At 61.7% G+C, this 110,152-nt stretch carries 127 protein-coding genes and 1 tRNA gene (1 of these 128 cut by a window edge); 52 read left to right on the forward strand and 76 right to left on the reverse strand.

All coding sequences use genetic code 11. From position 1 onward, the window contains the following. Positions 1–36: 36 nt before the first annotated feature. The 49 genes from BMY91_RS01730 to BMY91_RS01970 all read right to left on the reverse strand — a co-directional run bounded on the left by BMY91_RS01730 (position 37) and on the right by BMY91_RS01970 (position 29,019). On the reverse strand, positions 37–1,056 hold the full coding sequence (locus BMY91_RS01730) for a major capsid protein (protein WP_090817455.1): 1,020 nt from the start codon (positions 1,054–1,056) through the stop codon (positions 37–39). A gap of 16 nt (positions 1,057–1,072) precedes the next feature. After that, positions 1,073–1,459, reverse strand: a complete 387-nt coding sequence (locus tag BMY91_RS01735; protein ID WP_218143820.1) for a head decoration protein — start codon at positions 1,457–1,459, stop codon at positions 1,073–1,075. 12 nt (positions 1,460–1,471) lie between these two features. Next, on the reverse strand, positions 1,472–2,131 hold the full coding sequence (locus BMY91_RS01740) for a hypothetical protein (protein WP_090817458.1): 660 nt from the start codon (positions 2,129–2,131) through the stop codon (positions 1,472–1,474). 75 nt (positions 2,132–2,206) lie between these two features. Next, entirely contained in the window at positions 2,207–2,971 is a 765-nt protein-coding gene (locus BMY91_RS01745) for a VG15 protein (RefSeq protein WP_090817461.1), read from the reverse strand. After that, on the reverse strand, positions 2,971–4,401 hold the full coding sequence (locus BMY91_RS01750) for a hypothetical protein (protein ID WP_143054030.1): 1,431 nt from the start codon (positions 4,399–4,401) through the stop codon (positions 2,971–2,973). The genes BMY91_RS01745 and BMY91_RS01750 overlap by 1 nt, the downstream gene beginning before the upstream one ends. An 11-nt stretch (positions 4,402–4,412) precedes the next feature. Then, positions 4,413–5,918 (reverse strand): hypothetical protein, encoded by a 1,506-nt coding sequence (locus BMY91_RS01755; RefSeq protein WP_090817467.1) that lies wholly within the window; start codon positions 5,916–5,918, stop codon positions 4,413–4,415. Between the two features lie 16 nt (positions 5,919–5,934). After that, entirely contained in the window at positions 5,935–6,333 is a 399-nt protein-coding gene (locus BMY91_RS01760; RefSeq protein ID WP_090817469.1) for a hypothetical protein, read from the reverse strand. Between the two features lie 9 nt (positions 6,334–6,342). Then, positions 6,343–6,699, reverse strand: coding sequence for a hypothetical protein (locus tag BMY91_RS01765; RefSeq protein WP_090817472.1), 357 nt, complete (start codon positions 6,697–6,699; stop codon positions 6,343–6,345). A gap of 8 nt (positions 6,700–6,707) precedes the next feature. Beyond that, a complete protein-coding gene (locus tag BMY91_RS01770) occupies positions 6,708–7,232 on the reverse strand; it encodes a bifunctional DNA primase/polymerase (RefSeq protein WP_143054031.1) in 525 nt (174 codons plus the stop codon). A 304-nt stretch (positions 7,233–7,536) separates the two neighbouring features. Continuing rightward, positions 7,537–7,842: an HNH endonuclease gene (locus BMY91_RS23595; protein ID WP_143054032.1), complete on the reverse strand. Its 306-nt coding sequence runs from the start codon at positions 7,840–7,842 to the stop codon at positions 7,537–7,539. Next, positions 7,842–8,012 carry a hypothetical protein gene (locus BMY91_RS23055; RefSeq protein WP_177179822.1) on the reverse strand — a complete coding sequence of 57 codons (171 nt, stop codon included), beginning with the start codon at positions 8,010–8,012 and terminating at the stop codon, positions 7,842–7,844. Before BMY91_RS23055 ends, BMY91_RS23595 begins: the two co-directional genes overlap by 1 nt. Before the next feature lie 536 nt (positions 8,013–8,548). Then, positions 8,549–9,169 (reverse strand): hypothetical protein, encoded by a 621-nt coding sequence (locus BMY91_RS01790; protein WP_090817483.1) that lies wholly within the window; start codon positions 9,167–9,169, stop codon positions 8,549–8,551. Between the two features lie 3 nt (positions 9,170–9,172). After that, positions 9,173–9,595 carry a hypothetical protein gene (locus tag BMY91_RS22905; RefSeq protein ID WP_143054033.1) on the reverse strand — a complete coding sequence of 141 codons (423 nt, stop codon included), beginning with the start codon at positions 9,593–9,595 and terminating at the stop codon, positions 9,173–9,175. Continuing rightward, on the reverse strand, positions 9,592–10,122 hold the full coding sequence (locus tag BMY91_RS01800) for a hypothetical protein (RefSeq protein WP_090817489.1): 531 nt from the start codon (positions 10,120–10,122) through the stop codon (positions 9,592–9,594). The genes BMY91_RS22905 and BMY91_RS01800 overlap by 4 nt, the downstream gene beginning before the upstream one ends. Beyond that, positions 10,119–10,667 (reverse strand): 3'-5' exoribonuclease domain-containing protein, encoded by a 549-nt coding sequence (locus BMY91_RS01805; protein ID WP_090817492.1) that lies wholly within the window; start codon positions 10,665–10,667, stop codon positions 10,119–10,121. Before BMY91_RS01805 ends, BMY91_RS01800 begins: the two co-directional genes overlap by 4 nt. Then, complete coding sequence (locus BMY91_RS01810; protein WP_090817496.1) at positions 10,664–10,984, reverse strand: hypothetical protein; 321 nt, start codon at positions 10,982–10,984, stop codon at positions 10,664–10,666. The genes BMY91_RS01805 and BMY91_RS01810 overlap by 4 nt, the downstream gene beginning before the upstream one ends. After that, positions 10,981–11,148, reverse strand: a complete 168-nt coding sequence (locus BMY91_RS23060) for a hypothetical protein (protein WP_177179823.1) — start codon at positions 11,146–11,148, stop codon at positions 10,981–10,983. Before BMY91_RS23060 ends, BMY91_RS01810 begins: the two co-directional genes overlap by 4 nt. A gap of 2 nt (positions 11,149–11,150) precedes the next feature. Continuing rightward, on the reverse strand, positions 11,151–11,645 hold the full coding sequence (locus BMY91_RS01815; RefSeq protein ID WP_090817500.1) for a nucleoside triphosphate pyrophosphohydrolase family protein: 495 nt from the start codon (positions 11,643–11,645) through the stop codon (positions 11,151–11,153). Continuing rightward, positions 11,642–12,028 (reverse strand): hypothetical protein, encoded by a 387-nt coding sequence (locus BMY91_RS01820; protein WP_090817503.1) that lies wholly within the window; start codon positions 12,026–12,028, stop codon positions 11,642–11,644. The genes BMY91_RS01815 and BMY91_RS01820 overlap by 4 nt, the downstream gene beginning before the upstream one ends. A gap of 261 nt (positions 12,029–12,289) precedes the next feature. After that, positions 12,290–12,586, reverse strand: a complete 297-nt coding sequence (locus BMY91_RS01825) for a hypothetical protein (RefSeq protein WP_090817506.1) — start codon at positions 12,584–12,586, stop codon at positions 12,290–12,292. Next, a complete protein-coding gene (locus BMY91_RS01830; RefSeq protein WP_090817509.1) occupies positions 12,583–12,993 on the reverse strand; it encodes a DUF3310 domain-containing protein in 411 nt (136 codons plus the stop codon). Before BMY91_RS01830 ends, BMY91_RS01825 begins: the two co-directional genes overlap by 4 nt. Further along, complete coding sequence (locus BMY91_RS01835; RefSeq protein ID WP_090817512.1) at positions 12,990–13,181, reverse strand: hypothetical protein; 192 nt, start codon at positions 13,179–13,181, stop codon at positions 12,990–12,992. The genes BMY91_RS01830 and BMY91_RS01835 overlap by 4 nt, the downstream gene beginning before the upstream one ends. After that, a complete protein-coding gene (locus tag BMY91_RS01840) occupies positions 13,178–13,576 on the reverse strand; it encodes a hypothetical protein (protein ID WP_090817515.1) in 399 nt (132 codons plus the stop codon). Before BMY91_RS01840 ends, BMY91_RS01835 begins: the two co-directional genes overlap by 4 nt. Continuing rightward, positions 13,563–14,408, reverse strand: coding sequence for a hypothetical protein (locus BMY91_RS23280; RefSeq protein ID WP_218143821.1), 846 nt, complete (start codon positions 14,406–14,408; stop codon positions 13,563–13,565). The genes BMY91_RS01840 and BMY91_RS23280 overlap by 14 nt, the downstream gene beginning before the upstream one ends. Before the next feature lie 43 nt (positions 14,409–14,451). Then, on the reverse strand, positions 14,452–15,990 hold the full coding sequence (locus BMY91_RS01850) for a DNA cytosine methyltransferase (protein WP_218143822.1): 1,539 nt from the start codon (positions 15,988–15,990) through the stop codon (positions 14,452–14,454). Continuing rightward, complete coding sequence (locus BMY91_RS01855; RefSeq protein ID WP_090817522.1) at positions 15,987–16,415, reverse strand: hypothetical protein; 429 nt, start codon at positions 16,413–16,415, stop codon at positions 15,987–15,989. Before BMY91_RS01855 ends, BMY91_RS01850 begins: the two co-directional genes overlap by 4 nt. Next, complete coding sequence (locus BMY91_RS01860) at positions 16,412–16,621, reverse strand: hypothetical protein (protein ID WP_090817525.1); 210 nt, start codon at positions 16,619–16,621, stop codon at positions 16,412–16,414. Before BMY91_RS01860 ends, BMY91_RS01855 begins: the two co-directional genes overlap by 4 nt. Next, on the reverse strand, positions 16,618–17,697 hold the full coding sequence (dnaN, locus tag BMY91_RS01865; protein WP_177179824.1) for a DNA polymerase III subunit beta: 1,080 nt from the start codon (positions 17,695–17,697) through the stop codon (positions 16,618–16,620). Before dnaN ends, BMY91_RS01860 begins: the two co-directional genes overlap by 4 nt. 11 nt (positions 17,698–17,708) lie before the next feature. Further along, a complete protein-coding gene (locus tag BMY91_RS01870) occupies positions 17,709–17,972 on the reverse strand; it encodes a hypothetical protein (RefSeq protein ID WP_090817531.1) in 264 nt (87 codons plus the stop codon). Then, on the reverse strand, positions 17,969–20,494 hold the full coding sequence (locus BMY91_RS01875) for a DNA methyltransferase (protein WP_090817533.1): 2,526 nt from the start codon (positions 20,492–20,494) through the stop codon (positions 17,969–17,971). The genes BMY91_RS01870 and BMY91_RS01875 overlap by 4 nt, the downstream gene beginning before the upstream one ends. A gap of 222 nt (positions 20,495–20,716) precedes the next feature. Next, positions 20,717–21,355 (reverse strand): hypothetical protein, encoded by a 639-nt coding sequence (locus tag BMY91_RS01880; protein ID WP_090817536.1) that lies wholly within the window; start codon positions 21,353–21,355, stop codon positions 20,717–20,719. Then, positions 21,352–21,672: a glutaredoxin family protein gene (locus BMY91_RS01885; RefSeq protein ID WP_177179825.1), complete on the reverse strand. Its 321-nt coding sequence runs from the start codon at positions 21,670–21,672 to the stop codon at positions 21,352–21,354. The genes BMY91_RS01880 and BMY91_RS01885 overlap by 4 nt, the downstream gene beginning before the upstream one ends. A gap of 99 nt (positions 21,673–21,771) precedes the next feature. Next, positions 21,772–22,239: a hypothetical protein gene (locus BMY91_RS01890; protein WP_090817542.1), complete on the reverse strand. Its 468-nt coding sequence runs from the start codon at positions 22,237–22,239 to the stop codon at positions 21,772–21,774. Positions 22,240–22,252: 13 nt separating this feature from the next. Beyond that, positions 22,253–22,663: a hypothetical protein gene (locus tag BMY91_RS01895; RefSeq protein WP_090817545.1), complete on the reverse strand. Its 411-nt coding sequence runs from the start codon at positions 22,661–22,663 to the stop codon at positions 22,253–22,255. A gap of 34 nt (positions 22,664–22,697) precedes the next feature. Next, positions 22,698–23,147 (reverse strand): single-stranded DNA-binding protein, encoded by a 450-nt coding sequence (gene ssb / locus BMY91_RS01900; RefSeq protein ID WP_090817548.1) that lies wholly within the window; start codon positions 23,145–23,147, stop codon positions 22,698–22,700. Beyond that, complete coding sequence (locus BMY91_RS01905) at positions 23,147–24,361, reverse strand: AAA family ATPase (protein WP_177179826.1); 1,215 nt, start codon at positions 24,359–24,361, stop codon at positions 23,147–23,149. The genes ssb and BMY91_RS01905 overlap by 1 nt, the downstream gene beginning before the upstream one ends. Beyond that, positions 24,358–24,954 (reverse strand): hypothetical protein, encoded by a 597-nt coding sequence (locus BMY91_RS01910; protein WP_090817553.1) that lies wholly within the window; start codon positions 24,952–24,954, stop codon positions 24,358–24,360. Before BMY91_RS01910 ends, BMY91_RS01905 begins: the two co-directional genes overlap by 4 nt. Further along, entirely contained in the window at positions 24,955–25,785 is an 831-nt protein-coding gene (locus BMY91_RS01915; RefSeq protein ID WP_177179827.1) for a PD-(D/E)XK nuclease-like domain-containing protein, read from the reverse strand. Positions 25,786–25,956: 171 nt separating this feature from the next. Further along, complete coding sequence (locus BMY91_RS01920; RefSeq protein WP_090817558.1) at positions 25,957–26,244, reverse strand: hypothetical protein; 288 nt, start codon at positions 26,242–26,244, stop codon at positions 25,957–25,959. Continuing rightward, entirely contained in the window at positions 26,241–26,633 is a 393-nt protein-coding gene (locus BMY91_RS01925) for a hypothetical protein (protein WP_090817561.1), read from the reverse strand. The genes BMY91_RS01920 and BMY91_RS01925 overlap by 4 nt, the downstream gene beginning before the upstream one ends. A 113-nt stretch (positions 26,634–26,746) precedes the next feature. Next, a complete protein-coding gene (locus tag BMY91_RS01930) occupies positions 26,747–27,019 on the reverse strand; it encodes a hypothetical protein (protein ID WP_090817564.1) in 273 nt (90 codons plus the stop codon). After that, the gene (locus BMY91_RS01935; RefSeq protein ID WP_090817566.1) at positions 27,016–27,204 is read right to left on the reverse strand and encodes a hypothetical protein; all 189 of its coding nucleotides are present in this window, start codon (positions 27,202–27,204) and stop codon (positions 27,016–27,018) included. The genes BMY91_RS01930 and BMY91_RS01935 overlap by 4 nt, the downstream gene beginning before the upstream one ends. Next, on the reverse strand, positions 27,201–27,545 hold the full coding sequence (locus tag BMY91_RS01940) for a hypothetical protein (protein ID WP_090817568.1): 345 nt from the start codon (positions 27,543–27,545) through the stop codon (positions 27,201–27,203). The genes BMY91_RS01935 and BMY91_RS01940 overlap by 4 nt, the downstream gene beginning before the upstream one ends. Continuing rightward, positions 27,545–27,736, reverse strand: a complete 192-nt coding sequence (locus BMY91_RS01945) for a hypothetical protein (RefSeq protein ID WP_090817571.1) — start codon at positions 27,734–27,736, stop codon at positions 27,545–27,547. The genes BMY91_RS01940 and BMY91_RS01945 overlap by 1 nt, the downstream gene beginning before the upstream one ends. Further along, positions 27,733–28,005, reverse strand: a complete 273-nt coding sequence (locus BMY91_RS01950) for a hypothetical protein (RefSeq protein WP_090817573.1) — start codon at positions 28,003–28,005, stop codon at positions 27,733–27,735. The genes BMY91_RS01945 and BMY91_RS01950 overlap by 4 nt, the downstream gene beginning before the upstream one ends. After that, complete coding sequence (locus BMY91_RS01955) at positions 28,002–28,193, reverse strand: hypothetical protein (RefSeq protein ID WP_090817575.1); 192 nt, start codon at positions 28,191–28,193, stop codon at positions 28,002–28,004. The genes BMY91_RS01950 and BMY91_RS01955 overlap by 4 nt, the downstream gene beginning before the upstream one ends. Then, positions 28,190–28,453 (reverse strand): hypothetical protein, encoded by a 264-nt coding sequence (locus tag BMY91_RS01960; RefSeq protein ID WP_090817578.1) that lies wholly within the window; start codon positions 28,451–28,453, stop codon positions 28,190–28,192. Before BMY91_RS01960 ends, BMY91_RS01955 begins: the two co-directional genes overlap by 4 nt. A gap of 132 nt (positions 28,454–28,585) precedes the next feature. Further along, positions 28,586–28,771, reverse strand: coding sequence for a MerR family transcriptional regulator (locus BMY91_RS01965; RefSeq protein ID WP_090817581.1), 186 nt, complete (start codon positions 28,769–28,771; stop codon positions 28,586–28,588). After that, positions 28,768–29,019, reverse strand: coding sequence for a hypothetical protein (locus BMY91_RS01970; protein ID WP_090817584.1), 252 nt, complete (start codon positions 29,017–29,019; stop codon positions 28,768–28,770). The genes BMY91_RS01965 and BMY91_RS01970 overlap by 4 nt, the downstream gene beginning before the upstream one ends. Positions 29,020–29,169: 150 nt before the next feature. Here BMY91_RS01970 and BMY91_RS01975 point away from each other — a divergent pair, with 150 nt between their 5' ends. After that, a complete protein-coding gene (locus tag BMY91_RS01975; RefSeq protein ID WP_090817587.1) occupies positions 29,170–29,433 on the forward strand; it encodes a helix-turn-helix domain-containing protein in 264 nt (87 codons plus the stop codon). 462 nt (positions 29,434–29,895) lie between these two features. Beyond that, complete coding sequence (locus tag BMY91_RS01980) at positions 29,896–30,183, forward strand: helix-turn-helix domain-containing protein (RefSeq protein ID WP_143054034.1); 288 nt, start codon at positions 29,896–29,898, stop codon at positions 30,181–30,183. A gap of 53 nt (positions 30,184–30,236) precedes the next feature. Here BMY91_RS01980 and BMY91_RS01985 read toward each other — a convergent pair whose 3' ends face one another. Together BMY91_RS01985 and BMY91_RS01990 are read right to left on the reverse strand one after the other, a co-directional pair. Further along, the gene (locus tag BMY91_RS01985) at positions 30,237–31,547 is read right to left on the reverse strand and encodes a tyrosine-type recombinase/integrase (protein WP_143054035.1); all 1,311 of its coding nucleotides are present in this window, start codon (positions 31,545–31,547) and stop codon (positions 30,237–30,239) included. Continuing rightward, a complete protein-coding gene (locus BMY91_RS01990; protein ID WP_090817596.1) occupies positions 31,516–31,713 on the reverse strand; it encodes a hypothetical protein in 198 nt (65 codons plus the stop codon). Before BMY91_RS01990 ends, BMY91_RS01985 begins: the two co-directional genes overlap by 32 nt. 278 nt (positions 31,714–31,991) lie before the next feature. Between BMY91_RS01990 and BMY91_RS01995 the strand changes: the two genes are divergently transcribed. Both BMY91_RS01995 and BMY91_RS02000 read left to right on the forward strand, forming a co-directional pair. Further along, the gene (locus BMY91_RS01995; RefSeq protein WP_090817599.1) at positions 31,992–32,648 is read left to right on the forward strand and encodes an NAD(P)-dependent oxidoreductase; all 657 of its coding nucleotides are present in this window, start codon (positions 31,992–31,994) and stop codon (positions 32,646–32,648) included. Between the two features lie 143 nt (positions 32,649–32,791). Continuing rightward, positions 32,792–34,360, forward strand: coding sequence for a Na+/H+ antiporter (locus tag BMY91_RS02000; protein ID WP_090817601.1), 1,569 nt, complete (start codon positions 32,792–32,794; stop codon positions 34,358–34,360). A gap of 100 nt (positions 34,361–34,460) precedes the next feature. Here BMY91_RS02000 and BMY91_RS02005 read toward each other — a convergent pair whose 3' ends face one another. Beyond that, the gene (locus BMY91_RS02005) at positions 34,461–35,681 is read right to left on the reverse strand and encodes an ROK family protein (RefSeq protein WP_090817604.1); all 1,221 of its coding nucleotides are present in this window, start codon (positions 35,679–35,681) and stop codon (positions 34,461–34,463) included. Between the two features lie 251 nt (positions 35,682–35,932). Between BMY91_RS02005 and BMY91_RS02010 the strand changes: the two genes are divergently transcribed. The 5 genes from BMY91_RS02010 (at position 35,933) to BMY91_RS02030 (ending at position 41,875) form a co-directional block, all read left to right on the forward strand. Then, positions 35,933–37,192: an ABC transporter substrate-binding protein gene (locus tag BMY91_RS02010; RefSeq protein ID WP_256212523.1), complete on the forward strand. Its 1,260-nt coding sequence runs from the start codon at positions 35,933–35,935 to the stop codon at positions 37,190–37,192. 23 nt (positions 37,193–37,215) lie between these two features. Further along, the gene (locus tag BMY91_RS02015; RefSeq protein ID WP_090819067.1) at positions 37,216–38,130 is read left to right on the forward strand and encodes a carbohydrate ABC transporter permease; all 915 of its coding nucleotides are present in this window, start codon (positions 37,216–37,218) and stop codon (positions 38,128–38,130) included. Next, a complete protein-coding gene (locus BMY91_RS02020; RefSeq protein WP_090817613.1) occupies positions 38,130–39,038 on the forward strand; it encodes a carbohydrate ABC transporter permease in 909 nt (302 codons plus the stop codon). Before BMY91_RS02015 ends, BMY91_RS02020 begins: the two co-directional genes overlap by 1 nt. A gap of 77 nt (positions 39,039–39,115) precedes the next feature. After that, positions 39,116–40,870 carry a glycoside hydrolase family 13 protein gene (locus BMY91_RS02025; protein ID WP_090817616.1) on the forward strand — a complete coding sequence of 585 codons (1,755 nt, stop codon included), beginning with the start codon at positions 39,116–39,118 and terminating at the stop codon, positions 40,868–40,870. 45 nt (positions 40,871–40,915) lie between these two features. Next, entirely contained in the window at positions 40,916–41,875 is a 960-nt protein-coding gene (locus tag BMY91_RS02030; RefSeq protein ID WP_090817618.1) for an aldo/keto reductase, read from the forward strand. A gap of 102 nt (positions 41,876–41,977) precedes the next feature. Here the strand turns inward: BMY91_RS02030 and BMY91_RS02035 are convergent, their stop codons facing one another. From BMY91_RS02035 to BMY91_RS02050, 4 genes are read right to left on the reverse strand one after another with little or no spacing between them, the layout of a single operon-like run. Next, positions 41,978–42,910 (reverse strand): TauD/TfdA dioxygenase family protein, encoded by a 933-nt coding sequence (locus BMY91_RS02035; RefSeq protein WP_090817623.1) that lies wholly within the window; start codon positions 42,908–42,910, stop codon positions 41,978–41,980. Positions 42,911–42,965: 55 nt separating this feature from the next. Then, the gene (locus BMY91_RS02040) at positions 42,966–43,886 is read right to left on the reverse strand and encodes an ABC transporter permease (protein WP_090817626.1); all 921 of its coding nucleotides are present in this window, start codon (positions 43,884–43,886) and stop codon (positions 42,966–42,968) included. Beyond that, positions 43,886–44,776 (reverse strand): ABC transporter ATP-binding protein, encoded by an 891-nt coding sequence (locus tag BMY91_RS02045; protein ID WP_090817631.1) that lies wholly within the window; start codon positions 44,774–44,776, stop codon positions 43,886–43,888. The genes BMY91_RS02040 and BMY91_RS02045 overlap by 1 nt, the downstream gene beginning before the upstream one ends. A 2-nt stretch (positions 44,777–44,778) precedes the next feature. Continuing rightward, positions 44,779–45,807, reverse strand: coding sequence for an ABC transporter substrate-binding protein (locus BMY91_RS02050; RefSeq protein WP_090817634.1), 1,029 nt, complete (start codon positions 45,805–45,807; stop codon positions 44,779–44,781). A gap of 376 nt (positions 45,808–46,183) precedes the next feature. On the opposite strand from BMY91_RS02050, the gene BMY91_RS02055 reads away from it, so the two are divergent. The 7 genes from BMY91_RS02055 (at position 46,184) to BMY91_RS02085 (ending at position 51,695) form a co-directional block, all read left to right on the forward strand. After that, positions 46,184–47,047: an HpcH/HpaI aldolase/citrate lyase family protein gene (locus tag BMY91_RS02055; protein ID WP_090817637.1), complete on the forward strand. Its 864-nt coding sequence runs from the start codon at positions 46,184–46,186 to the stop codon at positions 47,045–47,047. Positions 47,048–47,049: 2 nt separating this feature from the next. Further along, a complete protein-coding gene (locus BMY91_RS02060) occupies positions 47,050–47,970 on the forward strand; it encodes a DUF2797 domain-containing protein (RefSeq protein ID WP_090817640.1) in 921 nt (306 codons plus the stop codon). Between the two features lie 147 nt (positions 47,971–48,117). Next, positions 48,118–48,342, forward strand: a complete 225-nt coding sequence (locus BMY91_RS02065) for a DUF3188 domain-containing protein (RefSeq protein ID WP_090817643.1) — start codon at positions 48,118–48,120, stop codon at positions 48,340–48,342. Positions 48,343–48,391: 49 nt separating this feature from the next. Beyond that, on the forward strand, positions 48,392–48,841 hold the full coding sequence (locus tag BMY91_RS02070; RefSeq protein WP_090817646.1) for an FAS1-like dehydratase domain-containing protein: 450 nt from the start codon (positions 48,392–48,394) through the stop codon (positions 48,839–48,841). 2 nt (positions 48,842–48,843) lie between these two features. Continuing rightward, a complete protein-coding gene (locus BMY91_RS02075) occupies positions 48,844–49,281 on the forward strand; it encodes a MaoC family dehydratase (protein WP_090817649.1) in 438 nt (145 codons plus the stop codon). 41 nt (positions 49,282–49,322) lie between these two features. Then, complete coding sequence (locus tag BMY91_RS02080) at positions 49,323–50,618, forward strand: MFS transporter (protein WP_090819070.1); 1,296 nt, start codon at positions 49,323–49,325, stop codon at positions 50,616–50,618. A 9-nt stretch (positions 50,619–50,627) separates the two neighbouring features. Beyond that, entirely contained in the window at positions 50,628–51,695 is a 1,068-nt protein-coding gene (locus BMY91_RS02085) for a UDP-N-acetylmuramate dehydrogenase (RefSeq protein ID WP_090817652.1), read from the forward strand. Positions 51,696–51,739: 44 nt separating this feature from the next. Here the strand turns inward: BMY91_RS02085 and BMY91_RS02090 are convergent, their stop codons facing one another. Continuing rightward, positions 51,740–52,219, reverse strand: coding sequence for a hypothetical protein (locus tag BMY91_RS02090; protein WP_090817655.1), 480 nt, complete (start codon positions 52,217–52,219; stop codon positions 51,740–51,742). Between the two features lie 85 nt (positions 52,220–52,304). Here BMY91_RS02090 and BMY91_RS02095 point away from each other — a divergent pair, with 85 nt between their 5' ends. Beyond that, complete coding sequence (locus tag BMY91_RS02095) at positions 52,305–53,438, forward strand: winged helix DNA-binding domain-containing protein (protein WP_090817658.1); 1,134 nt, start codon at positions 52,305–52,307, stop codon at positions 53,436–53,438. 83 nt (positions 53,439–53,521) lie between these two features. Here the strand turns inward: BMY91_RS02095 and asd are convergent, their stop codons facing one another. From asd to BMY91_RS02145, 10 genes are all read right to left on the reverse strand, one after another. Beyond that, on the reverse strand, positions 53,522–54,664 hold the full coding sequence (asd, locus tag BMY91_RS02100; protein ID WP_090817661.1) for an aspartate-semialdehyde dehydrogenase: 1,143 nt from the start codon (positions 54,662–54,664) through the stop codon (positions 53,522–53,524). 106 nt (positions 54,665–54,770) lie between these two features. Next, positions 54,771–54,992 carry an NF038396 family protein gene (locus tag BMY91_RS02105; protein ID WP_090817665.1) on the reverse strand — a complete coding sequence of 74 codons (222 nt, stop codon included), beginning with the start codon at positions 54,990–54,992 and terminating at the stop codon, positions 54,771–54,773. A 9-nt stretch (positions 54,993–55,001) separates the two neighbouring features. Then, complete coding sequence (locus tag BMY91_RS02110; RefSeq protein ID WP_090817668.1) at positions 55,002–55,601, reverse strand: dihydrofolate reductase; 600 nt, start codon at positions 55,599–55,601, stop codon at positions 55,002–55,004. Further along, complete coding sequence (locus tag BMY91_RS02115; protein WP_090817671.1) at positions 55,598–56,401, reverse strand: thymidylate synthase; 804 nt, start codon at positions 56,399–56,401, stop codon at positions 55,598–55,600. The genes BMY91_RS02110 and BMY91_RS02115 overlap by 4 nt, the downstream gene beginning before the upstream one ends. Then, positions 56,398–56,790 carry a GntR family transcriptional regulator gene (locus BMY91_RS02120; protein WP_090817674.1) on the reverse strand — a complete coding sequence of 131 codons (393 nt, stop codon included), beginning with the start codon at positions 56,788–56,790 and terminating at the stop codon, positions 56,398–56,400. The genes BMY91_RS02115 and BMY91_RS02120 overlap by 4 nt, the downstream gene beginning before the upstream one ends. Beyond that, positions 56,787–58,430 carry a hypothetical protein gene (locus BMY91_RS02125; RefSeq protein ID WP_143054036.1) on the reverse strand — a complete coding sequence of 548 codons (1,644 nt, stop codon included), beginning with the start codon at positions 58,428–58,430 and terminating at the stop codon, positions 56,787–56,789. Before BMY91_RS02125 ends, BMY91_RS02120 begins: the two co-directional genes overlap by 4 nt. 98 nt (positions 58,431–58,528) lie before the next feature. Next, a complete protein-coding gene (locus tag BMY91_RS02130; protein WP_090817680.1) occupies positions 58,529–59,497 on the reverse strand; it encodes an NUDIX hydrolase in 969 nt (322 codons plus the stop codon). A 9-nt stretch (positions 59,498–59,506) separates the two neighbouring features. After that, positions 59,507–61,756 carry an RNA degradosome polyphosphate kinase gene (locus tag BMY91_RS02135; RefSeq protein ID WP_090817683.1) on the reverse strand — a complete coding sequence of 750 codons (2,250 nt, stop codon included), beginning with the start codon at positions 61,754–61,756 and terminating at the stop codon, positions 59,507–59,509. Between the two features lie 103 nt (positions 61,757–61,859). Further along, entirely contained in the window at positions 61,860–62,831 is a 972-nt protein-coding gene (gene mshD, locus BMY91_RS02140; RefSeq protein WP_090817685.1) for a mycothiol synthase, read from the reverse strand. A 247-nt stretch (positions 62,832–63,078) separates the two neighbouring features. Continuing rightward, positions 63,079–63,777 carry a winged helix-turn-helix transcriptional regulator gene (locus tag BMY91_RS02145; protein WP_090817688.1) on the reverse strand — a complete coding sequence of 233 codons (699 nt, stop codon included), beginning with the start codon at positions 63,775–63,777 and terminating at the stop codon, positions 63,079–63,081. 260 nt (positions 63,778–64,037) lie between these two features. Here BMY91_RS02145 and BMY91_RS02150 point away from each other — a divergent pair, with 260 nt between their 5' ends. The 7 genes from BMY91_RS02150 to BMY91_RS02180 all read left to right on the forward strand — a co-directional run bounded on the left by BMY91_RS02150 (position 64,038) and on the right by BMY91_RS02180 (position 70,101). Next, positions 64,038–64,772: a permease gene (locus BMY91_RS02150; protein ID WP_090817691.1), complete on the forward strand. Its 735-nt coding sequence runs from the start codon at positions 64,038–64,040 to the stop codon at positions 64,770–64,772. A 166-nt stretch (positions 64,773–64,938) separates the two neighbouring features. Beyond that, positions 64,939–65,538, forward strand: coding sequence for a nitrobindin family protein (locus BMY91_RS02155; protein ID WP_090817694.1), 600 nt, complete (start codon positions 64,939–64,941; stop codon positions 65,536–65,538). Between the two features lie 70 nt (positions 65,539–65,608). Next, on the forward strand, positions 65,609–66,331 hold the full coding sequence (locus BMY91_RS02160; protein WP_090817697.1) for a flavodoxin family protein: 723 nt from the start codon (positions 65,609–65,611) through the stop codon (positions 66,329–66,331). Positions 66,332–66,353: 22 nt separating this feature from the next. Next, a complete protein-coding gene (locus tag BMY91_RS02165) occupies positions 66,354–67,439 on the forward strand; it encodes a CAF17-like 4Fe-4S cluster assembly/insertion protein YgfZ (protein WP_090817700.1) in 1,086 nt (361 codons plus the stop codon). After that, on the forward strand, positions 67,436–67,855 hold the full coding sequence (locus BMY91_RS02170; RefSeq protein ID WP_090817703.1) for an ankyrin repeat domain-containing protein: 420 nt from the start codon (positions 67,436–67,438) through the stop codon (positions 67,853–67,855). The genes BMY91_RS02165 and BMY91_RS02170 overlap by 4 nt, the downstream gene beginning before the upstream one ends. 112 nt (positions 67,856–67,967) lie before the next feature. After that, positions 67,968–68,597 carry a PadR family transcriptional regulator gene (locus BMY91_RS02175; protein WP_090819075.1) on the forward strand — a complete coding sequence of 210 codons (630 nt, stop codon included), beginning with the start codon at positions 67,968–67,970 and terminating at the stop codon, positions 68,595–68,597. Further along, on the forward strand, positions 68,581–70,101 hold the full coding sequence (locus BMY91_RS02180; protein ID WP_090817705.1) for a DHA2 family efflux MFS transporter permease subunit: 1,521 nt from the start codon (positions 68,581–68,583) through the stop codon (positions 70,099–70,101). Before BMY91_RS02175 ends, BMY91_RS02180 begins: the two co-directional genes overlap by 17 nt. An 87-nt stretch (positions 70,102–70,188) precedes the next feature. Here the strand turns inward: BMY91_RS02180 and BMY91_RS02185 are convergent, their stop codons facing one another. From BMY91_RS02185 to BMY91_RS02205, 5 genes are all read right to left on the reverse strand, one after another. Beyond that, positions 70,189–70,938 (reverse strand): GNAT family N-acetyltransferase, encoded by a 750-nt coding sequence (locus BMY91_RS02185; protein ID WP_090817708.1) that lies wholly within the window; start codon positions 70,936–70,938, stop codon positions 70,189–70,191. A 17-nt stretch (positions 70,939–70,955) separates the two neighbouring features. After that, positions 70,956–71,981, reverse strand: a complete 1,026-nt coding sequence (locus BMY91_RS02190; protein WP_090817712.1) for an ATP-dependent 6-phosphofructokinase — start codon at positions 71,979–71,981, stop codon at positions 70,956–70,958. Positions 71,982–72,185: 204 nt separating this feature from the next. Beyond that, positions 72,186–72,434 carry a PspC domain-containing protein gene (locus BMY91_RS02195; protein ID WP_090817714.1) on the reverse strand — a complete coding sequence of 83 codons (249 nt, stop codon included), beginning with the start codon at positions 72,432–72,434 and terminating at the stop codon, positions 72,186–72,188. Positions 72,435–72,465: 31 nt separating this feature from the next. Next, positions 72,466–72,837, reverse strand: a complete 372-nt coding sequence (locus BMY91_RS02200; RefSeq protein ID WP_090817717.1) for a hypothetical protein — start codon at positions 72,835–72,837, stop codon at positions 72,466–72,468. 1 nt (position 72,838) lies between these two features. After that, positions 72,839–74,428 carry a PspC domain-containing protein gene (locus BMY91_RS02205; protein ID WP_177179829.1) on the reverse strand — a complete coding sequence of 530 codons (1,590 nt, stop codon included), beginning with the start codon at positions 74,426–74,428 and terminating at the stop codon, positions 72,839–72,841. A 125-nt stretch (positions 74,429–74,553) separates the two neighbouring features. Here BMY91_RS02205 and BMY91_RS02210 point away from each other — a divergent pair, with 125 nt between their 5' ends. Together BMY91_RS02210 and BMY91_RS02215 are read left to right on the forward strand one after the other, a co-directional pair. Next, positions 74,554–76,035: an ATP-binding protein gene (locus tag BMY91_RS02210; RefSeq protein WP_090817719.1), complete on the forward strand. Its 1,482-nt coding sequence runs from the start codon at positions 74,554–74,556 to the stop codon at positions 76,033–76,035. Further along, a complete protein-coding gene (locus tag BMY91_RS02215) occupies positions 76,032–76,706 on the forward strand; it encodes a LuxR C-terminal-related transcriptional regulator (protein ID WP_090817721.1) in 675 nt (224 codons plus the stop codon). Before BMY91_RS02210 ends, BMY91_RS02215 begins: the two co-directional genes overlap by 4 nt. A 143-nt stretch (positions 76,707–76,849) precedes the next feature. Here the strand turns inward: BMY91_RS02215 and BMY91_RS02220 are convergent, their stop codons facing one another. Next, positions 76,850–78,079, reverse strand: coding sequence for a pyridoxal phosphate-dependent aminotransferase (locus tag BMY91_RS02220; protein ID WP_090817724.1), 1,230 nt, complete (start codon positions 78,077–78,079; stop codon positions 76,850–76,852). A gap of 253 nt (positions 78,080–78,332) precedes the next feature. On the opposite strand from BMY91_RS02220, the gene BMY91_RS02225 reads away from it, so the two are divergent. The 9 genes from BMY91_RS02225 to rplL all read left to right on the forward strand — a co-directional run bounded on the left by BMY91_RS02225 (position 78,333) and on the right by rplL (position 84,850). Then, positions 78,333–78,405 (forward strand) — tRNA-Trp (locus BMY91_RS02225). An 80-nt stretch (positions 78,406–78,485) separates the two neighbouring features. Next, complete coding sequence (gene secE / locus BMY91_RS02230) at positions 78,486–78,767, forward strand: preprotein translocase subunit SecE (protein ID WP_090817727.1); 282 nt, start codon at positions 78,486–78,488, stop codon at positions 78,765–78,767. A 114-nt stretch (positions 78,768–78,881) separates the two neighbouring features. Next, entirely contained in the window at positions 78,882–79,721 is an 840-nt protein-coding gene (gene nusG / locus BMY91_RS02235) for a transcription termination/antitermination protein NusG (RefSeq protein ID WP_090817730.1), read from the forward strand. A gap of 130 nt (positions 79,722–79,851) precedes the next feature. After that, the gene (gene rplK / locus BMY91_RS02240) at positions 79,852–80,283 is read left to right on the forward strand and encodes a 50S ribosomal protein L11 (protein ID WP_011775609.1); all 432 of its coding nucleotides are present in this window, start codon (positions 79,852–79,854) and stop codon (positions 80,281–80,283) included. A gap of 146 nt (positions 80,284–80,429) precedes the next feature. Beyond that, on the forward strand, positions 80,430–81,137 hold the full coding sequence (gene rplA / locus BMY91_RS02245; RefSeq protein WP_090817733.1) for a 50S ribosomal protein L1: 708 nt from the start codon (positions 80,430–80,432) through the stop codon (positions 81,135–81,137). A gap of 108 nt (positions 81,138–81,245) precedes the next feature. Further along, entirely contained in the window at positions 81,246–82,355 is a 1,110-nt protein-coding gene (locus BMY91_RS02250) for a GNAT family N-acetyltransferase (RefSeq protein ID WP_090817737.1), read from the forward strand. Then, positions 82,334–83,503: a GNAT family N-acetyltransferase gene (locus BMY91_RS02255; RefSeq protein ID WP_090817740.1), complete on the forward strand. Its 1,170-nt coding sequence runs from the start codon at positions 82,334–82,336 to the stop codon at positions 83,501–83,503. Before BMY91_RS02250 ends, BMY91_RS02255 begins: the two co-directional genes overlap by 22 nt. Before the next feature lie 299 nt (positions 83,504–83,802). Continuing rightward, complete coding sequence (rplJ, locus tag BMY91_RS02260) at positions 83,803–84,396, forward strand: 50S ribosomal protein L10 (RefSeq protein WP_011775605.1); 594 nt, start codon at positions 83,803–83,805, stop codon at positions 84,394–84,396. 76 nt (positions 84,397–84,472) lie between these two features. Then, entirely contained in the window at positions 84,473–84,850 is a 378-nt protein-coding gene (gene rplL / locus BMY91_RS02265) for a 50S ribosomal protein L7/L12 (RefSeq protein WP_090817745.1), read from the forward strand. A 64-nt stretch (positions 84,851–84,914) separates the two neighbouring features. On the opposite strand, the gene BMY91_RS02270 is transcribed toward rplL, so the two are convergent. Together BMY91_RS02270 and BMY91_RS02275 are read right to left on the reverse strand one after the other, a co-directional pair. After that, on the reverse strand, positions 84,915–85,397 hold the full coding sequence (locus BMY91_RS02270) for an aminoacyl-tRNA deacylase (protein ID WP_090817748.1): 483 nt from the start codon (positions 85,395–85,397) through the stop codon (positions 84,915–84,917). An 11-nt stretch (positions 85,398–85,408) separates the two neighbouring features. Continuing rightward, a complete protein-coding gene (locus BMY91_RS02275; protein ID WP_090817751.1) occupies positions 85,409–86,608 on the reverse strand; it encodes an acetyl-CoA C-acetyltransferase in 1,200 nt (399 codons plus the stop codon). A gap of 429 nt (positions 86,609–87,037) precedes the next feature. Between BMY91_RS02275 and rpoB the strand changes: the two genes are divergently transcribed. The 8 genes from rpoB (at position 87,038) to BMY91_RS23345 (ending at position 103,895) form a co-directional block, all read left to right on the forward strand. Further along, positions 87,038–90,544, forward strand: coding sequence for a DNA-directed RNA polymerase subunit beta (gene rpoB / locus BMY91_RS02280; RefSeq protein WP_043471397.1), 3,507 nt, complete (start codon positions 87,038–87,040; stop codon positions 90,542–90,544). Positions 90,545–90,647: 103 nt separating this feature from the next. Next, positions 90,648–94,547: a DNA-directed RNA polymerase subunit beta' gene (locus tag BMY91_RS02285; RefSeq protein WP_090817755.1), complete on the forward strand. Its 3,900-nt coding sequence runs from the start codon at positions 90,648–90,650 to the stop codon at positions 94,545–94,547. A gap of 411 nt (positions 94,548–94,958) precedes the next feature. Further along, on the forward strand, positions 94,959–95,333 hold the full coding sequence (gene rpsL / locus BMY91_RS02290; protein ID WP_009358312.1) for a 30S ribosomal protein S12: 375 nt from the start codon (positions 94,959–94,961) through the stop codon (positions 95,331–95,333). 1 nt (position 95,334) lies between these two features. Further along, positions 95,335–95,805, forward strand: coding sequence for a 30S ribosomal protein S7 (gene rpsG / locus BMY91_RS02295; RefSeq protein WP_003803829.1), 471 nt, complete (start codon positions 95,335–95,337; stop codon positions 95,803–95,805). 69 nt (positions 95,806–95,874) lie between these two features. Next, positions 95,875–97,989 (forward strand): elongation factor G, encoded by a 2,115-nt coding sequence (gene fusA, locus BMY91_RS02300; RefSeq protein ID WP_011775599.1) that lies wholly within the window; start codon positions 95,875–95,877, stop codon positions 97,987–97,989. Positions 97,990–98,220: 231 nt separating this feature from the next. Continuing rightward, the gene (gene tuf / locus BMY91_RS02305) at positions 98,221–99,411 is read left to right on the forward strand and encodes an elongation factor Tu (RefSeq protein ID WP_011775598.1); all 1,191 of its coding nucleotides are present in this window, start codon (positions 98,221–98,223) and stop codon (positions 99,409–99,411) included. Between the two features lie 154 nt (positions 99,412–99,565). After that, a complete protein-coding gene (locus tag BMY91_RS02310; RefSeq protein ID WP_090817757.1) occupies positions 99,566–103,741 on the forward strand; it encodes a hypothetical protein in 4,176 nt (1,391 codons plus the stop codon). A gap of 28 nt (positions 103,742–103,769) precedes the next feature. Next, the gene (locus BMY91_RS23345; RefSeq protein WP_256212527.1) at positions 103,770–103,895 is read left to right on the forward strand and encodes a hypothetical protein; all 126 of its coding nucleotides are present in this window, start codon (positions 103,770–103,772) and stop codon (positions 103,893–103,895) included. Positions 103,896–103,943: 48 nt separating this feature from the next. On the opposite strand, the gene BMY91_RS02315 is transcribed toward BMY91_RS23345, so the two are convergent. Further along, the gene (locus BMY91_RS02315) at positions 103,944–105,377 is read right to left on the reverse strand and encodes a GH1 family beta-glucosidase (RefSeq protein ID WP_090817763.1); all 1,434 of its coding nucleotides are present in this window, start codon (positions 105,375–105,377) and stop codon (positions 103,944–103,946) included. A 382-nt stretch (positions 105,378–105,759) separates the two neighbouring features. Between BMY91_RS02315 and rpsJ the strand changes: the two genes are divergently transcribed. The 9 genes in view from rpsJ to rplP are tightly spaced (at most 38 nt apart) and all read left to right on the forward strand, a layout consistent with a single transcriptional unit that may run on beyond the window. Continuing rightward, positions 105,760–106,068, forward strand: coding sequence for a 30S ribosomal protein S10 (rpsJ, locus tag BMY91_RS02320; RefSeq protein WP_003803825.1), 309 nt, complete (start codon positions 105,760–105,762; stop codon positions 106,066–106,068). 17 nt (positions 106,069–106,085) lie between these two features. Continuing rightward, complete coding sequence (rplC, locus tag BMY91_RS02325; RefSeq protein ID WP_018776685.1) at positions 106,086–106,736, forward strand: 50S ribosomal protein L3; 651 nt, start codon at positions 106,086–106,088, stop codon at positions 106,734–106,736. Between the two features lie 4 nt (positions 106,737–106,740). Beyond that, positions 106,741–107,358 (forward strand): 50S ribosomal protein L4, encoded by a 618-nt coding sequence (gene rplD / locus BMY91_RS02330; RefSeq protein ID WP_089595800.1) that lies wholly within the window; start codon positions 106,741–106,743, stop codon positions 107,356–107,358. Continuing rightward, complete coding sequence (rplW, locus tag BMY91_RS02335; RefSeq protein ID WP_011775593.1) at positions 107,355–107,660, forward strand: 50S ribosomal protein L23; 306 nt, start codon at positions 107,355–107,357, stop codon at positions 107,658–107,660. Before rplD ends, rplW begins: the two co-directional genes overlap by 4 nt. Before the next feature lie 29 nt (positions 107,661–107,689). Beyond that, a complete protein-coding gene (rplB, locus tag BMY91_RS02340; RefSeq protein ID WP_011775592.1) occupies positions 107,690–108,529 on the forward strand; it encodes a 50S ribosomal protein L2 in 840 nt (279 codons plus the stop codon). Between the two features lie 12 nt (positions 108,530–108,541). Beyond that, on the forward strand, positions 108,542–108,823 hold the full coding sequence (gene rpsS, locus BMY91_RS02345; protein ID WP_011775591.1) for a 30S ribosomal protein S19: 282 nt from the start codon (positions 108,542–108,544) through the stop codon (positions 108,821–108,823). Positions 108,824–108,861: 38 nt separating this feature from the next. Next, positions 108,862–109,227: a 50S ribosomal protein L22 gene (gene rplV, locus BMY91_RS02350; protein WP_090817766.1), complete on the forward strand. Its 366-nt coding sequence runs from the start codon at positions 108,862–108,864 to the stop codon at positions 109,225–109,227. Beyond that, positions 109,228–110,049, forward strand: a complete 822-nt coding sequence (gene rpsC / locus BMY91_RS02355) for a 30S ribosomal protein S3 (RefSeq protein WP_011775589.1) — start codon at positions 109,228–109,230, stop codon at positions 110,047–110,049. Then, positions 110,050–110,152, forward strand: partial view of a 50S ribosomal protein L16 gene (gene rplP, locus BMY91_RS02360; RefSeq protein ID WP_003803795.1) — the beginning only. Its footprint extends 314 nt past the window's final position; only the first 103 of its 417 coding nucleotides appear in the window; its start codon is at positions 110,050–110,052; its stop codon lies beyond the right edge, outside the window.

The following is a 110,152-nucleotide window of genomic DNA, read 5'->3' on the forward strand; positions in this document are numbered from 1 at the left end:
GGGACGGCCACCTGACCGTCCCGCACAGTTGCTCGACTAAAGAACCCGGGCCACGAAGCTCAGGTTGGCGTTGGCCAGAACGGGCAGCGCGATGGCATCCGACTCGACCGTCGCGATGTGCGGGATCGTTTCGGACTTGTGAGCGCCCACCACGACGCCCGGCTGCTCGGAATCGGCCAGGTCGTAGTTGGAATCCTTCGAGGTCAGCGTGCGACCCCAGAAGGTGTTTCCAAGCTGCGAAGTACCCGTGTTCGGGTCCACGGCTTCGGGCAGAAGCAGGACCTTCGTGTCAGTGATGACACGGCCAGCAGAAGTACGGCGGTCGTAGATGTAAATCTCTGGCCATCCAGCGGCCTGAAGGTACGCCTTCACTTCGGCTTCGATCGCCGGACGCTGAGCGCCGCCGATGAGCGTGGTCTTGAACTGGTCGCCCGAGCTCAGTGCAGTGAAAGCCTTGCGGCTCATGACCGCGGAACCCGGGGTCTGGCCGTCGTTCGACGCGGCGTAGACCTCGGACCAGCCAGCGAACTGACCAAGTCGGTCAGCCGTGGGGTCAGACCACAGCACTGGTGCGACAACGGTGTGGGAAGGATCCCGACCGAAGTCGTCATCGAAGCTGAAGTTGTCCTGCACGACCGTGGCCTTGCCCGTTTCCAGCACGGTGCCACGCAGGCGCTCGATACGGTCCGCGATGGCGCGGGCCACGTTCTTGGCCTCGTCCAGGATGGAAGCTCGGATTGTTTCATCCGAAGCGCTCTCATCCATGAGCTGGTCGTATTCCGATATGACGCGCTTCTGGCCCAGCGGCGGGAGTTCCAGAATGACGCGCTGCCCGGACGTGCTGCCAGCAATTGCAGGCTCAGCGTCGAAGGCTCGGAACTGCGCTTCGATGACAAGACCATTGCGGCCCTTCACGAAGCGGACGGTGATGCGCGGAACCTCACGGTTCGGGAGCCAGCGCGCGAGGGACTGGCGGTTGGCTTCAATGTCAGCCAGTGCGGCCCGGACGTATCCGGTCAGTTCCGCGGGAGTGATGAGATCAGTCCAAAGTGCCATGAATGATCCCTCCTTTCTAAGCGAAGACGAACGTGGTTGCAGAGACCTTTGCTGCGGCGGCGGGCTTCGTGAACCCGCCGGGCAGGTTGGCCGTCTTGATGCGGCCGTGGTCGAGCAGAGGCACAGCGAAGTCCGCGGTGCCAACGACCTTCTGGTCCGTCAGGACGAAGCCGGCGAGAATGCCAGCGTTCGTGACGACACCTTCGGTCGGATCGTAGGGGACGAGCAAGCCGCCGACCTTGGCGACAGCAGTTCCGGAAGGAATGTAGCCGTCAGGGAAGTGGGTGGCCTTGGTGAAAGCGGAGTAGTCCAGCATTTCGGTGCGCGCGTTGTTGATTCCGTGCGCGGAGCCGAGCCAGGACATATTGCCGCTGCCGAAGGTTTCGGTCTGGATGCGAGGCATGATCAGCCTTTCCTAAGCGTTGGTTTTCTTGTTGGTGGATTCATAGAGGTCGCGGCCCGCCGCAACCGATCCACCTGATGGGCTCTGACCGCCAGAGCGACGGCCAGCGTCCGGGATTGGATCGAGCTTGTTTGCCGGAGGAACCTTGCCCGCGGCAGCAAGAACGAGCTCGGAGATCTCTTTGGCAGACGCTTCGAACGTCGCTGCATCAGTTCCGGTAACAAGGTGCTGCTTGTCCACCGGCACCGGGTGCTTGGCCAAAGCTGCGAGCTTGGCATTTTCGAGCCGCAGCGTCTGGTTTTCGGTCTCCCTCTCGGCAGCTTCCTTCTTGGCCTTATCGATGTCCGAGAGCTTGTCGTCATCGATCTTCTGCAGCGCGGCCTTGGCCTCAGCGAGTTCCTTCTCAGCCTTGGACCGAGCATCGCGCTCGACCTTCAACGCTGCTTTTCCAGCGTCGCCAAGTTGGTCTTCGTCCGGTTGCACACCCGCCGCAGGCTGCGCGCCAGCGGCCGGTTCCTGACCGGTCCCGTTGCTGCCGTCGCCGCCATCAGCCGGCGTCCCAGGGTTAGCGTTCATCTGCGCGTCGCCGAAGGTCAGCCGGTGGAAGGCCATGAGTCGCTCAAAACCTCCAGGCGCGGTGATGTCGATTCCATGAGGGAAGCAATTTGCCATAAGGGTGTTCCTCCTTGTGATGCCGCATCGCACGGCGAAAAACCGTGAAGCATCGCGCTGCACGGAAAAATTGAATTAGCCCGATTGGGCTATGTAGTCGTCATCCACGACGCCGTCGGTAAAGCGGTCGGGAAAACGCCGTCTAAGGTCGTAAACGATCGCTTTCAGGTCGCTTCGGCTGCCCGCCTTATCGGCGCCAATCTCGTAGATGTCGTAGAGGTCTTCCGGGATGTATCCGGGCGGGTAGTCCTCGTCGCGGGCGATGCGGACTATTTCGCAGTCACACAGCCCATGGAACTCGTTGCCATGCTCACGGCTTCCAGCTGAGCGCTCTGACAGGTAGATGGCGTCACGAGAGGCCAAGACCAAGCAGAAAGCACAGGTCTTTTCGCCGCTAGGGACGCGCGCCCAGCGAGCATTCTCACGGTCCGCGTTCCATAGGATCGCGTCCCTGCCCGGCTGCTTCACGTATTTGTCCACTGCACTCGAGAGTGGCTTTAGCATGTCCTCCGGAGTGGGAGTCCAAAGATGCTTGGCTAAGTAACGAACCTTCGCGGTCACAGCTTCGTCAGGGATCGACTGCGGCGCCGACTTCGCACGGAACGAACCGCGGGAGCCAGCCGCAAGCCGCTGCTCGTCGTACCAGTCCAAGGCGAGCGCCTCAGCAACAGGCCCGAACTGGCTCACAAGGGCAGGGACGAATGAAAGCAGCGAATCGCGGACAACCTCTGGCCGTCGAAAATCCAGCGAACCGAAGTACCCGGCAAGCCGTTCCAGCACGAGCGCAGACAGAGCAGCTGTGTTCGCCCGGTTCTGCTCCAGCTCTTCACGAACGACCACTACTGAACCTCGGCAGAAGTAGCCTCCGCAGGCGCAGCAGGCTTTGGTGTTTGGGTTGCCGCGATCAGGTCCGCGAGGCTGCGGTTGGCGGCCTGCTTCTTTTGGTACCGAAGCATCCTGTCGATGGTGATCTGGTCAAGTCCGTACATCTCCATGGCAACCTCGGGGTCACCGTCGGGGAATGCCGTCGCGAACTTGGCTCCCGCATCAGCCCGTGCGGCCATTGTCGGCGTGCCCGGATCAAGGAACCGCGACCGGAGGCCGCGAAGATCTCGCTCCATGCTCGGTGTCCACTGCCCGTGCATGACGGCGACGACATTGCGGGCCAGGCCAACGCGAGACAAGTTGATGCTCGGGAGTTCATCCTCGACCATGGCGACCAGGTCGGACTCAGACGCCAGAATGGCATCTGCCGAAGACGGGTTGTCGTGGATGATGCCGAGGTAAGCGACCGGAATGGTCGTTTCGCTGGACACCATCAGGCCGATGGTGCGCAGTTGATCCGAGTGAGGCTGCATCGAAGCCTGAGCCAACTGTTGAATGGCCGGCCGAACGAGTTTGCCCTCGTCCTCGTCCCATACATCAGGCAACGCCCAAATGCTTCCCAGCAGGGCTTTCAGTGGTGAGATGCGCTGGCCCTTGGAATCCATGAAATGGGACTCGTCAGCGCCAAGCAGTGCCCGTTGGGGAGCCGAATAGAACTCCGCCGTGACTTCCTGCCGCAGCATCGTGCGGACACCCGTGTCGATGTAGCCCATGAGCGGGCGGCTGATGCGCGATTGCCCGAAGGGTCGGTTCAGCGATCGGCCCCAAACAAAGACCTCGCACAGCACACGATGGGAGACGCTCGTGAACTCGCCAGTCACACGCCAGTCGCCGCCCTTGCGCTCCACCCGGAACACCTGGCCGGGCAAGTAAAGCAGCGCCTTGTTGGCGTCCACGAGCTCCAGCGCTTTGATGACCCGGTTTGTGCGTTCGTCGATCTCCGCCGTCGCTTCGAGAGCCGAACGTGCGGAAACGATAACCTCCGGCTCGCCAGCTGAGACATCGCCGGGGCTCGTGAACACGAAAGCGACAGAGTGAAGCATCGAAGACTCGATGGCCATGCGTTCGACCATCATGACGTTCGGATCGTTCATGACGCTCTCGACGTCATCCAGAAGCGAAGATCCGTTCGGCAAGATGAAGCCGTCCGGCCGGACACGGCTGGCAGGTACCTTGACGGCCTTGAAAGCCCAACCGATCATCAGCTGAAAATCCTTCATGCTGTCCGGAATGGAGAACCCGACCTTGTCCAGCTTTTTCTTTGACTCGAAATATTCGAGCCGCAGGCGGTTCCGGCGCTCTTTCATCCGGATCTTTCGAAGCATCCCTTGGAAAGCGGTAGCCTCTTCATCAGTCAGAGCCCGGTTGAGATCGAGGACGGCCAAGCCATCACCACCTATGCGACGATTGCGCCGCGGGGCTTCCTTTCGGAACGCGCTGAGCGGCGACGAGCGAATTTCTGGGACCCGTAATGGGCGCAAGTTATGGCGACTGTCGGAGCGAGGTCAGCTTCCAAACTGTCCTTGTTCCACTTGAATGAGCCGGGCCGGTTCTTGATTGGGTCCTGCACCGTGTGCTTGACCGATTCGTTGAGATGCTGCTGATCGAAATGCGTCACAGAAGCTTCGACCTCGACGCCGCGGTGCAGCATCGCGCATGCCTGCGTGTATTCGGCCGGGCCCAGGATGTAGACCGAGATGTTCCGCTTTTTCAGGGGGACCTCAAGAATGTCTCTGGCCGGGGACATCGCATCGATGACCACCGGAATGCGGCGCTTCGTGCGATCCCAAATCCAAGCCACAAGCGCGGACACGCCAGCCTCATCAAACGGGGCATCGACGGCGAGCTCCAGATGCACGCCGACGCCGGAGAACGTGGCTACGCCGATCGAAACCTTTGTGCGCTCCAAGTTCATGTCCACGCCAAAGGCTGCAATCTGCCATTCAGGATCCGGGTCCGCTATTTTTCGCAGCAGCCATTTCGTGAATGCCTTCTTGCCAGCCTCGGTCGGTGTTGGCCACATGTTCAGCCGCTCGCGCGCGTAAGAGCGCGGGGAGAACTCGTTGAGCTCGTCCTCGATCGTCTCCATGGAAATGCGGATTCCGAGTGCAGGGTTGGCGTCAGCCGCGTTAGTCAGATCGCGGACAAATACGGCGAGCTCGGTTTCGTCCATTTTGTCGACGTCACCGCGGGCGGAATGCTCCACCCATGCCGCACGTTTGTTTTTGCCGGTCACAGCGTTGTTCCGGACTCGCACGAAAGGCTCGCCACGCTCGGACAAGTCCCGCGGGGGAGTGCCCATGAAGATCGTCACAGGATCGCCACCAGGCGCTGCCGAAATAGTCGGCTTCAGAGCTTCCTGCTCGTCCTCTTCGTACTCCTGAGCTTCATCGATGACAAGGACGTCGAAGGAGCTACCACGGCCAGCGCCGCCAGTGCGGGCGCCAAGTTCGATCAGGCCGCCGTTATCCAGCACGATCGCTTCCTGGCCGTTGGTTTTCCGGATCTCCACAACCATGGCGTTCAGTTCCGGGAATCGCGCGTTAGGATCGTTGACCTTTTGCCCAAAGAACTGAAGTAGACGCTTGAATGCCTTCCGTGCCGACGTCAGCAGATGCGAGGTGTGGAGGATTTTCAAGCCCAATTCCACAAGCATGTAAAGCTCGACAGCTTCCAGGCTGCCGTTCTTGCCATTCTGCCGCGGCACGGACACGCCCCATGTTCCAGAGCACCACTTACCGGTTGTGGTGGTCCGGAGCCATGCCCGGACTACCTTCTGTTGCCACTCGTCAAGGACCAGCCCGTAACCAGCAGCGAGGTCGATGGCAGCCTCGGCGTGATCACAGGAATATCCTCGGGGCTTTGGTGCGATGTAGAATCTGGCGTCCTGCGAACCCTTCAACGGACACCACCACCAGTCAGGCTTTTTGCAAATTCCGCTGTCTGATCCGATCGAGCGGGGTAACGCCGGCGGGCATGGGCTTACCTGCGGGCTTTGCAGCCGCAGACTCAGCAGGGGCAAGCTTGGAAAGGATCGCCGCGAGCGCCGTCGCCTGTTGGCGAGCCTCAGCCAGCGGTGCTGCGAATTTGACCTCGACGTTGATGTTGCGGTCGCCGTCCTCGTCAATTTCGTTGAGGTGTAACCGGAACTGCATGAGGTTCAGGACGCCCTTGCCCTGAATGATGTTGTCGAGCTCGTCCAGCCGGTCAGCGATTCGGGCAGCTTCAAGGACCAGAGCATTCCTGGCAACGTCCTTGCCGGACATCGCTTCCCAGAGCGACAAACCGCGCTCACCAAGTCCAGCAGGAAGTTCCACGTCGCCTCCTTAGTAGCCGGCCATCGTGCCGTCTTTGCTTGCGTGGAGATTCCAGCGAAGGTGATCCTCCACGAACCGCGGGGAAGTGCCGATGGGTACGTAGCATCGGTCTAGGCACCAGCCGCGCAAACGGTCCGGATTAGAAGTCAGCGACAGGAAAGTGAGCGTCCCGCCGCCCGGGAAAGTCATCGACTCCCGGTGCTTCGCATGGATCATCTCGGCCACAACATCAAGCTCCGGATACTCGCTGCGGAACCATCGGGCAGCGGCACGCATCGACGCCTCGGAGTCTCCGAAGACCGCCACATGTCCACCGTCAACAGCTGTGAGCAGTGCATCCACTGCCAACGACTTGGACATGTTCATGACGGCTCCTAGAGTTTCAAACGGTCACCTGTCACCGCGATATAGCGGCCGGTCGTATAGCGCTCAATATTCCGGCCGTCACGAATAACGCGGCCAGGTCCCTCGCTCGCCTCGATGAAAACGTGCACTCCATCGCCAGACTGCGAAACCTCAGCAAAAATAATCGGCTCCGAAATGACGTCGATCGCGTCACGGGCCCACGCCGCGAGCTTCCCGCCCTCAAAGCAGTGATCTAGATCGATGCATCCGATGCCATCGCCGAGGACAAAGCCGAGCCCGACGCCGGCCGCCGACGATTTAGCGGCCGCGAACGATGACCAAGTGGCCGGATCAGTCGAGCTCGCTGATTTTCCGGAAATTGTCACCGGACGCTTTTTCGCGGTCCGTCGCACCCACCGATCTCGGCTCGTCATCGCCTTCGGAAAATCGAAGCGGCGGGAGAGTCGTTTCCGGCAGAGAGCCGAGCACGTCCGAGCTTGCGCGCGATACAAACGCAACGACAACCCACATGACTCACAAACTCTTTCTGGCATGCTCCAATTCTACCGCAATGTCACACTTTCTCCTTGTAAATAAAGGGAAGTAGCGGCATTCACAAAATGGGCCACACCGCCCACGAGGGCAATTCAGCCGAGGGTCAAAAATGCCCTACAAGCAAGCGGTGCAGCAGTCAGAATGGCTCCACGGGCCCCTCGCCACCAGCCCCGCGCCCAGACAGTGGGAGCTCGGGGGGATATTTTCGCTATCGCTGGAGGAGCGACGCGCTGAGGTGGGGGGAGGGTATGCCCCCCCAGGATAAGGAGAAGCCTTATTGGGCAGTTATCCACAGCCTGTGGGCTACCATTTGCGGCTAGTTTTGAGTGGCTGTCGCGCGAGCACTGTTGCGATCTTCGGTGCGGCTCGGTTGCCTTTTGATTGGTTGCAACGCCGGCATATGACGATGACATTTGATAGCTCATCTCGTCCGCCTTTGTCCCATGGCACGATGTGATCGGCTTCAGCACTGCAATGTGTTCGCCCAACGTCATAGTTGAGCATGACCTTGCAATAGGGGCAGCGGTCTATGCCATCACGTCGTGCGTTCTTCTTAGCCTGGCGTGAGATGCGCTTCCATTGCGCTGTGCCAGTGCGTGATGTGGCCACTATGTGTACATGGCCATGATGCGTGCCCTGTTGATGAAGCTGTCATAGTCGACAACTGATGCGCCTTCGATATGCACGACACCTGACATATGCCGAATGGGCCTGCTGATGAAGTCGAGGTATGCGCGCTCTACCTTGATGCGCTTCTTCCTGATGACTGCATTGCGCATGGCAACCTCCTGAGTGTTATCCGGTGTCGTAGCAGGATCGCTTGGGATGGAAGAAAGAACATCCCTGGACGTCATTGCGTCCTGCGGTTCCTTGGGTCCGTGCACGCTGTGACAGCCTTTGGCGTGGTTGGCGGCTTTGACTGCGACACCGGAAGTTGTTGCCCCGCCAGTTCTTGCCGCTGGTGTGGGCGTGCCCGGTTGCGTCCGGCCATGAGGCTCTCTTCATGCTCGATGGCATGGCGCAGAGCTGGCCGGTACGGATAACCGACGCTTGGCTGGGCCAGCGGCGGCGGTGTTAGGGGGACTGGCTGGATTCGAACCAGCGACCTCTGTCATGTTGATGTGCGCACCAGTGCTCTGTCCTTCTGAGCTACAGTCCCATTGGCCGGCGCTTCTCAGCGAGCGGCGTTGCGCTTACCCTGCGCGGGAGATAGTGACCTCCGAATGTGGAAGGGGTTTCGGGCACTAAAAAAGCCGGTCGCTTATGCGATCCGGCTCCTGTCAGTGGATAGACCTCTAACCCGGGATTTACCCTATCAAACTTTGATCCGCCTTTCACGCATTCTTTGTGCGACACGGAATACGTCGCCGGGGAAGTAGATTCTGGACGGTTTGTCGTCGATCGTGACTCGATCGAAGACGTATGGCAGGTGCCCGAGTTTCACCCAGTTCTTGAAGTCGTCCATCTTGACCGTGATCTTTGTTTTTTTGCGGACGTAGTCGATGGCTTGCCGGGGCGGCATGGGCTCTCCGCGGGCTTCCTTCACACGCGCATTGAGTGCGAATTGATCGATCGTTGGTTCTTCCGGGCCGCTGACCGCTAGTTCCGCGCTGGTAACCCAGTCTTGAATCATCCAGGCGATGCCGGCCGCCATGGGATCGTGCTTGTAGTGCTCCGCCTTGCTGGCAACGGTTTTGAGGTTCTCTTGCAGTTGCAGCGCATCAAGGTTGATGGGCGCCGCGGATCCGGGTTTCCCTCCGCTATTCCATCCTGCGTTCGCTGGGCGGACCTGATCGAGTTTGCCGATGGTGACGCCAAGCGTTTCGATGAGCCTCGGTATTTGGTCTATCCAGGCTTGCAGGTCACTGAGGCACTGCTCGCATAGGTAGCCGTCCCCGTGGTTCAGGCAGCCCTCGGTGGTGCATTCATGGCTCAAGGTTTACCTCCTTTGTGAATGAGTAGGTTGCCGTTCCTTCGCAGGCGTTGGGCCAGGAACCGCGTGATGGTGGACCGTCCGGCTCGGCGGGGCCAGTTGACTGTGTGGCCTTCCAACATGCGTTCCAGCACTCCCGCTTGCCATGGCGTGAGGAGTATCGGCGGATCGGCTTGGCGTTTCCGGCTTCTCTGGTGGCTCATGTGGTCCTCCTTCGATGATTTCTACGGGCGATGGCATTCCGGTGAGTTCGGCGTAGACGGACATGAGGCCCAGCGCTGCAGCTTTGAGGTGCAGGTGGGCCTCTGGTGTGAGTTTGTCTTCGAGGTCGCGGACGAGTTCGACGTTGGCTTTCATGGTCCGGAATGCTTTAGCGACGTCGGGGTCTTGCTTGGCCGGGTGGCCGCCGGGCCTACGTTTGGCGGTCACGTTCGTTCTTTCCGGATCTCATCCCATGCGCGGGCGCTGTAATACTCCCGGAGGGACAGCGGCGCTCTGTCCCATTCCGTTGGGCGCGTCTTGGACAGCATCGCCTTCGCCCGTTCTAGGATCGCGGCCCGGACCTCTGGCGGGTGGATAATTTGCACGCACCATTCGCCATCGCCGTGGTAGTCCACGCTGACGTCGTGAGTTCCGATGCCCGCGCACTCGGCTGCCTCGTAGACCGAATCCCTGCAGTTGTCATCGTGGATGGCGGCGCATTGTTTGCCTTCTGTGCACCACATGCCTTCGAGGTCTTGATGGAAGACTCCGTGGCGGGTGTACTCGCCGTCGTCCTCTTGGTCCTCTGTTGGCTTGAATCCTTCGTCCTGGCACTTAGTGCATTCCCACCACAAAGCGCATGTGCCATCTTCCGGGCATTCGACGGTGTACTGGACCTCATCGATGTACTGGTCGTCGGGCAGGTCCTCGTCCGTGTTGGGCACGGCCGTGACCGTGATCTTGTGGGGCTTCATGGCTTTTCAACTCCTACGGCTGCACGGATCGAAACGACGCCGACATGCTCGCGGGCGAAGAGTGCCCGCCCGATGTAGTCGTGCATTACCTTGACGTGCCGAGCGTCTTCGAGTGCGTCGTGCGCGGTTCCGCCTTGCTTGGGCAGTTCCGTGATGCCGGTGAAGTCCACGAGTGATCGGACGTCGTTGGTGTACATCGGGATGCCGTGAGGGAGTTGAATCATGGGCCCGAACAGCTGGGCCAGGACTACATGGTCGTATGCGCCGAACCATGCCCAGAGTTGGGTGTCAGGAGTTTTCGTCAGGAAGCGATGCACTCCGGTCCTGATCTGCTCGCGGGTCTGCCATACCTGTTCGCGAGGACCATGCGCGTAGAGGTGTGGCAAGACGTTCTCTCGGAGCCAACCGTGTTGTTGGATGCGGTCCCAGTCGGCTTCCATGTTGACGGCGTAGTATTCGCGCCCGTCTTCCGCCACGATTCCGATGCTGATGAGGTCGATCGTGTGGCCATCTTCGAGGAACTCGGTGTCATAGAAATACTTCACTGAGCAACCTCCGGGTCGTACGTCGCGGCGAAGACGTCAGCGTCGCATGGGTAGAACTCGCCTTGGATGCCTCGGATGATCCATTGGCCGTCTTTGACGCCTACCCATGTGTCGTGGAGCTTGTCCCAGACAAGAGCGGAGACGTCCGCGGGAGGATCTACCCACTGCTCATCAACGGGGATGAAGCCGTCCCGTTTGAATGGGTCACCTTCGTAGCGGAGCCCTACCCAGTCGCGTATCTCAGGTTGGTTGGTTCCGTCGAACTGTATTGCCTCGATAACGACGGGCTTTTTGCGGAATCTGGCGGGAGTGGTCACTGACGTTCTCCTTCGTCGTAGATGTAGCTGGTTTGGAGTGACTGGGCGGCTTTTTTGGTGCTGTACTTCTCGATGGCTTTCCAAAGTGCCCGGAACAGTTGGTCGCTCTTGCCGTCTTTGGGCTTGCAGTCGATCGTGATGATGATCTTCCGGAGCCTGCCCACGCTCAGAACTTCTTCCCGTGTTTGTGGGGGCGGGACGTGTTGAAGATGATCTTTTCGACGATGATCGCCGCGCCGTCGATCTTGTTGCGGTGGAAGTAGTCGAAGCCGCGAATGATGCCATCGGCGATTTCGGACGGGACGCCTTCGGGTTTGCGAGGCTTGCCTGCATTGTCGGCCTCGATCAGTTCACGGGCCCGCTCGACGCCGACCTCTGCGACGAGCGAACCGGGAAGCTGCAGTTCGGGGTAGTAGGTTTCGTCGGCGGCGCGGCCGTGACGGATTTCGTCGTGCGCTTCGACGGCTTCGGACACGATGAGCATCTGCAGGTTGGCTTGGTAGCAGCGTTCGGCGTTGATGAAGGCGACGTCGCCGCGTTCGCCGGGTACGAAGTCGGCGCGGTCCGGGCGGTCGCCGTGAAAGCCTTTCGCTTCATTGTTTTCGCCGATGGTGTTCTGAAGTTCGCGCAGGGCTTCGATGGTGCTGGCTGAGATGGTCATGGTGTCTCCTGAGTGGTTTCGTAGTGATCGCGGTTGCCGTTGATGAGTGCGACGAGTTCGCCGACGGTGAGGGTTACCCATTGGTCTTGTGCTTGGCCTTTGCCGTGGCGTTTATGGACGACGGCTGCGGCGAGGGCGTCGTCGTTGCCTCGTTCGGTTTCGGCTTCGGTGGCCCATGGGCCGAGCGCGAGCTTCATGGTGTTTTTGCATTCGAGGACGATGCGTTGGCCGAGGTGTCGGACGCCGCCGATGTCGCCGCGGTCTTTGGCGCCGTTCTTGGTCCGCCGTTCGATCCGGTCATCAATGTGCCTGGCGAGGTAGTTGGCGATGAGGGTTTCGAACGAGGATCCGGCCTTCTTGGCTGATGCCCGATTACGTGTCACGTGGTTCCTCCCATGAAGCCGTGATGTTCAGCGACCGACGCCCGGGCCCGTCCTTCGTATCCGTGATCGTTACGTCAGCATCTGCTGGAATGGATTTGAACAATTCGGGAAGTACGTTCGCGATCGGCCCGCGCATGAAGTGCATGGACGGCTCGGGACGGCTCGGCTTTGGCCTGGCTGGCTTGCCAAGGGAATTTTGAAGCGGGTTCTCGCACCACGACTTATGCAAGCCGCCAAGCGCTCCGCAGGTCTGGCAAACGCTCATCGTCCGCCCCATTTCCGCCGGTCACGCAGCAGGGTCGGATCGTGGGGGAGGTTGGGCGGTGGGGCGAACACTGCGTGGACGGTTTCGGCCATACTGGCCGCTGCGGTGGCGATGTTGGACATTGCCTCAACGAACGGTTCCAACGCTGCACCGATGACCTTGAACCCGTGCTCTTGGGAACGTTGGTGTCGTTGCATGGCTTCGATGGCCCGGAACTGGTCCGGGCGAGTAAGCCGGACGTTGCAAAGGTCGCAGGTGTACACCCAACGGGCCTTGCCTTCTTTGCGAATCATTCGGCTGTCTCCAATCGCTGAATCTTCCGGTCAAGGTAGAACCGGGCTTTCTTGTGGTCCTGCACGGTGGCGCCCTTCTTACCTGCCCGGGCGATGTATTTGAGGACGTTGAACAGGTAGGCGTCCTTATCGAATCCCCATGCCTCAGCGACCTTGATGACCTCGTACGGGTCGTCTGCTCCGCCGTAGTGGGCCGGATGGTTCACTGGGTCTTCGGCCGTCGGCGGGAGTTCAGCCAGGATCAGCTCATCGGCGTTGAAATACAGGGGGTGGTCCGCGATGCTCTCCACCACGAACGGCGGAAGGTGACGGTGCTCCGTGTTCAATGCGGTGACGATGCCGACAGCATCGAATACTGAGCACCTGCGGTTGATGACGCGAACAGGGTCGCCGATCGCGAATTTCATCGGGCTACCGCCAACTGGAACAGCCAAACAGTGAGAGTGGCCGCGACAGGGGCGACGATGAGGTGCACGATCATGGCCAGGTTGTTCGCCCAAACGATGCGGCCCGCGGCTACGCGGATGATGTTCACGGTGTAGAGCAGCGCGATCGATGCGGTGACGAGGGACAATGCGAGCAGTAGGTAGTTCATTTCTCTCCTTGAATGACTGAAGCCGCCCCGTGTGGGACGGCTTCTGTGGTTTCGTTTTCGCTGCGTTGGGCGGGGTCCTTGCCGAAGTTGGCGAGTGCTTCTCGGAACCAAGCGGGCATCTTGGTTCTCGGCTGTGGTGTCGGCGGGTCGAGCGCCCGCCGGCGGTTTGCTTCGACGGCCCGGGCTTCCCGTGCTTTGCGAAGGTTGGCGGTGATGTGTGCTGGCATCAGGTATTCCGACGACGTCTGGCGGTGGATCGTGAGGGCGGCCATGGCGACGTCGTAATCAACATGGCCGATGACCTCGTGCCAGGCTTCGATGGTTTCGCGGTCGATCTTGCGGTTATCGATTAGAGCGGCTTTCGCGAGGATCTTCGCGACTTCAGATCTTTCCATTACGTTCCTCTTCTGCGAGCTGCGCGGCGAGTTCAAGTCCAGTCATTGCGCGTTCGGTCCCGGTGGCTTGGCGGGTGCGAATAGCGCTTCCCCCGCCGTTTGCTTCCTTCTGGGCTTCAAAGATGAAGCCTGGAAGCGCGCCCGGCCCCATGGCCTTGGCGTACCAAAGTTCAATGCCTCGGCGAATGTGCTTCTCGGCTATTCCGTCTTGGATTGCCACGGTCACGTGGGCTGTGAGGTCCTGCCGGGTTTTGGATGGCAGGGTTTCGGGGATGTGGTCGTTGAAGGCATTGACGATGTTCGCTCCGGAATGGATGGCGGCTCGTTGCGAAAGTTGAACTTCGCGCTCTGAAACGTAGTTACGTAACGGAACCACAGCACTCTGTTCCTCTGTTCCCCTGTTCCTCTGTTCCCCTGTTCCGGGCGCGACACTATCGGGAGGCCTCGCGACACTCTCGCGAATTTCAGACTGTTTGTAGTCCATAGTCCCGTCAGGACGCGGTTTTCGGCCCTTCCCCGGCTTATCGATGCGCTGGATGGACTCCCACCATGAGATGTACAGCAACTTGTCTCCGGCGGCCTCGTATCGGTGCACCAAACCAGCGTGGAATAGCTCGGTGATAGCTTCGGACACCCTCGCGATAGTCTCGCGAGGGTTCGCGAACATATCGCGAGGGAAGACATCTGTGACGATCAGTTCGATGTCATCGACTCCCACGCCGTTGTCATCGACGTAGGATTCCAAGCCCTTCAGTACCAGGCGTGCATCCCATGAGACGTTCGCGATCCTCCGTGATTTCCAGAACTCTGGCTTGGTGCTGCGGATCCGCAATTGAGTTCTCCTTACTGGCTTCTTGGTTGGTTCGCGTTATTTGTCATGCTGCGACGCCGAGGGATTCGGCGGCGATCATGCCGAGGTCGCGGGCGTTGGGCGGGCAGACGGCGTTTCCGGCCTGCTTGACCATTTCCCGCTTGGTTCCGGTCATCTGGTATTCCTTCGGGAATGCCATGCCCCATGTAACTTCGTGCGGTTCGAGCATCCGGAAGGTGCAGTCCTCGACGGCCGGCGGATTCACTCCCATAAGGGCGTGATGGTTACCGTTGGCCGCGAACGTGTCGAGCGGGTCGTAGACGTCCTTCGGTGCGTTCTGGCCACGGAGAGTGATCATGGCGTAACGATCCACGGTCGTCAGCGTGCCGATCGGTTTATCCATGGCCTGCGGCTTGCTGGAACCGTAGTAGGGCATCAGCAGGGCCGTCTCGTTGCGAGTCGTCTGCGTCCGCATCGGCTGCCCGATGTGCTGAGCTTCCTTCCCTAGCCGACCTTCGACCGGGATCAGCAGACCACGCGTATAGCTCGTGGTCTGCGTCCGGAACGGATCATCCGTGTGACTGATGATCGGGGCGCCACGAACGGCGTCGATCACAAGGCCCTTGGACGCAGATCCGTGCAGAGTCCGGAACGGTTCTTCGGTGGGCCAGATGCGGAAGTAGTCGCCGCCGCGCCCGGCGCTGGCCGAGTCGTAGGTGTTGCCCGCCGCTTCGAGGTGCAGTGGGCCGCGGCCGTACTTATCGAGTCCGGCACGGATCCTGGCCATTGTCTTGTCAGCCAACGGCTTTTCCCGGTCGCCGATACGGACGCCTTCGATGGACCAGTCGATAGCCTCGGAGGCAGGCAGCCACCCGGGTTCGACGATCCGGTTTCGGCAGGAGACCTTTGGGCAGCGGTAGTTGTACTGGGCCCGGTAGCGTCCCCAGCGCTCGTTGGGCTTCTTGAAGACCTGCATGGCCCGGACTGTCTCATCGCAGGACGGGCAGTAAGCGAGCGGACGCAGCTTGTCGAAGTCCGGCCGGGCGTTGCCCTGCTTCCAGAACATGACGTACATGCGGTCGCGGGACTGCGGCGCCGGGAGGCCGCCGAGCTGGGCGTGCATGCTGTTCATGTAGACGATGTGGTGGTCGTAGCCGAGCGACTTCATAGCCAGCAGCCAGGCATCGAACATGAGCCACTTGGCTGCATCGACTACGTTCTCAGTGATGATGATTTTGTAGTCGTGGATTTCCGCGAACCGGGGCACGTCCCACATGGTGGCGCGGGACTTGATGGCGGCTTCGTCGGGCAGCTTCTCGCCGAACAGAGCTGTCTGCCGGGTGACGCGCTTCTTGCCTTTCGCGACGCTGTGGTTGGTGCACTCCGGTGAAGCCCACAGCATGTCCGTGGTCGAAATGAATTCCGGGTCTACCTGTTGGATGTCCGCGCACACGTGATCGACGTCGGGGTGGTTGGTGTTGTGCGTCTCGATGGCACGGGCCCAGTGATTCATGGCCGTCTTGACCTGAATGCCCGGGACATTAGAAAGGCCGGTGGATGACCCGCCGGCCCCGCAAAACATGTCTGTAACTGTGATCGTCATGGTGTCTCTTCCTGAGCAAGCCCGTGCTTGACGGTGTTGATGATGTCCGCGGGATCGAGCCCGCGTTCGGCGGCCCATTCCCAAATGAGCTCGCCTTGTTCGCCGCTCTCGTGGAGATCGTTGAATTCGCGGGCTATCTGGTCTGCGAGGCCCGGCGCTAGGCCCTGAATCTTTCGCAACAGGTCCGAGATCGCAGCGGAGGCGATGTACGCCTGCAGGTACATGGACATCTTGTATTTGGCGGCCATAGCAGCGTCCGACTTGTCGCCGACTGGGAACTCCATGGATGCGCTGAGGGCACCACTGAACCGCTCTTGGTGACTGAGCGCATCAGTGAGTTCGCGAGCGATGATCAGGTCGCAGGTGAGTACCGGTTCTGGCCACCGGCCAGGCAGCATCTCCTGACCTTCCATTGATTCGGTCATGGCGTCCTCCTGAAGTCGTCGCTGAGCAATTTGCAGGGCTCGTGTGGGCAGTTGGCCCAGAGCGTCAGTCCGTGGGCTGTGTCGTGCCAGTCGGATAGCTTCTGGCGGCCGTCTTCGATGACGTCGACGTCGATGTAGTCTCCGTTTTCGCCGCCATGCAGGCACCACTGGCAGTAGCAGACGCCGTCTTCGTAGACCGCGCTCATGGGAGGCGCACCGGCATGATGAGGTGGGACAGTTCATCGCTTCCGGTGATCAGGACAGGCTTGCCGCGGTTCTCTTGGAAGCCGAGTGTGATGTTCTCCGACGGCGTCACAGACAGTGACCATCCGAGGTATCCGGGGTTCACGGCCACGACGACGTCCGTGCCGTTGACTTCGCACGGGATGGTCTCCTGACCTTGTGCGGCCTCGCCCGTTCCTGCGTCTACGGTCATCTCAGAACCGGATGCCGTGATGCGGAGCGGGGTGTTGCGCTCGGCGACGAGCCCCACCCGGGATACGACGTCGGCGAGCTCGGCGCGGTCGACAACGATCTCTGTCTCCGTCGATTTCGGGAAGAGCGTACGGATCTTCGGGAAGTCCTGGTCCAACACGGTCGTGGTGGTAGCCCGGTTCCCTGATCGGATACCGACGTTGTTCCCGTCGATGAGGATCTGCGTTTCGCCTGCAAGCCCTTTGGCCGCGTCGCGGAGCCAGGTCGCCCGGACGAGCGCTTCGAATCCGTCACCTGCGGGCGTCCACGGAACGATGACTTCGGCCAAACGGTAACGGTCGGTGGCCAGCAGGATGAGTTCGTTGCCGTCGCTGATGACCTTCACGCCCATGAGTGCGGGCACTGCGGCGTCGGTAGAAGCAGCGTCGATGATCTGCGCCACGGCCGCGGCGAACACGTCGCCGTCCACGGTTCCAGCGGGCTGGGGGAGCGGTGGCATGGGCGGGAAGTCCGCGACGCTCATGGAGCCGATCGTGAATACCGCGGATCCTGCGGTGAGCTTGGCGGCCGATCCTTCTATTTCAACGGTGACTGCCTTCTTGCCAAACTTCTTGACGATGTCGGTGAACATCTTTCCGGGCAGGAGCGCATTTCCGTCGACTTCGACGTCAGCTGCGGCCTGCGTGCGGGCGGACTTGTCGTAGTCGAATCCGCTGATGCGGAGCGCGCCGGCGGCGGCCTCGATCAAGAGCCCGGACAGTACAGGGTTTGCGGGGCGCGGGCTGATGCCCTTTGCCGCGAATGCTGCGGCATCTGCGAGGGCGTTGGCTGGGATGCTGAATTTCACTTTTTCTCCTGTTAGTGGTTGGTGCATGAGCTGACCCATGCTTCGAGGGCGACTTTGAGCTCCCCGGCGGCGTCCAAGACGCTTATCTCAGTGGCCGCGATGACTCGCAGCGTGGCCGTGTTGTCGCCGCCGTCGCGGGTGGTGATGGTGTGTTGTGCTTCGGCACGCCGTAACCGGATGTTCCACGCGTCATGAATGGCGCGAGCTTCGTCCAGGCGAGCCTTCAGCAACTCGGATCTCGTGGCTGGTACCCGGTGGGCGCGCGTGGTGGTCATGACGCTTGCGGGACCTCTTCGAGGTCGAACAGTGTGGGCATTTCGCGTTGGCGTTCTTCGGCTTCGAGGTACTTCACTGAGTCGAGGAAGTATCCGGGGTTGAGTTCGCTTGAGCGTCCTTGGCGGCCGAGCTTCAGGGCCCGGAGCGGGACGGTTCCGAGTCCGCCGAAGGGGTCGAATACGAGGTCGCCGGGGTTGCTGTACCGGTCGATGAGTCGGTCAACGATGTCGAACTGCAAAGGGCAAACATGCATTTGGACGTTCCGGCGCTTCTGCTCGCCGTTCAGGGTAAGCATGCGGTTGATGTCGTGCCACACGTCCGGCGCCCAAGACCCGGGCATGAGGGACATGAAGGTTGCCGGAAGTGCGCCCTTGCCTTGCAGTGCCTCGCCGATCTGCACATGCGATTCGTAGTCGTAGACCTCGCGAAGTGTTTGCTCGGTGAAGAGCCGGGAACGCTGCTCGACAGGCAGGGCAGCGAGCTCATCCGCGGTGAGATGCCGTTCGCCGCTTGACCGCCAGTTGGCATGCGCGTCGACCTGCCAGCGGGCCAACGAGTAATCCTCGACTTCCTTAGTTACCCGGTCGTCCGCGTACCCCTTCGACCGGTCGGTCTGCGGCTTGTGGAAGAGCAAGATGTACTCCGGCGAGCCGACGCCCATCTTCGTTCCGTCCTTGCGCATCTCCGTGTAGCCGAGACGGTAAGTCTGGTTGTTCTCCCGGACGACGTCGGTAACGACGGTGATCATGCCCATGTAGTCGAAGCCGTGCTTCGTGCCATGGAAAAGAGCTTCAGCATGGAACGGTGACACGGTGGGGATTCCGGCGCCGGTGACGTTGCCGAAGTTGATGCGGTCCTTCACATGGCAGGCGTAAATGCGGCCAGGCTTGAGGACCCGGAGCAGCTGCGGGGTGAGGAAGTCCATTTGCTCCCAGAAGTGAGCGTTGTCGTCGGTGTGGCCGAAGTCGTTGTAGGACGGCGTGTACTCGTAGTGGTTGCTGAACGGGATCGACGTGACGATGAGGTCAACGCTGTTCTCGTCCATGTGGTTGGTGGTTTCATCAACGCAGTCGTTATTGGCAAGGGTCCAGCCTTCGCCTCTCGCTTCCATGCGTTCGATGCCCATGGAGCGGGTGAGCGCTTCGGTGATCGAATTTCGGGACAGCCCGTATTTCTTGATGATCTCGGTCATGGTGTTGGTGAGCTCCTTGTGCTGCGCCCATTTGTCTTTGAGGGACTGGACGACTTCCGTTTCGGACTCGGCGTGGACCATGTGGATGGTGCAGGGGTGTTCCTGCCCGAATCGTTGGATGCGGTGCCACGCTTGGAAGGTGTCGTTGAATTTGAAGGTGACGCCGGCGAATACTGCTGTGTGTGCTTGCTGGAAGTTCAGGCCTTGCCCCAGCTGTACGGGCTTGCCAATGAGCGCCCAGGTTTCCTTGTCCCGCCACGCGTCGATGCGGTCTTCAGCGGTGTCCGGGTCCAAGGACCCGTGCACTGAGCTGTAGGTGATGCCTTCGGCGGCCAATGCCCGTTCGATCGCCGTTTGCTCGTCGTTCAGGTCACACCAGAGGATGATCTGCGAGCCGTCCGCCTCGCGGTGCTCACGGACGATGGTCATGAGCTTGTCGATGCGGGTGGGGAGGCTGTCACGCTTTTCCTTCGCTGCGCCCTGCAGGTCTTTCACGCCGCCGCGGAACAGACGTGCTTGCCCGTCTCGATCGACCGCGGCCGTGGAGTGGTCCACTCCCACTGAGTGCCATTCGACGGTTAGCGGCGGCAGGTTGTAGCCCTCGTCGCTGTAGCCGAGGTCAGAGGGCTTTTGCAGGAAGATCGACCACGAGTTCAGCCACATGAAGAACTCTTCGCGCTTGTGCTCGTAGATGGTCAGGTTGTTGGCCTGCGTGGAGTCCCGTTGGAAGAACCGGGTGAGTGCCTGGCCGGTATCCATGACGCCAAGGAATCCGGCGTAGTGGATCAGTTCCTTGTACCTGTTCGGACTCGGCGTGGCCGTGGCAACGAAGCGGTACTTGACCTTCTCGAAAAGCCTCAGGAACGTTTGGTAGGTCTTCGAGCCGAACGAGCGGAGCACGCCAGCCTCATCGAGTGAGACGGCCGTGAAGATGTTCGGGTCGAGCTTTCCGTCGCGGACCGTCTCGTAGTTGGTGATGTAGAGCCCGCCGCCGTGGAAGGTCATGTCCTTCACGGATCGGATGAACTTGATTTCGACGTCGAGCTTGCCGCCGTCGCGGACGAACTCGCCACGAACGCCAAGAGGCGCGATGATCAGGCCAGAGCCTCCCGCTTGGGCGAGCGTCAGCCGGAGCGTTTCGATCTGCATCATGGACTTGCCCAAGCCGAACGCGGCGAAGATCGCCCGCCGACCGCCCTCGACTGCCCAGCGAACGATGTCACGTTGGTGCTCTTTGAGAAGCGGGTTGACGGCCCCCGCCGTTACTGGCTGGCCGTAGTTCTTCTCGAAATCGGCCTTGGCGCGCAGGAAGTCGTTGTATTCGGTCATCGTCCCTCCTTCGGGTATGAAAAAGGCCCCTTTTGCGGGGCCTTGGGTTTGGGGCGCGTTTCGCGCATTACGTTGTTGACGGCTTGGTTGCCAGTGGGGTCACGGTGGGTGGACATCGCCCGATCGTTTGCGTCCTGCCGACGTCGGGCATCCGTGTGGTGCTCGCAGGATCCTCGAGTTAGGCAGATGCCGAGCGAGGACTTGCAAAGGAAGCAGCACGGATCATCCAGTAGCTTCGACATCGGCGGCCGCCTTAGCTGCGTTGTAGTGCTGGATGCCGGACAGGATCGCGTGGCAGCACCAGAGGTAGTGGAATGTCAGCTTGTCGAAGCTGTGCTCGTAGGCTTCGGAATAGCGGAAGCCGTTCGACTCGAAATCATCCATCAGTCGGAAGCAGTCAAGCCCTGTCGAGCGGTCAACCCATCGGCCGAGGATCTCTTCCCGAATTTCGCCCCAGATGGCCGAGACTTTCTTCGGTTCGTAATCGAGTCTTCGTTCCCAGAAGTCTTGGATGATGTGGTCTTTGAAGAGATTTTCGCTGTGCTCCCGTAGCCCGCCCTGCTTGTCGATCGCTTGGAGCTTCTGTGCCCAGTAGTCGGCGTTCACATATCCACTGTTGAACCACGGGAACATGTCGTGTTCGCGGGAGAAGACGTAGGTTCCCATGTCGCCGCGGATGGTCAGCAGCCACGGCGAGGTGATGATGTCGAAGTAGTACATGCCCGTGCCTGGCTTCTTGAAGCGCAAGTGCCGGTAGACGTCCTGATCGAGCAGGATCGTCATTTCGTGGTCTTCGATGTCGCTGTTGAAACGCTGCAGGACCTCGGGGTGGTAGTCGTTGCGGACTGCCAGCGGCTTCATGCTGCCTCCGCCCGGTGCGTGATGTGTTCCCGGATCTTGGTGGGTTGCAGGCCGTGCCAGGTGATGTCACCTTCGAGTGCGGAGACGACAACGACAGGCATCTGCCGGATGCCGAGGGTTTCCGTGACGTATTTGAATGCTGTTTCGTCTTCCTCGACGTTGACCTCGGTGTAGTGGATGCTGTTTTCTTCCAGCTTTTCCTTGGTCTTGGTACATCCGAAGCAGTCGTTCTTGCTGTACACGACGACGGCAACGCCGTCGCGGGCTTGAATTTCTTTGGTCAGGTCGTGAACGGGCTGGGTGTTTTCGGCGGTCAATGTGGTCCTTTCGCGGGTGCGGCGCCCGGCCGTTAATGGCCAGGCGCCGCGGGCATGAAAAAAGCCGCTCATTGGCGGCTTGGCGGTGCGGGGTGTGGGCTACTTGGAGAAGCGCGGAACGTCGATCGGCAGAGGCTGATCGGAGACGATGTAATCGAGGCTCGTCTCGACCATGACGCCGTCCGTGGTGAAGAAGAAGATGCCAGGATCGCCGGGACCGTAGGTGCCGTCATCCTTGGCGGAGTCGAGAATGAATCCCTCTCCGTAGTGTTTGATGACTTCGGTTTCGGGTCCGACCTGGGATGCGCTGGAACTGATCTTTCCCTTGGCCGTGTAGAAGCCGATGATGTTGGCGTAGCTCAGGACGTAGACGTACCGGATCGCGTTGGGGTCTTCTTCCTTATCCCGTTTCTTTTCGAGGTTCTGTTTCTCGAGTGAGTTCGTGATTTGCGAAGTGCCCTGAGCCTCCTTGCGCTTCTCGTACTCCGAATTGTTGCTGCAAGCAGCGGTTCCCAGAACAAGGGCGGCAGCGGTCAGGACGGCGGCGATTTTCTGCATGGTCTTCATCTGTTTGGTTCCTTTACTTGGTGGCGGTGCAGCCGGTGGTGGTCAGTTCGTAGGGCAGGTCCGGGCTCTTCCAGTCCTTGGAGAGGACCTTGCGGGACTCTGCGTTGTAGGCGTTCACGGAAGCGATGCACTCGCTTTGCACTCCGGCGAGCATCTGCGACGCGGTTTTGTCAGTGGGGTCGGCCGCGACTCGCGCTGCGTGCATGGCGACCAGTTCCTTGTTGGTTTCCACGGCGGCGTTCAGCTGCTCGAACTTCCGTTGCTTCTCGGTCCAGTTCTCGGCGCTGTTGTTGATCTTGACGGCGTCGCCTTGGCCCTTGGGTCCGGAGAGCGCCACACTGAGCGCCCATCCTCCCCACGAGATAAGTGCGATACCGATGAGGATGGCGAGTACGATCGCGATGACTTTGAACGCGTCTTTCATGTTGCTCCTTTGGTGATGGTGTGCGCGGCCCTGATTAGCTCCAGGTGCCGTGGTTGCCCTGCGGTTCGGTGCCCCATCCGCCGGGATCAGCGGCGGGCTGGTGAGTGGCGGGGACGTCGTTGGCGGGCGCTTGGTGCCAGCGGAGGTCCTTGCCGATGGCTTCGATTCGGATCTGGTCACCGCGGCGGTTCTTGCCGTCCTCGCCCTGCCAGACCTGCGTCTCGATCTCCCCATGAAGGACGACGTTGTCGCCTTTCTTGAGGGTGTTGGCGACATTGTCCGCGAGCAGCATCTGCCCTTGGTTCCATGCCCGGCATTCCCAAAATTTGCCGGGCTTGTTTTCCCACTCGTTCTTCTGCTTGTTGAACTTGCGAGGGTTCGTGACGACAGTCAACCGGGTGACTGCCGATCCGTCGTCGTTGAACTTCTGCTGCGGCTCGTCGTGAACCTTGCCGATGATGGTGATCAGGGTTTCGCCTGCCATTACTCCTTGACCTCACCGTCTTCGATGATGATCCCGCGGCCTTCTCCGTCGCCGACCATTTCGATCCAGACTTGGAAGTCGTGCTCGCGGGCAATGGATTCGACCAGTGCCAGGTTGTCCGAGTCGAGAAGCGAGCCGTCGGCGATGCGGATCACTCGGAGCTTAGGGTTGAGGGCGATCGCCATGGCAAGGGAGACGCGCAGCTGCTCGGCGCTGGATGCCTGCTTGAATGGGACACCGTTGTAGGTCACGCCGGACTCATCGAATCCGAGTCCTTCAATCGGGAACTTCGCAGCCGCCAGGCCTTCAGCCTTCTGCTTGTCGATGGCATCAAGCTGCTCAGTCAGCTGCGCGGCTTCAATCTGGAGATCATTGACGTTGTCACTTGCCTGCTGCCAGCGCTCGAACGTTCGGACATCGGTGTTGATCTGTTCCGCACTGTCGAGCTTGAGTCGGATTGCATCGACATCACGAGCTGGCCGGGCGTCTTCAACTTGGCGCTCGGCTTCTCGCAACATGCCCTTCGCCCGCTGCAGTTCTCGCTCGGCCCTCTCGACGGCGTCCGCCCATCCGTCGCGGGCTGTCACCGCAACCTTGAGGTTGTGGTTGGCAGTACGCGCTTCATCAAGTTCGCGCAGGAGGTCGGTCACGCTGACAGGTTCGAGGTCTGCCATCTCTTTCGTGACGGAGATAGCGTCAAGGGCAGCCTTGGCGTTCTTCAGGTCGCGGTTGACGGCTGTGCGGTCGTGGAAGATGTCGGCCCGTTCACCGTCCAGCTGAAGAGGGTCGAACGGCAGGTCTACAAGGGCGAGCAGTGTCTTGACCTGCGCCTTGTCGTCCAGCTGCGTAAACGCCAGCGGGTCGAGGGAAAGCTTGCCCAGCAGGTCATCAAGCTTCGCCTGCCCCTTTGGATAAACGGCGCCGTCGCGAGACTTGACGGTAAGCGTCGAGCCGCCGGGTGTGAACCTGCGGATCACGATCAGGTCCTCAGTTTCGAGGATGATCTCTGCGCGATCTTCACCGTCACGGATCGGCTTTGGAGTGGTCTTGGCATTTACCCCGCCAAGGGCCGCGGTTATGGAGTCCAGGATGGAGGACTTGCCCTGGCCATTGTTGCCGCCGATGACGACGAGGTTTCCGTTCTGATCGGGTTCGATCCGGACGGCTTTGAGACGCTTGTAGTTAGTGGACTGCAGGCTGACGATACGGCTCATTCTGTGGGCTCCTGGGTGTTGTCTTCTCGTACGGCGGCGAGGACCCTTTGCGCGTCCTCGGGGGTGATCTTGTTGGGGTGGTCCCATGCGGCGCCGATAACTTGGCCGGCGGTGGCAAGCAGCGCCTTGCCGTCGCCCTCGTATCCAGCAGCGATCAGCGCGTTAGTGATCGCTTGCCACTGGGCCCGCCACGGCTCCGTCTGGGGCTCGGCCAGGACGGTCACGCTGTGCTGCTTGACCTTCTTTTGGCTGATGCGAACCGGGATGGTGAAGTCCGCGGCGAGGTGCGACATGGCGACGACTTCGACGCCGCCCACTGGTTCGCCCGCGTAGATCACTTCCGGGTTGTTGACGAGCTTCACGGACCGTCCGATCCATGCATCTGATTCGGTGCCCCATCCGTGGGCGATGACGCGGAGCATGCCTTTGGATGGTTTCCATGGGCGGCCGTTCATCCCGACGAGGTCAACAACGACGGGTTTTGCTGTGTCTCCCTTGCGGACGTTTTCGATGGTGGCGACGATGGGGGAGCCGGTCAGGTCGGATGCGTTGAGGCAGTCCGATTTGGCTACTAGAGCCTTCGAGATGTCCATTTACTTGATCACGATCTCCTTTTCGATGTTGAGGCCGAGGATGTCTTCGGCTTGGTAGATCGCCCAGATTGGGAGCGTGATTGGCTCCACTGTCGGATACCCGGGGTATTCGCCGGTTTCGAGGCAGCGGCGGTAGATGTCCTTGGCTCGGGCGTTCATCATCCGGCCGAGCTCCATTGCGTAGTCGTCGTACTCCACGATGGACACGAGGTGCGGAGCCGTCTTCTCTACGTTGACGAACCAGAACGGGAGCCTCTCGCCTGTCATCGCCAGGACACCGTCTTGGTAATGGGCAGCTGACTGGTAGTAGCCAAGCTTGAAGCCGGACTTTGGGAACTCTCGCGGGTCTGCGTTCACGGTGGTTTTCAGGTCGACCAGCCGGTCTTTCAGCCAAGCGTCCGGCCGGCACTTCAGCATGAGCCCGTCATCTTCCCAGAAGACGGACTCTTCGGCGCGGTGACCCGTGAACGCTGTCTTGGCTACCGGGTGTTCCATGACGCTGTCTCGCATGGCGCGGACGAGGTCCCATTCGGCTTGCTTGAGTGGAATCTTGCCCGCGTTCACGGCTTCGGCGGCTGGGACAGTCCACTTGGCGCCGCGCTTGTCGGGTACGTCGATGACCTCTACTCCGGATTCGTCGCCTTCGAGGATGAGGCTGTGGGTCACGGTGCCGAGGTCGTAAATGTCCTTGTGGACTGGGTTGGCTTTCTCGTACTGCCAATGCGCGGGGGTCCGGCTGGCAAGCGTCTTCAGCGACGTCGAGCCGAGTGCGGGGTCAGCGTGGTATTCCTCGCTGGTGAGGTCGGCATAGATGCCGGGGGAGTACGTCATTCTTCTCCTTGGTTCGGGCATGAAAAAGGCCCCTGTGTGGGGCCGTGAATTTTGCAGTCTGGGTTGGTGGGTCGTGGTGTGCGCGGGTCGTAGCGGCTGGGCGGGCATGCACAGCTTGGGTAGCGGTTGGTTTGTCGCTGCCAGAAGTCCGCGCCCATACCCGGCAACAGGTCAGGCATCTTGGTAGGTGATGGTGATGTGGTCGCCGTTGTGCGCGTCGAACCGGATTGTCATGCCTTCACGTACGTAGCGTTGCTTGTTTTCCTTGAGCCGGGTGATGCGGTCGGTGATGGCTTCCTCAGCGGTGACGTAGTGGTCTGCGAACTCGCTTGTTGATTCCGTGGTGATGACTGCCCGGTGTCGTGGTTTGTCATGGCGTGGCGGCGGTGGTGGTCCTTGCCTGGCGACACCGATAGTCCATTCCGCGGGAAGGTCATTTTGATTCGGCTCCCCGCTCATTTGCCCTCGATCCGGTCAGCGACTTGGGTTAGGAACCCGCCGACGTAGCCGCGGTCGATTGGTTCGCGCAGTCCAGTGGCGAACATACGGGCAGCGACACGGATGCCGGTTGCCCGGTGGTGGTCGCGGCTCTTCAGCATCTCTTTCTGGATTTCTTCGCGGACGGCTTCGCGGATGCTGAGTGATTCGCCGTCGAACAGGTGGCCAGCGAGTGCCGTCCGGAGTCCTTCGATTTCGTCCAGGAGCTTGTGAACAACGGCTGGCGTGACGGCGCGTTCGTAGGAGTTCGCTTCGCCGTCTTCGCCGTAATAGGGGTCGCCGTCGCGGAGGACTGATTCGGTATCGGCCCGCTGTCGTAGCTCGGCGATTTCCTCGTTCGTGATGGTCATTTGTCTCTGTCCTTGTCAGTGGTCGCGAGGATTGTTGCAAGTTCAACTTGCAAGGGATTGCGGGCTTTCGCGGCGAGGATTGGCGGCAGCATGGTGGCCGCTTTCGTCCGCGGTCATGCTTCGTCGTAATGCGGGTGGGTGGCGAACCGTTCAATGACGGCGTTGCGGCATGCCTCTTCGACGGCGTCCACGCTCGGCTCTTTGGAGTAGAACTTCACGATGGAGTGCCATACCTCGGCAGCGAGCTCATGCTCGGTAAGCCGCTTGGCCCGAATATCGACTGCAAAGCGCGGGATCGGACGGCCGCCGACGACATACTCGGTGCAATCGCAGGATTCGCCGCACGAAGTCGGCCAATAGATGGTCAGTTCGAGTGGCTTGGTCATCGGCTCGTTTCCTTGCTGGGTTGTTGGTCGCCGCTGACGGGAAATTCGCAGGCGGTAGGCATCGTCGAGAGGGTCCGGTACCAGATGGCCGGAAGGGTGAGGTCGGCGGCCGCCCAACCACCCTCTGGCATGTCCGCCGAAGGACGCTGGTTCAGGTGCGGGGCACGGCGCGGATTCCGGATCATGACTCGCCCTTCCGGTGTCCGCATTCCACGCATTCGTTGACGTCAAGGCCTAGCTCAGCGTCATTCTCACGCGGGTATCGGTGAGCCCATTTCGTGTGCTCGCATGGCGCATATGTCAGCGAGTAGAAATCGTCGCGCCGATGCTCTTCGAAGAACTGCGGAAGGATGCCAGCGTCTGAGAGTGACTTGTTGGACCAGTCGCGCCAGTGGTGGCGGTCCCAGTCATCCAAGCCCTCAACAGTCTCGCCGTATGTAGCCGTGGCGCATGGAGATTCGTAGTAGTCCTTGACCTGCTCGCGGCTCTTTCCGCATTGCAGGCACTCATCTGTTGCAACTGCCATCACCGTTCTCCTTTGCGCCAGGCGTCGGCGTCGTCTTCGTACCGGGTCTGGGATTCTTCTTCGATCGCGTCATAATCGATCGGTTCGGCAGGCTGCAGGCGAGCGTCATGCTGACGGGCCCGGCCGAATTCAATCGAGCCAAGGACGCACACGAGCGCCACGGCCACCACAAAGAATCCGTTGATGATCATTTCCGCTTCCCTTCTGTGCAGCGGCGCCATGTCTTTAGGGAGCCGTTCTTACGCGAGCGGGCTGTGGAGGTAGCTGAGGTGACTGACTCGATGAGCCCTTGGTTGCGAGCCTGCGCAAACGCCATGCCGGGCCAGTTCTGATGTGCCGGCGGCCGCATCTCCTTGCGGAGGTCGTCGGCCGTGAACTCGTTCTTGTCGCGGGCCAACTGATCGATAGTCGCAACGGCGTCCTCAATCCAGTAGTTATCCTCGAGTGCTGCAGCTTTCATGTAGCGGGCTCCCATGCTTGAAGGTCGGCGGCGTCGCGCTGTTGCTGCGCGAGGCGCATGGCCTCTGCCAATTCCTTGTCGGTGAACGCGAATCGGTTCTTCCGTTGACGCGCTCCGCCGTGACCGTGCTCGACTGGGCGGGACTTAGTGCCCTGCCGGATTGCCCGCCAAACGACGTTGTCGTTCATGCAGCCAACCTCCGTGCTGCTGCCGCATGGTTCCGTTCGCGCATGACGTTCTTCACGGCTTCCTCGCCCGTCGGGTCCGAGTGTTGAAGGACGCGGGCGATGAGCTCGTCATCCGTCAGCGTCAAGGCGTTGCACGCTTCGAAGCTGCGGTTGATTTTCTTCGCCGCCCGCCTGACGACCGTGCGATCGAGCGGGAGCTTGTGAGTGGCAGCGTAGGAACGGATCTTGTTTTCCCAGCCAGCCAAGGTGTTTTCGGGCATGGCAATTAGCCCTTTCTCCGAGGGACGAACCCATGGGTGAGGTCAAAGATGGTGATGCAGGAGGGGTGCCCAGACAAAGGGGCTAAGGGTGCCGGATTCGGCGGGCCGGATGTGGCCGGGTGGTGCTACTTGCTATTTGCTGGGTGCTTCGGTGGGAAGGTTTTCAAGCCATTCGTCCAGCTCATCTATGAGGATGACGGGCTTGCTGTTTGCGTACCTGGCGGTCAGCTCGTTATTGCGGACTGCTCGGCGGATCGTATCGATGCTGTATCCGGTGGCCACGGCGGCCTCTTCGAAGTTGTAGGCTCGCTTGCTCACTGGGCATCATCCTCGACAAGTTGACGAGAGCTGATGTTGAGCGCAAAAGCGATAGCTCCGACCTCAGCGACGGTCAGGGGCCGGTGGCCTTTGATGCCACCTTTGATGCTGCGGTGAAGTGTTTTGTACGGTATGCCTGTTTCGTCAGACAGCGCCAAGATGCTTACTCGGCTGCCCATGGCATTCTCGATGCGCTGGGCGATTTTTGAGTCTGAGGCGACTGTTGCGCCGGGGGGTGGGGTAGTCATGCGTCAACCATAAGTAGTCGTTTGACTAATTGCAAGTACCGGATGCAAGTATCCAAGTAGTGGTTGAGGATTCAACTGAGTACAGCGATTGGCGAACAGAATTAGCCGATCGTGTTGCACGCATGCTCGCGATGCGTTTAAATTGGTCACATGACAACATATGGCGATCGGTTTGAAGCGGCGATGGTGACCCAGATCAAGGTAGAGCTCGTAGAGCGCGGCTGGGAACAGAAGGACCTCGCCGACAAGGTCGGCATCAATCGCGTCACCATGAGCCACTACATGACTGGCAAGCGAAGCATCCCGATGCCGACCTTCTTGAAGATCGCCGAAGCCCTGGAGGTCACACCAGGGTCATTGATGGACCAAGCTGATGCTCGCGTTCAAGCTCGGCCCACATCTGAGACGGCGTAAGGCTGCACGAGCTCGCCATTTCTCCGAAGTCCCGAAGCGTCATCCATGCGACGCCGGCACGCGCTCCTGCCTCTAAGGCGTAGGGGCGCGTTTCTTTTTTGGAGCCATCTGCGGCGTCCTTGGGGGGCTCCCCCCAAGCGGCGCATGTGGCGGTAGCAGACGTGTAACTCGTCACTGCTGCCAACCGATCAGATCCCATATATCCATCCCCGCATTCGAAAGTATGTTCGATTACTCATGAGCTTACGACGAGCGACCGACAAGATGGCAAACCCGCCTCTGCATGACGAGATTAAGCCCAGACGCGTTAAAGAGTAGCGTTATGCGCGCTGAGGTTTAAATTTGGAATCTCAACACGCATAATGCATGCTGTGAGTGCATAATGGAGTTTCCAGTCACGATTTGAGAGTGTCAGCATGCCTGTTTGGTGATTCTGGCTCTAGAACGGATAGCATCATGAGCGTGCCAGCTTCGAAACGTCCGGAATCTGGGCCGCTGGCTCGCGCCTTTGCGGCCGAGCTTCGCGCTGCCCTGGCCCGGCAGAGAATTACGGCGAAAGACCTTGCCAGGTTGGTGGACCTAACGCCCGCTTACGTGAACAAGAGACTGCGTGATGAAGCGCCCTTCACTCTGAATGACGTCGAGGTGATAATCCGGGCGCTGGGCGGAGCTTGGGACCACGTGGCATACACGGCGATAGATGAGCTGAGAGTTGTTCCCGCAGCCGAAGAGGATGAAGACGACGCATAGCAGGCGAAAAAAGGCGCCCCTACCAAATCGGTGGGGGCGCCTTCGTTTTGCCGTTATGCGGTCAGCTGCGGGGTCAGGAGCTTCGACAGTGACTCCATGCCTTCGCGTAGCCTTGCCGCGTCCGTGCGGGTCCGGTAGGAGCGCGTCATCTGCCTTGTGGAGTGGCCGACGATCGCCTGAATGATGTCTTCGGGCACTCCGGCCGCGTAGAGCAGGTCCACGGTCGTGTGCCTGGCGCCGTGAAGGACGACGTCCTCCGGTAGGTCAGCGTCGCGCATGAGTTGCTTCCACGCCTTCGTCACACGGTCAGGGTCCCACGGGCGGCCTTCCTCGCGGAAGATCAGACCTTCCTCCGGAGCGTCCTGCAAGTGAAGCTCAAGGATTGACTTGAGCGGCTCCACGAGTGGGATAACGCGCCAACCGGAGGATGACTTCGGGCGGGTCAGGTAGAGCGTTCCCTTGATCTGCCGGAACTCGAAGTCGTCAGGGACTTTCGTTATGTCAGTGATCCGCTGCAGCTGCCATGAAAGGTCAAGCACGTCCGTGACTCGATCACGTTCCAGTCCGATGATTTCGCCTCGCCTAGATCCTGTGAGTAGGTAGGTTGCCCAGAGTGCTCGGTCGTTGTTTCCGGTGAGGTGCGCTAGAAGTTGAATGGACTGCTCTAGTGAGAGTGCGGACTGTTCTAGGACGCGCTTCTTCGGCCGGGAAACCATGTCGCAGGGGTTGACGTGAATCTTGCCCTCCTGCAATGCGGTTCCAAGCATGACCGAGAGCGCATTGTGAGCAAGTAGCGTGTAGGTGCTCGATAGCATGGTGACCTCGTGGGCGCCGTCGTGAAGTTGGTGCTGCCCCGTTGAGTCAGTGAATACGCATGCCGACTCGGGCCAGTCATCCGGGTTCATGCCGCGCAGCTTCGGACTCTTCGGCGTCGCGGCCATGACCTCGTGCAGGCGCCGGACATCCTGGGCGTTTATCTTTGCAAGCATCTTCTTGCCGAGCAGCGGGACGATGTATCCCGTGATGACTGTCCGGTACCCTTCGAGGGTTTTCGGCTTGACCTCTTTCGGCGCGATGCGGTCCATCCAATAGTCGGCCCACTTTGCCAGCGTGACGCCGGACGTCGGCAGGTCGCCGTGCTTGGCGAGCTCGCGCTGCAACTTCCGCATCTCGATCAGGACGTCGTTCTTGTTCTTCCGTGCCACGACTTTCCGCCGGCGCTTCCCATCTAGCCCGGCGGGGAGTTCGACCGAGGTAACCCACATGCCGTCCGAGGCTCGCTTGTAAACGGATCCTTCGCCCTTGCCCCGGGTGCTCTTGCGCGTGGCCTCTCTAGCCACGACGCTTCCGTTCTTCGCGGTCAAGTTCCCTCATCACGGAGTTCCTCTCATCGAGCGTTCGGGAGAACTCCGCTCGCGAGATGTCCCGGCCTTCAAGCTGATATCGGATCGGCGCCTGAGTCGGCAGATCATCCTGCGCCGCTTCGTATGCTTCCTTTTTGGCGTCGAAGTCAGCGCCGCGTTCGCTCATTTGGTACTCCCTAAAGTCGATATGGAAGTGGCCCGTTCGGACCCCTGGAACTCACTATAGCCATTTCTGTAGCCATTGCCAGCGTTTGCTAGCTTATGCTGGCTCGAAAACTTCCGCTAGATTCTGCGGTTTTTGGCCGCTTTGCCATCAATTCTACCCTCAAGCGCACGACTCATAATCGTGAGGTCGGGAGATCGAGCCTCCCCACCGCTACAGAGCAAGACCCCGCAGATATTGCCTGCGGGGTCTTTTTTCGTTCGGTGGGACAGAATGGGTCCATGAGCCGAATTGCAATCATTGGCGGCCACGGGAAAGTGGCCCTGCATCTGTCCCGCATTCTTAGTGGCGAAGGTCACGACGTCACCTCTTTCATTCGAAATCCCGAACATGTGGCAGATGTCACGGACACCGGAGCCTCTGCTGAGGTGCTGGACGCAGAAAACTCGACGACGGCGGAACTCGCGCAGGCACTCAAAGGACATGACGCCGTGGTGTGGTCAGCCGGTGCCGGCGGTGGCAACCCGGACAGGACCTATGCCGTGGACCGTGATGCCGCCATCCGTTCCATGGATGCCGCCGCCGAAGCCGGAGTCCCGCGGTACGTGATGGTGTCCTACCTCGGGGCGGACAAGGACCACGGTGTCCCTGAAGACAATCCGTTCTTTGCTTACGCAGAAGCCAAAGCCGCTGCTGACCACTACCTCCGCAGCACCGGACTCGACTGGACCGTCCTGGGCCCGGGAGCACTCACGGATGAGCCGGCCACCGGCCTGATCCAGACGGACCCCGCCAACCCCGGTGATGGTACCCACACCTCCAGGGCAAACGTGGCGTTGGTGACCGCAGCGGTCCTCGAACTGCCGGGGACCATCCGGCGGACCATCGCTTTCAAGGACGGAACCGAGGACGTGGTGGACGCCCTGACGGGGGACTAACGCCGAAGCGGGCTGGCTCTGGCGCCCGGCTCCAGGTGGTCCGGCCGCCGGGAGCCTGGCCGCCTGTACTCCGGGATATGTTGGTAGGGAACTTTTTCGGCCGGCCCGGGGAAGGGCCTTACAACCTCTGGGGAAGCAGGAACATGGATCAGTTGGCGCTCATTGTCGGGTTGCTGCTTGCAACAGTGGTGGCAGTGGGCCTGGGGGACCGGCTCCGGCTCCCATATCCGGTTCTTATGCTGCTCCTGGCTGTTGCTCTCACCTTCATTCCGGGCTTCCCCGAGTTCGAGATTTCGCCCGAGCTGATCCTGCCGATCTTCCTCCCGCCACTCCTGTTCGCTACGGCCCAGAAGAGTTCTTGGGCGGTCTTCCGGGTGCGGTGGCGGACGCTGTTGCTCCTGGCCGTGGCGTTGGTGGTGGTCTCAACGGCGGTGGTGGCAGGCGCCGCCTGGCTCATGATCCCTGGAATTGGCATTCCGGCAGCAATCGCTTTGGGTGCCATGGTTGCCCCACCGGACCCTGTGGCCGTCGAGTCCGTGGCGGGCCGGGTCCACATGCCCCGGCGACTCATCACGGTCCTTCAGAGCGAAGGGCTCTTCAACGACGCCGCAGCCATCGTGATCTTCCAGGCTGCGGTGGCTGCCACGATGTCCGGTAAGGAAGTTGGGCCGGAGGTCATCCCGCAGTTCGTGATCGGCGCAGCCCTTGCCGTCATCATTGGTATCGCGATGGGTTGGCTGACCAAGTTCATCACCAAGCTGGTCACCTCCATGGTGGCTCGCAGCGCTGTCACGTTGGTGGTGCCTTTCGCGGCCTACATTCTCGCGGAAGAGCTGCACGCCTCAGGTGTGGTGGCCGTCGTCGTCACCGCTTTGGAACTGCAGCGCCACACGCGGCCGCAGGACGCCGCCGAGCGCGTCACGAGGACTGCCTTCTGGGATGTGGTGGAGCTGCTCGCAACCGGCCTGGCCTTTGGGCTGGTGGGCCTGGAGATCCGCCATGTCATCCGCGACGAGGGAACTGCGATCTTCGGGATGATCGGTATGGCTGTGGTGATCTGCGTCCTGGTGTTCGTGGTCCGATACCTGTGGTTCGGCCTTCTTTCCCTGACGGCCCGCAGGCGCAGGAACCTGCTTCCAACATCCCCCAAGGAAGTTCTGATTCTGACGTGGTGCGGAATGCGGGGCCTCGCCACGTTGGCCCTGGCTTTGGCCCTCCCCATGACCTTGCCGGATGGCAGCGACTTCCCCGCCCGGCACGAAATCCTGGTGATTGCCTGCGCAGTCCTCCTGGCGACGCTGGTCCTCCCGGGCCTGACGCTGCCGTGGCTCATGAGGGTACTCAAAGCCACGGAGGACGGTTCGCACGAGCAGGATGCCGCGAAGCTCCTGGCCAAGCGTGCCCAGTCAGCGGCTGTAGCAGCGCTGAAGGACCACGAACTCATGAAGGAACTTCCGGCCGAGAAAGTGGCCTTGGTCAAGGAGAAAATGCGCCGCCTGCATGCTGAGTTGTTGGACGGCACGCTGCAGAACGAGTCGGCTTCGGAGAAGCGAAAGCGCGGACGGGAGCTGTCCATCGCGGTCCAGACCATCGCCCTCGATGCTGCCCGCCAAGAGGTAGTGGCAGCGCGCAACGAACCTGGCACTGATCCTGAAGTGGCCGATCGCGTCCTCCGGCAACTGGACCTGCGCACCATGTCAATGCCGGAATAGGGCCACACCGCGGCTGGGTAATGCCAGGCAGTACACGGGGCGGGCGGACAGCGTGCCGGACAGCGGAGTTTCGGACAGCGCAGTGCCGGACAGCGCAGCGCTAGCCGGCGTCCGGGTGCTTGGGCAGTGATGCGGGGTAGAGGTCCAGGGCATGCTCCTCCACGTAGTCCAGTGCGTGGCGGATGGCGCCGAGGGACACGATGCCATCGCCCAGGACGGAGGTTGCAAGGCGTGGGGGAGTGAACGTGAAGTCCGGCAGTTCCTTCCCGATGTCCGCTAACAAGGCGTGGGCAGATGCCGCGACGCCTCCTGCGATCACCACCAGTTCAGGATTAACCAGCGTGCTGATGGAGCCGATGACGCGGGCCATGCGGTGCGCTACGCGGTCCAAAGCCTTGCGGGCGGCAGCGTCACCGTCCGCAGCTGCCGTGAAAACCATTTCCGCGGTCAATGCTTCGGGATCGCCATCGCAGAGCAGTCGCAGCGCAGACGCGGGGTCCTGGACGGCTTCCCGCCCCCACAGCGCAGCGTAATGCGCTATGCCGAAGGTGTCGCCCACTCCGTCCACATGGTCCAGATATCCCAGCTCCCCGAAGGCGCCCACCTGCCCGTGGAGCAAACGGCCGGACTCGAGGATACCGGAGCCAAGACGGTCACCGGCAAGCATGACCACAAGGTTGTCGACTCCCTGCGCAGTGCCCTGCCACCTTTCGGCGAGGGCTGCGAGGTTGGCGTCGTTTTCGAGGAGCACCTGCCATCCGTGCCGCTCGGACACAATCCGGCGGACATCAAAGGACTTCCAGAATTCCTGTGCCGTGAGGACTTCGCCGTCGCGGCTCACGGGGGCCGCAACTCCAACGGACACTGCGAGTACAGAGTCCGCGGATACGCCGGCTTTGTGCAGGGCGTCCGCGGCGATCCGATCCAGCACATCGGCGCGCTCGTCGGCGGGCACGTTGTAGGTCCGGAAAGGCATGGTCACCTTCGACAGGGATGCCCCGGCCATGTCAGCCACGATTGCGGTGATCTTGGTGGCACCGATGTCGATCCCGATCACACTTGCCGCGCTGTCGTCGAAGATGAATCGGCGCGCGGGGCGGCCCTTGACGTAGTCTCCGGCGCCCCGCTGGTTCTCCAATTCCTGGAGCCATCCCAGCCGGACCAGTTCATCGCAGATGGAGATGACGGTTGCGCGCGAGAGTCCGGTGGCTGCCATGAGTTCAGTGCCGGTGACCACGCCGGCGCCGCGCATCGCCTTGAGCATGGCACTGGCGTTGACCCTGCGCACCAATTGGGTTGACGGTGCAGTCCCGGTCTGCATTTGGGTGCTCCCACTTTCCAGCCGTCCATCGGATTGATAGGGCGGTCTCTCTAAATTTAGTGCATAAATTTAGATGACGACGCATTTCACCCATGGCTTGACCCTGTGGCGCCCATCACTGACCATGGTTAGCGATAGGTAATAAATTTATTTCCTATCTAAACTTCGGGTGGCGAGGAGCACGGTCCGCCGCGCGATGGCAATGCGGCCACTGCGGTCCGCAAGACGAAAGGGCAACGGTGTCTGTGAAAATGACACGCAGGAAACGCTTCGCAGCTATGGGATTGGGACTGGCGCTGCTTGCCGGTCTCCTCTCGGGCTGCACCGGGGAGTCGGGCAAAGAGACAATCCGTTTCACGTTCAGCAAGCGGGAGGCCATCGGCTTCATGACCAAGCTCGTGGCTGACTACAACGCTTCACAGGACCACACCGAAGTGGTACTGGACACGTCCGGCGTGGACGTAGTGTCCGCGAGCTTCGTTCGCGGCAATCCGCCGGACATTGCACTTGCCAACTACAACATGGAGACTTCCCGGTTCGTTCAGCGCGGAGTGTTGAGTGATCTGTCCGGAACGGAAGCGGCGTCCCGCATCCGCGATGACCTCAAGCCGCTCATGGATCAGTACGGTTCCTATCCTGGCCGGACCAGCGCCCTGCCGTACTCGGTCATGGCATCCTCGGTGATCTACAACAAGGAAATCTTCGCTGCGAACAACATTGCCGTGCCCAAGACCTGGAGCGAATTGATCGAGGCGTGCGAGAAGCTGAAGGCCGCCGGAGTGACGCCGTTTTATGCCACATGGAAGGATGACTGGACCATCGCGCAGGGGTGGTTTGACTATTCGGTGGGCGGCCAGGTGGACAGCCTCGGGTTCTTTAAGGAACTTGAGGCCGAGGGAGTGGACGTCGGGCCGGAGTCTTCAGTGTCCTTCCAGAAGGATTTTGACCAGCCCGTCCAGAAGATGTTGACGCTGGCCAGGAGTTACGTCAACAAGGACGCTGCAAGCCGGGCATATGGCGACGGCAACCTGGCGTTCTCGCAGGGCAAGGCTGCCATGTATCTGCAGGGCCCGTGGGCGTTCAGCGAGATCGCCAAGACAGCCCCGGGGCTGTCGCTCGGAACCTTCCCGTTGCCTATGACGGAAGACCCGCAGGACTTGCGCGTCCGCGTCAACGTAGACCTCGCGGCCTGGATTCCGGAGGCGTCCAAGCATAAGGATGCTGCTCGCGACTTCCTCGAGTACCTGTACCGGCCTGAGGTGATCGACGCCTACAACGAATCGCAGCTTGGGTTCACGCCCACCAAGGATTCTTCCAACAAGCCCGACCCCCGCATTGAAGGGATGGTGGAGTACTACAACAACGCCCGGGTTTATCAGGGCCCATCGGTGCTGGTTCCGCGCACCATCCCGATCATGAACTACACGCAGGCAATCGTCTTCGGCGCACCCCCTGCCTCCACCCTCCGTACCCTCGACGCAGATTGGGCGCGCCTGGCGTTCCGCCAGTAGTGCAGAACCAGGGAGCCAACACCATGTCCATCATCACCAGGCCCACCACGTCCGTTGGGCGACCCCAAAAAATACGCAGCAGGCGACGCGTCGAACCCATTTTCTACGTCTTCCTCGTGCCCAGCCTCATCCTGTTCACCCTGGCCATCACCATTCCGGGGATCATCGGCATCTTCTTCAGTTTCACCAACTCCATTGGAATAGGTGACTGGGATTTCGTTGGCCTGACCAACTACGTCGCGATCTTTAGTGACCCGGCCATTCTGCAGAGCTATCTGTTTACCTTCGGGTTCTCCATCGTCACAGTGATCGCAGTCAACGCAGTGGCCTTCCTCCTGGCCGTCGGACTCACGTCCCGCATCCGGATGAAGTCCGCACTGCGGACCATCTTTGTCATTCCCATGGTGGTCTCCGGCATCATCATCGCCTACGTTTTCAACTTCCTGTTCTCCAATTCCCTGCCCTCGCTCGGTGCTGCGGCCGGCATTCCTTGGTTGGAAAGCAGCCTTTTGGCCAATCCTGACCTCGCGTGGGTTGCCATCGTGCTGGTAACGGCCTGGCAGGCTGTGCCCGGGGCATTGCTGATCTACATTGCCGGCCTTGTTGCTGTGCCCGGGGATGTCTATGAGGCCGCGGAAATCGATGGCGCCAGCAAGTTCCAGCAACTGCTGAAGATCACGCTCCCGCTGGTCTCCGGCTACGTGGTCATCAACATCATTCTGGGCTTCAAAGGCTTCCTCAACGCTTACGACATCATTGTCGGCCTGACCAACGGTGGCCCGGGAACCTCAACCAGAAGCATCGCGATGACCGTCATCGCAGGCTTCAACGGCGGTGACTACGCCTACCAGATGGCCAACGCAACGATCTTCTTCGTGGTGGCCATCGTTATCTCTCTCGTACAGCTATCGCTGACTCGCGGACGGAACGCACTCTGATGACCAACCAAGCAACCCTTGAAATCGACCAACCCCAGGTTCGGAAAACCCCCGCCGGGAACAACAGGCGCAGGTCAACTCCTGCCGTTGAACGGGTGAACTGGTCAGCAACCACCATTCTCATTCTGTGCGCGGTGACCGTGCTCCTTCCCCTATATGTCACGGTTTCGATGGCGTTCAAGACCCAGGGGCAGGCTGTCGATGGGAATGCCTTCTCCCTCCCGGCCCCGTTCAGCATGGACGGATTTGTTCAGGCCTGGACTTTGACCAACTTTCCCGTGGGCGCCGCGATGTCATTGTTGGTCACTGCGGGGACTGTTCTGGCCACCATCATCCTGGCCGCCTTCGCTTCCTACGCAATCGTGCGCAACTGGGAACGCCGGCTGTTCAGGTACTCGTTCTTCTACCTTCTGGGGGCAATGTTCATTCCGTTCCCAGTGGTGGCGCTGCCGCAAATCCAGCTCACGGGCCGCCTGGGCCTGGACAACCCCTTGGGTGTGATCCTGCTGGCCACCATGTTCCAGCTGAGCTTCAGCGTGCTGCTCTTCACCGCCTTTCTCCGGTCCATCCCCATGGAGCTCGAGGAGAGTGCCAGAATCGACGGTGCCACAACATGGCAGACCTTCTGGAAGCTGATCTTTCCGTTGCTCGCGCCGATGAGTGCAACCGTAGGGATCTTCGCGTTCCTCTATGCATGGAATGACTTCATGATGCCATCGCTGATCATTTCCGATCCCGCACTTCAGACGCTTCCTGTGCGGCAGAACCTGTTCCAGACCCAGTTCAGCAACAACTACCACGTGTCCTTCGCCTCGTACCTGATGGCCATGGCGCCGGCGATCGTCGCGTACCTCTTCACACAGAGGTGGGTAATGGCCGGGGTGACCCAGGGAGCTGTTAAGGGCTAGGCCTTATTGACCTTCAATGCCCGGGCGTTTCATACTGGTCCGGGACATAAATTTAGAATCTAAATCAAAGGAGTTTCGTGAGCACCTCCGCCGCACAGGCACACCGTACCGACGCCCACCGCATGTCCGACCCGAACTGGTGGCGGCAAGCCGCTGTCTACCAGATCTACCCGCGCAGCTTCTCCGATGCGAACGGCGATGGAATCGGCGACATCAAGGGCATCACGGCCAAAGTCCCGTACCTGAAGGAACTGGGGATCGACGCCGTCTGGCTGAGTCCGTTCTATCCCTCCGCGCTCGCTGACGGCGGTTACGACGTTGACGATTACCGCAACGTGGACCCCAAGCTGGGGACCCTTGAGGACTTCGACCAGATGGCGGCAGCCCTGCATGCGGCCGGCATCAAGATCGTGGTGGACATTGTCCCCAACCATTCCTCCGACCGCCACGAGTGGTTCAAGGAAGCGCTGGCATCGCCTAAAGGCTCCGCCGCCCGCGAGCGCTACATTTTCCGTGATGGCCGGGGCGAGAACGGTGAATTGCCGCCGTCGGATTGGGACTCCGTGTTCGGCGGACCCATCTGGGAGCGCATTACCGAGCCTGATGGCACGCCGGGCCAGTGGTACCTGCACATCTTTGCCAAGGAGCAGCCGGACTTCAACTGGGAGAATCCGGAGATCCGCGAGGACTTCCTGAAGACCCTGCGTTTCTGGTCGGATCGCGGCGTTGATGGGTTCCGCATCGACGTGGCCCACGGCATGGCCAAGGATCTATCGGAGCCGCTGCCCATGAAGGCGGACCTTGAGGCCAAGGCCCATGGAACCGATGGCTTCACCGATGGTTCCCACCCGTTCTGGGACCGCGACGAGGTCCACGAGGTCTATGCCGAGTGGCGGAAGCTCTTCAACGAATACAACCCTCCCCGCACCGCCGTGGCGGAAGCCTGGGTCCACGAGTCCCGCCGTGCTCGCTACGCCAGCCCGGAAGGACTCGGCCAGGCATTCAACTTTGACCTGCTGCAGTCCGATTTCGATGCCGCGTCCTTCAAGAAGATCATCACGGACAACCTGGTGGCTGCCAAGGAGTCCGGAGCGTCGTCAACGTGGGTCTTCTCCAACCATGACGTCGTCCGCCATGCCACCCGCTACGGCCTACCCAAGGGTGGCTCGGTAGCGCAGGGCACCAACGCAGCCCAGGACATCACTGGCAGCGAGCCCAAGGGCCAGGACGGCAAGGGCTGGCTTCTGGCCGGCGCACCGTCTGAAGAACTCGACGTCGAACTCGGCTTGCGTCGTGCACGTGCGGCAACGCTCTTGCTGCTTGCGCTTCCTGGCTCTGCTTATCTCTACCAGGGTGAAGAGCTTGGTTTGCGTGAAGTATCGGAAATCCCTGATTCAGAGCGCCAGGACCCGTCATTCTTCCGCAATCCTGGAGTGGAGATTGGTCGCGACGGTTGCCGCGTCCCGTTGCCGTGGACGGCCGAAGGCCCGTCCTTCGGTTTCGGTACAGGTGCTGCGCACTTGCCCCAGCCGGCATGGTTCGCCGACTATGCCGTGGCCAAGCAGGAGGGCGTGGAGGGTTCCACCCTGGAGCTCTACCGCGATGCCCTGCGTCTTCGCAGCGAACTCCAGGCCGATGAGGAACTCGACTGGGTGGAGACCGGCAACCAGGACGTGCTGCATTTCAGCCGCCCCGGCGGCTGGCACACGGTCACCAACTTCGGCAGCAAGGCTGTGGAACTCCCCGAAGGGAAGGTGGCCGTGGCCAGCGGACCGCTGACAGACGGCAAGCTGCCGGCAGATACCACCGTGTGGATTGTCAGCAACGCGTAAGCGTGGCGGCACTGTCATTGGACGCTGCGGCAGAAGACTGAAGCTATGACGAACGCGAACGGGCGGGGACGCCTCATTTACGGCTGCATGGGACTCGGCGGGCCGTGGGACGGTACGTCCTATGGTGCTGCAGAGATCGATCAAGCCGCTGCCGTGATCGAGGCCGCGCAGGGGATTGGCATTGAGCTGTTCGACCATGCGGACATTTACCGCAGTGGCAAGTCCGAGGCCGTGTTTGGTGAAGTCCTCGCCCGTTCGCAAGGCCTGCGCGAAAAGATCCAGCTGCAAAGCAAGTGCGGTATCAGGCTGGGCGAGCGCGGGCTGGACACTCATTATGACCTCAGCCGTGAAGCCATCCTTGAACGGGTCAACCAAAGCCTGAAACGACTCCAAACGGACTACCTGGACGTGTTGCTCCTGCACCGGCCCGATCCGTTGATGGACCCGCGCGAGGTAGCGGACGCCGTCGGGCAGTTGATGGCAGAAGGCAAAGTACGGCAGGTGGGTGTATCCAACATGTCCGGCGCGCAGATCGCTTTTCTGCAGGACGAGTTGCAGGCGCCCATCGTGGCGAACCAGCTGGAAATGAGTCTGCTGCGACGGGATTGGCTGGAGAGCACAGTGCTGGTCAACCATGCGGAGAATCTGGAGTACAGCTTCCCTCACGGGACTGTGGAACTCTGCACGACCAAGGGTATTGAGCTGCAGGCCTACGGTTCGCTGGCCCAGGGGCGCTACACCGGAGCGACGCCTGAAGGGTTGTCAGCGGCCGAGTCGGCAACTGCGGCGATGCTTGAACGGTTGGCGGGGGAGAAGGACACCACGCCTGAAGCGGTACTGCTGGGCTGGCTCATGAAGCATCCCGCAAAAATTTCTCCGGTGGTGGGAACCACCAACCCGGCCCGGATAGGAGCTTGTGCTGACGCCGCCTCCGTGTCTGCCACCATGTCCCGCGCCGAGTGGTACGGATTGTGGGTGGCGGCCCGGGGAAGCAATATTCCCTAACCCGGTTTTAACCCAACTGAGCCGCAGTTGAGGCCGTGATGAATGCTCTAAACGGCCTGACTGCGACTCAGTTGGGTGAGGACAGCAACACACGGGGTGCGCCTATGACGCGTTGCTGAGCGGGGCTACCACGGAGTACGTGGTGGAGTCACCCTGGATCGACTGACTGGCCTTGCCGTCAACGCCCACGGGGATGTCGCCGGCAATGGTCACGCGGTTGAGTTTGCGCGGCTGGCCGTCGTAGTTGTCCGGTGCATAGTGCTGGGTGATGCGGTTATCGAACAAGACCACCTGGTTGGGCTCCCAGTTCACCCGGACCACGTTCTCCGGACGCGTTACATATGCCTGCAGCAGGCGGATGATGTCCTTGGACTCAGTGTTGGACAAACCCACAATCCGAAGCCGCTGTGCGAAGCCCCCAATGAACAATCCGCGCTCGCCGGTCAGCGGGTGGACCCTGACCACTGGGTGTGCGGTTTCGAACTTCAGGCGGGTGAACTCCTTGCGGCGCTCCTCGGCGTTGGAATGCTCCAGGTTCTTGGGCACTGAGTAGTCGTAGTCGTTCGTGTGGATGGCCCACAGGGTGTCCGCGAAATTCCGGAGTTCCTCCGGAAGGTCCTGGTACGCGCCGGCCGACGACGCAATGAGGGTCTCGCCTCCATAGGCGGGAAGGTCAATGCTGCGCAGGGTGGAAGCCTGAGGCGGGTTGACCACGAACGTGACGTCCGTGTGCCAGTTGTTGGCCGAACCGTTTTCGCTGTCCACGGGCAGTACGTTCTCTTCACCCTCCACCGAGGCAACGGTCGGGTGTGCCTTGGTCAATGGGCCGAAATGCGACGCGAACTTCACCTGCGCTTCGTCGCTGAGGATGTTGGCTTCGCGGAACACCAGTGCTTTGTGTTCGTTGAGTGCAGCCCTGATCTGTGCAACGGTGTCCTCGCTGAGGTCTCCGCTGATGTCCAGCCCGCGGATTTCGGCGCCGATGCGGGAGCCGAGCTTGGCGAACTCGAGTTTGGTTTCGGTAATGACGGTCATGATGTGTTTCCTTACTTGTTGTGATGGTTGCGGCAGGTGCCGCGGGTGGGTGGGTTTAGGAGGCTGCGGCACCGACGGCGGTGCGCCAGCGGGAGAAGTGCCGTTCAAGGGCCACCAGCAGGAAGTTGACGCCGAGGCCCAGCAAGGAGACCGTGAGGATGCCCGCGTACATGTCCGGGATCAGGAAGCTGCTCTGCGCGTTCACGATCAGGTAGCCCAGACCTGCCTTGGCGCCCACCATTTCGGCAGCAATCAGCACCAGGATGGAGGCGGTTCCGGCCATGCGGATGCCTGTGAAGATCGTGGGAACAGCGGACGGAAGAATGACTTTCTGGAACAGCCGGAAGCTGTTGAGCCCCAAGGAACGCGCAGCCCTGATCAGCAGCGGGTCCACGGTCTTCACTCCGGCAATGGTGTTCAGCAGCACCGGGAAGAACGCCGCATAGGCCACGATGCTGATCTTGGATTCTTCGCCGATGCCCAACAGCAGCGTGAACACCGGCAGCAAGGCAAGGGCAGCCGTATTGCGGAACAGTTCCAGCAACGGATTCAGGACCGAGTTCAGCCGTCCGTACCAGGCGATGAGCAAACCCAAGGAGACACCTGCCACCAGCGCCGCACCGAAACCGGCCACCGAGCGGGTGAGGCTGGCTGCGATGTGGCCCTGGATGGTGCCTGCCTCGAAGAGCTTTCCCCATGCCAGGAGCACTTCGTGCAGCGGCGGCAGGAAGACGCGGGTGGAGGGGCTGGCCAAGTACGTCGGCCCAAGCTCCCACAGCGCCAGGAACGCCAGGATGGCTGCAGACTTCCACACAACGGACCCCGCCACCGAGGCCACCCGCCGCGCAGTGGCGAGGATCGGCGTCGTACTTGCCTCAGGTGCGGTCAGTGCGAGGGAAGGTTCGACGGCGGCACCCGGCTCAACGTGCCCGGCAGGCTTGGGTGCAGCTTCTGTTGCTGTGAGCGTGGTGGTCATCAGGCCGCGCTCCTTTCAGTGATGGTGGTGGCAGGCTCATCCGGTGCGCTGCCATCCGGAAGGATCTTGCGGTGTCCGGCATCCTGGGCGCGGCGTACTTCGTCGTGCAGGAGCGTCCACACCTGGTGGCGGTGCTCCACGAAGGCAGCGGTGGAACGGATGTCCTCTTCGCCGTCGCGGTCCGGGATGTCGATGTCGACGATTTCCTTGAGCCGGCCCGGGCGTGCGCTCAGCACCGCAACGCGCTCGCCGAGGTACACGGCCTCGTCAATGCCGTGGGTGATGAAGACGATCGTCTTGCCCGTGGTCTTCCAGATCCGCAGCAGTTCGTCTTGCAACTGCTCACGGGTTTGGGCGTCCAACGCAGCGAACGGTTCATCCATAAGCAGCACATCAGGCTCATAGGCCAGGCTTCTGGCGATGGCCACGCGCTGCTTCATTCCACCGGACAGTTCATGTGGATAGCGGTCTTCAAAACCGGCAAGCCCTACCAAGGCCAGGTATTCCTTTGCTTTGGCTGCCCGTTCGCGGCGGTTCAGCTTTTTACCGTCCGGACCGACGCCCTCAAGCCCTATCGAGACGTTCGCCGAGGCCGTCCGCCAGGGGAATAGTGCATACTGCTGGAACACCACCGCGCGGTCCTTTCCCGGCCCGGTGACGGGCTTGCCGTCCACCAGCACTTCGCCGGAAGTGGGCGTGGACAGTCCAGCGAGCAGGTCCAGCAGTGTGGTCTTTCCTGAACCACTGGGCCCCACCAGGGTGAGGAATTCGCCGTCGCGGACGTCAAGGCTCAGCGAGTCGATGGCGGTGAGCCGGGTGGCTGCAGCGTTTTTGGTGGCCCGGACTGTGAATTCCTTGGTGACGTTCCGGAGACTGATTTTGGCTGTCATGACTATCCCTTCTTCGCTGCAGCGAGCTCGTTGAAGTCGTTCGTGTAGTACTTGGACGGCGTGAGCTTGTCTTTGACGATGCCGGCCGAGCTGAGCCACGCCTCCCAGCGGGTGAAGTCCTTGTCCTGGATCACGCCGGAGTCCGGGACGCCAGGGCTTTTCCAGAACTTCAGGTTGGCCGTGCTCTCGTTGCGTCCGCGGCTGTCGATGATCTTGGTGAACCGGGCAATGACTTCATCCCGAGGGGTTTCCGCTGCCCACTTGATGGCTTTGGCAACGCCTGTGGTGAACGTGCGGGTGGTGTTCGGGTTCTTCTCGATGAAGTCGTTGCGGAGCACGATCTGGCCGCCTGCGAACGTTCCGAACAGTTCAAAGTCACTGAACAGCGATCGCAGCCCGCCGGCCTCGATGGCCCTGTCCTGAAGTACGCCGCCGAGTGTTCCTGCGTCCACCTGGCCGCGACGGATGGCTTCCTCGGTGTCGTTGGGTGCCAGCGGGACCAGCTGGACCTGCTTGATCTCGTCCTGGCTGAGTCCGTTCTTGGTCAGCCAGGTGTTGATGACGGCTTCGTGGTGCGCGCCCAGGGTATTGACGGCAATTTTCTTCCCGATCAAGTCACGTGGTTCCTTGATGGTGCTGTCCGCCTTCACGTAATAGCCGCTGAAGGTCTTCTCATCCGAGCCGTAGTAATTTGTCACCGCCTTGACGGGTGCGCCGGCTTCGATCAGCTTGACCACCGCTCCGGAGAACGCCCCGCCGAAGTCGGTCTGGTTGGTCGCAGCTGACTGGATGTCCTGCGGCCCGCTGGTGGTGTTACCCACCCAGTTCAGTTTCAGGTCGCCCAGGTAGCCAAGATCCGCAGCAAGTTCAGGGAAGGTCACGTTGTTGGCCGAGCCCTGGTACCGGAGCTCCTTGACCTCGTTGCCGGCTTGGTTGGCTTGTCCTGCTTCGGCTGCACCGCCGCAGCCGGACACCGTCAGCGCTAGTACGACGGCGGCCGCGACGCTCAGGAGGGGCAGATGCAGTTTCATGGGAGCTACTTTCGATGGTTGGGGGTGTTGGGTGGCCGGGCCAGGCAAAGGCCCGGGGACCTTGTGCAAAGGCTTGGGAACGATGAAAGCCCATGGGGACGGCGGCTGGGAAGCGCCCGGGTAACGCCTGGAAACTCTGCGAAACAGCCCGACACGGGAGGAAATCCTGGGCAATTCCGGGCAACCGGGGGACACAAGTCGCCGCGTTGAGCACTGTGAACAACAGCGACCGGCGCGCCGGATATGACTGGCGGGTACCGTCGTCGGACGTTCATACTGTTGGACCCCACAGTCATATGGGGTTTAGTTCGTATTGATCCTCACAAGCGGGCGGATTTCTTCGCCTTGCGGCCCGCAGGGCGGATACGGTAGATACATGACGTCTAGCATCGCCGCCGAGTCCATTCGGCCTACCCGCAACATTCCCGCCGACATCGCCCGTTCCTGGCTCCTTGTGAACGCCATGAAAACGGAGCTTTTTGATGAATCTGCGGGTTCGCGCGCTGACGCCATCATCCTGGACATTGAAGATGCCGTGGACCCGTCGCAGAAGGATGCTGCGCGTGAGAATGTCGTGAACTGGTTGACCGCAGGCGGCCAGGCCTGGGTCCGTATCAATGACGCCACCAGCAAGTTCTGGGCCGATGACCTCGCGGGCCTGCGTGGTACTCCCGGCCTGCTCGGCGTGATGCTCGCCAAGACCGAGTCGGCTGACCAGGTCACTGAGTCCTACCACCGCATGGACGGCAAGACCCCCGTGGTTGCCCTGGTGGAGTCTGCCCTCGGCATCGAGGAAGCCAACCACATCGCACGCGCCCAGGGTGCTTTCCGCCTGGCCTTCGGCTCGGGCGACTTCCGCCGCGACACAGGAATGGCGGCAACCCCGGAGGCCATGGCCTACCCGCGTGCAAAGCTCGTCGTCGCCAGCCGCGTGGGTAACCTGCCGGGCCCCATCGACGGCCCCACTGTCGGCACCAATCACCCCATCCTGCGCGAGCAGACGGGTATCACGGTGACCATGGGCATGACCGGCAAGCTTTGCCTGGCCATCGACCAAACCACCGTGATCAACGAGGTCATCAGCCCCACGCCGTCGGACGTTGCCTGGGCTACGGACTTCATGAACGACTTCGAGGCCAACGGCCGCGTCATCCGCGACGGTTCCGATCTCCCGCGTTTGGGCCGCGCTGAGAAGATCATGAAGCTTGCGGTCGCTTTCGGAGTGCAGCCTTCCCTGTAACCATGCTGGTTCACGGAGTCGTTTGGGACTCTTCGTCACCGGCTTTGAGGATGTTCTCGCCGGACGCAGGGTTCACTGATATTGCGTTGGCCCAGGGTTCAGCCCTGGGCCTGCGCGTTATCCCCGGCCTGTGGTGCCTCGGCCACACCAAGGTTCACGGCCCGGGAGACCGCACGCATGTTCCCTGCCGCAGCGAGTCGCCGGCCGAGCGCGGCAAGCAGTGCGGGGCGTGCTTTGCGCGCGACGATTCCCGCTTGATGCACGATTTCCACCGGGGCGGTTCCGTTCCCACAGGCCTGCGTGCCTACCTCATGCAGCCGCACTGGCTCTATGTGGCCACGTTCGCCAACGGCGCCACCAAAGTTGGCACGGCCTCGGGGCAGCGCAAATGGAACCGGCTTGCCGAGCAAGGCGCCGTCCACGCTTCCTATGTGGCCCATGCGGAGGACGGACGGGTTGTTCGCGTGCTCGAGGACCTCGTGACCCGCGAACTCGGCCTCGTCCAGCAGGTCCGCTCCGCCGCAAAAGTGGCCGGACTTGTGGAGCCGCGTGCCGCCGTCGAGCTTTCTGCGGTGAACCGCCGGCACGCCCGCACTGTGCGCGAACTGTTGGGCGGCCTTGCCATGACCGGTTACTCGGTGGTGGAGGAAGAGTGGGATCGCCCGGAATTTGCCGAGCGGCTCTGTGTGGCGGGTGCTGGGGGAGGCCGGCGCCACCCCTACCCGGCAACTTTCGACGCCGGCGGGCACGGGCTGCGGGTCCACGCTCTTTCAGGGGCGGTTGCCTTGGCAGGCCTTCCAGACGCTTCGGGCAATGACATCGAGGGCAGCTTCGTGGCGGACCTCGGTGGGTTGAAGGGCCGCAAGATCGAGTTGGGCCCTCACACCACGGAGATCCCGGCGCTGCAGGACTCGCTCTTCTGACCCCTCATCTTCCGTGCTCTTAAGTTGTGGGGCCCGGTTTACGGGGTATTCCTGGGTTTAGGGACGCAGAGCAGGCCTCGCAACGCTCTCGCCTCCCGTTGCCCGGCCCACGCGAACCCACCAACCGCGCCCCGGTAGACTTGGACGGTGCTGAACGAATTCTGGGCCACCGCCTCCACGTCCTACAAAGCGCTGGTTTTCAGCGCCATGGGACTGATCGCCGTCGGACTCATCATGTCCATTGTCGGAAACACCTCCGGCAACCAAGGGCTGGCCATGGCGTCCTTGCCCGTGATCGGCGTGGGTCTGTTGCTGCATGTCACCGGACTGGTCATTCGAGGCCAAAAGATTCGCAAGACCTACAAGAAGTAAGGCCCGCTCAGCGGGGCAGCAATTTCCCGTGGCCCGATAGGGTTGGACCATGAGTATTAATCCGGACCTGCAGGGTCGCAGTTACCCTGCCGCAGAGGTTTACGACGTCGGCCGTGAAAAGATCCGCGAGTTCGCGAAGGCTGTGAAAGCCAGCAACCCCGCGCATTTCGATGTTGAGGCAGCCAAGGCCCTGGGCCACAGCGACCTCGTCGCCCCGCCAACGTTTGCCATTATTGTCGCCCAGCGCGCTGATGCGCAGTTGGTGGAGGACCCTGAGTCGGGCATCGATTTTTCCCGCGTGGTCCACGCCGACCAGCGCTTCACCCACCACCGCGCCATCGTTGCCGGCGACCGCCTGGTGGCCGAACTGCACGTCGACGGCGTCCGTGCCATGGGTGGGGGAGCCATGATCACCACGCGCTCTGAAATTTCCACCGAGTCAGGCGAAAGGGTCGCCACCACCACCTCGTCCATCCTGGTCCGCGGAGAGGGACAGTAACCATGAGCCCCACATTCGAAGAACTGACGGTTGGCCAGGAGATTGGCACCCGCAGCATTGACGTTACCCGCCAGGATCTGGTCAAGTACGCGGGAGCTTCCGGCGACTTCAACCCCATCCACTGGAACGAAGCGTTCGCGACCTCCGTTGAGCTGCCGGGCGTCATCGCGCACGGCATGTTCACCATGGGTGCCGCAGTGCAACTGGTCAGTGACTGGGCGGGCGATCCAGCCGCCGTCGTCGACTACCAGACCCGATTCACCAAGCCCGTCCTCGTCACCGACACCACGGGCTCTGGTGAAGCCGGCGCTGTCATTGACGTCACCGGCGTAGTGGGCGCGCTCGACGTCGATGCCCGCACCGCGCGCATCGACCTCACCGTCGTGGCTGCCGGCCAAAAAGTCCTCATGAAGTCCCAGGCGGTTGTGAAGGTCCCTTGAACCAACTGAATACCTTCCAACGGCGCGCCACTCCGACTGAAATGTCGCGGTGGCGCGCCGCTGTTCTTGCTTCCTACGCTGCCAGCGGCATCGCGTTTGCCACGTGGGTGTCGCGTCTGCCCGCCATCCGCGACGGACTGGATCTCACGCCCGGCGGCATCGGGCTTTTGCTGATGTGCATGACCGTCGCATCGTTCATTTCGATCTCCGCATCAGGTCTCATCGTGCTGCGGCTTGGGCCCAAGCTGACCACCAGGATCGGCAGCTCCATGGTGGGTGTTGGCCTGGTGACTGTGGGTTTTGGTGCTTCAGTTGTGGCGAATCCGCTGGTGGTGGCGGCCGGACTTGTGGTGCTTGGCCTCGGCACGGCCAGTTGGAACACAGCGTCCAACGTGGAGGGAGCAGCCCTCGAGCGCGCCATGGAACGCCACATCATGCCGCACCTGCATGGTGCATTCAGCCTCGGTACCGTAGCGGCTGCTGGTTTTGGTGCCTGGGCAGCTGCCGTGCACATGCCGGTGTTCTGGCATTTCCTGATCTCCGGGGTGGTAGTTACGGCGTCAGTGGTGACCGCCGGTTTCTGGTTCCGCGCGGAGAAAACAGCGCCCGCGCAGCAAACTTTCCGCCCGGCTCAACCAGATACTTTCCAGGATCCGTCCACTGGACCGCTCCCGATTATCACTGCAGAGTCGGCGGACCGGGAGGGTACCCAAGGCGAAGCTCCGGCACCGCTGGACAACAAGCGGCTTGTTGCCCTTGCCTGGCGTGACCGCCGGACCTTGCTGATCGGCGTCCTGGTCCTCGGCCTGGCGCTGGCTGAAGGCGCTGCCGGCGACTGGGTGGCCCTGGCACTTGCTGACGGCCATGGACAAACGGATGCCGCAGGGGCAATTGGCTATGGGCTGTTTGTCACGTTCATGACCATCGGTCGCTTCGCGGGAACGTCCATCCTGGACCGGTTCGGACGGGTGCTGGTGATGCGCTGGTGCTCGGCCACGGCCGTCGTGGGTCTTGCGCTCTTCGTTTTTGCCCCTGCCCCGTGGCTCGCGTTCGTGGCCCTGGCCGTGTGGGGCCTTGGCGCATCGCTCGGGTTCCCGGTGGGGATGTCCGCTGCCGCCGATGACCCGGTCCACGCGGCGGCCCGCGTCTCGGTGGTCTCAACCATCGGCTACGGGGCGTTTCTTTGTGGTCCGCCGCTGCTGGGGCTTCTGGCCGAACACTTCGGGATCCTCCATTCGCTGCTGGCCCCGTTGGCGCTGCTGGTGGTGAGTTTCTTCCTGGCCCCCCTGTCCGGTAAGCAACAGGCACAGTCCATGCACGCCAACGAAGCCCGTTAGGCTTGATTGGTGACCCAAACGCTGCTTTCCGAATTGACCACAGCCGCTGTAGGCGGCCCCGCAGGAAACTTTGTGGAGGCCCGTACCGAAGCTGACATCATCGACGCCGTTCGCTCGGCCGACGCTGCCGGCGAGAGACTGCTGATCATCGGCGGTGGCTCCAACCTCCTGATTTCGGACGACGGCTACCCCGGGACTGTCCTGAAAATCGCGTCCGAGGGCTTCACCGTGAACTCCGAAGACAGCTGTGGCGGTGTGTCCGTGGTGGTGCATGCCGGCCACAACTGGGATGCGCTGGTGGAGCACGCCGTGTTGCATGCATGGTCCGGGCTGGAAGCTTTGTCCGGGATTCCGGGGGCCACCGGCGCCACTCCCGTTCAAAACGTGGGGGCTTACGGAGCCGATGTTTCACAGACCATTGCGGCCGTGCGGACATGGGACCGTGAGCGCAACGCAGTCCAGACCTTCACCAATTCCGAGCTCAGATTCGGTTACCGCGATTCGATCCTGAAGCAGACCACTGTTGAGGGTTCGCCCCGCTACGTGGTGCTGACGGTGGAGTTCCAGTTGCCGCTGGGCCGAATGAGTGCCCCCATCCGCTACGCTGAGCTGGCCCGGGTCCTGGGGGTGGACGCAGGCAAGCGCGCCTACTCCAACGATGTGCGTCGGGAAGTGCTCCGGCTCCGCGCGTCCAAGGGCATGGTCCTGAACGCGGCAGACCGGGACACGTATTCCACGGGCTCGTTCTTTACCAACCCGATTGTGCCTGCGGATCGTGCAGCAGGGCTGCCGGACAATGCACCCCAGTATCCTGCTGGATCTGATGGACTGGTGAAGCTCTCCGCAGCCTGGCTCATCGACCACGCTGGCTTTGGCAAGGGATTCGGGCTTGAGGAGACCAGCGTTTCCGGTGGGCGGGCATCTCTGTCCACCAAGCACACCTTGGCTATCACCAACCGGGGGTCAGCCTCCACCGCGGACATGGTGGCCATCGCGCGCGAGGTGAGGGCCGGCGTCGTCGAACGTTTTGGTATTGAACTGCACCCTGAGCCGTTGCTGATCGGGGTCAGCCTCTAGGCATTCCCCCGGATGCCGCCGCTTTTCGGAGCGTGGCCCTGGTGTTAGCGCGTCCGCCGCTCGGCGATGGGCAGGATCCTGTTGAGCAGCAGGAAAGTGAGTCCGCAGCTGACGGAGCCAAGCAGGAAGATCTGGCTGAATGCGATGCTTTGCGGGGATGGTCCGCTGGGCATGAACAGCCCGGCCATGGCGAAGCCCAGCAGTCCCAGAAGCATCACGATGGATCCAAGCAGGAAGCTGCGGACCTGGGCTGCCGCCGCCGGGTAGAACCAAGGTTCTGGAGCCTCGTCGTCCCGTTCGGCTACGGGCTGGCTGGCCGCAGCACTTCCGATCAGGAGCGCGGCTGCGGCCGTGGCAACCAAGCTGGCGGTTTGGATGGCCTGCATGGAAGGGGAGAGGCTCACGCCCGTCCCCACTGCCACAATCAACCCGGCGCCCAGTCCTACCAGCGTGCAGAACCAGCCGGCGGTAGCCAACCACCGGCTCAGCGGCCGCACAAACGGAGCAAGATCACCGAAAAGCATGAATCCATCCTAGGATCTGCTGCTGGTAGGCGGCTGGGAAGCGCGGCAAGGTTCCCTGTGCCCGCAGGCCCTTTTAGGATGAAGCATGCTTTCAGCCCGCACCACCCTCAGTCCGCGCGTCATGGGCCGGTTGCGGCTCGCCAGCCAAGGCCTGGTGGCCGGTGGGTTTCCCTCAGTCCCGGACGCAGTCCGTTGGATGACGGCCATGCAGGCACAGGACCTGGGCTCTGCCTTGTGGGCGGTGGGACAGCGCGTCCCCGGTACTGCGGCCTCGGATGTCCGCGGAGCCCTCGACGCCGGGACCATGGTCCGTTCGTGGCCGATGCGCGGCACCCTGCATCTGCTCGCGCCTGAAGACCTGCGGTGGATACTGGGCATCACCAGCGACAGGCTGATGAATATGGTGGCAGGGCGTCATCGCGAGCTGGCCATCACCGCGGACGACATCAGCCACTGCCGGGACATCGCCTTCAAAACCGTTGAGGAGCTCAAAACCACAGAGGGCGCAGCCGGTGCCAGCCGGGAGCAGCTCTTCCAGGCGTTCGAGGAAGCAGGCCAGATCACCAAGGCCCAACGCGGCATCCACTTGCTCGGCAGCCTGTGCCAGCGCGCGCTGCTCGTCCAAGGGCCCATGGCGGCGTCCAACGGCAAGGTGGGCGTTCAGCAACTGTTCGTGCCTTTCGAGGACTGGATCCCGCAATCGCGGGACCTGGGGCGTGGGGAAGGGATTGCCGAGTTGCTGTTCCGCTACATCCGCAGCCATGGCCCCGCGACAGTCAGGGACTTCTCGTGGTGGAGCCAGGTGCCGCTCACCGAGGCACGTGCCGCCCTCAAGGAGGTGCAGGATCGTTTGGTTGAGGTGGCGTTTGGCGGCGCCAGCTACTGGCTTTCGCCGGAGACGGCAGCAATGCTCGACGACGACGTCCCCGGCGCCCGCTCGCTGCTGGCTCTCCCCGGCTTCGATGAGTATCTGCTCGGGTACCAGGACCGGAGCCTGGTCCTGGCCCCTGAGTTCGCCGGGTTGGTGGTGCCGGGGAAGAACGGCGTGTTCAAGCGAATCATGGTGTCCGGCGGTGAGGTTGTGGGGACGTGGGCGCGGACGGTGAAAGGCAAAGCCGTCGGTGTCGTGCCGGAGCCATTCACAGGGCAGCTGGGTCCGGCCGCTGAGCGCTCGTTCCAGGCCCAGGGTCGTGCTTACCTGAAGTTCATGGCCGGCTGAACCCCCTAACACGTGGAAAACCCGCTGTTCCGTTGCGGGACAGCAACGGAACAGCGGGTTTAGCGACGTACTGAATGCAGGGGCTAGAGCTTGCCCGTGGCGATGTTGAGCATGCGGCGGAGCGGCTCGGCCGCACCCCACAGGAGTTGGTCGCCCACGGTGAAGGCGCTGATGTACTCCGGGCCCATTTCGAGCTTGCGGATACGGCCCACAGGGATGTCAAGCGTGCCGGATGCAGCCACCGGGGTCAGGTCCGCCATGGACGCTTCCTTGGTGTTCGGGATGACCTTGGCCCACTCGTTGTCCTTGGCCAGGAGGTTCTCGATCTCCGTGACGGACAGGTCTTCGCGCAGCTTGAGAGTGAGGGCCTGGGAGTGGGACCGCATGGCGCCGATGCGGATGCACAGGCCGTCCATGGCGATGTGGTCCTTGCCGGCTGTGCCGTTTCCGGTGCCGAGGATCTTGTTGGTCTCTACTCCGGCTTTCCATTCTTCCTTGGACTGGCCGTTGCCGAGGTCGGCATCGATCCAGGGAATCAGGGAACCTGCCAGCGGCACACCGAACTGCGTGGCGTCCACACCGGTGCGCTGTGCTGCGAGAACCTTGTGGTCGATTTCCAGAATGGCCGATGCGGGGTCGTCCAGTTCGCTGCTGACCTCATTGTTGAGGGTGCCGAACTGGTTCAGGAGCTCGCGCATGTGGCGGGCGCCGCCGCCGGATGCGGCCTGGTACGTCATGGAGGTGCCCCACTCCACGAGGTTGTTCTTGAACAGGCCCCCGAGTCCCATGAGCATGCAGGAGACCGTACAGTTGCCGCCGATGAAGTCCTTCACGCCACCGGAAAGGCCGGCATCGATGACATCTCGGTTGATGGGATCCAGCACGATGATCGAATCGTCATTCATGCGCAGGGTGGAAGCAGCATCGATCCAGAGGCCGTCCCAGCCACGGCTGCGGAGTTCGCCATGGACCTGCTTGGTGTAGTCGCCGCCCTGGGCAGTGACAATAATCGGCAGCTTGGCCAGCGTCTCAATATCGAACGCATCCTCGAGCTTGCCGGCCCCATCAGCGAAGGACGGGGAGGCACCTCCTGCGTTCGAGGTGGAGAAAAATACCGGGTTGATGTTGGCGAAGTCGTTCTCTTCCTGCATGCGCTGCATCAGGACGGAGCCGACCATGCCACGCCAACCGACCAGTCCTACGGACGGATTAGCTGCTGTAGTCATTCACCAAGTCTAAACTTTGGGAGCAAACTGCCGCTGTTGGTTACGTCACGCGTGCGACGTACGACGTCGGCTCCTGGCCGGGCGGCCTGCGCGCCTCCCGCTGCGGCTAGTGTCCGATGTCGGGTTCTTGCAGCAACACGGCCTTGCGCTTGCGCAGGGCGAAGAACGCACCGAAGGTAAATACCTGCGTCAGCACCACCAGGATGATGATGCCAACAATCCGGTTGCCACCCAGGATCATGGTCAGCCCCACAATGGCGGAGATCAGGGCGAAGAGCGGCAGCAGCATGTAGCCCAGCACGAACAGGGTTTCAGGTTTTTTCAACATACTGCTTTCCTAGCTTTCTTTCCGTCGCCACGTGGTGAACCGGAAGTTCGTGCCGTTCTTGGCGGTGAGCCAGCCCTCGGCCGGCGCCATGGTGTCGAAGGTCCAGTCGTCACCGAGTTCCGGTGCGAAAGTGTCGCCCTCACAGTCGGCGTCGATGATGGTAATCACCGCGAGGTTGGCGATGCCCATGGACTGTTCGAAGATCTCGGCACCGCCGATGATCCACACCTTGTGGCCGCCGGGTGCGAACTGTGATTCCAGCAGGGCATCGTCAAGGGAGGAGACCACCAAAGCGCCCTCCGCCTCGGGCGTGGAGGCCCATTCAGCGTTGCGGGTCACCACGATGTTGGTGCGTCCGGGCAGCGGGCGGTACTTCTCCGGGAAGGACTCCCAGGTCTTGCGGCCCATGATGACAGGGTGGCCTGTGGTGAGTTGGCTGAAGTGCTTCAGATCCTCCGGCAGGTGCCACGGCATGCTGCCGTCCTTGCCGATCACGCCAGAGGTGGTCTGCGCCCAGATCATGCCGATGCCGGTCATGGTGGCGGCAGTCTCCTGGGTGAAAATGACGCTGGGAAGCTGTGCCGGAATGTCGGAAGAAGAGGTGCTCATACCGCGATCGGCGCCTTGATGGTGGGGTGGTGGCGGTAGTCCACAACCTCGAAGTCATCCAGCGTGTAATCGAAAATGGAGTCCGGCTTGCGGAGGATCTTCAGCTGCGGGTAGTCGTACGGCTCGCGGCTGAGTTGCTCGGCCACTTGGTCAACGTGGTTGTCGTACACGTGGACATCTCCTCCGGTCCAGACGAATTCGCCGGGCTCAAGCCCAAGCTGCTGCGCCACCATGCGGGTCAGCAGGGCGTAGGAGGCAATGTTGAAGGGCACGCCCAGGAACGTGTCCGCGGAGCGCTGGTACAGCTGGCAGGACAGTTTGCCGTCAGCCACGTAGAACTGGAAGAAGGCATGGCACGGAGGCAAGGCCATGTCCTTGAGTTCGGACACATTCCATGCGGACACAATGTGCCGCCGCGAGTCCGGGTTGGAGGCGAGGTTGGACATCAGGTCAGAGATCTGGTCAATGTGCCCGCCGTCGGGGGTGGGCCAACTGCGCCACTGCACGCCGTAGACGGGGCCAAGCTCGCCGTCGGCATCCGCCCATTCGTCCCAGATGGAGACGCCTTGGTCCTGCATCCACTTCACGTTCGAGTCGCCGCGCAGGAACCACAGGAGCTCCACAGCCACGGACTTGAAATGCACCCGCTTGGTGGTGATCAGCGGGAAGCTCTCGGCAAGATCGAACCTCAACTGGCGGCCAAAAACGCTGCGCGTTCCGGTTCCGGTGCGGTCCGACTTGTGCGTGCCGTTGGCCATGACATCGCGCAGGAGGTCTTCATATGGGGTGGGGATGCTCACGAGTCCAGCTTACTTGCCAGCCGGCCACGAAGAAGATCAATGAGCGTTTCATCACTCACACCCGCGTCGCGCGCTGTCAGGATCAAAGCGTCGACGCCGGCAATCACCGCCACATCTCCACCCGCCATGCCGTGCGGCACCCGGGGCGGCCCGACGACGACGGTACCGTTCCGGCGTCGTGATTCAATCAGCCCGGACTGCTCCAGTTCCTTGTAGGCGCGGGCGACGGTCCCTGCGGCGATGCCCAGGTCAGCGGCCAGGCTGCGGACCGTGGGCAGCCGGCTACCGGGTTCAAGGACCCCGACGGCGATCAAGGAGCTGAGTTGCCTGCGGATCTGCTCGTACGGCGGGACGGGATCCGCCAGATCCACCGTGATCCCGGCGGTCATTGCGCGCGTTCCTCGTGCTTGGCGGCGTCGCCGCGGGGGATCTTCCGGAAAAGGCTGCGAACCGGTGTCACGGAGACCATGACGGCGATGACGGCCAGTACGATGCCGATCGTGGGGAGTGGGCTGGGGCCAATAGGATCGAGGCCTGGTTTGGGCGGGAAGAATCCATACCAGGCGTTGCCGGTGCTGATCAGCAGGACGGCTGCCTGTCCCAAGCAGTACGCGGCCAGCGTCCTGACTATGCGGTACATGCTGATGGCCCGCAGCGCGGCGTCCAGGCCTGTGTTCCCGATTGACTCGGGGATACCTCGACGGCGGCGCACTTTCAGGATGGCTGCTGCGCCGGCCAGTGCCACCACCATGGAGACAAGAACAGATGCCGGCCACGTCTTGGGGCTGAATGGCTTTACTTCTCCAGCCACAGCGAAAGCCACAGCCAGTGCCAACACCAGGGCGCTGCCTATCGCAAAGGACAGCAACCCCCGGGAAACGGGTTGGAGCGGCCACTGTACCGGAGGGTTGGAGGCTCCATAGTTCCTGGCTGTCAGGAGATCGCCCGCTGCTATGGCAGCCAAGAGAATCACGGCGATCATGCCGGTGATCGATGGAAAAGCCCACGGCTCAGGTGTTCGGGCCGGGATGAGGATCGCTGTGTAGCCGGCCAGTGCCGCAGTTCCGCCCACCACACCCAACGCGGCGCCGATGGAGAGACTGAGCCGGGCTGCCCCGTGGGTTCGTGGATCAGTGCGGAGCGTAGTGGCACTGATGGTCTTGTTTTCTGTGAGGAGTGACGGGAGTTCGGGAACGCGCCACCACCACATGACCAGGAGTACAGCCATGTTGACCAAGCCAAGCGCATTGAACCAGGACGACTGCCACAAGGCTCCGGGAGCTGGCTGTGCTGCGAAGTTCCCGGCGATGCCCGCGAGCCCGGCTGCGATGGTGGCCACCGTCCGGAGCAAACGGTTGGCGGCTATGGACCTCAAGACACTGTTGTCGGCACCATCCAGCGTTTCCAAGCGTCGCCGTCGAGCAATCAGCAGGAGGACCAGCCACGTTCCCAGGGCGAGAACCAGCAAGGCCCCGCCCAGCCAGGCGGCCAGCTCCCACCCGTGAATCCTGCCCTCCTGCCCTTGACCCATGTATCCGTTATCCAACGGCGGCGCCTGGCCCGGTGGGGTGGGCAGCACCGGTGTGTGGGCCGGGAGCGTGGCAATCCAGGCAATGACCAACGCTGCGAATGCAAAGATCGTGGCGGTGGTCCAGGCAAGTTTGCGGGGAAGGAAGTCCCTGATCCTTCGGACGGCCAGTTCGGCGTACCGGCGGGGCGCCTTGGGTGCTGGGTAGCTCAGCTGGCCCAACGCATGGACAGCGAGGCAGGCCAGAATTGGCCACGCCAATGCGCTGGCTATCTGCTCGGCAGTGGCCGGCGCGCTTGACGCAGTTGGATTCACCCGCAGGATCCCCGTATTCATGGCTCCCTGCAGGGAACTGGCCATCCACCCGATGATGCCCACCCAGAGGCCGTGCGACGCGACGGATTGGGCATCCGGTTTCGACCACACCTGCATCCGAAGGAACAGGTACACGATCACCGCGCCCACAACAGGGCCCAGGAACAACAGCGGTGGCAGGCTCAAGAACACGACGAAGACCCCCAAGTCTTTGTATCAAATGCTTGCTATCAATGTATCAAGCATTTGATACAAAAGTTGTGGGGGATGGTGCGCGTTGCGCGTTAGTCGTCGAAGGGCTTGACCTGTTCCACGGACACAATCTTCCGCTCGGATCCCCGGGCCACCTGGCAGACGATGACCTCGCCGGGAGAAAGGAAGGGGTCAGTGGTGGGAAGGAGAGCCCGCAGCGCCTGCGACATGTGCTGGCCCAGCTGCTTAAGGGCCGTGGGCAGCGCCGGGCGATGAGTGCAGACTGCGATTGGCACCTGCTTATCGAACAATGCCTCGACCGCCGCAGCCGTCTTCTTGGGAGAGCGCTGATGGTTGTGCTCAGTGAGGGCTTCCACCAGTTTCACCTTGGCCCCGCTGGCCTTGGCATAAGGGGCAATGGTGGCTACGCAGCGGGTCCACGGGCTGGTCACCACCCGCTGTGGTTTCCATACCTCCAACAGGCGTTGCACTGCCACTGCCTGCCGCTGACCCGTGGCGGCCAGCGGGCGGTCACCCTCAGCCTTGGTCCACGAGGACCGGGGTTTTGCCTTGGCATGGCGGATCAACACCAACGGCCACGTGTCCAGTTCACCGCGGACGTGAGCCTTCTCAAGATATTCCAGGGGCTCCACGTCCGTGGGATTGCTCAGGAAGGAAGCCGCACGGTCCGGACTGCACCACATGACGCTGTCTACTTCCTTGCCGTCAGGGCGGAGCTGTGCCCCATTAACCTTAACGGCCCAGTACCGAACCACTTTCAGGCCAGCGGCCACATGATAGTGAATCGCGGGGAGCGGTATGCCCAGCGGCGCCTGGAGGCCTATCTCCTCCCACACTTCACGCGCGGCGCACTCCGGGACGGTTTCGCCGGCGTCGAGCTTTCCTTTGGGCCATGACCAATCGTCGTAGCGCGGCCGGTGAATCAGAAGAACCTCAAGGGCGCCCTTGCTGATGCGCCAAGGAATAGCGCCGGCTGCAACTACGGCAACCGGCTCACCGGGGTGGTCTGTCTGATCCTGCACGGGGGTATCGCTGTTCAAGTGGTTCCTTTACCGCCGGGCCGATGCGCGCTGCCGTGAACGCGATTCCAGAAGCCAGGACTGCATGTCCAGGAGCGGCTTGCCGTCCTGGTCCAGGTGGAACCTCGTCCAATGGCCTTGGTTGTCCAGGTGCCAGCTCGCCGTTCCGTCGTCCACGTACCGACGCATCAGGTCCATGACTGTTGCTGTGTCTTCCTTGCTGGCCAGCTGGACCAGGGCCTCCACGCGGCGGTCCAGGTTACGGTGCATCATGTCGGCTGAGCCGATGTACACCACGGGCTCACCGCCATTGCCAAAGGCAAAGACGCGTGAGTGTTCAAGGAACCGGCCAAGGACGGAACGGACAGTGATGTTTTCGCTGAGCCCCGGCACGCCCGGACGCAGCGAGCAGATACCGCGGACCACCACGTCAACCTTCACGCCGGCCTGTGAGGCACGGTAGAGGGCATCAATAATGGCTTCGTCCACCATTGAGTTGACCTTGATCTGCACGAGCCCCGGGATGCCGGCGCGGGCGTTGCGGATTTCGGTTTCGATTCGGTCCACCAACCCGGCCCGGACTGATCGCGGTGCCACAAGAAGCCTCTTGAAAGTGGACTTGGGGGCGTAGCCGGAGAGCTGGTTGAAGAGCTTGGAAAGGTCTTCGCCCACTTGCTCATTGGCCGTCAGCAGGCCGAGGTCCTCATAGTAGCGGGCCGTACGGGGGTGGTAGTTGCCCGTGCCGATGTGGCAGTAACGGCGCAGGCCATCCACTTCCTGACGGACTACCAAGGACAACTTGCAGTGCGTCTTCAGGCCAACGATGCCGTAGACCACGTGCACGCCGGCCTGTTCCAGCTTGCGGGCCCAGGAGATATTCGCTTGCTCGTCAAAGCGTGCCTTGATCTCAACAAGGGCCAGGACCTGCTTGCCCGCCTCTGCTGCGTCGATCAGGGCGTCGACGATGGGGGAGTCGCCGGATGTGCGGTACAGCGTCTGCTTGATGGCCTGGACCTTAGGGTCCGCGGCTGCCTGCTCCAGGAAGGCCTGGACGGACGTAGAGAACGAGTCGTACGGGTGGTGGAGCAGGATGTCGCGTCGCCGCATGGCGGCAAAGACATTCGCGGCCTTGGACGTCTCAGACTCGTTGAGGTATCGCGAGGTGTGCGGCACGTGCTTGGGGTAGTGAAGATCGGCGCGGTCGATGCCGCTGATCGCGGACAGCCCGCGGAGATCCAGGGGAGCAGGCACAGAGTAGACCTCTGACTCCTCAACCCCAAGTTCCCGAATCAGCAGTGCCTTGATGTTCGGGTTGATGTCCGTGGTGACTTCCAAACGCACGGGAGGGCCGAAGCGGCGGCGCAGCAGTTCCTTCTCCAAGGCCTGCAGGAGGTTCTCGGCGTCGTCCTCTTCTACTTCCAGGTCCTCATTGCGGGTGACACGGAAGGTATGGTGCTCCAGCACCTCCATGCCGGGGAAGAGCTTATCCAGATGGACAGCGATGACTTCTTCCAAGGCGATGAACCGGGCCACGCGGCCAGGGATGGCACCCGCACGGGGACCGTCCACCGAGATGAGGCGGGGGAGCTGGTCCGGAACCTTCACACGGGCAAAGAGTTCCTTGTCGCTGATCGGATTGCTCACGATCACGGCGAGGTTCAGGGAGAGGCCGGAGATGTACGGGAAGGGGTGGGCTGGGTCCACGGCCAAGGGGGTCAGGATCGGGAAGACCTTCTCCTGGAACATGATGCTGATCCGGTGGCGGGCATCCTCATCGAGTTCGTGCCAGTGCATGATGTGGATGTGCTCGTAAGCCAGGGCAGGGCGGATCTGCTCGGCGAAGACGCGCGCATGGCGTTCCTGCAGCTTATGGGCCTCTTCACCGATCTGCTCCAGCACCTCGATGGGGCTCAGCCCTGCGGGTGAAGGCACGGCAAGGCCGGTGGCGATGCGGCGCTTGAGGCCGGCCACCCGGACCATGAAGAACTCGTCCAGGTTGGAAGCGAAGATCGAGAGGAAGTTGACGCGTTCCAGCAGGAACAGGTCAGGATCCTCGGCGAGCTCCAGTACGCGGGAGTTGAACGCAAGCCAACTCAGCTCACGGTCCAGGAAACGGTCCGGGGAGATGTCGCCTTCCGGCTCCAGGCTCGGTGCAAACTCAGGAATATCGATGCGGTCCTGGGTGGCTCGCGAGGCCGGCACTTCCGATGATCCGAAGCGCGGGGGCAGGGTTGCACCCTTCGAGGTGGATCCGGCGGTGCCGACGGGGTCCGGCTGCATGGGGTTCTCCTAAGCTCAGGACGGGGTTTCCTCCCACATTACAAGCAATTGTGGTGCCCGAATCCAAGATGTCACCGGCTTTCCGTCCGGCGATCTCCCAAGGTTAATTTTTGGTTACCGGACCATACATCACGTCGGTATCCCAACGAACGAAGCCGAGTTTCTGATAAAGGGCTACCGCGGCTGCGTTGTCGGCGTCTACGTAGAGCATCACCGCATGCAGGCCCTTGTCCTGGAGATGGTTGATACCCGCTACCGTCAACGCCTTGCCAAGACCCAGCCCTTGGGCCGCCGGCGTAACGCCCACCACGTACACCTCGCCGATGGCCGGGTGCGGACCTTGGCGGGGATGGACCTTCGTCCAGTGGAATCCCAACAGCTCGCCGCCGTCATTGACGGCCAACAGGAAGCCCCCGGGATCGAACCAGTCCTCCGCCTTGCGGGCTTCCAGATCCGCCAGGGTCATCGAACCCTGTTCGGGGTGGTGCGAGAACGCTGCGCGGTTGGCGTCCAGCCATGCTTGCTCGTCCTGGCCCGGCACGAAGGCGCGGAGGGAGACGCCATCCGGCAGGCCGGCGTCGGGCAGTGCAGAGGCCGAGGACATCAGCCGCATCTTCCACAGTTCACGTACTGGCCCGTATCCGAAGCGCGCGGCGAGTTCGGCGGCGGCTTCATGATTGCCGTGGGACCAGGCGCTCAAGCCGTCAAGGCTTCGTTTGCCCTGGAGTGCGCCCAGTAACCTGCCCGCCACACCCTGGTTGCGGTAGCTCGGGTGGACGGCCAACTCCAGCACGCCGCTCTGGTCCGGGCCTTCAACGACGACGGCGATTCCCGCGAGGTCCTCGGCGGTGGCCGGATCTGAGTCCTCGTCAGGAGCATAGAGGGCAAAGGAGAGGACGGAATGGTCGCCCGCGTCGACACCCCGCAGCATCACCAGAGTCTGCTCAGAGAGGGGAGGGTTCCCGTCGGACTCCTCCGCAGCGGCGGCGAGGGTCTTGAAGTCTTTCAGGAGCTCGGTGTCCAAGGCGCCGTTGATGATCAGTACGGGCCAGTTTTCCGGATGCGCGTGACTCATGATGCAAGGCTATACGTCCCACGCAAGCCGCGTGATTTGATGTCCCGGCGCAACGGCGGTAGTCTCGTTATCTCGCTCGGCTTTCGACTGGTTCGTCAGTGAGTGTTGGGGGGATCCACCAGTGGGGTGGCCTCGATACGTTCGACCCGTATGTCCTCCACCAAAAGCAGAAGAGGCCCGGATCCACAAAGATCCGGGCCTCTTCTGCTTTGTTGCAGCGGGTTCTTCGGTGAAGCGGCGGGCAGGCTCAGGCTTCCGAGAGTTCATCATCGGGGAGCCTGACCAGTGTGAGCCGGTACCCGACGTTGCGTACCGTGCTGATCAGGTTCTCGTGGTCCACGCCCAACTTGGCCCTGAGTCGCCGGATATGGACATCCACGGTCCTGGTGCCTCCGTAATAGTCGTAGCCCCACACTTCGGTCAGCAATTGCTGGCGGGTGAACACACGGCCCGGGTGCTGTGCCAAGTACTTCAGGAGTTCGAACTCCTTGAACGTCAGGTTCAGGGGTTGGCCATTCACACGCGCTGTGTAGCTCGCTTCGTCGATCACGACGCCGGCAGCCCGGATCTCGGTCTGGGTCTCCTCTTCGCCGGTGACGGCTCGCGCCATGGCCAGGCGGATCCGCGCTTCCACTTCGGCGGGTCCTGCGGAGTCCAGCACGATGTCATCTACTGCCCAGGCGGAGGAGACAGCAGCCATGCCGCCTTCCGTGAGGATCAGCATGAGGGGTGCGCTCAGGCCGGTGGCCTTGAGCAGCTGCGTCAGTGAGCGGGCGCCCACCAGGTCCTTGCGGGCATCCAGGAAAACGATGTCCGTAGGATCGGTTTCGAGCAGGGCGGTGGGTTCTGCCGGGAGGATGTGCACGCGGTGGTTGAGCAATTCCAAGGCAGGCAGAATGTCCACCGAAGAGCCGGTGCTGTTCGTTAGGAGCAGGATGTGCGACATAGTTCCTCCAATGGGCTTTACGCGCATCATCGGGCGTCGAAACCGGAGTCTCACCGGTCGGTCACAGCGCGCGTGCACCTCTGCCCGTTGTAACGGGATGAAGGCAAACACGGTGCGCCGTTGAAGTCTGAGTATACCCATCAGGGCCCCGCCAGACAGGGATTCGTGACGGGCAGGCGCCGGAATTACGACATATTGGGCCGGGTTAAGGCAGGATTGTCGAGAGGTCGTAAGGCGCATCGGATTGAGGTCGGCACACAGTGAAGTCTTGGAGCATCGGGGTATTTGGACTCGTGGCGCTCGCAGCCATCGTGGCCAGCACCTTCGTTTCCCGGGAAGCCATGGTGGGCGTTGGCATCGCGGCGTCCGCGGCTGTCGGGATTGGCTGGCCCCATTTCCTTGGAGTGCCGGCCAAGAAGACGCTGGCATCCGTCATCGCTTTGGCCGGCGCGGGATCAGCAGTGATTGCCGCGTACATGCCGGCACCAGGGTTCCTGGATGGAGCACCGGCCTTTATTGCCTTGGGCGTGATGGCAGTGTTCATCGTCCAGCTGGTCCGGGGCACTGGCCAGGCCCAACGCCTGGAATCCACACTGGGATGTTGCGCGGGAGTCCTTTTGAACTGCCTGGGCGCCGGGTGGATTGCCAGCGCCCGGTTCAACGGCGTACGGGAGATGGTCCTGGTGGCCGGCCTGAGCGCTGCTGTGGCCCTCCTGATCGGAATCATCCGCTGGCCGGACCGCATCGTGGCGCCCCTTGGTGTGGTGATGGCGGGCCTCATGGGGCCACTGGCCGGCCTCGTCTTCTCTGATATCGCGGTCCTCCCCGCCGCCCTGGTGGGCGTCGTGGTGGGGTCCGTGCTGGTGTGCTTCCGGCGGATGACCACCCTCCGCCGGGGACGCCTCAACATTCCTGCAGCTGTGGGAATGGGCGTAGCGCCTGTTTGGGCCGTGGGGGCTTTGGCATACTTCATTGACAAACTACTCATCTACTAACGGTTAGGATGGCATCATGTCTGTACTCGCATTTGAAATCTTCTTCCTCGTTCTCCTTGGCCTGGCAAGCGTTGCCATGGCTTGGTTTGCAGGTTTTGTCGTTTACCGCCTTTTCCAGGGCCAGAAGTAAGCCTTCTGATCCTGCTTTCCACGCAAGGTAGTCGTTGTGCCTATTGAGATCCCAACAGACCTGACGCCTGAACTCGTCCCGCTTTCCTGGCTCATTGGTGAGTGGGAGGGCCGCGGCCGGCTCGGCAGCGGTGACGAGGATTCGGAGCATTTCGTCCAGCATGCCTCCTTCACCCATAACGGTCTTCCGTACCTGCAGTACCGGGCCGAAACCTGGCTCGCTGATGACGCCGGCACAAAGCTGCGTCCGCTGACGGTTGAGACCGGTTTCTGGGCTTTGGAGCGGAAGCTCCAGGAGGGCGACGGCGGTCCTGGGCTGATCCCGGCCGACATCGTTCCGGTGCTCAAGACGGCCGATGACGTTGAGGAGCGCCGCAACAAAGACGGCGGCTTCGATATCTCTGTCTCGATCGCCCACCCCGGCGGCATCACAGAGCTCTATTACGGCCAGATCAAGGGCCCGCAGATCCAGCTAAGCACTGACATGGTGATGCGCGGCAGCCACTCCAAGGAGTACACCGCCGCCACCCGGATCTTCGGCCTGGTGGACGGCAACCTCTTGTGGCGTTGGGATGTGGCCGCCAGCGGTAAAGCTCTCGAAGCCCACGCCTCTGCCTTCCTCCACAAGGTGTCCTGACCCGGGAAAGGCGTACTTGGCCCGAGGCCTCACTTTTCGTTCCGCACGCAACCAGCAGAAGGAGCAGACAGTGAACAGCAACCTCAAGCCGGGAGGCTATGAGGGCCTCAAGGCCGTCTTTTTCAATGGCACTCTCAAGCCCTCTCCACAGCTCAGCAACACGGATGGCCTGATCAGGATCAGCCGGGACATCATGGAGAAGCAGGGTGTCACCACCCGGCTCATCCGAACCGTTGACCATGACATCGCCAGTGGTGTGTATCCCGATATGCGTGAGCACGGCTGGAAGTCGGACGAGTGGCCGGAGATCTACCCGGCCGTCAAGGATGCCGACATCGTGGTGGTTGCCGGTCCCATCTGGCTGGGGGACAACTCGTCGCAGACCAAGAAACTCATTGAGCGGCTGTATGCGCATTCGGGCCAGCTGAACAGCCGGGGCCAATGGGCGTTTTACCCGAAAGTGGGCGGGTGCCTGATCACCGGCAACGAGGACGGCATCAAGCACTGCTCCATGAACGTGCTGTACAGCCTGCAGCACGTTGGCTTCACTATCCCGCCGCAAGCCGACGCTGGCTGGATTGGCCCCGTGGGTCCCGGGCCCAGCTATTTGGACGAAGGATCGGGTGGTCCGGAGAGTGATTTTACTAACAGGAACACCACCTTCATGACGTGGAACCTGCTCCATATGGCCAAGCTCCTGCGTGATGCAGGCGGCATTCCCGCCTACGGCAACTTGCCGGAGGAATGGAAAGCAGGCACCCGATTTGATTTCGAAAACCCGGAATACCGCTGAGCCGCAAGGACTTCTACTGGATATGACTTACAAAAGCCTTCTGTTGTCGCGCCCTGGCGCTGTCGAGGATACTGGTCTGGATGCCGGCGTCGCGGCCCACTATGGCGAGCCTCTGCGTGAGCAGCGCGCTTTGGCAACCGGTACCGCCGTCGTCGATCTTTCACACCGCGGCGTAGTGACTGTCTCCGGCCCGGACCGGTTGAGCTGGCTCAACACACTGTCCTCCCAGCAGCTCACCAATCTGCAGCCCGGAGTTTCCAGCGAACTGTTGATGCTCAGCGTGCAAGGCCGCATCGAGTTCGACGCGAGGGTCATCGACGACGCTGAAACCACCTGGCTGATCGTGGAGAGCGCGGAAGCGGCCCCGTTGGCGGAATGGCTGAACAAGATGAAGTTCATGCTCCGCGTGGAGATCACGGATGTCTCGGAGCAGTGGGCGGTGGTGGGTGCCACCAAGGCTGTGGAGCAGTTGTCATCCCGCTTGGTATGGGAAGATCCCTGGCCGCATGTCAGCCCTGGCGGCTACGCCTACAGCATCGTCCCCGAAGAGTCCCACCCGGGGCTGGAGCGGCCGTGGTTTGAGTACCTGGTCCCGGTTGCCGAGCTTGAAAACGCCGTGGACGGACTGCCTCTGGCAGGGTCCTTGGCTGCAGACGCCTTGAGGATCGCCGCATGGCGGCCGCGCCTGGGCGCCGAAACGGATGAGAAGACCATTCCCCACGAATTGGATCTCTTGAGGACCTCGGTTCACTTGAACAAGGGGTGCTACAAGGGCCAGGAGACCATCGCCCGCGTGCACAACCTGGGCCACCCGCCGCGGAGGCTGGTATTCCTGCAACTGGACGGCTCCCAGCACACGCTGCCCGCTGTTGGCAGTGTCGTATTTGCCGGGGAACGCAAGGTAGGTACTCTGACTTCGGTGGCGCAGCACTTCGAAATGGGACCGGTGGCCTTGGCCTTGGTCAAGCGCTCCGTTTCAGCGGAGGAAACCCTGACCGTGATGGATGGCGAAGAGCCTTACGTCGCTGCCCAGGAAGTGATCGTCGCCCCCGACGCCGGCCAGGTTGTCGGGCGCCAGACCGGATTCCTGAAGGGACCCCATCGATGAGCCACCCCACCGGCCCGGAGGCCACCGGCCCCGAAACGGCCGCCGACGACGAAACGTTGGCCCTCGCCCATGCCCTGTTTGACGCCGCACGCGGCGGCGACGCCGAATTGCTGCGCAGCTACTTGGCCGCGGGCGCTCCGGCAACCCTGACCAACGCCGCCGGTGATTCGCTGTTGATGCTCGCGGCGTATCACGGTCACGAGGACGCGGTGCAGCTGATCCTGCATCACGGCGCCGACGTCAACGCTGCCAATGACCGCGGGCAGACGCCGCTGGCCGGGGCCGTGTTCAAGGGATATACGGGCGTAGCCCGGGCGCTGCTGGATGCAGGTGCAGACCCCGACGCCGGAACCCCCTCAGCGCGCGACGCTGCGACCATGTTCGCGCGGACGGAGATTTTGGCCCTCCTGGGCTGATTCAGGCCACTACGCCAGCAAGCCCGGTCGCTGCAGCGGCCGGGCTTACTTGCGCCTACATATTCCACGTGGAATAGTTGTGGTGGAATATTTATGATGAAAGGTGTCCGCTGTGCCCAAAGTTGCTGACCTGACGCCCCTGGGTGTTGCGTCCCTGGCGCTTCTGGCAGAAGAACCCATGCATCCGTACGAGATGTATCAAGTCCTGATGGCCCGCCATGAGGACCGGCTCGTCAAAGTCCGCCCCGGCACGCTGTATCACGCGGTCGGCCGGCTTGAGGAACACGGGCTCGTCCAGGCAACCGGAACGGAACGCGAAGGCAACCGCCCCGAACGGACTACGTACTGCATTACCGACGCCGGGCACCAGGCCCTGGATGCCCGGCTCCAAGCGATGCTGTCCACGCCCGTTAACGAGTACCCCCTCTTCCCACACGCGATAGCCGAAGCCCATCACCTTCCCGCGGACGTTGTGATGCGGCTCCTTGAAGAGCGGGTGGTGGCGCTCAGCGCCGATCTTGACTTCCTGGTTACCGCCGAGGCCACCGTGACGGCCAAAGGACTGGACCGCAAGTACTGGATCGACATCACGTATCAACAAGCAATCACGCGAACGGAGATCGCGTGGATCCGCGGTCTCCTGGAGGAGTTGGACAGCGGAAAACTGCCCTGGGACGAACCCCGGCCAACTCCAACCGAACTTTCAAACAAGCCAAAGGAATCCCTTGGAAAACGTAGCTAAGCCGTGGCCCGCGCTGTGGTCACTCGTGGTGGGTTTCTTCATGATCCTCATCGACACCACCATCGTGTCGGTCGCGAATCCGCGGATCATGGAGGGCCTCAACACGGATATCAATGCCGTCATCTGGGTCACCAGCGCCTATCTGCTGGCATACGCCGTCCCCCTGCTCATCACCGGCAGGCTTGGTGACAGGTTTGGTCCCAAGAACCTGTACCTGATCGGCCTTGTGGTCTTCACTCTCGCCTCTTTGTGGTGTGGGCTCTCCGGCGATGTCACCATGCTGATCGCCGCCCGTGCGGTTCAGGGCTTTGGTGCCGCCATGATGACGCCGCAGACCATGGCCGTCATTACCCGCATCTTTCCTCCGGACCGGCGCGGTGCCGCCATGGGTCTGTGGGGAGCTACCGCCGGCATGGCAGTACTCGTTGGGCCGATCCTTGGCGGCGTCCTGGTGGACAGCCTGGGGTGGGAATGGATCTTCTTCGTCAACGTCCCCATCGGCATTGTGGCGTTCATCCTGGTCACCCGTTTTGTCCCGAAACTGACGACGCACAGCCACACGTTCGACGTCGTTGGCGTGGTGCTGTCCGCCGTCGGCATGTTCCTGCTGGTCTTTGGCATCCAGGAGGGCCAGACGTACAAGTGGGGAACAGTCACCGGCTTCATTTCCGTGTGGGGCCTGATCGTCACCGGAATTGTTGTGCTGGTTCTCTTCGTTGTTTGGCAGTGGCTCCTGGAACGCCGGGGCGGGGAACCCCTGCTGCCCCTTGGCTTGTTCAAGGACCGCAACTTCTCGCTGGGCAACACCACCATCATGGCCGTTGGCTTCACGGTCACCGCTTTCCCGCTGCCCACCATCTTCTACTACCAGACGGTGCGAGGCCTGACGCCCACCCAGTCGGCGCTGCTGATGATCCCCATGGCCGTCATTTCGGGTGCGCTGGCGCCATTCGTTGGCAAGCTCATTGACCGTGCGAACCCGCGCTACTTTGCCTCGTTCGGGCTGGTCTGCATGGCCGGAGCATTGTTCTGGACCGCGGCCTTGCTGGGACCTGACACCCCCATCTGGATGTTCCTGCTTCCCAGCGCTTTGCAGGGCGTTGCCAACGCCTTTATCTGGGGTCCGGTATCCAACGCCACCACCCGCAACCTGGCACCCCGCCAGGCCGGGGCGGGTTCGGGCGTGTTCAACACCACCCGCCAAATCGGTGCCGTCCTGGGTTCGGCGGCCATCGCCGCCCTGATCCAGTCGCGGCTGGCAGCAGAACTGCCTGCGGCGCCTGCCGGTGCTCCTGTTGGTGAAGCCTCCATGAGTGGTGTCCTGCCGGAAGCCCTGCATGCAGGATTCTCGACGGCGATGAGCCAGTCCATCATCCTGCCCGCCTGTGCGATTCTGCTGGGTGCCGTGGTGGCTTTGTTCTTTGGCAAGCCGAAGTCGGTGAGTGGTTGGGGCGGCACATCCGAATCCGAACCAGCCACGGAGAAGGCTGATCTCAACACCTAGACTGCTCAACACCTGGACTGTTTGTACAGCTAACGCCCTCAGGAGGGTTCCTAAAGGGCGTTAGCTGTACAAACACTCCGCCGGGATTCAGCCGAGCAGTACGCTCGCGTGGAGCCCGCCCGTGGCGAAGCCAAGGCTGCGGGCCATCGCGAGTGCTCCAGTGTTGCTGACATCGGCTTTCCACTGGAGGGTCAAGCCCGCCGCCAGGGCCTCGTGCGCCGCGATGGACGCAGCCAGCGTGCCCAAACCGCGCCTTCGCCAGGGTGGCGCCACCAGAACCCCCATGTTGGCCAGGATGCCCTCCCACTCGGAATACGCCCCACAGGCCACCGGTGTGGGCTGCTCCTCATCCGGGTGCATGATGGTGAAGCGGTGCTCCAATCCTTGGAGCCCAACTTCATTGACGTCATCCGGTGGGCAGAGCCCTTCAAGGCTGATCGCCTCGGGATTCCCGTGCGAGACGGTGAGATCGTCCGAGGGTTGCTGCAGGGGCAGATCGTCCGCGAAAAACAGGGCCGTTGACCCGAGACCGTGCCCGCCATGTGCCCGGGTCAGGGTCAGCAAGGTGACGTGCTGTGCGAGCTCGGTATCGGGAAGTTCCGCCGCTGCGTCCAGCGCCCACTGGGGCCCCACCAAAGCTGAAACCCCGAAGAGCCTCAGGAAGACCACTGACCGGGCGGACTCGTCCACGCGGGTGATTCTGTTGGCGGGTTGACCAGGGTCTGGCGTGCCGGTGGCGAGCTGGGCAGCCGCGGTGGCGAAAGCGTCGTCGCCGAGCCCCAAATGACGAGCCCACGCCAGCTGGATAATGGCAGCGGACGTGGGCTCTAAAGTCATGGATTCAGCCTAGCCGACTACCCGAACAGCACCGACGCTTCGTCGTAACGGTGCTGTGGCACGGTCTTGAGTTTGCCGAGGGCTTCTTCGAAGCCGACGTGGGAGATGTCTGTGCCCTTCAGGGCCACCATGGTGCCCCATCGACCTTCGACGACGGAGTCGATGGCGGCCATGCCCAGGCGTGTGGCCAGGACGCGGTCGTACGCGGTGGGGACGCCGCCGCGCTGGATGTGGCCAAGGATGGTGGCGCGGGTTTCGATGCCGGTGCGTGCTTCGATCTCGGGTGCCAGTTGATCGGCGATGCCGCCAAGGCGGGGCCGGCCGAAGGTGTCCAGGCCACGCTCGGAGTGCGGGGATTCCATGTGATCGGGAACGAAGCCCTCGGCAACTACCACCAGGGGCGCGCGGCCACGGTCGTGGGCTTCCTGGACCCATTCGGTGATCTGTTCGATGCTGGCTTTCTGTTCCGGGATCAGGATGGCGTGGGCGCCGGCGGCCATGCCGGCGTGCAGTGCGATCCAGCCGACGTGGCGGCCCATGACTTCGGCGATCATGCATCGGTGGTGGGACTCGCCGGTGGTGCGGAGCCTGTCGATGGCCTCGGTGGCGATTTGGACGGCGGTGTCGAAGCCGAAGGTGTAGTCGGTGGCGTCGAGGTCGTTGTCCACGGTTTTGGGGACTCCGACGATTTTCAGGCCGGCGTCGGTGAGGCGTTTGGCAGCGGCCAGGGTTCCCTCGCCGCCGATGGCGATGATCGCTTCAATGCCCAGCCGTTCCATGTGGGCTTTGATGACGTCCGGGCCGCCGCCGTTTTCGAACGGGTTGGTGCGGGAGGTGCCCAGGATGGTGCCGCCTTGCTTGGCGATACCGCGGACCATGGCGCGGGGAATGTCGATGACATCACCTTCAACCACGCCACGCCAGCCGTCGCGGAAGCCAACGAACTCCTGGCCGTGGATGGCAATGCCTTTGAGGACTGCTCCGCGGATCACTGCGTTGAGGCCGGGGCAGTCGCCACCGCTGGTAAGAATGCCAATTTTCATGTTTGCTCACTCATGGCTTGGAGGAATACGTGCAGAGCGCCACGCTGAGCTCCCCATGATTGTAGACGGGCATGTGGGGTGGGACACAAACGGTTACTTTTCAACCCGGCCGTGCGGTAATGGAAACCTGACGGAAAACATCGCAAAAGCGCCCCGCCAACCGGCGGGGCGCTGCGCGTCGCTCTAGAACTGTTTCACCGTGAACTACCGGGAACGCTGGCTGATGAAGGATTCGAGGGGGATCTTGTTCTTTTGGTCCGGCAGGATGAGCCAGCCCAGGATGTAGACCACCAGGGCCGGCCCTGGCAGCAGGCAGAAGAGCAGGAAGGCGACCCGGACATAGGCTACGTCCACACGGAGTTTCGCTGCGATTCCTCCGCAGATGCCTCCCAGCCAGCGTTGCGGTCCACGCTTCAGGCCGAAGCCCCTGACGATGCTGAAGAACTTGTCCATGGCTACAGACTTCCCTGTTGTGCTTGCTTTGTCACTTTGTGGTGGTCACTTTTTTGGAACCCTTGCGGGCGGAGAGGAGTCCACCCACTACCAATGCGGCTCCCGCACCGATCATGAGGCCGATCAGCACGTACGTCCCGTTGAGTGTCACCCAGCCGAGTGTGGAGATGACAATCAGGGCGGCCAGCGCCATCACGATCAGCCCCCACACCACGGTTCCTATCCGCGCCTGCTGTGGATCGTCGTCGTCCGTGTGCTCTACCTTGAAGCTGGGTTCCAGCGGGGGTGTGAGCGGAATCTGCTGGAGGGTTGGCTTGGGAAGGGCCTCGGTGGGGCGGGTTTCCCTGGGCAGTGGCTGCGTTGGCTGGGCCTCGTGGGCCTTGCCTGGCTCGTTGATGCTCATGTCAGTTTCCTTCCTGGATGGTCACGTTGCTGAACGTGCCGTCGATTTCCACCACGAGGTTGGCTCCGGGCTTTTCGGTGTTGTACAGAGTCCGGTCGTCCTGAAGGCGGCCACCGCGGTCGGACCCGCGTTCGTTGAGATTGCCGAAGGTCATATCCGCCCTGACCTCCACGGGAACGTCATCGGGGATGATCACAGTGACGTTGCTGGCCGTGGCGTCCACCGGAATGGTGACCTCGGAGATCAACGGCGCCGTCAGGGACAGCTCGCTCAAGTCCAATTGCCCTTGGGCCCCCGTGACGTTGATGCCGAGCCGTGCCTGCTCCACGCTGGTGGGTGTCCAGTTCACGTCGTGGAAGGTGAAGCGGTCTCCATTCCTGGGAACCACATTGAAGATGCCACCGATGATCAGCGCTACGATCACAAGGAATCCGAGGAATCCTGGCGTCCGGCCGCGGAGTCCGGCGATGAGTATGCCCAGGCCCAGAACTGCGGCACCGGTTGCCCACACCACGGCGTTGGCCGAGTTGCCCAACTCAATGATGTTGCCGGCGTCGAGCGCTTTCAGGGTGCCGCCGGCCAGAAGTGCAGCGCCCGCAGAGACTGCCACGATCGCGGGACCGGGGCCCTTTTTCTTTGGTGCTGCCGGCTTCGGCTGCCACCCTTGCGGGGGAGTGGGACCATACGGCGGCCGCGGACCGGAAGGTGCGGCAGGGCCGGAAGGAGTGAAGTGGCCTGATGGGGGAACCTGGCTTGATGGCGGAACCGGACCGGAACTGTAGCCGCCAGAGGGATTGGGGCGTCCTTGGTGCTTGGTGCCCGGAGCCGATGCACCGTAGACAGGCACCCCGGTGTTGCTGCCCGCGGTGGCAGTGGATGCATAGGATGCGGGCGTTCCGTACGTGGCATTGCTGCCGGGAGCGGTTGCGTAATTCTGCTGCCCCATGGTGGGTGTTCCCTTCGAAGCCTTGTTTCGCTGCACCAGGAAGTAGATGAGATAGAAGACGCCGCCCATCCAGAAGAGCGTCCAGAACACCCCAGGAAGTCCGTCCCAGCCCCAGCCCCAGAAGCCGCGGCCCAGACCCGGCAGGCCAATGATCGTAGTGATCAATGCCCCGGTCATGCCTCCCGACCATCGGCCGGCACCAGCCTCCTGGACGTGGATGCGGCCATCCGGCTCGGGGAGCAGCGCCCAGGCAACGCCGTAGAGCAGCACGCCAACGCCGGCGAAGAGTGCCAGGACAATGAAAATGCCCCTCACGATCAGCGGGTCGATGCCAAACCGGTGGGCTACACCGCTTGCGACGCCACCGATCCAACGGTCCGGTCCACGGCGGATGCCCTGGTTGCGGATCCAGTCGAAGAAGTTCTGCTGGGAACCTGCCGGTGCGTCGCCGGTGGGCGGGTAGTTGCCGCTGGCGGGACCAGTCCCCGCAGAAGTGCCGGCCGTGGGCTCTTCCGGTGCCCCGGAAGCGGAACCGGCGGCGCCGGTTGAAGCGCCGCTGGACGAGCCGGTGGAGGCGCTGGAGCCGGATGCGCCGGTGGTGCCAGGCGTTCCGGGTTCCTCTGGGTTCATGCTGTTCGCGTTCATACTTCGATCCTGCCGTCCGGCAGGGCACGCCCTCTACTGGGGGATACCCTGAATGATCCCTGAGAGACCCCCGAACAACGCTGGTTCCCGGTCCGGGGCACCCTGATCCGTGTTTGGATTGGTACATGACAACCGCTGTACAACGCCCCGCGCTGGTCCGCAGCAGCGACCGCATGATCGCAGGCGTCTGCAGCGGACTGGCCGATCACCTGGGCTGGCCCGTCAAATTCGTCCGGCTCGGCATGATCCTGGCCTGTTTCGCCGGCGGTGCCGGCGTGGCCTTCTATGCGTGGCTTTGGACCATGGTTCCCACCGCGGATGAGAGCGCCAAACGCAATGCCCGCCGGCCGGCGTCGCCCATTGCTCCTGCGGTGAGCTTGCCGTCTGCCGCTGCGGCGCCCGCCCGGGCCTCAAAAGCGTACGACGCCGGTCCGTCGCCGGCGGTGGGTGGAGGACCCCCTGCGGCTGGTGCATCAGCCGCTGGCGTCCAGGCATCCGGTTCCTCCAATGGGACTGGATCTTCCGCCGGCTTCGGCGCCACGTCCGCCGATGACTGGTGGGGCGGCAGTGCCATGGCGTCCTGGTTCTCGTTCCGCAAGATCCAGTACGGCAAGGAGATCCTGCTCGGCGCCGCTTTGCTCCTGGTGGCCGCCATCCTGATTGCACGCCAGTTCGGCGTGGACGTTCCCTTGGGAACGCTCATCCCTGCTGCGGCCATCCTTGGCGGCGCGGCGATTGCCTGGATGCAGCTGGACGAAACCCGCAGGGCCGGATTGGTGGACAAGACCAAGGCCGATCAGGCAGGTGGATGGGTCCGGCTGGCGGCCGGTTTGGCCTTGGTAGTGGCAGGTGTCCTGGTAATGGTGTCCGGTTCAGGTTCGTGGGAACAGACCTGGCTGGCGCTGCTGGCATCCGTGGCCGTCCTTGGCGGTGTGGCCCTGGTACTGCTGCCATGGGGATTGAAGTTTTGGAAGGATCTCGAAACAGAACGGGCGGGCCGGGTCCGGGAAACAGAACGAGCAGAAATAGCCGCCCATTTGCACGACTCCGTCCTCCAGACTCTGGCCCTTATCCAACGGCGGGCCGGCTCCGAACAGGACGTGGTCCGGCTGGCGAGGGCGCAGGAACGCGAACTCCGGGCCTGGCTCTTCAGCGATGCTGCCAAGGAATCGGGGCTCTTGGCTGATCGGATCAAATCAGTAGCAGCTGAAGTGGAAGACTCCCACGGCCAAGCGGTGGAAGTGGTGACTGTGGGCGATACCGAAATGACGGACAGGCATGAAGCTTTGGTCCAGGCGGCCAGGGAAGCAATGCTTAACGCTGCACGGCACGGAGGCGGAACCGTCTCCGTGTACCTGGAGAGCACCGCCGGCAGTACCGAGATTTTCATCAAGGACCGGGGACCCGGATTCGATCCCGACGCTGTTCCGGAAGACAGGCTGGGCGTCAAGGAATCGATCATCGGCCGCATGAAGCGGCACGGTGGTAGCGCTGCCATCACCAGCAGCAGCAACGGAACGGAAGTCCGGTTGACCCTGCCATCGGCAAACGCGGACACGGGGGAGCAACGGAACAACGATGTGCGGAATGGAGAAGCGAAACAATGACGACCACCCCTGACAGTGGTGCCGGACGCAGGGTGCGCGTGGTGATCGTGGATGACCACACCATCTTCCGGTCCGGTCTGAAAGCCGACCTCGATCACCGCATGGACGTGGTGGGCGAAGCAGGAACCGTGGAGCAGGCCATCGCAATAATCGCGGAGACCCGCCCTGAGGTTGTGCTGCTGGATGTCCACCTCCCCGGCGGCCTGGGTGGTGGCGGCCGTGAAGTCATTGCCGGGTCTTCTGCACTGCTGGGCACCACCAGCTTCCTGGCGCTCAGCGTCTCCGACGCAGCGGAGGACGTGGTCTCCGTGATCCGTGCAGGCGCCCGGGGCTACGTCACCAAGACCATCTCCGGCAAGGAGATTTCGGATGCCGTGATCCGGGTAGCCGACGGCGATGCCGTGTTTTCGCCACGGCTTGCCGGCTTTGTACTGGATGCCTTTGGGACCGCTCCGGCGGACATCGCGGACGACGAACTGGACAGGCTTTCGGCCCGCGAACTCGAAGTCATGCGGCTGATCGCCCGCGGCTACAGCTACAAGGAAGTTGCCAAGGAGCTCTTCATTTCCATCAAGACCGTGGAAACGCATGTGTCGGCGGTTCTGCGGAAGTTGCAACTGTCCAGCCGGCACGAGCTCACCAAATGGGCGGCCGAGCGCCGCCTCCTCTGACGCTCTCTCACCTATCGTCGGTTTTTCCCGATCGCTCTCTCACCTATCGTCGGTTAACCGCGAACGCTCTCCCACCTACCGCCGGTTAAACGCAAACGCTCTCCCACCTACCGAGGTGGGAGAGCGTTCGCGTTGGCCGGTCGCTACTTTGCCTTGCCCAGGAACTCCTGGATTCGACGAACGCCTTCTGCCAGGTCCTCATCACCGAGTGCGTAGCTCAGGCGGACGTAGCCGGAGGGTCCGAACGCCTCGCCGGGAACCACGGCAACTTCAACCTCATCGAGGATGAGCGTGGCAAGTTCCGCTGATGTGGTGGGGCGGACGGGACCGTTGGAGGTCTCAAATTCCTTGCCCAGCAGTCCTCGGACATCCGCGTAAACGTAGAAGGCGCCTGTCGGCGTCGGGCATTCGACGCCTTCGATCGCGTTCAGGCCGGCCACAATTGCTTTGCGACGGCGGTCGAAGGCCACCTTCATCTCGTCGACGGCGGTCAACGGGCCCGTGAGGGCGGCGGCAGCAGCGATCTGCATGATGTTGGAGACGTTGGAAGTCGCGTGCGACTGAAGGTTGGTGGCCGCCTTGATGACATCGGCAGGGCCGATCATCCATCCCACGCGCCAACCGGTCATGGCATAGGTCTTGGCCACACCGTTGAGGATGACAACTTTGTCGCCCAGTTCCGGTGCAGCGGTGGCAATGGAGGTGAACTCGACGCCGTCGTAGGTCAGGTGCTCGTAGATCTCGTCGGTAACAACCCAGAGTCCCTTGGACGCGGCCCACTTGCCGATTTCCGCTACCTGTTCCGGGCTGTACACGGCGCCGGTGGGGTTGGACGGGGAGACGAAGAGCAGGATCTTGGTCTTGTCCGTTACAGCGGCTTCAAGCTGCTCAACGGTCACAAGGTAGCCCTGCTCCGGCCCGGCGAAGACTTCCACCGGCACACCGCCGGCAAGACGGATGGCCTCCGGGTACGTGGTCCAGAACGGGGTGGGAATGATGACCTCGTCGCCCGGATCCACCAAGGTAGCGAACGTGTTGTACACGGCCTGCTTCCCACCGTTGGTCACCAGCACCTGGGATGGATCCACCTTGTAGCCGGAGTCCCGCAGGGTCTTCTCCGCGATGGCCTTCTTCAGCTCGGGCAGACCGCCTGCGGGGGAGTAGCGGTGGTACTTCGGCTGGCTGGCAGCCTCAATGGCCGCCTGGACGATGTAGTCCGGGGTGGGGAAATCGGGTTCACCGGCACCAAAACCAATCACGGGACGCCCCGCGGCCTTCAGTGCCTTGGCCTTGGCATCAACGGCAAGGGTGGCGGACTCGGCGATGGCGGAGATTCGCTGTGAAATGCGGGCGGCAGTTGTTCCGGCAGACATCTATGTACCGTTCTTCGCAGGCAGCTCGTGGGCTGGATGATGGGATTCGACGTAAACTACCTTATGCTGTTCTGCGGAGCTCCCGGGCGCCTGTCGAAGTTTGTGACTGATAATGCTGGTCACAGGGTTTAGAGGCTTGGGAGGTCCGGAATTGGGCCGGTTCGACTATCGCGAAATTCTTGCGTAGACTGGTTCACCGGTGTTGAAAAGCACCACAGGCTGAAGTGCGGCCTGAAACATGGATTTGATCCATAGGGTAGTGGCGCAATTGGTAGCGCAGCGGTCTCCAAAACCGCAGGTTGCAGGTTCGAGTCCTGTCTGCCCTGCGCAAGCTGTTCCGGCGGAAACGCCGGGGCAAGCGCAGCAACCATGGCTCTGATCAGAGTCGGGTCAACGACTTTGCAAGGTGAGTGAGGACCAGGTGACCGAAACAGCTGCCAGCAGCTCGAAGGGCCGTCCCGCCAAGAAAGCCGATCGCGGCTTCTTCGCCCGTATTGCACTTTTCGTCCGCCAGGTCATCGGTGAACTGAAGAAGGTCGTTGCACCCACCCGCAAGGAACTGATCAACTACACGCTCGTGGTGCTGGTGTTCGTAGCCATCATGATGCTCATCGTCACCCTGCTGGATCTGGCCTTCGGTACGGGAGTCAGCTGGGTCTTTGGTGGGGCAGGCGCTACGGACCGCTAAGCGGATCTGTCCGCAAACTGTGTGAAATCTTCTGGGAAATCAGGAATTTTGCGGGGTTTGCGGAATTGAGCCATTTAAATAGGCATGTTAGGCAATGAGGAAGCAGGAGACCAAGTGTCTGAGCAGGAGCTCGAGGTAAACGAGACTGAGCTGGAAGAAACTGAGGGCGCCGCAGCTGAGGCTGTGGAAGAGTCCGAGGTTGATTCTGCTGCGCCCGAATCTGCCGACGTCGACGATTCCGAAGAGGATTTCGAAGCTGACGTAGACGACGAGTCTGATGACGAGTCGGACGACGAAGCTGCGGAAGAGTCCGACGGCGACGACCTTGCAGCCGCTGCTGCTGCTGCGCCGGCTGATCCGGCCGAAGAATTCAAAGGCAAGCTGCGCCGCCAGGAAGGTGACTGGTACGTCATCCACTCCTACGCCGGTTATGAGAACCGCGTGAAGGCAAACCTTGAGACCCGCATCCAGACCCTGGACATGGAAGATTACATCTTCGAGATCCAGGTGCCCATGGAAGAGGTCGTCGAGATCAAGAACGCGCAGCGCAAGGTCATCAACCGCGTTCGCATTCCCGGCTACGTCCTGGTCCGCATGGACTTGACCGACGCCTCCTGGGGCGCCGTTCGTCACACCCCGGGCGTCACCGGCTTCGTGGGCAACGCCCACAACCCCGTGCCGCTGCGCCTTGATGAGGTCTTCTCCATGCTCGCCCCGGTCTTCGAAGAAGAGCAGGCAGAGCAGGGCAAGCCCGTCAACAAGCAGAACCAGGCTCCCGTGGCCGTCGACTTCGAGGTCGGCGAGTCGGTCATCGTCAAGGAAGGCCCGTTCGAGACCCTCCCGGCAACGATCTCCGAGATCAAGCCCGAGTCCCAGACCCTCGTGGTGCTGGTCTCGATCTTCGAGCGCGAAACTCCGGTGACGCTCGCATTCAACCAGGTCACCAAGATCTAGCTGATTCCAAAATTTCGCTCCAGTCCTGCCTGCTTAGCAGTTCGGGAGCGGCCGGTCGCCTCGCCATGGCGGCCACCAACCTGGGACGCGCTCCTGTGTCCCAGGAAGCTATTGAGAGAAGGACCCTACATTGGCTCCCAAGAAGAAGGTCACCGGCCTCATCAAGCTGCAGATCCAGGCAGGTGCCGCTAACCCGGCTCCGCCGATCGGTCCTGCGCTTGGCCAGCACGGTGTCAACATCATGGAATTCTGCAAGGCGTACAACGCTGCAACGGAATCCCAGCGCGGAAACGTTATCCCGGTTGAAATCACGGTTTACGAAGACCGTTCCTTCACCTTCATCACCAAGACCCCGCCGGCTGCAGAGCTCATCAAGAAGGCTGCAGGCGTTGCCAAGGGTTCGGCTACCCCGCACACCGTCAAGGTTGCCAAGCTGACCCAGGCACAGGTTGAGGAAATTGCTTCCACCAAGATGGAAGACCTCAACGCCAACGACATCAAGGCAGCTGCCCTGATCATCGCAGGCACCGCCCGCTCCATGGGCATCACCGTAGAAGGCTAGTAACCTTCGAAGGCCTTTGTGGCCTTCACCCGCCGGGCAACCGGCATCTGAAACATTGAAATGTCGCAGGATCCTTGCCGGATCCACGACTGTGGCAGGGCCCAGCGCGGTCCGCAGACCACAACTGCACAAGGAGAAACAGCAGCATGGCAAAGCGCAGCAAAGCATATGAGGCAGCCGTAGCCAAGATCGAGGCAGACAAGGTCTACGCCCCGATCGAAGCCATCACCCTCGCGAAGGACACCAACCCTTCCAAGTTCGACGCAACCGTTGAGGTCGCTTTCCGCCTGGGCGTTGACCCGCGTAAGGCTGACCAGATGGTTCGTGGCACCGTCAACCTGCCGCACGGCACCGGTAAGACCGCCCGCGTCCTCGTTTTCGCAACCGGCGACAAGGCTGAAGCAGCAATCGCTGCCGGCGCCGACTTCGTTGGTTCCGATGACCTGATCGAGAAGATCGCAGCCGGCTGGACCGACTTCGACGCCGCAGTGGCAACCCCTGACCTCATGGGCAAGGTTGGCCGCCTCGGTAAGGTCCTCGGACCGCGTAACCTCATGCCGAACCCGAAGACCGGTACGGTTACCCCGGATGTCACCAAGGCTGTCAACGACATCAAGGGCGGCAAGATCGACTTCCGCGTCGACAAGCACTCGAACCTGCACTTCATCATTGGCAAGGTTTCCTTCGACGCCAACAAGCTGGCCGAGAACTACGCAGCTGCACTGGAAGAGGTGCTTCGCTTGAAGCCGTCTGCTTCCAAGGGCCGCTACATCCAGAAGGCTACCGTTGCCACCACGTTCGGTCCGGGCATCACCGTTGACCCGAACGTCACCAAGGTTCTCACCGACGCGTAAGCTTCGCGAGCACTTGCTCTGGTAAAAGGACCGTCCGGCTTAGCCGGGCGGTCCTTTTCTTTGCCGTTTCCCTGTTCACCGCAGGAGGTGCGCCGTAGGCTGTGGTGCGTGTCGTCGTCGAGCGTTGCCGAAAGTTCCGGGTGGTCCGTAGAGCGGATCGGGGTGCCGGAAAGTCCTGATGCCCAGGGGGCGCCCGACTTCCGAGCCTTTCATGAGCTCGACGTTGCCCACCACGTCAAACTGTGGGGGGACCTGGACCGTTGCGCCACCTTGGCCGAGGCTGTCCTCTTCTGGCAGGGCAATGAATACGAAGAACGACACGTGTTCCTTGCACGCCTCGACGGGGTGGTGGTGGGCCGCGGCACACTGACGTTGCCGCTCAGCGAAAACACGACGACGGCGGGTGTGGACGTTCTGGTGGACGCCGCCTATCGCCGGCGGGGCTTTGGGTCGAAGATCCTCGCCGTGCTGGAAGATCTGGCCCGGGAGCGGGGTCGCGTCTCCTTTGATGCGTTTGTTTCCGAACCAATCGGGCTCCTGGTTCCAGGTGCTGGGTTGCTGGAGGCAAAGTCCGGGACGGGTGGCGTCCCTTTGGATACGGCCTCCACCGGCTTCGCTATCCACCATGGGTATTCCCTGGAGCAGGTTGAAACAAACAGCACACTGCCCCTTCCGGTGGGGGAAGCGCTCCTGCAGGAGCTCGAAGGAGAGGCCGCAACGCGGGCAACCGGCTACAGCGTGATTGGGTGGCAGGATCGTTGCCCTGATGAGCTTGTGGACGTGTTCGCCAGACTCAAAAGCCTCATGAGCACGGAGGTGCCCATCGCAGGTCTGGGCTGGGAAGGCGAGGAATGGGATGCCAACCGCGTCCGGGTTGAGGAATCTACGTGGCTGGCAGGCGGTGTTTCTTTCACGGCGGCTGTTGCCCGACACGATGCCACGGGAGAGCTGGCCGCCTACACCGTCCTCACCCACCGCGAAGCCACCCCGGGTATGGTCTACCAGGAGGACACGTTGGTTGCTCCCGGGCACCGCGGTCATCGACTTGGCATGTTGGTCAAGATTGCCAATCTCCGCCGTGTTCATCAGTTGTGGCCGGCCGCCACGTCGGTGATGACGTGGAACGCCAATGAAAACCGGCATATGCTGGCCATAAATATCGCCCTTGGATTCAAGCCTTCCGGCTTTGACGGCGAATGGCAGAAACGGCTGGGATGACTGTAGACGAGGCGAAGACCGTTCAAGTCGAGCAGCTGTGGGTGCCTGACACCCTGGACAGCCCCGACGCCACTGATTTCCTGGACGCCGTGGAAGTAGGGCGCCGGGTCCGTATGGAGACCTGGGGGAGTGACGACCTCGCCTACACTCCCTTGGAGAAACTGCTTGAATTTTCAGATCCCTATGAACGGCAGATCATCTTGGTGGCCAAGGTGGACGGGGCGATTGTGGGCACAGTAGATATCGCCCTGCCCTTGGCGGACAACATGGACCTGGCGGAGTTCACCTTGGATATCCTGCCTGAGTTCCAGAGCCAGGGTGTCGGGCGCCAATTGCTCGAGGCAGCGGAACAGCTTGCCCGGGCAGAGGGCCGCACCATGATCCTGGTGGACACGAATCATCCGGCAACGTCCTTGACTGAAGTTCCCGAGGATCAGCTGATTCCAGGAAGCGGTGCGGGATTTGTTCCTGTCAGCAGCAGGGAAGTGGACTTCGCCAAGCGCGCCGGCTACACCTTGCAGCATATTGAGCAGTTCAGTTCCTGCGCATTGCCGCTCGATTCAAAGCTGGTGGCGGACCTGCAGCTTGAGGCGGAGGAAGCCAACGGCGGTCGTTACGCCCTGCATCATTGGACTGATCGCTGCCCGGAGCCTTGGCTGGAGGCAGTGGCTGCGTTGGAAAATGCTGCAGGCGAAGTTGTTCGTGACGACACGGAGGATGAGGCCCCGGAAGTCGAAGCGAGCGGCATGGTCTTCGACCCCATCGTTTTGCGTGAGACTGAGGACGCCGCACTGGCGCAGGGGCGGCGTACGGTGGTCACCGCCGTCGAGCATGTGGAGAGCGGCAGGCTGGTGGGCCTGACCACCATCAGCGTCCTCGCGCACCGCCAGGACGTGGTTTTCCAGGACGACACCCTGGTCCTCCAGGAGCACCGGGGCAACAAGCTCGGACTGCTCATCAAAGTGGCCAACATGGAACGGCTCAGCGAGCAGTTCCCGGACGCCCGCGTGGTCTACACATGGAATGCGCCTGAAAACCGCTACCTGCTGACGGTCAACAAGCAGCTCGGATTTACGACGGCGGGCGTCACCGGGCTGTGGCAGAAGGAACTGCCTGGCAGGGGTACAGGAACCACATCCTCAGACTAGGGCGCCGTCGATTTGGTTTGCTGAACACTCTCCCGTAACCTTGAAGTACCAAAGACCGTCGGTTGATGGGAATCCACTCTTTCGAGCCAAGCTCAATTCTGCAGCCACGCCCGTGAGAACCAAGTGAATTCCTTGACGAAGGACCCTGAACATAGGGCGGCCGGCGCAGGTGAACGAAGCTAGTCTCCACGGATCAGTCTGTGTTGAGCCAAGCCCCGTGCATCTGCGCGGGGCGTTTTTTAGTTTTAGCTCTCGAGCGGGGACCCGGAAGACCGGCTTTATTCCCCGGAAGGAGGGTTATGACAACGCCTAGCAAGATCTCCGCAGTTGCAGAGATCACGAACGATTTCAAGGAATCGAACGCGGCTGTCCTGACCGAATACCGCGGGCTCACTGTTGCACAGCTCAAGGAACTGCGTGTTGCGCTCGGCCAGGACACCAAGTTCTCGGTCGTCAAGAACACCCTGAGTGCCATTGCAGCCAAGGAAGCTGGTGTTGAAGCATTCAACGATCAGCTTGCCGGCCCCACTGCAATCGCCTTCATCAAGGGTGACGCTGTTGCTGCTGCCAAGAGCCTGACGGACTTTGCCAAGGCCAACAAGCAGCTGGTTATCAAGACCGGCGTCTTCGAAGGCAAGGCATTGGACGCAGCAGGAGTTGCCGCACTGGCAGCCCTCGAGTCCCGCGAGCTGCAGCTTGCACGTGTTGCTGGTGTCCTCAAGGCTCCCGCATCCGCTGCTGCACGCATCATCGACGCTCTGCGCCTCAAGCTTGAAGAAGAGGGCGGCGCATCTGCACCGGCCGCTGAAGAAGCCCCGGCCGCTGAAGAGGCTGCTGCTGAAGAGGTTGCGGCTCCGGCCGAAGCCGCTGAAGCTGCAACCGAAGAGAACTAAGTTCTCCCCTCAATCAAACTCTGGTGCATGGACCGGCTTGAGCCGGATGTGCTCCAACTAATGGAAGGACGCCACCATGGCGAAGCTCAGCAACGAAGAGCTCATTGAAGCTTTCAAGGAACTGACCATCATCGAGCTCTCCGAGTTCGTCAAGCTCTTCGAAGAGACCTTCGAAGTTACGGCTGCTGCTGTTGCAGTTGCTGGCCCCGCTGCCGGCGGTGCTGCTGAAGCTGCTGAAGAGAAGACCGAATTCGACGTCGTTCTCGAAGCTGCTGGCGACAAGAAGATCGCAGTGATCAAGGAAGTTCGCGCTATCACCTCCCTCGGCCTCAAGGAAGCCAAGGACCTGGTTGACGGTGCACCGAAGGCTGTTCTCGAAGGCGCCACCAAGGAAGCCGCAGAGAAGGCAAAGGCTCAGCTCGAAGAAGCTGGCGCAACGGTTACCCTCAAGTAACTCGTCTTGCTTGTGGAAGCCCCGTCCGGTTCGCCGGGCGGGGCTTCCTGCGTTAAGCGTTGCCTTAAACGGGTTCGCTGATGTCCGCCACGATGGCTCCCAGGGCCGCCGTCAGCGCGTCGGCATCCACGAAGGCACTGCGGCCGTGCGCACCTGCCCCCATCGAGATACGCCGCCCGGTAATGGTGGCGTCCGCGTAGACCGGCCAAGGAGTCGTGCTTCCCAAAGGTGTGATGGTTCCACGTTCGTAGCCAGTTGCAGCCAGGGCAACATCGGCGTGCGGGAGCGACAACTTGTTGACGCCCACCAAGGCACGCAGTTTGGGCCATGAGATCTGGCGATCCCCTGGAATGAGCGCGAACAGGAAGCTCCCATCGCGGTGCTTGACCACCAATGACTTCACGATGTCCGCAGGGCTGATACCCAGGATCCCGGCTGCCTCTTCAAGGCTCCGCGCAGCGGGGCGCTCGAAGACGTCTACGTCCAGCCCCCGCGCGGCGGCATCGGAGAGGAACCGCTCGGCTCCATCCATCATGGATTCAGTCATGCCTTTTCCCTTCAGTCGCGGTACAGGAGCAGGGCTTCACCCTGTCCGCCGCCACCGCAGAGGGAGACAGCGGCTTTGCCCGTTCCCCTGCGCTTCAGTTCGTGGGCTGCGTGAAGGGCCAGCCGCGCGCCCGATGCCCCGATAGGGTGGCCCAGGGCAATGGCTCCACCATGGATGTTGCACTTTTCCAAGGGATAGCGCAGGTCCTTGAGGGACTGGACGGCCACAGACCCAAACGCCTCGTTGATCTCGATGAAATCGAGGTCTTCGGCTGTCCATCCGGCCCGCTTCAGCGCTTGGGCAATGGCGTTTGACGGCTGGGAGTGCAGGGAGTTGTCAGGCCCAGCAACCTGACCGGGCTTGCCCACTACAGCCAGGTAGTCCAGTCCGTTGTCCTCGGCGAAGCGTCGACTCGTCAACACCAGTGCGGAGGCGCCGTCGGACAGGGGAGAGGAGTTGCCGGCCGTGATAGTGCCATCAGTGGCGAAGGCTGCCTTGAGCGGAGCCAACGTCTCGATGGTCGTGGCGGGCCGGACACCCTCGTCCGTGGTCAGGACCAGGGGCTCGCCCTTGCGCTGCTTGACGCGGACCGGAGCAATTTCGACGTCGAACGTTCCGTCCGCGATTGCGGCAGCGGCACGCTGGTGGGAAGCAGCTGCTACCTCGTCCTGGGACTTGCGGTCAATGCCAAGCGTGACGTTCTTGCTCTCGGTGGACAATCCCATGGACTGTCCGTCGAAGGCATCGGTGAGTCCGTCGTGAGCGGCAACATCCAGGGCCTGGATGGCACCGTAAGTCCAGCCCTGACGGGAACCCGGGAGGAGGTGGGGCGCCCGGGTCATGGATTCCTGGCCACCGGCAATAACCACCGTGGCGTCACCGCTGCGGATCATACGGGCGGCATCAATGACGGCCGTCAGGCCGGACAAGCACACCTTGTTGATGGTCACGGCCGGGATGTTCCAGCCAACGCCTGCGGCAATTGCGCTCTGCCGGGCAGGATTCTGTCCGGCGCCGGCCTGGAGGACCTGGCCCATGATGACGGCGTCCACCTGCTCGGCTTTGACGCCGCTGGCCGCCAGAGCTGCCGCGATGGCATGCGCACCAAGGTCGACGGCGGTGAAGCCCGCCAATTGCCCGTTGAGCCGACCCTGTGGGGTACGGGAAGCGGCAAGGATGACAACGTCATTGTCGTCAGCGGAGTTGGTCATGGTCTCTCTTCCGATCCGGGAGTGGTCCTGCAAGGCTATCGCGGGGCGTGCGTCAGCCTAACGTTTCAACGGTTGTGCCCTCCCCAGCATTCCATGACGGGGATTCCGCGGCTACGCAGCGGCCCGGTGGACCGCTTAGGTGCCTGCAGCAACGGTGCTTGCAATCACGGACGATCTGGGGTAGACAGGAAGGCTGCTTTGCCGTATCGTAGATATTTGCGTCTTCCCTGTTAACCTTCAGCCTTCATATAGCGGTGGGCTTTACCTCTCAGCTGCGTCATTGACGTGCCGTTCCTACAACGTGCACAACCATGAGCAGGCTGGGTCCGGGTCATATAGCGGAACCGGAATAAGTATGCTGCAGAGCACTCTGCAGGATGCAAACGGGGGAGATCTGAAAACGCCTGAAGGTCTGTGGAAGGATCCCTCTTGGTCGCCTCGAGCACCTCTAATAACGAAACCGCTAACACGGCAAGCACCGATGGTGCCACCCGCCGCCTCTCATTCGCAAAGATTCACGAACCCTTGGATGTTCCGAATCTTCTCGCCCTGCAGACGGACAGCTTTGACTGGCTGGTCGGAAACGAACGCTGGCAGGCGCGGGTAGCGAAGGCTGTCGAGGAGGGCGACCTCAGCGTCGCCACCACCTCCGGACTTGCCGACATCTTCGAAGAGATCTCCCCTATCGAGGACTTCCAGGGCACCATGTCCCTGAGCTTCTCCGAGCCGGAGTTCGCTGACCCGAAGTACACCATGGCCGAATGTAAAGACCGTGACGCCACCTACTCGGCACCGCTGTATGTCAAGGCCGAGTTCATGAACAACAACACGGGCGAAATCAAGCAGCAGACCGTGTTCATGGGCGACTTCCCCCTGATGACTGAAAAGGGAACGTTCGTCGTCAACGGCACTGAGCGTGTCGTGGTCTCCCAGCTGGTCCGTTCGCCGGGCGCCTACTTTGAGCGCACCGCAGACAAGACCAGTGACAAGGACATCTTCACTGCGAAGATCATCCCGTCCCGTGGTGCATGGTTTGAACTCGAAATCGACAAGCGCGACCAGGTCGGCGTTCGCCTCGACCGCAAGCGCAAGCAGTCGGTCACGGTTCTCCTGAAGGCCCTCGGCTGGACCGAAGGCCAGATCCTGGAAGAGTTCGGCCAGTACGACTCCATGCGTGCAACGCTGGAGAAGGACGCCACCGAAACCCGCGAAGACGCGCTTCTGGACATCTACCGCAAGCTGCGTCCGGGCGAGCCGCCCACAGTCGAGGCTGCCCAGTCCCTGCTGGACAACCTGTACTTCAACGCCAAGCGCTACGATCTTGCCAAGGTTGGCCGTTACAAGATCAACCGCAAGCTCGGCATCGACCGCTCCCTTGGTGACAAGGAAGCATCGGTCCTGCACGTTGAAGACATCGTTGCCATGATCAAGTTCCTCGTCGCGCTTCACGCCGGCGAGAAGACCCTCATGGGCAAGCGCGATGGCGAAGACCACGAGCTCCGCGTTGACGTGGACGACATCGACCACTTCGGCAACCGTCGTATCCGCGCCGTGGGCGAACTGATCGAGAACCAGGTCCGCACCGGTCTTTCCCGCATGGAACGCGTCGTTCGCGAACGCATGACCACGCAGGACGTCGAGGCCATCACGCCGCAGACGCTGATCAACATCCGTCCCGTTGTTGCAGCCATCAAGGAGTTCTTCGGAACGTCCCAGCTGTCGCAGTTCATGGACCAGAACAACCCGCTCTCGGGTCTTACCCACAAGCGCCGTCTGTCGGCACTTGGCCCGGGTGGTCTGTCCCGTGACCGTGCAGGCATGGAAGTTCGAGACGTTCACCCGTCCCACTACGGACGTATGTGCCCCATCGAAACTCCTGAAGGCCCGAACATTGGTCTGATCGGTTCGCTGGCTTCTTACGGCCGCATCAACCCGTTCGGCTTCATCGAGACGCCGTACCGACTGGTTTCCGAAGGCGTTGTTTCCGACGAAGTCCAGTACCTGACGGCCGACGACGAAGCCGAGGTCCTGATCGCACAGGCCAACGCTCCGCTGGATGCTGACAAGAAGTTCTCTGAAGAGACCGTCCTTGTCCGTGCCCGTGGTGGTGGAGGCGAGCCCGTTCTGGTTCCCGCTGCAGACGTTCAGTTCATGGACGTTTCCCCGCGCCAGATGGTGTCCGTGGCAACAGCCCTGATTCCGTTCCTTGAGCATGACGATGCCAACCGTGCACTCATGGGTGCCAACATGCAGCGCCAGGCCGTGCCGCTGGTCCGTTCCGAGGCTCCTTTCGTGGGCACCGGCATGGAGCGCGCAGCAGCCGTCGACGCCGGTGACGTTGTCATCGCGAAGAAGGCAGGTGTGGTGACCGAGGTTTCCGCCGAGCTCGTTGTGATGATCAACGACGACGGTACCGAGACCAACTACCGCATCAACAAGTTTGCCCGTTCCAACCAGGGCAACTGCTACAACCACCGCGTCCTGGTCAACGAAGGCCAGCGCTTGGAAGTTGGCGGCATCATTGCCGACGGTCCCGCAACGGACCAGGGTGAACTCGCCCTCGGTAAGAACCTGCTCGTGGCATTCATGTCATGGGAAGGCCACAACTTCGAGGACGCCATCATCCTGTCCCAGCGCATCGTTGCTGAGGATGTTCTTTCCTCCATCCACATCGAGGAGCACGAAATTGATGCCCGCGACACCAAGCTTGGTGCCGAGGAAATCACGCGTGACATCCCTAACGTGTCCGAGGAAGTCCTGGCAGGCCTGGACGAGCGCGGCATCATCCACATCGGTGCCGAGGTTGAAGCAGGCGACATCCTGGTCGGTAAGGTCACCCCGAAGGGCGAGACCGAACTGACTCCGGAAGAGCGCCTTCTCCGCGCGATCTTCGGTGAGAAGTCCCGTGAAGTCCGCGACACCTCCTTGAAGGTGCCCCACGGCGAGTCCGGTACGGTCATCGGCGTTCGCGTCTTCGATCGCGACAACGACGACGAACTGCCCCCGGGCGTGAACCAGCTGGTCCGCGTCTACGTTGCAGCCAAGCGCAAGATCACCGACGGCGACAAGCTCGCCGGCCGTCACGGCAACAAGGGTGTTATCTCCAAGATCCTTCCGATCGAGGACATGCCCTTCCTTGCAGACGGTACCCCGGTGGACATCGTCCTGAACCCGCTGGGTGTTCCGGGTCGAATGAACGTTGGCCAGGTTCTGGAAACCCACCTCGGTTGGGTTGCCAAGACCGGTTGGAAGATCGAAGGCGAGCCTGAGTGGGTCAAGAACCTGCCCAACCTGCCCCGTGAAACCGGCCAGACCACCGTTGCCACCCCGGTGTTCGATGGCGCCCGCGAAGAAGAAATCACGGGCCTGCTTGACTCCACCAACGTGACCCGCGATGGCGATCGCCTGATCGACTCCTCCGGCAAGACCCGTCTGTTCGACGGCCGCTCCGGCGAGCCGTTCCCGGACCCGATCTCTGTCGGTTACATGTACATCCTGAAGCTCCACCACTTGGTGGACGACAAGATCCACGCACGCTCCACCGGCCCGTACTCCATGATCACGCAGCAGCCGCTGGGTGGTAAGGCTCAGTTCGGTGGCCAGCGCTTCGGTGAAATGGAAGTGTGGGCGCTCGAAGCTTACGGTGCCGCTTACACCCTTCAGGAACTCCTCACGATCAAGTCGGATGACATCCATGGTCGTGTGAAGGTCTACGAAGCCATCGTCAAGGGCGAGAACATCCCTGAGCCTGGCGTTCCCGAGTCCTTCAAGGTCTTGATCAAGGAAATGCAGTCGTTGTGCCTGAACGTGGAAGTCCTTTCCACCGACGGAACCACGATCGAAATGCGTGACTCTGATGACGCAGTCTTCACGGCTGCGGAAGAACTGGGCATCGATCTGTCTCGTGCAGAGCCCAGTTCCGTAGAAGAGGTCTAGCAGCCGTTCCGGCGGACAGTCTTAACGTCTGCCCGCCGGAACAGCTCCCTCTTCCCGTAACCAAGACTTCAGAATTTAGAGAACAAGAGAGAACAGGGACCATATGTCCAGCGAATCCTCCTTCGGCCTCATGCAGATCGGCCTCGCCACCGCGGAAGACATCCGCGGATGGTCTTACGGTGAGGTCAAGAAGCCGGAAACCATCAACTACCGCACGCTCAAGCCCGAGAAGGACGGCCTCTTCTGCGAGAAGATCTTCGGCCCGTCCCGCGACTGGGAATGCTACTGCGGCAAGTACAAGCGCGTCCGCTTCAAGGGCATCATCTGCGAGCGTTGTGGCGTTGAAGTCACCCGCGCCAAGGTGCGCCGTGAGCGCATGGGCCACATTGAGCTGGCTGCGCCTGTAACCCACATCTGGTACTTCAAGGGCGTTCCCTCGCGCTTGGGCTACCTTCTGGACCTGGCACCGAAGGACCTTGAGAAGGTCATTTACTTCGCTGCCTACATGATCACCAGCGTCGACACCGAAAGCCGTCACGCAGAACTGCCGAACCTCCAGGTTGAGCATGACCTCGAGAAGAAGCAGATGGTGGACAACCGCGACAGCGACATCGCCACGATCGCCCGCGACCTTGAAGACGAGCTTGCACGTCTTGAAGGCGAAGGCGCCAAGGCTGCCGACAAGAAGAAGGCCCGCGACTCTGCTGACCGCCAGATGGCGAATGTCCGCAAGCGTGCCGACGCCGACATCGAGCGCCTTGAGCAGGTTTGGGACCGCTTCAAGAACCTCAAGGTCGCTGACCTTGAAGGCGACGAAGGCCTTTACCGCGAACTGCGGGACCGCTACGGCCTGTACTTCGAAGGCTCCATGGGTGCCGAAGCCATCAAGAAGCGTCTTGAGACCTTCGACATGCAGGCAGAGGCCGAGTCACTGCGCGACACCATCCAGAACGGCAAGGGCCAGCGTAAGACGCGTGCCCTGAAGCGACTGAAGGTTGTCAACGCGTTCCTGACCACCAACAACAGCCCCCTCGGCATGGTTCTGGACGCCGTCCCGGTGATCCCGCCGGAACTGCGCCCGATGGTCCAGTTGGATGGTGGCCGCTTCGCGACCTCCGACCTCAACGACCTCTACCGTCGTGTGATCAACCGCAACAACCGACTCAAGCGACTGCTTGACCTCGGTGCTCCGGAGATCATCGTCAACAACGAGAAGCGCATGCTTCAGGAAGCTGTTGACAGCCTCTTCGACAACGGCCGTCGTGGCCGTCCCGTCACGGGTCCGGGCAACCGTCCGCTGAAGTCCCTGAGCGACATGCTCAAGGGCAAGCAGGGTCGTTTCCGCCAGAACCTCCTCGGCAAGCGTGTTGACTACTCCGGCCGTTCGGTCATCGTCGTCGGCCCGCAGCTGAAGCTGCACCAGTGTGGTCTGCCCAAGCAGATGGCCCTGGAGCTCTTCAAGCCGTTCGTGATGAAGCGCCTGGTTGACCTCAACCACGCCCAGAACATCAAGTCGGCAAAGCGCATGGTTGAGCGCTACCGTCCGCAGGTTTGGGACGTGCTGGAAGAGATCATCACCGAACACCCGGTGCTGCTCAACCGTGCACCTACCCTGCACCGTCTCGGCATCCAGGCCTTCGAACCGCAGCTTGTGGAAGGCAAGGCAATCCAGCTTCACCCGCTGGTTTGTGGCGCCTTCAACGCTGACTTCGACGGCGACCAGATGGCAGTCCACCTGCCGCTGAGCCCGGAAGCCCAGGCCGAAGCCCGCATCCTGATGCTGTCCTCGAACAACATCCTGAAGCCGTCCGATGGCCGTCCGGTGACCCTGCCTTCGCAGGATATGATCATCGGCCTGTACCACCTGACCACCAAGCGCGTCGGCTCTGCCGGCGAAGGCCGTATCTTCTCCTCGGTTTCGGAAGCGATCATGGCGTACGACGCCCGTGACCTGCACCTGAACTCCCAGGTCAAGATCCGCCTGGACGACTTCGTGCCGTACGCCGGTTGGGAAGCTCCGGAAGGTTGGGAGCCCGGTCAGCCGGCTCTCGTCCAGACCTCCCTGGGCCAGGTCATCTTCAACCAGACGCTGCCCGAGGATTACCCGTGGGTTGAGGCTGTTGCCGACAAGGGCGAACTCTCCCGGATCGTCAACGACCTCGCTGAGCGCTACCCGAAGGTTGTGACGGCCGCAACGCTGGATAACCTGAAGGATGCCGGTTTCTACTGGGCCACCCGTTCGGGTGTCACGGTTGCTATCTCGGACATCGAGGTTCCGGCTTCCAAGCCGGGTATCCTCGCCGGTTACGAGGCTATGGCTGCCAAGATCCAGGGCCAGTACGACAAGGGCCTGATCGACGACGACGAGCGTCGCCAGGAACTGATCGAGATCTGGAACAAGGCAACCAACGAGATCGCCCAGGCGATGCGCGACAGCCTGTCCCCGATGAACACCATCAACCGCATGGTGTCCTCCGGTGCACGTGGTAACTGGATGCAGGTCCGCCAGATCGCGGGTATCCGTGGTCTTGTGGCCAACCCGAAGGGTGAGATCATTCCTCGCCCGATCAAGTCCTCCTACCGTGAGGGCCTGTCGGTTCTGGAATACTTCATCGCCACGCACGGTGCCCGTAAGGGTCTGGCCGATACCGCTCTGCGTACCGCCAACTCGGGTTACCTGACCCGTCGTCTGGTGGACGTTTCGCAGGACGTCATCGTTCGCGAAGAAGACTGTGGCACTGAGCGTGGTCTGCTGACCCCGATCGCTGTACCGGATTCCAACGGTGAACTGGTTCTGGACGAAAACGTCGAGAACAGCGCCTACGCACGTACGCTGGCTGTCGACGTCGTCGATGCCCAGGGCAACGTCCTGGCTGCCGGCGGCACCGACTGCGGCGACGTCGTCATCGACCAGCTGCTGGCTGCAGGCATCACTGAGGTCAAGGTCCGCTCCGTACTCACCTGTGAGTCCAAGGTGGGCACCTGTGCGCTGTGCTACGGCCGTTCGTTGGCTACGGGCAAGACCGTGGACATCGGCGAGGCCGTGGGCATTATCGCCGCACAGTCCATCGGTGAGCCCGGTACCCAGCTGACCATGCGTACGTTCCACACCGGTGGTGCTGTTTCTGCTGGTGGTGGCGACGACATCACCCAGGGTCTGCCCCGTATCCAGGAGCTCTTCGAAGCCCGTACTCCGAAGGGTGTCGCACCGATTGCTGAAGCAGCCGGCCGCATCACCATCGAAGAGTCCGAGCGTCAGATGCGCCTGGTCATCACTCCGGACGATGGTTCCGAAGAGATTGCCTACCCCGTGCTGCGCCGTTCACGTCTCCTCATTGAAGATGGCGATCACGTCAGCGTCGGCCAGAAGCTGATCAACGGTCCGGTGGACCCGAAGCAGGTTCTGCGCATCATGGGCCCCCGTGCCGCACAGAAGTTCCTTGTGGACGAGGTTCAGGGCGTTTACCGCAGCCAGGGTATTGGTATCCACGACAAGCACGTCGAGGTTATCGTCCGCCAGATGCTCCGCCGCGTGACCGTCATCGAATCCGGCGACTCCGACCTGCTCCCCGGTGAGCTTGCAGAGCGCGCCCGCTTCGAGGACGAGAACCGCCGCGTCGTATCCGAGGGCAAGTCCCCGGCTTCGGGTCGTCCGGAACTCATGGGTATCACCAAGGCTTCCTTGGCTACCGAGTCCTGGTTGTCGGCAGCTTCCTTCCAGGAAACCACCCGCGTCCTGACGCAGGCGGCCATGGAAGGCAAGAGCGATCCTCTGCTCGGCCTCAAGGAAAACGTCATCATCGGTAAGCTCATCCCGGCTGGTACGGGTCTGCCCCGCTACACAGAGGTCACTGTGGAGCCGACGGAAGAAGCAAAGGCAAGCCTGTTCACGGGCCCCAGCGCTTTCACCGACTTCTCCTATGACGCACTGGGTGGCGACGGCGCTCCTGAGTTCCACGCCATCCCGTTGGATGACTACGATCTCGGCAACGACTTCCGCTAAAAGCGGCAGTCAGAGCTTTGACGGTCAGGCCCCGCACTTTCGAGTGCGGGGCCTGACCCGTTAACGCCGTCTGGTGAGGCGACCCGGGGGAGCGGCGGCCGACGGCGGGAGCCAACGTGCGCCGTCGGCCTCCATACACCCGATTAAGGCGCCAGATCAAGCCGTGCTAGACTTTTGGTAATTGTTCTGTGTGGCAGTGGATGAAGGCCGCCGCAGCATCATTTTGGTTTTGTTCTCATGGTGCTGGGTGGAGCCTGTTTCCGGGTTGCGGGCAACATGCGCAACGAATGCCGCACTTTTGCACGCCTACCGGAGTTTCGGCCGGCTGCACGAGCAACGCCAAAGTTCCCACGTTTACACCGGCTGGCGCCTGTGTGTGGGAGCAGAGATCAAACAACGGAGAACACGAAAGTGCCTACGATTAACCAGCTGGTCCGCAAGGGCCGCACGCCGAAGGTCTCCAAGACCAAGGCTCCCGCGCTGAAGGGCAGCCCGATGCGCCGCGGTGTTTGCACCCGCGTTTACACCACCACCCCCAAGAAGCCGAACTCGGCTCTTCGTAAGGTGGCACGTGTGCGCCTCAACGGTGGCGTGGAAGTTACCGCTTACATCCCCGGTGTTGGCCACAACCTCCAGGAGCACTCCATCGTGCTCGTTCGTGGTGGTCGTGTGAAGGACCTTCCGGGTGTCCGCTACAAGATCGTCCGCGGCGCACTTGACACCCAGGGTGTAAAGAACCGCAAGCAGGCCCGCAGCCGTTACGGCGCAAAGATGGAGAAGAAGTAATATGCCTCGCAAGGGTCCGGCCCCGAAGCGGCCGCTAGTTTCCGATCCCGTTTACGGCTCCCCGTTGGTCACTCAGCTGATCAACAAGGTTCTTGTTGACGGCAAGAAGTCCACCGCAGAGCGCATCGTTTACGGTGCACTCGAAGGTGCACGTGCCAAGTCCGGCGGCGACCCCGTTGCCGCTCTCAAGAAGGCCATGGACAACGTCAAGCCTTCCCTCGAGGTGCGTTCACGCCGTGTTGGTGGCGCCACCTACCAGGTTCCGGTTGAGGTCAAGCCGGGCCGCTCCACCGCCCTCGCTCTGCGTTGGCTCGTGGGCTACTCCAAGGCCCGCCGGGAGAAGACCATGACCGAGCGCCTCCAGAACGAAATCCTGGATGCCTCCAATGGTCTTGGTGCCGCTGTGAAGCGTCGCGAAGACACCCACAAGATGGCCGAGTCCAACAAGGCCTTCGCACACTACCGCTGGTAAAAACTTTCCGGACGCCGCCGGCTCACTGAGCCGGCGGCGAACGTGTAGTCCATCCGAAAGGGAGACCCCGTGGCACAGGACGTGCTTACCGACCTTAATAAGGTCCGCAACATCGGCATCATGGCCCACATCGATGCCGGCAAGACCACCACTACCGAGCGCATCCTGTTCTACACGGGTGTGAACCACAAGATCGGCGAGACGCACGACGGTGCTTCGACGACTGACTGGATGGAACAGGAAAAGGAACGCGGCATCACCATCACGTCTGCCGCCGTGACTTGCTTCTGGGACAAGAACCAGATCAACATCATTGACACCCCGGGCCACGTTGACTTCACGGTTGAGGTTGAGCGCTCCCTGCGCGTCCTCGACGGTGCAGTTGCAGTGTTCGACGGCAAGGAAGGCGTGGAGCCGCAGTCCGAGACTGTTTGGCGCCAGGCTGACAAGTACAACGTTCCGCGTATCTGCTTCGTCAACAAGATGGACAAGCTGGGTGCTGACTTCTACTTCACCGTAGACACCATCATCTCCCGCCTTGGTGCCAAGCCGTTGGTTATGCAGCTCCCCATCGGCGCCGAGAACGACTTCATCGGTGTTGTAGACCTCCTCGAAATGCGCGCCCTGGTTTGGCCTGGCGATGCAAAGGGTGACGTCACCATGGGCGCTTCCTACGAAGTGCAGGAAATCCCGGCGGACCTCCAGGCCAAGGCCGAAGAGTACCGTGCACAGCTCGTTGAGACTGTGGCCGAGGCTTCCGAAGAGCTCATGGAGAAGTACCTCGAGGGTGAAGAACTCACCCTCGAAGAGATCAAAGCCGGCATCCGCAAGATGACCATCAACTCTGAGCTCTACCCGGTCTTCTGTGGTTCTGCCTTCAAGAACCGCGGTGTCCAGCCGATGCTTGACGCTGTTGTTGACTTCCTGCCGAACCCGCTCGACGTCCCGCCGATGATCGGTCACGATCCCCGCGACGAAGAGAAGGAACTCACCCGCAAGCCGTCTGCCGACGAGCCGTTCTCGGCCCTCGCCTTCAAGATTGCTGCGCACCCGTTCTTCGGACAGCTGACCTTCGTCCGCGTGTACTCCGGTCACGTTGAGGCAGGCGCCCAGGTGGTCAACTCCACCAAGGGCAAGAAGGAACGTATCGGCAAGCTGTTCCAGATGCACGCCAACAAGGAAATGCCTGTTGAGGGCGCTACCGCCGGCCACATCTACGCAGCCATCGGTCTGAAGGACACCACCACGGGCGACACCCTGTGTGATGCCAACAACCAGATCGTCCTCGAGTCCATGAGCTTCCCGGAGCCCGTGATCTCTGTTGCGATCGAGCCCAACACCAAGGGTGACCAGGAGAAGCTCTCCACGGCCATCCAGAAGCTCTCCGCTGAGGACCCGACCTTCCAGGTCTCCCTCAACGAAGACACGGGCCAGACCATCATCGCCGGCATGGGCGAGCTCCACCTGGACATCCTGGTGGACCGCATGCGCCGCGAATTCAAGGTCGAGGCAAACGTTGGCAAGCCGCAGGTTGCTTACCGCGAAACCATCAAGCGCGCCGTCGAGCGCCTTGACTACACGCACAAGAAGCAGACCGGTGGTTCGGGTCAGTTCGCAAAGATCCAGATCGCGATCGAGCCCATGGACACCGCTTCCGGCGAGCTGTACGCGTTCGAGAACAAGGTCACTGGTGGCCGCGTTCCGCGCGAATACATCCCGTCCGTTGACGCTGGTATCCAGGATGCACTGAACGACGGCGTCCTGGCCGGTTACCCGGTTGTCGGCATCAAGGCCACGCTGATTGACGGCGCGTCCCACGATGTTGACTCTTCGGAAATGGCGTTCAAGATCGCCGGCCGTATGGCTTTCAAGGAAGCTGCACGCAAGGCGAACCCTGTTCTGCTTGAACCGCTGATGGATGTTGAGGTCCGCACACCCGAGGAATACATGGGTGATGTTATTGGTGACCTGAACGCCCGTCGTGGCCAGATGCAGTCCATGGAAGACGCAGCAGGTGTGAAGGTTATCCGTGCACACGTTCCGCTGTCCGGCATGTTCGGTTACATCGGCGACCTGCGGTCCAAGACCCAGGGCCGTGCTGTGTACTCCATGACGTTCAACAGCTACGCCGAGGTCCCGAAGGCAGTTGCCGACGAGATCATCCAGAAAACCCGCGGCGAGTAATCTCCCGGTAACGGATGCAATTCCGGTATCGGGAAGGCATCTGAGCGTATGAGGTGGGGCTGCGGCGAGAGCCGCGGCCCGGCCCCTGCGCAAACAGGCTCGAGGAACTATCATTGGTTCCTGAATCTGCAATTTCACCAAAACCAAGCCCCCAAGTAGACTTGCTAAAGTTTCTGCCGCGAAAAGCGCGGCCGAGGAGCACTTCACTTGAAATCGTTCTAGGAGGAACCTGTGGCAAAGGCAAAGTTCGAGCGGACTAAGCCGCACGTCAACATCGGCACCATTGGTCACGTTGACCACGGTAAGACGACGCTGACTGCCGCCATTTCCAAGGTGCTGTACGACCAGTACCCGGATCTCAACGAGCAGCGCGACTTCGCGTCGATCGACTCTGCTCCGGAAGAGCGCCAGCGCGGTATTACCATCAACATCTCCCACGTGGAGTACCAGACCGAGAAGCGCCACTACGCACACGTAGACGCCCCGGGTCACGCTGACTACATCAAGAACATGATCACCGGTGCTGCCCAGATGGACGGCGCAATCCTCGTGGTTGCTGCAACCGATGGTCCGATGGCTCAGACCCGTGAGCACGTTCTGCTCGCCCGCCAGGTTGGTGTTCCCTACCTGCTGGTCGCACTGAACAAGTCCGACATGGTTGATGACGAAGAACTCCTCGACCTCGTCGAAATGGAAGTTCGTGAGCTCCTGAGCTCGCAGGGCTTCGATGGCGATGAGGCTCCGGTTGTTCGCGTTTCCGGTCTGAAGGCTCTGGAAGGCGACCCGGTTTGGGTCAAGTCCGTCCAGGACCTGATGGCAGCTGTCGACGAGTCCGTTCCGGACCCCGTACGTGACCGCGACAAGCCGTTCCTGATGCCGATCGAAGACGTCTTCACGATCACCGGCCGTGGCACCGTTGTTACGGGCCGCGCCGAGCGTGGAACCCTCGCCATCAACTCCGAGGTTGAGATCGTTGGCATCCGCCCGATCCAGAAGACCACGGTTACCGGTATCGAGATGTTCCACAAGCAGCTCGACGAAGCATGGGCCGGCGAGAACTGTGGCCTCCTGCTCCGCGGTCTCAAGCGCGACGATGTCGAGCGTGGCCAGGTTGTCGTCAAGCCGGGTTCCATCACCCCGCACACCGACTTCGAGGCTAACGTCTACATCCTTTCCAAGGACGAAGGCGGACGTCACAACCCGTTCTACTCCAACTACCGTCCGCAGTTCTACTTCCGTACCACGGACGTAACCGGCGTTATCACCCTGCCGGAAGGCACGGAAATGGTTATGCCTGGCGACAACACTGAGATGACCGTTGCGCTCATCCAGCCGATCGCTATGGAAGAGGGCCTCGGCTTCGCTATCCGCGAAGGCGGCCGCACCGTTGGTTCGGGACGTGTCACCAGCATCATCAAGTAGTTTCTACTTGTAGGTCAGTGACCTTCCGGCCCAGCCGGTAGTTACGCAAAGAGAGCCCCACCGCTTCGGCGGTGGGGCTCTTCTTTGCTATTATTTATCTATCGAATGGATAAAGCCCGCATTGGGCTGTGTCCGACGAAGCCAAGGAGCTCCCGTGAATGCATTCGTAGTGATGATGTTGCTGATCATTGCCATTGTGGTCAGCTATGCCGTCGGTGTGACGCGGGGGCGCAAGGCGGCTGCCCGGGTGTCACGTGCTGTGGGGCCAGAGGCGGGTGGATATCGCGAGGGTTATCTCGCCGGACATGTGGCAGGGTGGCGGGATGCTGAGGCGAAGCATTTCCGGGCAGGCCCACAAACGGCGCCCGCTACGTCCGCACCGCCGGCAAGTACGCTGTCGCGTCCGGCCTACATCCAGTCGCCGATGCGGCTTCCGGCGCCGCACAGTACGCCACCACCTGCCGTAGCACCACTACCAGTCTTCGCACCACCATTAGCCGTCGCACCACCAGCGGCCGGCCCTGTCCGGCAGCCGCCCCTGCGCGTTCAGCAGCCTCCCGTTCAGAGGGAGAACCCTGCAGAAGCCGCAGCCCGCAAAGCCAAACGCGATCAGCAGAACATCAACATCACCCTCTACGTCGCCAGTCTCTTGCTGGTGGCCGCAGGGGCTCTGTTTGTGGGAACAAGCCTGCCGGAGCTCTTCCGGTTCGCGGGCATTTGGTTCATCACGGCGTTGTTCTATACCTCAGGATTGATCATCCACGCCAAGGTGCCGCGCTTGCGCCCAGCGGCGATTGCCTTTGTCGGAACGGGGCTTGCCCTCGTCCCCGTCACCGGTCTGGCGATGTACAACTTCGTGCTGCACAACGGTCCCGCTGCATGGCTGGTGACGTCGCTGCTCGGTACTATCGCCTACGCTTACACCGCCGTTCGGCTGGATAACAAGGTCCTGGCGTTCCTGTCCCTGAGCTTCGTGGTGTCCACGGCGTGGTCCGGGGTGTCCATCCTCGGTGGCGCATTGGTCTGGTACTTCACCTCCCTGATCGGCGTCGCCATCCTGATGACGGTGGCATCACTTCTCCGTCCCCGTTGGTTGCCGCCCCTCTACGTCCGGCCGCTGATGCTGCTGCACCCCTTCGTTGTTCCATTCGTAGCACTGGCTGTCTCCTTAACGCCGCACCTCTTGTCCAAGGGGGAATACGCCTTGGTCATGCTGATGTGCGGTACCTATTTCGCCGTCATGGTCTTGGTACCGAGGTCCAGATACAGGCTCCGGCACTACTACTCAGCGCGTGCAGCGCTTACCCTGGCGTTGCTTGGCCTGATCTGGGACATTTCAGCCGATGTCAGCACCGTGATGCTCGCAGCCATCATCTGCTTGGGCGTTCAATCCCTGGGAGTAGCCTTCGCGGCCGAGAAGCTGGCCCCGCGCACTTGGTGGAATGACGCTGTGTCCTGCTTGGGCTTGCAGTTGGTCATAGCTGCCATCCTCACAGTGCTCCTCGGCGTGGGCCGGTTCGACATCCAGGACTACCTGCCATTGTCCGTAGCGATGCTGACCGCCATGGTCCTTGGCTGGAAGCTCGGCCACGGCACAGAGTTCGCGCCGGGCGCTGTGGCCGTGGTGGGCATCCCCTTCATCGGTTTCCTTGGAGCATGGCCTGTTTCCCTGCTGCTCGCCTCTGCCGGGCTGTATTGGTTCCTCCGCGCGGCCGTTAGGCCGGCGGACTACCGCCTACAGTTGATCTTCGCAGGGCGGCTTGCCGTAACACTCGCTGTACCGGCCATGGTTGCAGGTGCATTGGAGGGCCACCCGGACAGGGCCGCCCTAACCCTGGCGGCATTCGTGGCAGCGGCGGGCGCGCAGCAGGCAGTGAACGCAATTTTGGTCCGCGGGGGAGTCCTGCTGCTCGCCCCGCAAGCGTCGCTGGCCGGGTTTGGTGGCGCTGCGCTGGCAGGGCTGATGGTCCTGCCGGCATTGGACGACGCCGCAGGACGACCAGTGGTTGCTGCGTCACTGCTTCTGGTTCTGTCGGCCGGGGTAGCCTCCGGCTTGTTGATATTTCCGGCCACCCTGCTGCGGGCACCGGTTGCCGATGTATGGCGGCCGACCATGAGTGAGGTCCTTGCCCCGGTCACGATGCTGATAACAGGCCTGGTAGCCGCAGCCAGCGTGTCCCGGGCTTTGGGCAATGTGGTGCTTCTGGTGGCCGTTGCCTACTGTGCCGCGTCCGCGTTGCGTCTCGCGGCTCCACTCCATCGTCAGGGCTATTGGTGGCTCTCCCGGGCAGCCGGAACGCTGTTGGCAGGATCAGCCTACGCCGACGCGATGACGTCCGGCTGGACCTTTCGCGTTGCCGGCGAGATGCCATCGATTCCGCTTTTGGTGATAACAGTGGCAGCCGCACAACTCTGCATTCCGTTGCTGGCAGTCAGCAGGCGCCGGTTCCCCCGTGCTTCAACGGTCGACGCCGGAACAGTGCTCGCTGTGATGCTGGTGGGGGCTGTGGTCCTGACTTTCGGCGCGTATTTGGGGGAGGGCATGGAGCGGGTTGGATGGCAGCCGGGTGCGAGTGCTGTGGCAGCGGCGATTGCGGCGGTTCTCTGTGGTGTGATAATGCGGGCTCAGCGTGGTGCCTGGCTGTTTGCGCCGGCCGCGTTGGTGCTTCTGCTGCCCTTACGCCTTGCACACGTAACGGACATTGAAATTCTGCTGGGTGTCTTCGCGGCGTACTGCGCTTTCATGATGGGCGCCGCCCGTACCCGCCTGGTCCGGGGCGGATACTTGATGGGCCTGCGGGTTCTGGCCGCCGGTTTCATCGTGGTGACCGTCGCAGACCTGACAGACTCACCGGCGGCCGTGCACATAGCGCTGGCCGTGGTCCTCATGGGGCAGCATGCCATAACGCTGTTCCTGCGCAAGCGTGCCGTCGATGTCGCCTTTCAGCGGCCAACGGCATGGGCTGCACTGGGTGCACAGCTCCTGTTGCCGCTGGTCTACCTGCTCGAAGGAAATTACGACGGCGGTGGCCGTTGGCTGGTGATCTTGCAGTTGGCCCTCGTCCCGGCCGCAGCTGCGTTGACGTGGCGCTTCATGAGTGCGCGGGGATCCCAATATCTTGGCGTTGCAGCGGCAGCAGCGATTGCGTTTGCGTGTGGCCCGGCCTTCGCCTTCCCTGCTGAGACATGGCTCCACCAACCGTTGCTGGCCAAGGCGCAGGTGCCGGTTGTCTTGCTCGCATTGGGCGCCGCGATGGTGGCTTTCCGGATCGTGTTCCGGAAAACCGCGCGGGCCGGTCTCGCTGGCGTTGTGCACAGTACGGATCGCTGGTTCTGGCTGGTGTCCGCGCTATTCTTCGTTTTCGCCGGCGGCCTGCTGGCGGTGGGAGTGTCCGTCTCCCTCGCAGGGTTGTCCTTGCTCGTGTTGGCCGTGGTGCTCTTCGTTGCCTCGCACCTGGAGCAGATGCCCGCCCTTTACGCTGCTGCGGCACCGTCCGTGCTGCTGGGTGCCATACCCGTTGGCGACGGCTTGCTGGAGGGTATGGCGCCGAGTGTCTGGGGCAACTACGCGCCCTGGCTGGTGGGAGGCGTTGGTACTTTTGTGTTCCTCTATTCCGCAAAGCTACTGGGGAGGGAGGCAATCGCCGGCGAGGTGTGGCGGCGGAACGCGTTGCTTGCGGCGTCGGCGGCCGGACTTGCGGTGTCAGCCGCAGCCGGGGTTCTACGTGATGAAACGTCCATGCTGGGATTCGTCCTGGTGGTGGCTACAGGCGTGCTGGTGGTTGTTGAGGCTCCCCACAGCAAGTGGTTGGCCGCAGAGCTGGCGGGCTTGGTCGCCGTCGCTGCCTTGCAACGCGCGCTGCTGTTTGTGGACGGGGCCAGGCCGGATTGGTTCTGGGCCGCACAGTGGTATGTCGTTACCGGTGTTGTTCTAGCAGGACTGCGCTACATAAGGAAACAGCGGACCGATGGTCTCCTCAGGCTCTGCATTGCTGCTGGCGCCCTGTCACTATCGTCCTTGGGAATCATTGTGGGCGGTACATCCCCGCAACATCTTTATGTCCTGGTGGCGCACGTGGTGCTCCTTATCCTGGGCGTGCTGGTGGCCGAACGGGTGATCGTCTGGTGGGGCGCTGCCGGTGTCGCATTAAGCGTCATGTGGGCGCTGCGCTCCTACGCCTTCGCCATGCTGGCCCTCGTGGCTGTGGCACTGATAGTGCTGGCTGTGTGGCGTTTGAACCGCAGGCCGGCAACAAGCGGCCACGCCCCGGCTCCCGGTGGGGATCCCGACGATATGCAAGCGGAGCGGACTCAGGACAGAATCCGATAATGTTGCAGTCTACGGAGAGGAGCGCACCATGGAATTCCTGATCTTCCTGGCAATCATCGCCGCCATCGGCGGCGGTGTTATCTGGGGCCGCAAGAACTTTCGGAATGAGATCGAGCGTGCCAAGCGCATTAGGCGCGCCAACAAGAACCAATAGGGCAGCCTTGAAGGCTGCTTGATTTAACCTGCCCGTGCCATGCTCGGGTCAGTGTTCGTGGCTGCGTGCGCGCGCCAGTGCACGCAACCAGTAAAACGATTCCTTCGGGGTACGTTCCAAGGATTCGAAGTCCACATGGACCAATCCGAAACGCTGGGAGTAGCCGGCCGCCCACTCGAAGTTGTCCAACAAGGTCCAGACGTAATAGCCGCGCAGGTCCACATCGCCAGCGATGCCTCCGGGCCCTGTGGCTGTCAGGGCGTGGCCCAAGTGCTCTGCCAGGTAGGAAATCCTGTTGGTGTCCTGGACGGGCCCATCAACGTGGGCAGGTTCCGGGAAGCTGGCTCCGCCTTCGGTAATGAAAACAGGGGGGAGTGCGTCCCCATAGCGGTCCTTCAATTCCCGGAGTACCAACGCCAGGTGTTCCGGCGCCACAGGCCAACCGAATCCAGTGGTTTCGTACTCCTGGTAGGCAGCCAGATGGAAGGGCACTTTGGTCATCTCAGTGGACGTTCCGGTGGGGATCTCGGCTGGCCCCGGGCCCGCGGCCACCTTGACGGGGTAGTAATAGTTCAGGCCGTAGAAGTCCAAGGGTTGGCAGATCGTGGCCATGTCACCGTCCTCCACGGTGCCTAAAGACCGAAACCATGGCTTCATGGCAAAGGGAGGCTTGGGATATTCGCCCAGAAGCACCGCGTCCGCATAGATGCGATTAAGAATGTGGTCAAAGGCTTGGGCCATCAGGCGGTCGGGAAGACTGTTGGTGGCGGCCCGGACGGGGGAGTGCATATTGGATATCCCGATTTGCCCTTTCACGCCAGCGGTTCGGAGCGCTTGCACAGCCAATCCATGCCCAAGGAGTTGGTGGTGGGCTGCAGGAAGAGCATCGAACAGCAGTTGTCGTCCTGGAGCATGGACCCCCAGAGCATACCCCTGCAGAGTGACGGAGACCGGCTCATTCAGGGTGACCCACTGGGCTACGCGATCTCCAAAGCGCTCAGCAGCTGCGGTGCAATAAACGGCGAAGCGCTGGGCCGTGTCCCGGTTCATCCAGCCGCCTGCGTGCTCCAGTTCAAGCGGGGTATCCCAATGGAACAGGGTGGTCATGGGGGAGATGCCCGCGGCCAGGAGTTTATCGATGAGCCGGTCGTAAAAATCCAGTCCCCTCTGGTTCACCGCACCCTTGCCACCGGGCTGGATGCGGGGCCAGGAGAGCGAGAACCGGTACGAGTCGACGCCCAGCTCCTGCATCAGGGCAATGTCTTCATCCGAGCGGTTGTAGTGATCGCACGCCAAGGTGGGAGAGCCGCCGTCGAAAATTGCTCCTGGCTTTTCCGCGAACGCATCCCAAGCGGATGGCCCGCGGCCATCAGCGGTCAGCGATCCCTCGATCTGGAATGCCGCCGCCGCGACACCCAGTGTGAAACCAGGACGCAGACGTGCGGCAAGATCTTCCACGGAGCCCGAATCCTGGACGGTCATGCCCCAATCTTCCTCAGCCGCAGGCCGCCGGGCAATGGCGTGGGAGGCCCGATTGGCCTTTACCCTATATTTCCGCCATACTGGATGAGTTGTTCAAGCGCTTCTTCGTGTCCCGATCCGGATAATGCCGGGTGTCAGGGTCCAGGTTGAAGCCCAAACATAACCCTGAACCCCATGGAATGCGGTCGAGTCTGCGTGGAAATCGCGACACGCCCGACCGCGGGGGTCGGTGCGCCGGCAGGTTGAGGAACCCGGAATATCCGGATTCAGCTTGTGCGGCGTGTGGTGGTAATACCTCAAACGCCTCGGCGGCCACATCAACAGGTAAGTAAACAGAGCAGCCCTAACTAGAGCAGCACTAGCTGAAAGAGAGTCAGGCGACATGGCGGGACAAAAAATCCGCATCCGGCTGAAGTCATATGACCACGAGGTCATTGATGTTTCAGCGCGGAAGATCGTTGAGACGGTCACGCGCGCAGGCGCAACGGTAGTCGGCCCGGTGCCGCTGCCCACGGAGAAGAACGTTTACTGCGTTATTCGCTCTCCTCACAAGTACAAGGACAGCCGTGAGCACTTCGAAATGCGTACTCACAAGCGTCTGATCGACATCATCGACCCCACGCCGAAGGCTGTTGACTCGCTTATGCGTCTCGACCTGCCCGCAGACGTGAACATCGAAATCAAGCTCTAGGGAGGTGCTGAGAGACTATGACCGCAACCCGTAACGTAAAGGGCCTGCTGGGCACGAAGCTCGGCATGACCCAGGTCTGGGACGAGAACAACAAGCTCATCCCGGTAACTGTCGTCCAGGCTGACTCCAACGTCATCACGCAGCTGCGCAACGCAGATGTCGATGGCTACGTCGCCGTCCAGATCGGCTACGGCCAGATCGACCCCCGCAAGGTCACCAAGCCGCTGGCTGGTCACTTTGAAAAGGCTGGCGTTACCCCTCGCCGCCACGTCGTCGAACTGCGTACCGCAGACGCCGCATCCTACGAGCTGGGCCAGGAGCTCTCTGTTGAGATCTTCGAAGCCGGCCAGAAGATCGACGTCGTCGGCACCTCAAAGGGTAAGGGCTTCGCCGGTGTTATGAAGCGTCACGGCTTCCACGGCGTTGGCGCTTCCCACGGTGCCCACAAGAACCACCGTAAGCCTGGCTCCATCGGTGGCGCATCCACCCCGAGCCGCGTCTTCAAGGGCCTGAAAATGGCCGGCCGCATGGGCGCCGAGCGTCACACCACGCTGAACCTCACGGTTCACGCTGTTGACGTTGAGAAGTCGCTGCTCCTTATCAAGGGTGCCGTTCCCGGTGCCCGCGGCCAGGTCGTACTCGTACGCACCGCCGTGAAGGGAGCCTAGTTCAATGACTAGCACTGTCAAGGTAGACCTGCCTGCAGAGATCTTCGACGTCCAGACCAACGTGCCGCTGCTGCACCAGGTCGTCGTCGCACAGCTCGCTGCTGCACGCCAGGGTACCCACAAGACGAAGACCCGCGCCGAGGTTTCCGGTGCAGGTCGCAAGCCGTTCAAGCAGAAGGGTACCGGCCGCGCCCGTCAGGGTTCCATCCGTGCTCCTCACATGACCGGCGGTGGCGTTGTCCACGGTCCGACCCCTCGTGACTACAGCCAGCGCACCCCCAAGAAGATGAAGGCTGCTGCACTCCGCGGCGCCCTGTCTGACCGCGCCCGCAACGGCCGCATCCACGTCATCGCTGAACTGGTAGCCGGCACCAAGCCGTCCGCCAAGGACGCACTGGCTTCGCTGCGCTCCGTCACTGAGCGCAAGAACCTGCTCGTCGTAATCGAGCGCGCCAACGATGTTGCTGCACTGTCCGTGCGCAACCTCCAGGATGTTCACGTTCTGTACGCAGATCAGCTGAACACCTACGACGTGCTTGTCTCCGACGACGTGGTCTTCACCAAGGCTGCTTTCGAGGCGTTCGTCGCTGACAAGGCAAAGAACGAGGAGGCCTCCAAGTGAGCGTAACCACCATCAAGGACCCGCGCGACGTCGTGCTTGCACCCGTCGTATCGGAAAAGAGCTACGGTCTGATCGACGAAGGCAAGTACACCTTCCTGGTGGACCCTCGCTCGAACAAGACCGAGATCAAGCTGGCCGTTGAGAAGATCTTCTCGGTCAAAGTTGACTCGATCAACACCATCAACCGTGCCGGTAAGCGCAAGCGCACCAAATTCGGCTGGGGACAGCGCAAGAGCACCAAGCGTGCAATTGTCACCCTCAAAGAAGGCACAATCGACATCTTCGGCGGTCCGCTCGCGTAGCGGAGACCACTTTAACGAGGAAATAAATTATGGGAATCCGTAAATACAAGCCGACTACCCCGGGCCGTCGTGGCTCGAGCGTAGCCGACTTTGCTGAAATCACGCGATCGACTCCGGAAAAGTCGTTGCTGCGTCCGCTGCACAAGACTGGCGGCCGTAACAACTCCGGTAAGATCACCACCCGTCACAAGGGTGGTGGGCACAAGCGCCAGTACCGTCTGATCGACTTCCGTCGTCACGACAAGGACGGCATCAACGCCCGCGTTGCCGAAATCGAGTACGACCCGAACCGTACGGCTCGCATCGCACTCCTGCACTACGTTGATGGCACCAAGCGTTACATCATCGCTCCTAACAAGCTGTCCCAGGGTGACTTCGTCGAGGCTGGTCCTGACGCTGACATCAAGCCGGGCAACAACCTGCCGCTGCGCAACATCCCGGTTGGTACCGTAATCCACGCAGTTGAACTGCGTCCGGGTGGCGGCGCCAAGATGGCACGTTCCGCAGGTGCTTCGGTACAGCTCGTTGCCAAGGAAGGCCGCTTCGCACAGCTGCGTCTGCCCTCCGGCGAAATCCGCAACGTTGACGTGCGCTGCCGCGCAACTGTCGGCGAGGTCGGCAACGCCGAGCAGTCGAACATCAACTGGGGCAAGGCCGGCCGTATGCGCTGGAAGGGCGTTCGCCCGACTGTCCGTGGTGTAGCCATGAACCCGGTTGACCACCCGCACGGTGGTGGTGAAGGTAAGACTTCCGGTGGACGTCACCCGGTTAACCCGAACGGCAAGCCCGAGGGCCGTACCCGCCGTCCGAACAAAGAGAGCGACAAGCTTATTGTTCGTCGCCGCCGTACTGGCAAGAACAAGCGATAGGAGCCTGGACACATGCCACGCAGCCTGAAAAAAGGTCCTTTCGTTGACCAGCACCTCTTTGTGAAGGTCGCACGGGAAAACGATAAGGGCACCAAGAACGTCATCAAGACCTGGTCCCGCCGTTCGATGATCATCCCCGACATGCTCGGGCACACGATCGCCGTACACGACGGACGCAAGCACATCCCGGTGTTTGTCACTGAGTCGATGGTCGGGCACAAGCTCGGCGAATTCGCTCCCACGCGGACATTCCGCGGCCATGTTAAGGACGACCGTAAGGGCAAGCGCCGCTAGGCGCCTGACCTTACGTCTTAGACGAGAGAAGGAAAGCAATGGAAGCCAAGGCTATTGCGCGTCACATCCGCGTAACGCCTATGAAGGCCCGGCGCGTCGTCAACCTTGTTCGTGGTAAGCAAGCGAATGAGGCTCTGGCAATTCTGAAGTTTGCCCCCCAGGCAGCTTCGGAGCCGGTATTCAAGGTACTTCAGTCGGCAATGGCCAACGCACGCGTCCTCGCGGACCGTGACGGCGTTGCATTCGACGACAGCGACCTGTTCATCAGCGAAGCATTCGTTGATGAAGGCCCGACCATGAAGCGGTTCCAGCCGCGTGCCCAAGGCCGCGCCTACCGCATTAGGAAGCGGACCAGCCACATCACCGTGGTCGTCGCAACCCCGGAGAAAGAGGAGGCTCGCTAAGTGGGACAGAAAGTAAACCCGCACGGGTTCCGACTCGGCATCACCACCGACCACGTTTCGCACTGGTTCGCTGACAGCACCAAGCCCGGACAGCGCTACAAGGACTTCGTCCGCGAGGACATCAAGATCCGTCAGCTCATGTCCACCGGCATGGAGCGCGCCGGCATCGCCAAGGTCGAGATCGAGCGTACCCGTGACCGTGTCCGCGTGGATATCCACACGGCACGCCCGGGTATCGTTATCGGCCGCCGCGGCGCCGAAGCAGACCGCATCCGTGGCGAGCTCGAAAAGCTCACCGGCAAGCAGGTTCAGCTGAACATCCTCGAGGTCAAGAACCCCGAGATGGAAGCCCAGCTTGTTGCCCAGGGCATCGCAGAGCAGCTCACTTCCCGCGTGGCGTTCCGCCGCGCGATGAAGAAGGCAATGCAGTCCGCACAGCGTGCGGGTGCCAAGGGCATCCGTGTTGCTTGCTCGGGTCGTCTGGGTGGCGCAGAAATGTCCCGCTCGGAGTTCTACCGCGAAGGCCGTGTGCCCCTGCACACCCTCCGTGCGAACATCGACTACGGCTTCTACGAAGCCAAGACCACCTTCGGCCGTATCGGTGTGAAGGTTTGGATCTACAAGGGTGACGTAACTGCCAAGGAACTGGCTCAGCAGGCAGCTGCTGCTCCGTCCCGTGGCCGTGCAGGAGACCGTCCGGGCCGCCCGGGTGGCGACCGCCGTCGTCGTAACGACCGTCCGGCAGCTGAGGCAGCACCCGCTGCCGTTGAAGCACCGGCCGCTGAAGCTGCTGCTCCGGCAGCAGAAGGAGGACAGGCTTAAATGCTTATCCCACGTCGAGTCAAGCACCGTAAGCAGCACCACCCGGGTCGTTCCGGCGCTGCTACGGGCGGCACCAAGGTCAGCTTCGGTGAGTACGGTATCC

Source organism: Arthrobacter sp. yr096 (genome assembly GCF_900108925.1).
Classification (GTDB): domain Bacteria; phylum Actinomycetota; class Actinomycetes; order Actinomycetales; family Micrococcaceae; genus Arthrobacter.

Excerpts from the sequence above, each read along its gene's own strand:
- BMY91_RS02045 (WP_090817631.1), bottom strand. The coding sequence starts at position 44,776 with ATGACAGCCAAAATCAGTCTCCGGAACGTCACCAAGGAATTCACAGTC.
- BMY91_RS02200 (WP_090817717.1), bottom strand. The coding sequence starts at position 72,837 with ATGAGCATCAACGAGCCAGGCAAGGCCCACGAGGCCCAGCCAACGCAG.
- BMY91_RS01935 (WP_090817566.1), bottom strand. The coding sequence starts at position 27,204 with ATGATCCGGAATCCGCGCCGTGCCCCGCACCTGAACCAGCGTCCTTCG.
- BMY91_RS01915 (WP_177179827.1), bottom strand. The coding sequence starts at position 25,785 with ATGACGTACTCCCCCGGCATCTATGCCGACCTCACCAGCGAGGAATAC.
- BMY91_RS02210 (WP_090817719.1), top strand. The coding sequence starts at position 74,554 with ATGACAACCGCTGTACAACGCCCCGCGCTGGTCCGCAGCAGCGACCGC.
- BMY91_RS02070 (WP_090817646.1), top strand. The coding sequence starts at position 48,392 with ATGAGTATTAATCCGGACCTGCAGGGTCGCAGTTACCCTGCCGCAGAG.
- BMY91_RS02050 (WP_090817634.1), bottom strand. The coding sequence starts at position 45,807 with ATGAAACTGCATCTGCCCCTCCTGAGCGTCGCGGCCGCCGTCGTACTA.
- BMY91_RS02255 (WP_090817740.1), top strand. The coding sequence starts at position 82,334 with ATGGCAGAAACGGCTGGGATGACTGTAGACGAGGCGAAGACCGTTCAA.
- BMY91_RS02195 (WP_090817714.1), bottom strand. The coding sequence starts at position 72,434 with ATGGACAAGTTCTTCAGCATCGTCAGGGGCTTCGGCCTGAAGCGTGGA.
- BMY91_RS01940 (WP_090817568.1), bottom strand. The coding sequence starts at position 27,545 with ATGGCAGTTGCAACAGATGAGTGCCTGCAATGCGGAAAGAGCCGCGAG.
- BMY91_RS23345 (WP_256212527.1), top strand. The coding sequence starts at position 103,770 with ATGGAATTCCTGATCTTCCTGGCAATCATCGCCGCCATCGGCGGCGGT.
- BMY91_RS02080 (WP_090819070.1), top strand. The coding sequence starts at position 49,323 with ATGTCGCGGTGGCGCGCCGCTGTTCTTGCTTCCTACGCTGCCAGCGGC.
- BMY91_RS01740 (WP_090817458.1), bottom strand. The coding sequence starts at position 2,131 with ATGGCAAATTGCTTCCCTCATGGAATCGACATCACCGCGCCTGGAGGT.
- BMY91_RS01995 (WP_090817599.1), top strand. The coding sequence starts at position 31,992 with ATGAGCCGAATTGCAATCATTGGCGGCCACGGGAAAGTGGCCCTGCAT.
- BMY91_RS02135 (WP_090817683.1), bottom strand. The coding sequence starts at position 61,756 with ATGCAGCCGGACCCCGTCGGCACCGCCGGATCCACCTCGAAGGGTGCA.
- BMY91_RS01895 (WP_090817545.1), bottom strand. The coding sequence starts at position 22,663 with ATGAAAGACGCGTTCAAAGTCATCGCGATCGTACTCGCCATCCTCATC.
- BMY91_RS02040 (WP_090817626.1), bottom strand. The coding sequence starts at position 43,886 with ATGACCACCACGCTCACAGCAACAGAAGCTGCACCCAAGCCTGCCGGG.
- BMY91_RS01945 (WP_090817571.1), bottom strand. The coding sequence starts at position 27,736 with ATGATCATCAACGGATTCTTTGTGGTGGCCGTGGCGCTCGTGTGCGTC.
- rplC (WP_018776685.1), top strand. The coding sequence starts at position 106,086 with ATGACCGCAACCCGTAACGTAAAGGGCCTGCTGGGCACGAAGCTCGGC.
- BMY91_RS02220 (WP_090817724.1), bottom strand. The coding sequence starts at position 78,079 with ATGTCTGCCGGAACAACTGCCGCCCGCATTTCACAGCGAATCTCCGCC.
- rpsJ (WP_003803825.1), top strand. The coding sequence starts at position 105,760 with ATGGCGGGACAAAAAATCCGCATCCGGCTGAAGTCATATGACCACGAG.
- BMY91_RS23055 (WP_177179822.1), bottom strand. The coding sequence starts at position 8,012 with ATGCGCAATGCAGTCATCAGGAAGAAGCGCATCAAGGTAGAGCGCGCA.
- BMY91_RS02120 (WP_090817674.1), bottom strand. The coding sequence starts at position 56,790 with ATGACCGCCGGGATCACGGTGGATCTGGCGGATCCCGTCCCGCCGTAC.
- BMY91_RS01970 (WP_090817584.1), bottom strand. The coding sequence starts at position 29,019 with ATGACTACCCCACCCCCCGGCGCAACAGTCGCCTCAGACTCAAAAATC.
- BMY91_RS01950 (WP_090817573.1), bottom strand. The coding sequence starts at position 28,005 with ATGAAAGCTGCAGCACTCGAGGATAACTACTGGATTGAGGACGCCGTT.
- rpsS (WP_011775591.1), top strand. The coding sequence starts at position 108,542 with ATGCCACGCAGCCTGAAAAAAGGTCCTTTCGTTGACCAGCACCTCTTT.
- BMY91_RS02020 (WP_090817613.1), top strand. The coding sequence starts at position 38,130 with ATGACCAACCAAGCAACCCTTGAAATCGACCAACCCCAGGTTCGGAAA.
- rplV (WP_090817766.1), top strand. The coding sequence starts at position 108,862 with ATGGAAGCCAAGGCTATTGCGCGTCACATCCGCGTAACGCCTATGAAG.
- BMY91_RS01835 (WP_090817512.1), bottom strand. The coding sequence starts at position 13,181 with ATGAACTACCTACTGCTCGCATTGTCCCTCGTCACCGCATCGATCGCG.
- BMY91_RS02015 (WP_090819067.1), top strand. The coding sequence starts at position 37,216 with ATGTCCATCATCACCAGGCCCACCACGTCCGTTGGGCGACCCCAAAAA.
- BMY91_RS02285 (WP_090817755.1), top strand. The coding sequence starts at position 90,648 with ATGTCCAGCGAATCCTCCTTCGGCCTCATGCAGATCGGCCTCGCCACC.
- BMY91_RS01905 (WP_177179826.1), bottom strand. The coding sequence starts at position 24,361 with ATGAGCCGTATCGTCAGCCTGCAGTCCACTAACTACAAGCGTCTCAAA.
- BMY91_RS02185 (WP_090817708.1), bottom strand. The coding sequence starts at position 70,938 with ATGACTTTAGAGCCCACGTCCGCTGCCATTATCCAGCTGGCGTGGGCT.
- BMY91_RS02215 (WP_090817721.1), top strand. The coding sequence starts at position 76,032 with ATGACGACCACCCCTGACAGTGGTGCCGGACGCAGGGTGCGCGTGGTG.
- BMY91_RS01800 (WP_090817489.1), bottom strand. The coding sequence starts at position 10,122 with ATGAAGCCCCACAAGATCACGGTCACGGCCGTGCCCAACACGGACGAG.
- BMY91_RS02145 (WP_090817688.1), bottom strand. The coding sequence starts at position 63,777 with ATGTCGCACATCCTGCTCCTAACGAACAGCACCGGCTCTTCGGTGGAC.
- ssb (WP_090817548.1), bottom strand. The coding sequence starts at position 23,147 with ATGGCAGGCGAAACCCTGATCACCATCATCGGCAAGGTTCACGACGAG.
- BMY91_RS01825 (WP_090817506.1), bottom strand. The coding sequence starts at position 12,586 with ATGATTCGCAAAGAAGGCAAGGCCCGTTGGGTGTACACCTGCGACCTT.
- mshD (WP_090817685.1), bottom strand. The coding sequence starts at position 62,831 with ATGAGTCACGCGCATCCGGAAAACTGGCCCGTACTGATCATCAACGGC.
- BMY91_RS01925 (WP_090817561.1), bottom strand. The coding sequence starts at position 26,633 with ATGACCATCACGAACGAGGAAATCGCCGAGCTACGACAGCGGGCCGAT.
- BMY91_RS01920 (WP_090817558.1), bottom strand. The coding sequence starts at position 26,244 with ATGAGCGGGGAGCCGAATCAAAATGACCTTCCCGCGGAATGGACTATC.
- BMY91_RS01730 (WP_090817455.1), bottom strand. The coding sequence starts at position 1,056 with ATGGCACTTTGGACTGATCTCATCACTCCCGCGGAACTGACCGGATAC.
- rpsG (WP_003803829.1), top strand. The coding sequence starts at position 95,335 with ATGCCTCGCAAGGGTCCGGCCCCGAAGCGGCCGCTAGTTTCCGATCCC.
- BMY91_RS02165 (WP_090817700.1), top strand. The coding sequence starts at position 66,354 with ATGACTTACAAAAGCCTTCTGTTGTCGCGCCCTGGCGCTGTCGAGGAT.
- BMY91_RS02095 (WP_090817658.1), top strand. The coding sequence starts at position 52,305 with ATGCTTTCAGCCCGCACCACCCTCAGTCCGCGCGTCATGGGCCGGTTG.
- BMY91_RS02105 (WP_090817665.1), bottom strand. The coding sequence starts at position 54,992 with ATGTTGAAAAAACCTGAAACCCTGTTCGTGCTGGGCTACATGCTGCTG.
- BMY91_RS01840 (WP_090817515.1), bottom strand. The coding sequence starts at position 13,576 with ATGGAAAGATCTGAAGTCGCGAAGATCCTCGCGAAAGCCGCTCTAATC.
- BMY91_RS01860 (WP_090817525.1), bottom strand. The coding sequence starts at position 16,621 with ATGAGCGCGGTCTACGAAGACGGCGTCTGCTACTGCCAGTGGTGCCTG.
- BMY91_RS01990 (WP_090817596.1), bottom strand. The coding sequence starts at position 31,713 with ATGAGCGAACGCGGCGCTGACTTCGACGCCAAAAAGGAAGCATACGAA.
- rplL (WP_090817745.1), top strand. The coding sequence starts at position 84,473 with ATGGCGAAGCTCAGCAACGAAGAGCTCATTGAAGCTTTCAAGGAACTG.
- BMY91_RS02000 (WP_090817601.1), top strand. The coding sequence starts at position 32,792 with ATGGATCAGTTGGCGCTCATTGTCGGGTTGCTGCTTGCAACAGTGGTG.
- BMY91_RS02075 (WP_090817649.1), top strand. The coding sequence starts at position 48,844 with ATGAGCCCCACATTCGAAGAACTGACGGTTGGCCAGGAGATTGGCACC.
- BMY91_RS01975 (WP_090817587.1), top strand. The coding sequence starts at position 29,170 with ATGACAACATATGGCGATCGGTTTGAAGCGGCGATGGTGACCCAGATC.
- BMY91_RS02275 (WP_090817751.1), bottom strand. The coding sequence starts at position 86,608 with ATGACCAACTCCGCTGACGACAATGACGTTGTCATCCTTGCCGCTTCC.
- BMY91_RS01875 (WP_090817533.1), bottom strand. The coding sequence starts at position 20,494 with ATGACCGAATACAACGACTTCCTGCGCGCCAAGGCCGATTTCGAGAAG.
- BMY91_RS02190 (WP_090817712.1), bottom strand. The coding sequence starts at position 71,981 with ATGAAAATTGGCATTCTTACCAGCGGTGGCGACTGCCCCGGCCTCAAC.
- BMY91_RS01815 (WP_090817500.1), bottom strand. The coding sequence starts at position 11,645 with ATGACCATCTCAGCCAGCACCATCGAAGCCCTGCGCGAACTTCAGAAC.
- BMY91_RS01890 (WP_090817542.1), bottom strand. The coding sequence starts at position 22,239 with ATGAAGACCATGCAGAAAATCGCCGCCGTCCTGACCGCTGCCGCCCTT.
- BMY91_RS02270 (WP_090817748.1), bottom strand. The coding sequence starts at position 85,397 with ATGACTGAATCCATGATGGATGGAGCCGAGCGGTTCCTCTCCGATGCC.
- BMY91_RS01850 (WP_218143822.1), bottom strand. The coding sequence starts at position 15,990 with ATGACGATCACAGTTACAGACATGTTTTGCGGGGCCGGCGGGTCATCC.
- BMY91_RS01770 (WP_143054031.1), bottom strand. The coding sequence starts at position 7,232 with ATGCCAGAAAGAGTTTGTGAGTCATGTGGGTTGTCGTTGCGTTTGTAT.
- BMY91_RS01830 (WP_090817509.1), bottom strand. The coding sequence starts at position 12,993 with ATGAAATTCGCGATCGGCGACCCTGTTCGCGTCATCAACCGCAGGTGC.
- BMY91_RS01960 (WP_090817578.1), bottom strand. The coding sequence starts at position 28,453 with ATGCCCGAAAACACCTTGGCTGGCTGGGAAAACAAGATCCGTTCCTAC.
- BMY91_RS01870 (WP_090817531.1), bottom strand. The coding sequence starts at position 17,972 with ATGACCACCACGCGCGCCCACCGGGTACCAGCCACGAGATCCGAGTTG.
- BMY91_RS02035 (WP_090817623.1), bottom strand. The coding sequence starts at position 42,910 with ATGACCGTCATTACCGAAACCAAACTCGAGTTCGCCAAGCTCGGCTCC.
- BMY91_RS02055 (WP_090817637.1), top strand. The coding sequence starts at position 46,184 with ATGACGTCTAGCATCGCCGCCGAGTCCATTCGGCCTACCCGCAACATT.
- rplA (WP_090817733.1), top strand. The coding sequence starts at position 80,430 with ATGGCAAAGCGCAGCAAAGCATATGAGGCAGCCGTAGCCAAGATCGAG.
- BMY91_RS01910 (WP_090817553.1), bottom strand. The coding sequence starts at position 24,954 with ATGGACATCTCGAAGGCTCTAGTAGCCAAATCGGACTGCCTCAACGCA.
- BMY91_RS02090 (WP_090817655.1), bottom strand. The coding sequence starts at position 52,219 with ATGCTTTTCGGTGATCTTGCTCCGTTTGTGCGGCCGCTGAGCCGGTGG.
- BMY91_RS01955 (WP_090817575.1), bottom strand. The coding sequence starts at position 28,193 with ATGAACGACAACGTCGTTTGGCGGGCAATCCGGCAGGGCACTAAGTCC.
- BMY91_RS02005 (WP_090817604.1), bottom strand. The coding sequence starts at position 35,681 with ATGCAGACCGGGACTGCACCGTCAACCCAATTGGTGCGCAGGGTCAAC.
- BMY91_RS01930 (WP_090817564.1), bottom strand. The coding sequence starts at position 27,019 with ATGACCAAGCCACTCGAACTGACCATCTATTGGCCGACTTCGTGCGGC.
- BMY91_RS01855 (WP_090817522.1), bottom strand. The coding sequence starts at position 16,415 with ATGACCGAATCAATGGAAGGTCAGGAGATGCTGCCTGGCCGGTGGCCA.
- BMY91_RS02315 (WP_090817763.1), bottom strand. The coding sequence starts at position 105,377 with ATGACCGTCCAGGATTCGGGCTCCGTGGAAGATCTTGCCGCACGTCTG.
- rplB (WP_011775592.1), top strand. The coding sequence starts at position 107,690 with ATGGGAATCCGTAAATACAAGCCGACTACCCCGGGCCGTCGTGGCTCG.
- asd (WP_090817661.1), bottom strand. The coding sequence starts at position 54,664 with ATGACTACAGCAGCTAATCCGTCCGTAGGACTGGTCGGTTGGCGTGGC.
- BMY91_RS01735 (WP_218143820.1), bottom strand. The coding sequence starts at position 1,459 with ATGCCTCGCATCCAGACCGAAACCTTCGGCAGCGGCAATATGTCCTGG.
- BMY91_RS01880 (WP_090817536.1), bottom strand. The coding sequence starts at position 21,355 with ATGAAGCCGCTGGCAGTCCGCAACGACTACCACCCCGAGGTCCTGCAG.
- BMY91_RS02205 (WP_177179829.1), bottom strand. The coding sequence starts at position 74,428 with ATGAACGCGAACAGCATGAACCCAGAGGAACCCGGAACGCCTGGCACC.
- BMY91_RS02170 (WP_090817703.1), top strand. The coding sequence starts at position 67,436 with ATGAGCCACCCCACCGGCCCGGAGGCCACCGGCCCCGAAACGGCCGCC.
- rplD (WP_089595800.1), top strand. The coding sequence starts at position 106,741 with ATGACTAGCACTGTCAAGGTAGACCTGCCTGCAGAGATCTTCGACGTC.
- rplJ (WP_011775605.1), top strand. The coding sequence starts at position 83,803 with ATGACAACGCCTAGCAAGATCTCCGCAGTTGCAGAGATCACGAACGAT.
- BMY91_RS02030 (WP_090817618.1), top strand. The coding sequence starts at position 40,916 with ATGACGAACGCGAACGGGCGGGGACGCCTCATTTACGGCTGCATGGGA.
- BMY91_RS01765 (WP_090817472.1), bottom strand. The coding sequence starts at position 6,699 with ATGAACATGTCCAAGTCGTTGGCAGTGGATGCACTGCTCACAGCTGTT.
- BMY91_RS02010 (WP_256212523.1), top strand. The coding sequence starts at position 35,933 with ATGACACGCAGGAAACGCTTCGCAGCTATGGGATTGGGACTGGCGCTG.
- BMY91_RS02110 (WP_090817668.1), bottom strand. The coding sequence starts at position 55,601 with ATGAGCACCTCTTCTTCCGACATTCCGGCACAGCTTCCCAGCGTCATT.
- BMY91_RS02060 (WP_090817640.1), top strand. The coding sequence starts at position 47,050 with ATGCTGGTTCACGGAGTCGTTTGGGACTCTTCGTCACCGGCTTTGAGG.